At 69.9% G+C, this 115343-nt stretch carries 105 protein-coding genes, 2 pseudogenes and 1 riboswitch (2 of these 108 only partly in view); of the genes and pseudogenes, 56 read left to right on the top strand and 51 right to left on the bottom strand.

Annotation, left to right across the window (positions count from 1 at the left end; translation table 11 throughout):
* The 6 genes in view from ACFVVM_RS09320 to ACFVVM_RS09295 are tightly spaced (at most 11 nt apart) and all read left to right on the top strand, a layout consistent with a single transcriptional unit that may run on beyond the window.
* Positions 1-206: the 3' portion of an MCE family protein gene (locus tag ACFVVM_RS09320; RefSeq protein WP_387615214.1), read on the top strand. The gene continues 802 nt to the left of window position 1, outside the view; the window shows 206 of its 1008 coding nt (coding positions 803-1008); its start codon lies beyond the left edge, outside the window; its stop codon occupies positions 204-206.
* Entirely contained in the window at positions 194-1219 is a 1026-nt protein-coding gene (locus ACFVVM_RS09315) for an MlaD family protein (protein ID WP_387615211.1), read from the top strand. The genes ACFVVM_RS09320 and ACFVVM_RS09315 overlap by 13 nt, the downstream gene beginning before the upstream one ends.
* On the top strand, positions 1189-2298 hold the full coding sequence (locus tag ACFVVM_RS09310; RefSeq protein WP_387615208.1) for an MlaD family protein: 1110 nt from the start codon (positions 1189-1191) through the stop codon (positions 2296-2298). Before ACFVVM_RS09315 ends, ACFVVM_RS09310 begins: the two co-directional genes overlap by 31 nt.
* Positions 2295-3350: an MlaD family protein gene (locus tag ACFVVM_RS09305; RefSeq protein WP_387615205.1), complete on the top strand. Its 1056-nt coding sequence runs from the start codon at positions 2295-2297 to the stop codon at positions 3348-3350. Before ACFVVM_RS09310 ends, ACFVVM_RS09305 begins: the two co-directional genes overlap by 4 nt.
* Positions 3347-4306: an MlaD family protein gene (locus ACFVVM_RS09300; RefSeq protein ID WP_387615202.1), complete on the top strand. Its 960-nt coding sequence runs from the start codon at positions 3347-3349 to the stop codon at positions 4304-4306. The genes ACFVVM_RS09305 and ACFVVM_RS09300 overlap by 4 nt, the downstream gene beginning before the upstream one ends.
* Positions 4307-4317: 11 nt before the next feature.
* Positions 4318-4917 carry a hypothetical protein gene (locus ACFVVM_RS09295; RefSeq protein ID WP_387615200.1) on the top strand — a complete coding sequence of 200 codons (600 nt, stop codon included), beginning with the start codon at positions 4318-4320 and terminating at the stop codon, positions 4915-4917.
* A gap of 30 nt (positions 4918-4947) precedes the next feature.
* Here ACFVVM_RS09295 and ACFVVM_RS09290 read toward each other — a convergent pair whose 3' ends face one another.
* From ACFVVM_RS09290 to ACFVVM_RS09240, 11 genes are all read right to left on the bottom strand, one after another.
* Positions 4948-5262 (bottom strand): DMT family transporter, encoded by a 315-nt coding sequence (locus ACFVVM_RS09290; RefSeq protein WP_387615198.1) that lies wholly within the window; start codon positions 5260-5262, stop codon positions 4948-4950.
* Between the two features lie 10 nt (positions 5263-5272).
* A riboswitch (guanidine-III (ykkC-III) riboswitch) is annotated at positions 5273-5339 on the bottom strand.
* 95 nt (positions 5340-5434) lie between these two features.
* Complete coding sequence (locus ACFVVM_RS09285) at positions 5435-6499, bottom strand: hemolysin family protein (protein ID WP_387615195.1); 1065 nt, start codon at positions 6497-6499, stop codon at positions 5435-5437.
* The gene (locus ACFVVM_RS09280) at positions 6492-7847 is read right to left on the bottom strand and encodes a hemolysin family protein (RefSeq protein ID WP_387615192.1); all 1356 of its coding nucleotides are present in this window, start codon (positions 7845-7847) and stop codon (positions 6492-6494) included. Before ACFVVM_RS09280 ends, ACFVVM_RS09285 begins: the two co-directional genes overlap by 8 nt.
* Before the next feature lie 269 nt (positions 7848-8116).
* Entirely contained in the window at positions 8117-9553 is a 1437-nt protein-coding gene (locus tag ACFVVM_RS09275; protein WP_387615189.1) for a GuaB1 family IMP dehydrogenase-related protein, read from the bottom strand.
* Positions 9554-9595: 42 nt separating this feature from the next.
* Positions 9596-10468 carry a DMT family transporter gene (locus tag ACFVVM_RS09270; protein ID WP_387615186.1) on the bottom strand — a complete coding sequence of 291 codons (873 nt, stop codon included), beginning with the start codon at positions 10466-10468 and terminating at the stop codon, positions 9596-9598.
* Between the two features lie 135 nt (positions 10469-10603).
* Positions 10604-12082 carry a DEAD/DEAH box helicase gene (locus tag ACFVVM_RS09265; protein ID WP_387615183.1) on the bottom strand — a complete coding sequence of 493 codons (1479 nt, stop codon included), beginning with the start codon at positions 12080-12082 and terminating at the stop codon, positions 10604-10606.
* A 270-nt stretch (positions 12083-12352) separates the two neighbouring features.
* Positions 12353-13291 (bottom strand): M56 family metallopeptidase, encoded by a 939-nt coding sequence (locus tag ACFVVM_RS09260; RefSeq protein ID WP_387615180.1) that lies wholly within the window; start codon positions 13289-13291, stop codon positions 12353-12355.
* Positions 13292-13354: 63 nt separating this feature from the next.
* A complete protein-coding gene (locus ACFVVM_RS09255; RefSeq protein ID WP_071928705.1) occupies positions 13355-13735 on the bottom strand; it encodes a BlaI/MecI/CopY family transcriptional regulator in 381 nt (126 codons plus the stop codon).
* Positions 13736-13806: 71 nt separating this feature from the next.
* Positions 13807-14640 carry an ABC transporter ATP-binding protein gene (locus tag ACFVVM_RS09250; RefSeq protein WP_387615178.1) on the bottom strand — a complete coding sequence of 278 codons (834 nt, stop codon included), beginning with the start codon at positions 14638-14640 and terminating at the stop codon, positions 13807-13809.
* Complete coding sequence (locus ACFVVM_RS09245; RefSeq protein ID WP_387615175.1) at positions 14637-15734, bottom strand: FecCD family ABC transporter permease; 1098 nt, start codon at positions 15732-15734, stop codon at positions 14637-14639. Before ACFVVM_RS09245 ends, ACFVVM_RS09250 begins: the two co-directional genes overlap by 4 nt.
* The gene (locus ACFVVM_RS09240) at positions 15731-16777 is read right to left on the bottom strand and encodes a FecCD family ABC transporter permease (protein ID WP_387615172.1); all 1047 of its coding nucleotides are present in this window, start codon (positions 16775-16777) and stop codon (positions 15731-15733) included. The genes ACFVVM_RS09245 and ACFVVM_RS09240 overlap by 4 nt, the downstream gene beginning before the upstream one ends.
* 116 nt (positions 16778-16893) lie before the next feature.
* Here ACFVVM_RS09240 and ACFVVM_RS09235 point away from each other — a divergent pair, with 116 nt between their 5' ends.
* Entirely contained in the window at positions 16894-17601 is a 708-nt protein-coding gene (locus tag ACFVVM_RS09235) for a hypothetical protein (RefSeq protein WP_387615170.1), read from the top strand.
* A gap of 5 nt (positions 17602-17606) precedes the next feature.
* On the opposite strand, the gene ACFVVM_RS09230 is transcribed toward ACFVVM_RS09235, so the two are convergent.
* From ACFVVM_RS09230 to ACFVVM_RS09215, 4 genes are all read right to left on the bottom strand, one after another.
* The gene (locus ACFVVM_RS09230; RefSeq protein WP_387615167.1) at positions 17607-19052 is read right to left on the bottom strand and encodes a wax ester/triacylglycerol synthase domain-containing protein; all 1446 of its coding nucleotides are present in this window, start codon (positions 19050-19052) and stop codon (positions 17607-17609) included.
* Complete coding sequence (locus ACFVVM_RS09225) at positions 19049-20083, bottom strand: alpha/beta hydrolase (protein WP_387615165.1); 1035 nt, start codon at positions 20081-20083, stop codon at positions 19049-19051. The genes ACFVVM_RS09230 and ACFVVM_RS09225 overlap by 4 nt, the downstream gene beginning before the upstream one ends.
* 569 nt (positions 20084-20652) lie before the next feature.
* Positions 20653-21159 (bottom strand): pyridoxamine 5'-phosphate oxidase family protein, encoded by a 507-nt coding sequence (locus ACFVVM_RS09220; RefSeq protein ID WP_387615163.1) that lies wholly within the window; start codon positions 21157-21159, stop codon positions 20653-20655.
* Positions 21156-21602: a nitroreductase/quinone reductase family protein gene (locus tag ACFVVM_RS09215; RefSeq protein WP_387615160.1), complete on the bottom strand. Its 447-nt coding sequence runs from the start codon at positions 21600-21602 to the stop codon at positions 21156-21158. Before ACFVVM_RS09215 ends, ACFVVM_RS09220 begins: the two co-directional genes overlap by 4 nt.
* A gap of 117 nt (positions 21603-21719) precedes the next feature.
* Between ACFVVM_RS09215 and ACFVVM_RS09210 the strand changes: the two genes are divergently transcribed.
* Positions 21720-21950 carry a hypothetical protein gene (locus ACFVVM_RS09210; protein ID WP_387615158.1) on the top strand — a complete coding sequence of 77 codons (231 nt, stop codon included), beginning with the start codon at positions 21720-21722 and terminating at the stop codon, positions 21948-21950.
* A gap of 44 nt (positions 21951-21994) precedes the next feature.
* On the opposite strand, the gene ACFVVM_RS09205 is transcribed toward ACFVVM_RS09210, so the two are convergent.
* Positions 21995-25255, bottom strand: coding sequence for a BTAD domain-containing putative transcriptional regulator (locus tag ACFVVM_RS09205; protein ID WP_387615156.1), 3261 nt, complete (start codon positions 25253-25255; stop codon positions 21995-21997).
* Positions 25256-25372: 117 nt separating this feature from the next.
* Between ACFVVM_RS09205 and ACFVVM_RS09200 the strand changes: the two genes are divergently transcribed.
* Positions 25373-26944: an MFS transporter gene (locus ACFVVM_RS09200; RefSeq protein WP_387615153.1), complete on the top strand. Its 1572-nt coding sequence runs from the start codon at positions 25373-25375 to the stop codon at positions 26942-26944.
* A 118-nt stretch (positions 26945-27062) separates the two neighbouring features.
* Here the strand turns inward: ACFVVM_RS09200 and ACFVVM_RS09195 are convergent, their stop codons facing one another.
* Positions 27063-27659, bottom strand: a complete 597-nt coding sequence (locus tag ACFVVM_RS09195) for a maleylpyruvate isomerase family mycothiol-dependent enzyme (protein WP_387615150.1) — start codon at positions 27657-27659, stop codon at positions 27063-27065.
* Positions 27660-27730: 71 nt separating this feature from the next.
* Here ACFVVM_RS09195 and ACFVVM_RS09190 point away from each other — a divergent pair, with 71 nt between their 5' ends.
* Positions 27731-28636, top strand: a complete 906-nt coding sequence (locus ACFVVM_RS09190) for a MerR family transcriptional regulator (RefSeq protein WP_387615147.1) — start codon at positions 27731-27733, stop codon at positions 28634-28636.
* A 48-nt stretch (positions 28637-28684) separates the two neighbouring features.
* Here ACFVVM_RS09190 and ACFVVM_RS09185 read toward each other — a convergent pair whose 3' ends face one another.
* Together ACFVVM_RS09185 and ACFVVM_RS09180 are read right to left on the bottom strand one after the other, a co-directional pair.
* Positions 28685-29197, bottom strand: coding sequence for a L,D-transpeptidase (locus ACFVVM_RS09185; RefSeq protein ID WP_387615145.1), 513 nt, complete (start codon positions 29195-29197; stop codon positions 28685-28687).
* A gap of 162 nt (positions 29198-29359) precedes the next feature.
* Positions 29360-29503: a winged helix-turn-helix transcriptional regulator gene (locus ACFVVM_RS09180; RefSeq protein ID WP_387615142.1), complete on the bottom strand. Its 144-nt coding sequence runs from the start codon at positions 29501-29503 to the stop codon at positions 29360-29362.
* Positions 29504-29516: 13 nt separating this feature from the next.
* Between ACFVVM_RS09180 and ACFVVM_RS09175 the strand changes: the two genes are divergently transcribed.
* Both ACFVVM_RS09175 and ACFVVM_RS09170 read left to right on the top strand, forming a co-directional pair.
* Entirely contained in the window at positions 29517-29912 is a 396-nt protein-coding gene (locus ACFVVM_RS09175; protein WP_387615138.1) for a RidA family protein, read from the top strand.
* Positions 29913-30105: 193 nt separating this feature from the next.
* On the top strand, positions 30106-30534 hold the full coding sequence (locus ACFVVM_RS09170) for a PaaI family thioesterase (protein WP_084759801.1): 429 nt from the start codon (positions 30106-30108) through the stop codon (positions 30532-30534).
* Between the two features lie 16 nt (positions 30535-30550).
* On the opposite strand, the gene ACFVVM_RS09165 is transcribed toward ACFVVM_RS09170, so the two are convergent.
* Together ACFVVM_RS09165 and ACFVVM_RS09160 are read right to left on the bottom strand one after the other, a co-directional pair.
* Positions 30551-30856, bottom strand: coding sequence for a hypothetical protein (locus ACFVVM_RS09165; protein WP_387615136.1), 306 nt, complete (start codon positions 30854-30856; stop codon positions 30551-30553).
* Positions 30857-31341: 485 nt separating this feature from the next.
* A pseudogene (locus ACFVVM_RS09160) lies at positions 31342-31446 on the bottom strand (MerR family DNA-binding transcriptional regulator); the annotation flags it as partial.
* Positions 31447-31734: 288 nt separating this feature from the next.
* On the opposite strand from ACFVVM_RS09160, the gene ACFVVM_RS09155 reads away from it, so the two are divergent.
* Genes ACFVVM_RS09155 through ACFVVM_RS09145 form a run of 3 tightly spaced genes read left to right on the top strand, consistent with a single transcriptional unit; the run spans position 31735 to position 35165 of the window.
* Positions 31735-32814: an acyl-CoA dehydrogenase family protein gene (locus ACFVVM_RS09155; protein ID WP_387615134.1), complete on the top strand. Its 1080-nt coding sequence runs from the start codon at positions 31735-31737 to the stop codon at positions 32812-32814.
* Between the two features lie 27 nt (positions 32815-32841).
* A complete protein-coding gene (locus ACFVVM_RS09150) occupies positions 32842-33900 on the top strand; it encodes an LLM class flavin-dependent oxidoreductase (RefSeq protein ID WP_387615131.1) in 1059 nt (352 codons plus the stop codon).
* Complete coding sequence (locus ACFVVM_RS09145) at positions 33897-35165, top strand: MFS transporter (protein WP_387615129.1); 1269 nt, start codon at positions 33897-33899, stop codon at positions 35163-35165. The genes ACFVVM_RS09150 and ACFVVM_RS09145 overlap by 4 nt, the downstream gene beginning before the upstream one ends.
* Before the next feature lie 39 nt (positions 35166-35204).
* Here the strand turns inward: ACFVVM_RS09145 and ACFVVM_RS09140 are convergent, their stop codons facing one another.
* The 8 genes from ACFVVM_RS09140 to ACFVVM_RS09105 all read right to left on the bottom strand — a co-directional run bounded on the left by ACFVVM_RS09140 (position 35205) and on the right by ACFVVM_RS09105 (position 45519).
* Entirely contained in the window at positions 35205-36542 is a 1338-nt protein-coding gene (locus tag ACFVVM_RS09140) for an NtaA/DmoA family FMN-dependent monooxygenase (RefSeq protein WP_387615125.1), read from the bottom strand.
* An 88-nt stretch (positions 36543-36630) separates the two neighbouring features.
* On the bottom strand, positions 36631-37662 hold the full coding sequence (locus ACFVVM_RS09135; RefSeq protein ID WP_387615123.1) for an aldo/keto reductase: 1032 nt from the start codon (positions 37660-37662) through the stop codon (positions 36631-36633).
* A gap of 23 nt (positions 37663-37685) precedes the next feature.
* Entirely contained in the window at positions 37686-38852 is a 1167-nt protein-coding gene (locus ACFVVM_RS09130; protein WP_387615121.1) for an acyl-CoA dehydrogenase family protein, read from the bottom strand.
* Between the two features lie 170 nt (positions 38853-39022).
* Complete coding sequence (locus tag ACFVVM_RS09125) at positions 39023-40315, bottom strand: acyl-CoA dehydrogenase family protein (RefSeq protein ID WP_387615119.1); 1293 nt, start codon at positions 40313-40315, stop codon at positions 39023-39025.
* Entirely contained in the window at positions 40312-41967 is a 1656-nt protein-coding gene (locus tag ACFVVM_RS09120) for a dipeptide ABC transporter ATP-binding protein (RefSeq protein ID WP_387615116.1), read from the bottom strand. The genes ACFVVM_RS09125 and ACFVVM_RS09120 overlap by 4 nt, the downstream gene beginning before the upstream one ends.
* Positions 41964-42836 (bottom strand): ABC transporter permease, encoded by an 873-nt coding sequence (locus ACFVVM_RS09115; protein WP_387615113.1) that lies wholly within the window; start codon positions 42834-42836, stop codon positions 41964-41966. Before ACFVVM_RS09115 ends, ACFVVM_RS09120 begins: the two co-directional genes overlap by 4 nt.
* Positions 42833-43867 (bottom strand): ABC transporter permease, encoded by a 1035-nt coding sequence (locus ACFVVM_RS09110; protein WP_387615110.1) that lies wholly within the window; start codon positions 43865-43867, stop codon positions 42833-42835. The genes ACFVVM_RS09115 and ACFVVM_RS09110 overlap by 4 nt, the downstream gene beginning before the upstream one ends.
* Before the next feature lie 14 nt (positions 43868-43881).
* Complete coding sequence (locus ACFVVM_RS09105) at positions 43882-45519, bottom strand: ABC transporter substrate-binding protein (protein ID WP_387615108.1); 1638 nt, start codon at positions 45517-45519, stop codon at positions 43882-43884.
* A gap of 244 nt (positions 45520-45763) precedes the next feature.
* On the opposite strand from ACFVVM_RS09105, the gene ACFVVM_RS09100 reads away from it, so the two are divergent.
* The 12 genes from ACFVVM_RS09100 (at position 45764) to ACFVVM_RS09045 (ending at position 60633) form a co-directional block, all read left to right on the top strand.
* Positions 45764-47419, top strand: coding sequence for an ABC transporter substrate-binding protein (locus ACFVVM_RS09100; RefSeq protein WP_387615105.1), 1656 nt, complete (start codon positions 45764-45766; stop codon positions 47417-47419).
* Between the two features lie 2 nt (positions 47420-47421).
* Positions 47422-48375 (top strand): ABC transporter permease, encoded by a 954-nt coding sequence (locus tag ACFVVM_RS09095; RefSeq protein ID WP_387615102.1) that lies wholly within the window; start codon positions 47422-47424, stop codon positions 48373-48375.
* On the top strand, positions 48372-49229 hold the full coding sequence (locus ACFVVM_RS09090; RefSeq protein ID WP_387615099.1) for an ABC transporter permease: 858 nt from the start codon (positions 48372-48374) through the stop codon (positions 49227-49229). The genes ACFVVM_RS09095 and ACFVVM_RS09090 overlap by 4 nt, the downstream gene beginning before the upstream one ends.
* Positions 49226-50878, top strand: a complete 1653-nt coding sequence (locus ACFVVM_RS09085; protein WP_387615096.1) for a dipeptide ABC transporter ATP-binding protein — start codon at positions 49226-49228, stop codon at positions 50876-50878. The genes ACFVVM_RS09090 and ACFVVM_RS09085 overlap by 4 nt, the downstream gene beginning before the upstream one ends.
* A gap of 101 nt (positions 50879-50979) precedes the next feature.
* Complete coding sequence (locus ACFVVM_RS09080; protein WP_387615094.1) at positions 50980-51885, top strand: LysR family transcriptional regulator; 906 nt, start codon at positions 50980-50982, stop codon at positions 51883-51885.
* A gap of 175 nt (positions 51886-52060) precedes the next feature.
* Positions 52061-53251, top strand: a complete 1191-nt coding sequence (locus tag ACFVVM_RS09075) for an acyl-CoA dehydrogenase family protein (RefSeq protein ID WP_387615092.1) — start codon at positions 52061-52063, stop codon at positions 53249-53251.
* Positions 53248-54588, top strand: a complete 1341-nt coding sequence (locus ACFVVM_RS09070; RefSeq protein ID WP_387615090.1) for an LLM class flavin-dependent oxidoreductase — start codon at positions 53248-53250, stop codon at positions 54586-54588. Before ACFVVM_RS09075 ends, ACFVVM_RS09070 begins: the two co-directional genes overlap by 4 nt.
* Positions 54588-55931 (top strand): NtaA/DmoA family FMN-dependent monooxygenase, encoded by a 1344-nt coding sequence (locus tag ACFVVM_RS09065; RefSeq protein WP_387615087.1) that lies wholly within the window; start codon positions 54588-54590, stop codon positions 55929-55931. The genes ACFVVM_RS09070 and ACFVVM_RS09065 overlap by 1 nt, the downstream gene beginning before the upstream one ends.
* Before the next feature lie 10 nt (positions 55932-55941).
* Positions 55942-56985, top strand: a complete 1044-nt coding sequence (locus ACFVVM_RS09060; protein ID WP_387615084.1) for an aldo/keto reductase — start codon at positions 55942-55944, stop codon at positions 56983-56985.
* On the top strand, positions 56982-58019 hold the full coding sequence (locus ACFVVM_RS09055; protein ID WP_387615081.1) for an aldo/keto reductase: 1038 nt from the start codon (positions 56982-56984) through the stop codon (positions 58017-58019). Before ACFVVM_RS09060 ends, ACFVVM_RS09055 begins: the two co-directional genes overlap by 4 nt.
* A gap of 239 nt (positions 58020-58258) precedes the next feature.
* Positions 58259-59563, top strand: a complete 1305-nt coding sequence (locus tag ACFVVM_RS09050; RefSeq protein WP_387615079.1) for an NtaA/DmoA family FMN-dependent monooxygenase — start codon at positions 58259-58261, stop codon at positions 59561-59563.
* 86 nt (positions 59564-59649) lie between these two features.
* Entirely contained in the window at positions 59650-60633 is a 984-nt protein-coding gene (locus tag ACFVVM_RS09045; RefSeq protein ID WP_387615076.1) for an amidohydrolase family protein, read from the top strand.
* Here ACFVVM_RS09045 and ACFVVM_RS09040 read toward each other — a convergent pair.
* The 3 genes and pseudogenes from ACFVVM_RS09040 to ACFVVM_RS09030 all read right to left on the bottom strand — a co-directional run bounded on the left by ACFVVM_RS09040 (position 60572) and on the right by ACFVVM_RS09030 (position 63028).
* Positions 60572-61045, bottom strand: a complete 474-nt coding sequence (locus ACFVVM_RS09040; RefSeq protein WP_387616854.1) for a hypothetical protein — start codon at positions 61043-61045, stop codon at positions 60572-60574. The genes ACFVVM_RS09045 and ACFVVM_RS09040 overlap by 62 nt on opposite strands.
* Positions 61046-61121: 76 nt before the next feature.
* Positions 61122-61745 (bottom strand): annotated as a pseudogene (locus ACFVVM_RS09035) (MFS transporter); the annotation flags it as partial.
* An 86-nt stretch (positions 61746-61831) separates the two neighbouring features.
* Positions 61832-63028, bottom strand: a complete 1197-nt coding sequence (locus tag ACFVVM_RS09030) for a PLP-dependent aminotransferase family protein (RefSeq protein WP_387615073.1) — start codon at positions 63026-63028, stop codon at positions 61832-61834.
* A gap of 163 nt (positions 63029-63191) precedes the next feature.
* Here ACFVVM_RS09030 and ACFVVM_RS09025 point away from each other — a divergent pair, with 163 nt between their 5' ends.
* The 18 genes from ACFVVM_RS09025 to ACFVVM_RS08940 all read left to right on the top strand — a co-directional run bounded on the left by ACFVVM_RS09025 (position 63192) and on the right by ACFVVM_RS08940 (position 83528).
* Complete coding sequence (locus ACFVVM_RS09025; protein ID WP_387615069.1) at positions 63192-64067, top strand: SDR family NAD(P)-dependent oxidoreductase; 876 nt, start codon at positions 63192-63194, stop codon at positions 64065-64067.
* Between the two features lie 351 nt (positions 64068-64418).
* Entirely contained in the window at positions 64419-65657 is a 1239-nt protein-coding gene (locus ACFVVM_RS09020; protein ID WP_387615066.1) for a LuxR C-terminal-related transcriptional regulator, read from the top strand.
* A gap of 372 nt (positions 65658-66029) precedes the next feature.
* On the top strand, positions 66030-67205 hold the full coding sequence (locus tag ACFVVM_RS09015) for an acyl-CoA dehydrogenase family protein (protein WP_387615063.1): 1176 nt from the start codon (positions 66030-66032) through the stop codon (positions 67203-67205).
* Between the two features lie 28 nt (positions 67206-67233).
* Positions 67234-68988, top strand: a complete 1755-nt coding sequence (locus tag ACFVVM_RS09010) for an acetyl/propionyl/methylcrotonyl-CoA carboxylase subunit alpha (RefSeq protein ID WP_387615061.1) — start codon at positions 67234-67236, stop codon at positions 68986-68988.
* 20 nt (positions 68989-69008) lie between these two features.
* On the top strand, positions 69009-70463 hold the full coding sequence (locus tag ACFVVM_RS09005; RefSeq protein ID WP_387615058.1) for an FAD-dependent monooxygenase: 1455 nt from the start codon (positions 69009-69011) through the stop codon (positions 70461-70463).
* 23 nt (positions 70464-70486) lie between these two features.
* Positions 70487-70813 carry a TcmI family type II polyketide cyclase gene (locus ACFVVM_RS09000; protein WP_387615055.1) on the top strand — a complete coding sequence of 109 codons (327 nt, stop codon included), beginning with the start codon at positions 70487-70489 and terminating at the stop codon, positions 70811-70813.
* Entirely contained in the window at positions 70810-72087 is a 1278-nt protein-coding gene (locus ACFVVM_RS08995) for a beta-ketoacyl-[acyl-carrier-protein] synthase family protein (protein WP_387615052.1), read from the top strand. The genes ACFVVM_RS09000 and ACFVVM_RS08995 overlap by 4 nt, the downstream gene beginning before the upstream one ends.
* A complete protein-coding gene (locus ACFVVM_RS08990) occupies positions 72084-73307 on the top strand; it encodes a ketosynthase chain-length factor (protein WP_387615050.1) in 1224 nt (407 codons plus the stop codon). The genes ACFVVM_RS08995 and ACFVVM_RS08990 overlap by 4 nt, the downstream gene beginning before the upstream one ends.
* Before the next feature lie 14 nt (positions 73308-73321).
* Positions 73322-73585, top strand: a complete 264-nt coding sequence (locus tag ACFVVM_RS08985) for an acyl carrier protein (protein ID WP_387615047.1) — start codon at positions 73322-73324, stop codon at positions 73583-73585.
* A 33-nt stretch (positions 73586-73618) separates the two neighbouring features.
* The gene (fabG, locus tag ACFVVM_RS08980; RefSeq protein ID WP_387615044.1) at positions 73619-74401 is read left to right on the top strand and encodes a 3-oxoacyl-ACP reductase FabG; all 783 of its coding nucleotides are present in this window, start codon (positions 73619-73621) and stop codon (positions 74399-74401) included.
* Positions 74402-74430: 29 nt separating this feature from the next.
* Positions 74431-75375 (top strand): aromatase/cyclase, encoded by a 945-nt coding sequence (locus ACFVVM_RS08975; protein WP_387615042.1) that lies wholly within the window; start codon positions 74431-74433, stop codon positions 75373-75375.
* Positions 75356-77392, top strand: a complete 2037-nt coding sequence (locus ACFVVM_RS08970; protein ID WP_387615039.1) for an SDR family oxidoreductase — start codon at positions 75356-75358, stop codon at positions 77390-77392. The genes ACFVVM_RS08975 and ACFVVM_RS08970 overlap by 20 nt, the downstream gene beginning before the upstream one ends.
* A gap of 34 nt (positions 77393-77426) precedes the next feature.
* Complete coding sequence (locus tag ACFVVM_RS08965) at positions 77427-79001, top strand: acyl-CoA carboxylase subunit beta (protein ID WP_387615036.1); 1575 nt, start codon at positions 77427-77429, stop codon at positions 78999-79001.
* The gene (locus ACFVVM_RS08960; protein WP_387615033.1) at positions 78998-79204 is read left to right on the top strand and encodes an acyl-CoA carboxylase subunit epsilon; all 207 of its coding nucleotides are present in this window, start codon (positions 78998-79000) and stop codon (positions 79202-79204) included. Before ACFVVM_RS08965 ends, ACFVVM_RS08960 begins: the two co-directional genes overlap by 4 nt.
* A 14-nt stretch (positions 79205-79218) precedes the next feature.
* Entirely contained in the window at positions 79219-80259 is a 1041-nt protein-coding gene (locus ACFVVM_RS08955) for an LLM class flavin-dependent oxidoreductase (RefSeq protein ID WP_387615030.1), read from the top strand.
* On the top strand, positions 80252-81472 hold the full coding sequence (locus ACFVVM_RS08950; protein ID WP_387615027.1) for an MFS transporter: 1221 nt from the start codon (positions 80252-80254) through the stop codon (positions 81470-81472). The genes ACFVVM_RS08955 and ACFVVM_RS08950 overlap by 8 nt, the downstream gene beginning before the upstream one ends.
* Positions 81473-81502: 30 nt before the next feature.
* Positions 81503-82456 carry an ACP S-malonyltransferase gene (gene fabD, locus ACFVVM_RS08945; RefSeq protein WP_387615024.1) on the top strand — a complete coding sequence of 318 codons (954 nt, stop codon included), beginning with the start codon at positions 81503-81505 and terminating at the stop codon, positions 82454-82456.
* A gap of 118 nt (positions 82457-82574) precedes the next feature.
* Positions 82575-83528 (top strand): M48 family metalloprotease, encoded by a 954-nt coding sequence (locus ACFVVM_RS08940; RefSeq protein WP_387615021.1) that lies wholly within the window; start codon positions 82575-82577, stop codon positions 83526-83528.
* Positions 83529-83546: 18 nt separating this feature from the next.
* Here the strand turns inward: ACFVVM_RS08940 and ACFVVM_RS08935 are convergent, their stop codons facing one another.
* From ACFVVM_RS08935 to ACFVVM_RS08895, 9 genes are all read right to left on the bottom strand, one after another.
* Positions 83547-84488, bottom strand: a complete 942-nt coding sequence (locus ACFVVM_RS08935; RefSeq protein WP_387615018.1) for a PDR/VanB family oxidoreductase — start codon at positions 84486-84488, stop codon at positions 83547-83549.
* 14 nt (positions 84489-84502) lie between these two features.
* Positions 84503-85798 (bottom strand): Rieske 2Fe-2S domain-containing protein, encoded by a 1296-nt coding sequence (locus ACFVVM_RS08930; protein ID WP_387615015.1) that lies wholly within the window; start codon positions 85796-85798, stop codon positions 84503-84505.
* A gap of 30 nt (positions 85799-85828) precedes the next feature.
* Entirely contained in the window at positions 85829-86716 is an 888-nt protein-coding gene (locus ACFVVM_RS08925) for a TIGR03621 family F420-dependent LLM class oxidoreductase (RefSeq protein WP_387615012.1), read from the bottom strand.
* A 16-nt stretch (positions 86717-86732) separates the two neighbouring features.
* Positions 86733-87158, bottom strand: coding sequence for a hypothetical protein (locus ACFVVM_RS08920; RefSeq protein WP_387615009.1), 426 nt, complete (start codon positions 87156-87158; stop codon positions 86733-86735).
* A gap of 29 nt (positions 87159-87187) precedes the next feature.
* Positions 87188-87679, bottom strand: a complete 492-nt coding sequence (locus ACFVVM_RS08915; protein WP_387615006.1) for a nuclear transport factor 2 family protein — start codon at positions 87677-87679, stop codon at positions 87188-87190.
* Positions 87680-88078: 399 nt separating this feature from the next.
* Positions 88079-88561, bottom strand: coding sequence for a nuclear transport factor 2 family protein (locus ACFVVM_RS08910; RefSeq protein WP_387615004.1), 483 nt, complete (start codon positions 88559-88561; stop codon positions 88079-88081).
* 177 nt (positions 88562-88738) lie between these two features.
* A complete protein-coding gene (locus ACFVVM_RS08905; protein WP_387615002.1) occupies positions 88739-89422 on the bottom strand; it encodes a type 1 glutamine amidotransferase domain-containing protein in 684 nt (227 codons plus the stop codon).
* A gap of 30 nt (positions 89423-89452) precedes the next feature.
* Complete coding sequence (locus ACFVVM_RS08900) at positions 89453-90268, bottom strand: LLM class flavin-dependent oxidoreductase (protein ID WP_387614999.1); 816 nt, start codon at positions 90266-90268, stop codon at positions 89453-89455.
* The gene (locus ACFVVM_RS08895) at positions 90265-90921 is read right to left on the bottom strand and encodes a TetR/AcrR family transcriptional regulator (protein ID WP_387614996.1); all 657 of its coding nucleotides are present in this window, start codon (positions 90919-90921) and stop codon (positions 90265-90267) included. Before ACFVVM_RS08895 ends, ACFVVM_RS08900 begins: the two co-directional genes overlap by 4 nt.
* Before the next feature lie 137 nt (positions 90922-91058).
* Between ACFVVM_RS08895 and ACFVVM_RS08890 the strand changes: the two genes are divergently transcribed.
* Complete coding sequence (locus tag ACFVVM_RS08890) at positions 91059-92492, top strand: MDR family MFS transporter (RefSeq protein ID WP_387614993.1); 1434 nt, start codon at positions 91059-91061, stop codon at positions 92490-92492.
* Positions 92493-92494: 2 nt separating this feature from the next.
* The gene (locus ACFVVM_RS08885; protein ID WP_387614991.1) at positions 92495-92854 is read left to right on the top strand and encodes a helix-turn-helix domain-containing protein; all 360 of its coding nucleotides are present in this window, start codon (positions 92495-92497) and stop codon (positions 92852-92854) included.
* Positions 92855-92953: 99 nt separating this feature from the next.
* Here the strand turns inward: ACFVVM_RS08885 and ACFVVM_RS08880 are convergent, their stop codons facing one another.
* Positions 92954-93421, bottom strand: a complete 468-nt coding sequence (locus tag ACFVVM_RS08880; RefSeq protein WP_387614989.1) for an NUDIX hydrolase — start codon at positions 93419-93421, stop codon at positions 92954-92956.
* 271 nt (positions 93422-93692) lie between these two features.
* On the opposite strand from ACFVVM_RS08880, the gene ACFVVM_RS08875 reads away from it, so the two are divergent.
* On the top strand, positions 93693-95462 hold the full coding sequence (locus tag ACFVVM_RS08875; RefSeq protein WP_387614986.1) for an ABC transporter ATP-binding protein: 1770 nt from the start codon (positions 93693-93695) through the stop codon (positions 95460-95462).
* A complete protein-coding gene (locus ACFVVM_RS08870) occupies positions 95459-97423 on the top strand; it encodes an ABC transporter ATP-binding protein (protein ID WP_387614984.1) in 1965 nt (654 codons plus the stop codon). The genes ACFVVM_RS08875 and ACFVVM_RS08870 overlap by 4 nt, the downstream gene beginning before the upstream one ends.
* A gap of 53 nt (positions 97424-97476) precedes the next feature.
* On the opposite strand, the gene ACFVVM_RS08865 is transcribed toward ACFVVM_RS08870, so the two are convergent.
* From ACFVVM_RS08865 to ACFVVM_RS08845, 5 genes are read right to left on the bottom strand one after another with little or no spacing between them, the layout of a single operon-like run.
* A complete protein-coding gene (locus ACFVVM_RS08865; RefSeq protein ID WP_387614981.1) occupies positions 97477-99087 on the bottom strand; it encodes an ABC transporter substrate-binding protein in 1611 nt (536 codons plus the stop codon).
* Between the two features lie 5 nt (positions 99088-99092).
* Positions 99093-100457 (bottom strand): NtaA/DmoA family FMN-dependent monooxygenase, encoded by a 1365-nt coding sequence (locus tag ACFVVM_RS08860; RefSeq protein ID WP_387614979.1) that lies wholly within the window; start codon positions 100455-100457, stop codon positions 99093-99095.
* 20 nt (positions 100458-100477) lie between these two features.
* Positions 100478-101362, bottom strand: coding sequence for an ABC transporter permease (locus tag ACFVVM_RS08855; protein WP_387614976.1), 885 nt, complete (start codon positions 101360-101362; stop codon positions 100478-100480).
* Between the two features lie 14 nt (positions 101363-101376).
* The gene (locus ACFVVM_RS08850; RefSeq protein ID WP_387614973.1) at positions 101377-102348 is read right to left on the bottom strand and encodes an ABC transporter permease; all 972 of its coding nucleotides are present in this window, start codon (positions 102346-102348) and stop codon (positions 101377-101379) included.
* Positions 102333-103940 carry an ABC transporter substrate-binding protein gene (locus ACFVVM_RS08845; RefSeq protein ID WP_387614970.1) on the bottom strand — a complete coding sequence of 536 codons (1608 nt, stop codon included), beginning with the start codon at positions 103938-103940 and terminating at the stop codon, positions 102333-102335. The genes ACFVVM_RS08850 and ACFVVM_RS08845 overlap by 16 nt, the downstream gene beginning before the upstream one ends.
* Positions 103941-104080: 140 nt before the next feature.
* Between ACFVVM_RS08845 and ACFVVM_RS08840 the strand changes: the two genes are divergently transcribed.
* From ACFVVM_RS08840 to ACFVVM_RS08830, 3 genes are all read left to right on the top strand, one after another.
* Entirely contained in the window at positions 104081-105391 is a 1311-nt protein-coding gene (locus ACFVVM_RS08840; protein ID WP_387614967.1) for an NtaA/DmoA family FMN-dependent monooxygenase, read from the top strand.
* Between the two features lie 85 nt (positions 105392-105476).
* The gene (locus ACFVVM_RS08835) at positions 105477-106436 is read left to right on the top strand and encodes a LysR family transcriptional regulator (protein ID WP_387614964.1); all 960 of its coding nucleotides are present in this window, start codon (positions 105477-105479) and stop codon (positions 106434-106436) included.
* Between the two features lie 107 nt (positions 106437-106543).
* Positions 106544-107275, top strand: a complete 732-nt coding sequence (locus tag ACFVVM_RS08830; protein WP_387614961.1) for an AAA family ATPase — start codon at positions 106544-106546, stop codon at positions 107273-107275.
* Positions 107276-107328: 53 nt separating this feature from the next.
* Here ACFVVM_RS08830 and ACFVVM_RS08825 read toward each other — a convergent pair whose 3' ends face one another.
* From ACFVVM_RS08825 to ACFVVM_RS08810, 4 genes are all read right to left on the bottom strand, one after another.
* Entirely contained in the window at positions 107329-108009 is a 681-nt protein-coding gene (locus ACFVVM_RS08825) for a hypothetical protein (RefSeq protein WP_387614958.1), read from the bottom strand.
* Between the two features lie 2 nt (positions 108010-108011).
* The gene (locus ACFVVM_RS08820; RefSeq protein ID WP_387614955.1) at positions 108012-109076 is read right to left on the bottom strand and encodes a hypothetical protein; all 1065 of its coding nucleotides are present in this window, start codon (positions 109074-109076) and stop codon (positions 108012-108014) included.
* Positions 109073-109777, bottom strand: a complete 705-nt coding sequence (locus ACFVVM_RS08815) for an NAD(P)H-binding protein (protein WP_387614952.1) — start codon at positions 109775-109777, stop codon at positions 109073-109075. The genes ACFVVM_RS08820 and ACFVVM_RS08815 overlap by 4 nt, the downstream gene beginning before the upstream one ends.
* 116 nt (positions 109778-109893) lie before the next feature.
* Positions 109894-110715, bottom strand: a complete 822-nt coding sequence (locus tag ACFVVM_RS08810; protein ID WP_387614949.1) for a sulfurtransferase — start codon at positions 110713-110715, stop codon at positions 109894-109896.
* 237 nt (positions 110716-110952) lie between these two features.
* On the opposite strand from ACFVVM_RS08810, the gene ACFVVM_RS08805 reads away from it, so the two are divergent.
* The 4 genes from ACFVVM_RS08805 to ACFVVM_RS08790 form a co-directional block, all read left to right on the top strand.
* Positions 110953-112296, top strand: a complete 1344-nt coding sequence (locus ACFVVM_RS08805; protein ID WP_387614946.1) for an NtaA/DmoA family FMN-dependent monooxygenase — start codon at positions 110953-110955, stop codon at positions 112294-112296.
* A gap of 15 nt (positions 112297-112311) precedes the next feature.
* Complete coding sequence (locus ACFVVM_RS08800; protein WP_387614943.1) at positions 112312-114012, top strand: dipeptide ABC transporter ATP-binding protein; 1701 nt, start codon at positions 112312-112314, stop codon at positions 114010-114012.
* Positions 114009-115010: an aldo/keto reductase gene (locus tag ACFVVM_RS08795; RefSeq protein WP_387614940.1), complete on the top strand. Its 1002-nt coding sequence runs from the start codon at positions 114009-114011 to the stop codon at positions 115008-115010. Before ACFVVM_RS08800 ends, ACFVVM_RS08795 begins: the two co-directional genes overlap by 4 nt.
* A 62-nt stretch (positions 115011-115072) precedes the next feature.
* Positions 115073-115343: the 5' portion of a LysR family transcriptional regulator gene (locus ACFVVM_RS08790; RefSeq protein ID WP_387614937.1), read on the top strand. 671 nt of this gene lie beyond the right edge of the window; only the first 271 of its 942 coding nucleotides appear in the window; its start codon is at positions 115073-115075; its stop codon lies beyond the right edge, outside the window.

The raw sequence follows: 115343 nt of genomic DNA, 5'->3' as shown, positions 1-115343 counted from the left end.
CGAACCTGCTCCGGCTGGCCGTGCCGGATCCGGCCGCCGTGGCCGAGATCCTGGGCAAGCTGCCCTCGCTGCTCGCGAGCCTGCGCGCCGCACTGCCACCCACCGGCGCCGAGGTCGAGAAGACCTGTGCGAAGGGCGAAGCCGAGGTTCCGGCACCCGTCGCGATCCTGTTCGCCGGACAGCAGGTGTCGGTATGTCGAGGCTGAGCGCAGTGCTCGACGTCCTGCGCGGATTCGGTGGGAACCGGGGCGCGGAAGCGGTGCGGCGCAGCGAGTTACGGGTCGGATTGGTCGGCATCGTCGTCCTGGCCGGCGCCTTGATCGCCGTGGGCGCGCTGTACGCGGTGCCGTTCGGGAAGACCTCCTACACCGCGTTGCTGCCCGAGGCGCAGTCGGTGCGGGTCGGCGACGACGTGCGCCTGGCCGGAGTGCCCGTCGGCAAGGTGACCGAACTCGAGCTCACCGACGACGACGTCGAGATGACCTTCACCGTCGACAACGACGTCTTCGTCGGCGCCGAATCCGGCCTCGACATCCGGATGCTCACCATCGTCGGCGGGCACTATGTGGCGCTGATCCCCGCGGGCACCGGCCCGCTGGGCCGCACTCCCATCCCCGCGGACCGGGTTCGCCTGCCCTACAACCTCTCCCAGGCCTTCCAGGACGCCGTCGAACCGGTGCGGGCGATCGACGGCGACCGGTTGCGCGAGAACCTCGAGGCACTGAGCACCTCGATCACCGCGAGCCCGGACGGCATCCGCGAGACCGTGGACGGGATCGGTCAGTTCGTCACCGCGCTCGAACGGCAGCGTGCCGATGTCGCCAAGGCCATCGCGATCGCCGACGAGCAGCTGGGCGCCGTCGACCTGGCCCGTGGCGAACTGGGTCGACTCGTCGAGAAGATCTCGCTGCTCGAAACCGTGCTGGCCGACAAACAGAACGAGGTACGTGTCGCGGTGGAGCAACTCGATCGTGTGGTGAGCCGCCTCGCCGGTGTCCAACCCGCCTGGGAGGAGAGCCTGCGTCCGCTGGCACAGAAGCTGGCCGACGCCGTTCCCGAACTCATCGCGCTCGGCGACCGGCTGCAGCCCGTCATCGACGGGGTGCACGGGCTGTCCCAGCAGCTGACCCAGCTGGTTCCGGTCTCCGGCGAGGTGGTCGTCGATCAGTCGGAACAGGAAGTCGCCGTGTGCATTCCGGTCCCGGGGCGGGTGTGCTGATGCTGCGCCGCCTGGTCTCGTCCCGAGGTTTCGTCTCCCTGGTCGCCACCGCGGCGATCGCGGTGGTGACGGTCGCTGCCTATCTGCTGGTGCTGCGTCCGCCGGTGGCCACCAAGAGTTATTGCGCGATGCTGCCCGACAGCATCGGCCTCTACGTGGGCAATCACGTGACGCTGCGCGGAATGAACGTCGGCGAGATCACCGCGATCGACCCGAGGGGCGCGGCGGTGCGCGTCGACTTCACCGTCGACGAACGTCACCCCGTCCCCGACGACGCCGCCGCGGTCACCGTGTCCGACACCGTCGTCGCCGACCGTGAACTGGCGGTGCTGCCCGGTCGCGATCCCGAGCGGCGACGCGACGAGAACGGTTGCCTCACCGCGACACTCACGCCCAAGAGCGTGACCCAGACCCTGGACGCCGTCGCCGGACTGGCGAATCAGATACTCGGCCCCGAGTCCGGCGGCCGCGATGCCCTTCGCCGCGGGCTGGCCGCGCTAGACAGTGCCACGGCGGGCACCGGTCCCGGTGTCAACGCGGCGATCATCGATGCCGCCGCGCTGCTGGACAGCCCCGATGCCGCGGTCGCGCACCTGGGCGGCATCATCGACTCGCTCGGCGCGGTCTCGGGCAGTGTCGCGGCGCGGTGGGGCGACATCCGGCTCATGCTGACCCGGCTGGCCACCGTGCTCGACCAGGTGAACAACGAACTGTTCAACCGCACCGTCGAGATCATCGACGGGTTCCAGCGGGTGCTGCCGATGCTCAACGAGATCACCTCGATGTTCGGCGACCCGATCTTCCGTGTGCTCGACGCCTCGGTGCCGCTGATCCGGCTGCTGCGGGAGAACGTGGACACGCTGCGCGACATCGCCGTCAAGGTTCCCGTCCTGGCCGCGGCAGCACAGACCGTCGTCGACCCGGGACGTGGAATCGTTTACGCCGCACCCGAAGTCGCGGTGCCGCCGGAGATCGCGGCGCAGCTGTGCGCACTCGCCGGTCCGCCGGAGTGCGCACCCGGTGAGATGCCACGGATTCCGCTCTCGCGCTTGGTATTCGGATTGGTGGGAGCTCGATGAGGAACAGGATCGGTTGGCGATCGGCGGCCGCCGCCGTGGTGATCGCGTTGTCGGCGACGGGTTGTGCCTTCGACCCGTCGTCGGTTCCGGTGCCGGGCACCGGCGTCGGCGGCCCGACGTATCCGGTGCGGATCGAATTCGCGAACGCGCTCAACTTGCCCGCCAGGGCGAAGGTGATGGCCGACGGCGTTCGCGTCGGCACGGTCTCCGACGTCTCGGTGGTCGACGGTGACACGGGCGGCTACGTGGTCGTCACCACCGACATCACCGAATCCGTGGCACTGCGGACCGACACGGTCGCGCAGCTGCGGCAGAACACGGTGCTGGGAGACATCCACATCGAGTTGACATCCACGGCGACGAGCCAGGCCCCTAGCCTGAGTGCCGGGGCCGTGATCCCCAGGGCGCAAACGAAACCGGCGACCCAGATCGAGGACACCCTGGCCGGATTCTCCACCCTGGTCCAAGGCGGCGCGATCACCCGCTTCCAGGACATCGTCGACCAGTTCAACGCGGTCCTACCCGCCGATCCCGCCGAGACCCGCCGCATCGCACAGGTGATCGGTGCCGACGCCAAGGACCTCGCCGCGAACCTGCACACCGTCGACGCCTTCCTCGACAGCATGGTCACGACGGTCGACACCGTCGAGGTCAGGCGGGAACGGCTCACCGAACTGCTGACCGAACCCGGTGTGGCGCAGGCGTCCGCGGCGGTCGCCTCCATCGTCGATGTGGTCGGGGTGCTCGGCGCGCTCGGCGGTGTGGCGCACTCGTTGGCGTGGCTCGCCCCGCTCGCGGCCTCCGGTGACGCGGCGGCCAAGGCGTTCGTGCCGCTGGCGCTCACCGGGCGCCCGCTCGACCTGTCGCAGCCGTCGAACCTCAACGCGCTGGTCGCGCTGATCCGCGACCGGATCATCCCGTTCGTCGAACGCGGTCCGAAGGTGAACATCGTCGGTGCCACCGTCACCACGAGCCCGGATGGTCCGCCGAGCACCGACGATCAGGTGGCGTCGATCGTGGACGCGCTGCGGATGATCGGGGCGGTGCGATGAAGCCCGGGCCGCTGTTCTCGCTGCTCGGCATCGTGGTCATCACCCTGATCGGCGTCAGCTACCTGACCTTCGGTGTGGTGCGCTACGACCCACTACGCGAGCACGTCGCCGCCACCCTCCGGTTGCCCGATACCGCTGGGCTGCAACCCGGTTCGCCGATTCTGTTGCGTGGTGTCGAAGTCGGTTCGGTCACCGGTGTTCGGCGCGACCGCGACAGCGTCGAGGTGGCGTTCACGATCGACTCCCGCTACGAGGTCCCGCTCGACAGCACAGTGTTCATCGAAGCGCTGTCCGGTCTCGGCGAGCCCTATGTCGTGTTCGCGCCGAGCTCGGTCAGCGGCCCCTTCGTGCGCGACGGGCAGACGCTGACGGGGGAGAAGATCCGCGCACCGCTGTCCATCCCGGAGGTCGCCCGGCTCGTCACCGCCGCGATGGAACAGCTCGACCCCGAGGTCCTCGAGCGGCTGCTCGCCACCGTCGAGACCGCGCTGCGCGGCACCGAGGAACTGGTGCCGCGCATGGCACGGTCGACCGATCTCGTCGCCGCCATGCTGATGAGCCGCTCGGCGGTGCTCGGCAGCCTGCTCGCGGATCTGGAGCGGATCACCCCCGACATGGCCTGGACCGGTCCGTCCTTCGCCGCCGCCGCACCGCGTTTCACCGAATTCGGCCAGCGGGTCGAGGAGATCGCCGAAGCGGTGCAGCGGCTCGTCATCACCGGTGACGCCCCGCGGATGTACACCGAAGGCCACGGTCTCGTCCCGTTCCTCGACGAGCTGACGGAATGGGTCGATCGGGCAGGCCCCGAACTCGCGCCGCTCGCGCCCGCGCTGCAACCGCTCGCCGATGCCGCGACCGCCGCCGTGCCCCAGCTGGACCTGAGCGCCCTGATCGGGTCGGCGGCGGCCGCGAGCTCACCCGCGGGCGCGCTGCACCTACGGATCACTGTCGAATAGCGAGGAAGTACATGCGGACCCTGTCCACCGAAGACAGCACGGATGCCGAATCGGTCGAGCTGTCGAAGGCCGAAACCGGCACGCCACCAAGGCAACTGACACTTCCGTTGTCGACCGTGCTGACGGGCGCACTGGCCGTCCTCGGCGTCCTGGCCGGAGTGTGCTTCGGCGTGCTGTGGTGGAACGCCCGTGCCGAGGTGCAGACGGTCGAGCAGGCCGCCGCGGCCGACCGGCGGGCCGAACAGCTCGCCACCGACTACGCCATCGGCGCGTCCCGGGTGGACTACCAGGACGTCGACGCCTGGGTCGCCCGGCTCAAAGCGGGCACCAGCACCGAACTCGCCGCCAAATTCGACGCCACCGCACCGAAACTGAAGGACATCCTCGTCCCGATGCAGTGGACCTCCGAGGGATCGGCGTCCAGCGCCAAGGTGTCGTCGCGGTCGGCGCAGACCTACCAGGTCGACGTCTACGTCGACGTGCGGTCCACCAGCGCGCAGAACGCCGACAGCACGCGAACCACCGTGCACTACGCCGTCACCGTCGACGCGGGCGCGGACTGGAAGATCGTCGACGTGGGCGGGGCGGGCGGCGCGCTGGCACTGAAGTAGTCGCGCGCCCCCGCCCTGCCGGAGTGGCCGTCAGTGGGCGAGTTTCAGGCCGACGACGCCCGTGACGATCATCGTGAGGAACGCGATCTTGAGTATCGCGACGGGCTCTTCGCCGGTGGCCATGGCGTAGGCCACGGTGAGGACGGCCCCGATCCCGACCCAGACCGCGTAGGCGGTGCCGACGGGGAGATCGCGCATCGCGAAGGCCAGACCGGTCATGCTGGCCGCGAGCGCGGCGAAGAACACCACGGTCGGCCCGGCCTGGGTGAAGCCCTCGGACTTACCCAGCGCGGTGGCCCACACGGCCTCGAGCAACCCGGACACGATGAGCAGCATCCACGACATGACAGCCCTCCTCGGGCCGTCTTGTCGCACTCCGGGTACGGCACCCCTCGTCCGGTCGCCCGCTCTCCGGGCGCTGATTCCAGCCTGTCACCGGGGGCACCCGGCGGCAAGCGATGGTGGGTGACCTCACCACCGGGCGCCCCACATCGCGGGGCGCCCGGTGGCTGCGGATCTATTCGGCGAGGCGGTGGGTGCCGTCGCGCACCGTACCGACGAACTCCTCGACCAGGTCCTCCAGCGCGACCACACCGACCGTGTTGCCGCGACTGTCCACCACCCGCCCCAGATGACTGCTGGTGCGGCGCAACCGGGCCAGCGCCTCGTAGAGCGTGGTTCCGGTGCTCACGGTGGGCAGCGGCCGGATGTCGGTGCGCGGGATCAGGGTGTCCGGTCCGGCGGTGTCGTCGGCCACCTTGTCGAGCACGTCCTTGACGTGCAGATAGCCGACCAGCGATCCGTCGGTGGCCCGCACCGGGTACCGGGAGAACCCGGTCTCGGCGACGGCGGCCTCGATGTCACCGAGGGTGGTTCCGTTGCCGCGCAACGGCACCGACCGTGCCTGGGCCAGCGGCACCATCACGTCACCGACGATCCGCTCGGAGGTGCCGAGCGCCTGGGTGAGCCTGCGGTGCTCCTCCTCGTCGAGCAGCCCCTCGGAGCGGGACTCACCGATCATCTCGGCCAGCTCCACCGTGGAGACCGTCGCGTCGAGCTCGTCCTTGGGCTCGATCTTGAGCATCCGCAGCGTCATGTTCGCCGCCAGGTTGTACAGCGCGATGAGCGGCCGCGCGACCCGCAACCACATGAGATGGATCGGCACCAGCAGCAGCGCGCACCGCTCCGGACCGGCCAGCGCGATGTTCTTGGGGACCATCTCGCCGAGCAGGATGTGCAGGATCACCACCAGCGTCAGCGCCAGGGTGAAGCCGACCGGATGCAGCAACTGATCGGGCAGGCCGAGCAGCTCGAACGGGCGCTCGATCAGATGCGCGATCGCGGGTTCGCCGACCCGGCCGAGCAGGATCGAACAGATGGTGATGCCCAGCTGGGCCGCGGCCAGCATGATCGACAGGTTCTCACCCGCCTCGATCACCGCCTGCGCCTTCTTCTTGCCCTGGGCGACCAGCGCCTCGAGCCGGTCGCGCCGCGCCGAGATCAACGCGAACTCGGCGCCGACGAAGAACGCGTTGCCCGCGAGCAACACCACCGTCAGCACGATTCCGAACAGGTCACCCATGTGCGTGCTCCCGTGCTGCCAGGTGCGCCGCGTCGACCGGGATCAACCTGATCCGGTCGATGCGCCGCCCGTCCATCCGTTCCACCCGGGCGATCCAGCCGCCGCCGGAACCGAGTGAGTCGGGCAGGATCGCCTCGTCGCCGGTGGCCGGAATCCGGCCCAGCTGCGTGAGTACGAGCCCACCGAGGGTTTCGTATTCGCCCTCGGGCGCGTCGTAACCGGTCGCGCGCGAGACCTCGTCGATGCGCAGCAGGCCCGAGCAGTCCCAGCCGTCGGAGACCCGCCGCACTTCGCGTTCCTCCTCGTCGTGCTCGTCGCGGACGTCGCCGAGGATCTCCTCGATCAGGTCCTCCATGGTCACCATGCCCGCGGTGCCGCCGTACTCGTCGACGACCAGCGCCACCTGCATGCCGTCGGCACGCACGCGTTCCATCACCTCGTCGCCGTCCAGGCTGGCGGGCACGATCGGCACCGCCACGGCGAGATTGCTCAGCGGCATCTGCTTGCGCAGATGCGCCGGATGGGTGAACGCCTGCTTGATGTGCACGACGCCGAGCGCGTTGTCGAGATCGCCGTCGATCACCGGGAACCGGGAGTAGCCGGTGCGCGCCGAGGCGGCGATGAGGTCGGCGATGGTGTCGTCGCGATTGAGCGATTCGACCTTCACGCGCGGTGTCATCAGGTCCTCGGCGCTGCGCTCGCCGAACTCCAGCGAACGGTCCATCACCTGCGCGGTGCGCTGGTCCATGGCACCGCGCTGGGCCGAAGTACGCACCAGCGAACCGAGTTCCTGCGGGGAGCGGGCCGAACGCAGTTCCTCGGTGGGTTCGACGCCGAGGCGGCGGACCACCCAGTTCGCCGAGCCGTTGAGGAAGTGGATCAGCCACTTGAACAGCGTCGAGAACCCGACCATCGGGCCCGCGGTGAGCCGGGCGGTGCCCATCGGCTTGGCGATGGCGATGTTCTTGGGCACCAGTTCGCCGTAGATCATCGACAGCGAGGTGGCGATGATCAGGGCGAGCGCGAGCGCGATGCCGTGGGTGGCGCCCTCGCTCAGGCCGATGCCGCTCAGCAGCGGACGCAGCAGCCTGGCCAGCACGGGTTCGGCGATGAAGCCGGTGATCAGGGTGGTGATGGTGATGCCGAGCTGGGCGCCGGAGAGCTGGAACGACAGGGTGCGGTGGGCCTGTCTGACCAGCCGGGACCGGGTGTCACCGTCGCGGGCCGCGGCCTCGACGGTGCTGCGCTCCAGCGCGGTGAGGGAGAACTCGGCGGCGACGAAGAGCGCGGTACCGAGAGTGAGGGCGATGAACCCGAGGAGGCTGAGCACTGTCAGCACGATGGACATCCTCAGCACCGCCCGGGGGGTGCCGCAGGGAAACCAGAGGATCGAACGGACGCTGCGAAAAGGAGGACGAGGACGCCGGGTTTGTCACCCGGCTCCGTAGAGGAGCCCTCCTGTGTGGCGCCCTTGGACGCGGGTGACAACTGGATCCTTTCGAGTGGGGAAGAAAGCACATGCCGAGATCGGCAATCCCATAGTAATAGGTCCCCACCGATGATGCGTCAGCGGCGCGGAGCCGGTTCCGTGACCGTGGCCACGGAACCGGCTCGCGATCACCAGCCGCTGGGCAGCGGACGGCCCTCGGCGAAACCGGCCGCCGACTGCACGCCGAGCACGGCCCGCTCGTGGAACTCCGGCAGCGAGCGGGCACCCGCGTAGGTGCACGAGCTGCGCACGCCGGAGCAGATGTGGTCGATCAGGTCCTCGACACCGGGGCGCTCGGGGTCCAGGCGCATCCGGGAGCTGGAGATGCCCTCCTCGAACAGTGCCTTGCGGGCCCGGTCGAAGCCGCTGTCGGCGGCGGTGCGCGCGGCCACGGCCCGCTTGGAGGCCATGCCGAAGCTCTCCTTGTACTTGTTGCCGTCGCGGTCGACGCGCAGGTCGCCGGGGGACTCGTAGGTCCCGGCGAACCAGGAACCGATCATCACGTTCGACGCGCCGGCGGCCAGCGCCAGAGCCACGTCACGCGGGTGCCGCACGCCACCGTCGGCCCACACGTGCACGCCGAGTTCCTGTGCCGCGGCGGCACATTCGGCCACCGCGGAGAACTGCGGGCGGCCGACGCCGGTCATCATGCGGGTGGTGCACATGGCGCCGGGGCCGACACCGACCTTGATGATGGTGGCGCCCGCCGCGGCCAGGTCACGGGTGCCTTCGGCGGAGACCACGTTGCCCGCCACCAGGGGCAGGCCGAGGCCGAGATCGGCGACGGTGCGCAGGGATTCGAGCATCTTGGTCTGGTGGCCGTGCGCGGTGTCGAGGACGAGCACGTCGGCGCCCGCCTCGGCGAGGGCCTTCGCCTTGGCGGCCACGTCACCGTTGATGCCGACCGCGGCGGCCACGCGCAGCTTGCCCTGCGCGTCGACGGCGGGGGTGTAGATGCCGGTGCGGATGGCGCCGGTGCGGGTGAGCACGCCGGCCAGGGTGCCGTCGTCGTGGGTGAGGACGGCGAGCTGGGCGTGTGCCTCGGCGAGCCGGTCGAAGATGTCGCGCGGGGACGCGTCGACGGAGACCTGCACGAAATCGGTGAAGGCCACCTCGCGCAGGCGCGCGAACCGGTCGACATCGGCGCAGGCGGCCTCGGTGACCACACCGACGGGCTTGCCGCCCTCGACGACCACGACCGCGCCGTGCGCGCGCTTGTGCATCAGCGCCACCGCGTCGGACACCGAACGGTCGGGGTCGAGGGTGACGGGGGTGTCAGCGGTGAGCGAGCGGCTCTTGACGAACGCGATGGTGTCGGCGGCCGCGGGGATGGGCAGATCCTGGGGGAGCACCACGATGCCGCCGCGCCGGGCGACGGTCTCGGCCATCCGCTTGCCCGCGACGGCGGTCATGTTCGCGACCACGAGGGGGATGGTGGTGCCGGACCCGTCGACGGTGGCCAGATCCACGTCGAACCGGGACGCCACATCGGTCCGGTTCGGGACGAGAAAGAGGTCGTCGTAGGTCAGGTCATACGGCGGCTGGGGTCCCGGAAGAAATCGCACTTGATTGATGATAGCCCTGTGCGGGGCCCGGTGCGCAACACTTCAGCGCACCCGCTCGTCGGCCCCGGTCCGCGCGACGGCGCTGGTCCGGCACAGTGCCACGGTCGCCACGCACATCACCACCACGCAGACCGCCACGATGAACAGACCCGCCCCGTCGGTGCGCAAATGCTCGCCGAGCGCGGTCAGCCCGAGGAAGGCGGCGGCCAGCGGTTCGGCGATCGTCACGGCGGGCAGCGAGGCCGACAGCGGCCCTACCTGGAAGGCACGCTGCTGCAGATACAGGCCGAGCAAACCCGCCGCCACCAGCGCCCAGGTCTGCCAGCCGCTCAGTACCGCGCCGAGGCCGTCGCCGAACAGGGTCACCACCCGGTCGGTGAGCGCGGCCGCGAGCCCGAACAGCGCGCCCCCGGCGAGACCGAGTGCGAGCGCCTGCCCGGACCGATCGGTGATCAGCAGGCCGACGAGCGTCACGACGGCGATGATGCCGAGCAGAATCGCCAAGGGCACCAACCACTCTCGAAAGGGCGCGGTGTCCTCGCCCGCGGTCGGGTTGCCCACGATCAGGAACAGTGCCAGCGCGGCGCACAGGATCGCGGCGGTCGTCGCCGCGCGGGCAGTGATCCGCTGACCGTTGAGCCACGCCGAGAGCGGCAGGGCGAACACCAGCGCGCTCACCAGGATCGGCTGCACCACCAGCACCGCGCCGAAGGCCAGCGCGACGACCTGCATGGCGTACCCACCGGCGTCCCCGCCGATCCCGGCCCACCATCGCGGGCTCCGCAGCAGCGTGCCCATCAGCGCGGTGCCCTCCGGCACCGCGGCGGCGGCCCGCTGCTGTGCCACCGCCGCCACGGCGAACAACAGCGACGCGATCAGCGCGCACACGATGGCGGCGATCGGATGGTTGGTCACCGAGTCAGTGTGTCAGCCGGATCGCGCGGCGCCGGGAAACACACACCGGCCGGGTCGTGTCGAGGCAACGGGCCGGTGAAAACGCCGCGTGGCCGAACCGTAATCGGTTCGGCCACGCGGTGATTGGGTTTCTGCTCAGTTAGCCGAGCGGTTGCGCCGGGTCGCGGGAGCGGCCGGACGCGCGGCGCGACGACGCGAATTCGTCGGCGTGTCGCCGCTACGGGCGTGTCCGCCGGTGCCCGCGGGCTTGCGGGTGCGCGACTCGCCGGTCGGGCGTTCCCGGCGCGGTGCGCCGCCCCGGCTGTGACCCGCGGCGGCCTCCGACGACGCCGCACCGCCGGAGCGGGGACGCCGCGAACGGCTGCCGCCGCCGGCCGAGGTCCGGTTCGACACGGGCTGGGCGGGCGCGGCCGGTGCGGCCAGCGCGATGCCGCTGGGCTTGCGGGCACCGGTGATCTCCACCAGCTTCCGGTCGCCCGGGCGCACGTCGACGCCGTCGGTCCGCACGCCCGCCTTGCGGGTCATCGCGGCGACCTCCTTGCGCTCCTCGTCGGTGACGAGGGTGACCACGACACCGTCCTCGCCGGCGCGCGCGGTGCGGCCCGCACGGTGCAGGTAGGCCTTGTGTTCGGCGGGCGGGTCGAAGTGCACGACCAGCGAGACGCCGTCGATGTGGATGCCGCGCGCGGCGACATCGGTGGTGACCAGCACCGGCACCGATCCGTCGGCGAATGCCGCCAGCGTGCGGGTGCGGTTGTTCTGCGCCTTGCCGCCGTGCAGCGAGCCCGCGTCGACACCGGCCCCGCGCAGCTGCTTGGCCAGGCGGTCGGCGCCGTGCTTGGTGCGCACGAACATGATGGTCAGGCCATCGCGCGCGGCGATCTCGGTGGCGACGGTGCGCTTGACGTTCTTGTCGCGCACGTAGAGCAGGTGGTGCGACATGGTCGACACCGAGGCCTCGGGCGGCGCGGTGGAGTGGGTCACCGGGTCGTGCATGTAGCGCTTGACCAGCTTGTCGACGTCACCGTCGAGGGTGGCCGAGAACAGCAGGCGCTGGCCGTTCTTCGGGGTGCGGTCGAGCAGGCGGGTGACCTGGGGCAGGAAGCCCATGTCGGCCATGTGGTCGGCCTCGTCGAGGGCGACGATCGACACCTCCGACAGGTCGGCGGAGCGCTGCTTGATCAGGTCGTCGAGGCGGCCGGGGGTGGCGATGAGCAGGTCGACACCGCGTGCGAGCCGGTCGGCCTGGCGCTTGATCGGCGCACCGCCGACGACGGAGGCCACGCGCAGGCCCACCGCGAGGGCGGCCTCGTCGAGCGAGCGCTCGATCTGGGAGGCCAGTTCGCGGGTCGGCACGAGTACGAGGCCGCGCGGGCGGCCGGGCTTGGACGGGGAGCCGGCCAGTCGGGTCAGCATCGGCAGGCCGAAGGCGAGAGTCTTGCCCGAGCCGGTCGGACCGCGGCCGAGCACGTCACGCCCGGCGAGGGCGTCGCCGATGGTGGCGGCCTGGATGGGGAAGGGCTTCTCGATACCGGCGTTGCGCAGGGTCTGCACCAGTGCGACGGGCAGGCCGAGCTCGGCGAAGGTCGGGTCGGGACGCGAAGAGTTGGACACGGCAGAGTTGGACAAGGTGGCCTTTCGTTGGGCTGCGAATCGCGCTGGAAGATCACCGGCGCCGATTACCCGAAGACGCTCACGGCGTGGACGGGGTGCGGCCCAGCAGGAAGGACCGATCTCCCAGGATAGGCGTGATTGCGCTCGGGTGGGTAAACAAGCTGGTCAGATGTACGGGTCCGGCTGTCGCGGCGTGGCACGGGAACCGAGCGGCGATGCCCCCGGCGGACCGGATCGGGGCGGTGTCGGTGGGGGCGGCTGATCGCCAGGTCAACCGTTGAACAGCCGCCGCAGCTCCTGCAGCCACGGCAGGGCGACCGCGAGGGTCGGCACGACGAGAATCGCGACCGAGCCGAGGTAGGCGGCGGTGGCGACTCTCACGTCTCCGGTGGTGCCCGCGAGGCGCTGTATCCGGATCAGGGTGCTCGGTCCGCCCGCGGCGAGCGCGCCCTGCGGCGCGGTCGACTTCGCGCAGGCGACCAGCGCGCGGGCCAGCGGCTTCGGGCCGGTCACCTTCACCGCGGAGTCGTCGGCGAGCAGTTCGATGAGCAGTTTCACCGAGCCGAGCGCGGCCTGGCTGCGCACCACCCGCGGAAAGGCCTCGTGCACGGCGGTGAACGCCTCGAGCACGAGATCGTGCCGGGCGCGCAGATGCGAGCGTTCATGGCTGACGATGGCGGTGACCTCGGCCTCTTCGAGGCTGGTCAGGGTGCCTTCGCTGAGTACGACGCGCTGGCGCAGACCGGGCAGGCAGTAGGCGATGGGCTCGGTGGCGGCCAGCACGCGGATGTCGGCGGCGCGGCGCGTCGGCCCGCTCTGGTCGAGCAGGTCGACGAGCATGCGATGGCGGGAGCGGCGGCGCCGGGTGTGGATACCGACCCGCACGATCGAGAACATCAGGCGCGCGCCGACCATCAGCGTCAGCGCGAAGACCAGGACGTACACCGTCCACAGCGGCAGACCGAGCGCGTCGATCTCGCGGGTGGGTGAGGTGGTCGGCCTACCGTCGGGGCCGGGAACCAGGAGCAGGCTGGCGATGGCCAGGCCGGATCCGAAGGCGCTGAGCACGGCGGCGAGCGCGATCGCCTGCCAGAGCACGAGGGCGGCGCGGGGCACACGGTGGACCCACTTCGCCCGGCTGAGCAGTGCGGGCACCGGCCCGGCGAGAAGCAAGGCGAGTGCTGCGAAGACTGCCGCGGTTGCGTTCATCGACTCTGCTCACTGCGTTGTGGGACCGGGGGCGCTCACGTCGTTGTGAGAGCCGCCAGGAGTCTAACTGTTCTGCTCATCGGCTTCGAGTTTGGCCAGCGCCTCCCGCAGTGCGTCGGCTTCGTCCTTGCCGACCTGTTCGACGAAGTGGACCAGTGCCGCCGTCCTGCTGCCTGCCGCGTCGGCCTGCTGCAACGCGTCGAACATCAGGCTCGCGACCAGTTCGTCGCGGGTGTGGACCGGTGCGTATCGATGCGCGCGATCGTCGCGTCGTTGCACCACCAGATTCTTCTTCGCCAGCCGCTGCAGCACCGTCATCACCGTCGTGTACGCGAGCTCACGCCGCGTGGCCAGTGCTTCGTGGACCTGCCGCACCGTCTGCGGTTCGTCGGTCGACCACAACTGGTCCATGACCGCTTTTTCGAGTTCGCCGAGTCCTGCCATTCCCCGATTTTACGGACTCAACGACAAAGATGCGTACTACAGATTGTCGTAACGGGGTGTTTGCTGGTGTGTCATTCGTCATACCCGTCCGCGCCGTGCACGTGCCTGGTGCCGATCGGGACGATCATCGGCCGCCCCGAGACCGGATCGGTGAGCACCGTGGCATCGAGCCCGAACACCTCGCGCAGCAGCTGCGCGGTGACGACCTGGGCGGGCTTGCCCTGGGCGACGATCCGGCCCTCGGACATCACGATCAGCTCGTCGCTGTAGCGGATGGCGAGGTTGAGATCGTGCAGCACCATCACCACGGTGCGGCCGTAGTCGGCGTGCAGCCGGTCGACCAGATCGAGGACCTCGAGCGAGTGGGCGAGGTCGAGGTAGGTGGTCGGCTCGTCGAGCAGCAGGATGTCGGTGCCCTGGGCCAGCGCCATCGAGATCCAGGCGCGCTGGCGCTGGCCGCCGGAGAGTTCGTCGAGGGTGCGGTCGGCCAGATCGGCGATGCCGGTCTGGGTGAGCGCCGCGGCGACCTCGGTCTCGTCGTCGGCCGACCACTGGCGCAGCCAGGTCTGATGCGGATGACGTCCGCGCGCGACCAGGTCCGCCACGGTCAGCCCCTCGGGCGCGACCGGGGTCTGCGGCAGCATGCCGACCACCCGCGCCACGTCCTTGGTCTTCATCGACGAGATCGCCTTGCCGTCGAGGACGACCTGCCCGGCGCGCGGCCGCAACAGTCGGCCCAGTGCTTTGAGCAGGGTCGACTTGCCGCAGCCGTTGGGTCCGATCACCGTGGTGACCACGCCGGTGGTGATGTCGAGGCTGAGGTCGTCGACGATCACGCGCTCGCCGTAGCCGAGCGAGACGGCGTCGGCGGCGAGGCGGTGGACGGGGCTGGGTTCGGGCTTCACAGTGTGGCTTTCCGATTCATCCGGACGAGGAGGTAGAGCAGGAACGGCCCGCCGAGCGCGGCGGTGATGATGCCGGCGGGCAGGTCGACCGGCACGATCGTGCGCGAGATGATGTCGGCGGCGGTGACCAGCGCCGCGCCCATGAGCGCCGAGGCGATGAGCGGTTCGCCGGGCGTGCGCAGCGCCATCCGCGCGATCTGCGGCGCCGCCAGCGCGACGAACCCGACCGGCCCGACCGCGGCGGTCGCGACCGAGGCCGCCACCACCGCCGAACCGATGAGCAGCGCCTGCTGCGACTGGATCCGCACACCCAATACTCTGGTCGTTTCCTCACCGAGGCGCAGCGCGGCGAGCGTGCGGGCCGAGGCGAGCGAGACCACCGCGACCACGACCAGGGCGATGATCGCGGGAATCACCTTGGCGGTGTCGGCCGAGTTCAGTGAACCGGTCAGCCACACCTGGGCGCGGGTGGCGTCGGTGAGCGTGGCCTGGGTGAGCAGCCAGCTGATCCCCGACACCATCAGCGCGTTCACGCCGATACCGATCAGGACCAGCCGGAACCCGGTGACCCCGAGTTCCCCGCCGTGCCCGCGACCCCAGGCCAGGACATAGATGGCCGCCGCGGTGAACAGGCCACCGGCCAGCGCGGCCAGCGGCGTGCCCACCGTGGCGATGAGCCCCGTCGTCGCACCGCCGGTGCCCACCAGCACCGCGACAGCGCCCAGGCTCGCGCCGCTGGTGATGCCGAGAATGTCGGGCCCGGCCAGTGGGTTGTGCAGGATCGATTGCATCAGCGCGCCCGACAGGCCGAGCGCCGCGCCGACGACCACCGCGGTCAGCGCCCGTGGCAAGCGGGATTCCAGGATGATGAAGCGCTGCGAACGACTGCCGCCACCGCCGAGCACGTCGAGCACCCGCCCGATCGGGATGTGGGTGTCGCCGACGGCGATGTCGAGGCAGAACAACAGGAACACGCCGGCGGCGAGCGCGAGGACCAGTGCCAGCATCTTCGGCCGCAGCACGAAGGAGGCGGGCCCGAGCCGCAGCGCGGGGCGCACGGTGTGCAGGACGGTCGGATCGGTCTTGGTCGTCACACCGTCACCAGTTTCTTGCGGCGCACCAGCGCGATGAAGAAGGGCGCGCCGATCGCGGCGAGCATCACCCCGACCTGGAGCTCACCCGGTCGTGCGACCACCCGGCCCGCGATGTCGGCGGCCAGCAGCAGCACGCCGCCGATCAGGGCGGAGTAGGGGATCAGCCACCGGTTGTCGGGTCCGGTGATGGTGCGGGCGATGTGCGGCACGACCAGGCCGAGGAACGCGATCGGCCCGATGGCCGCGGTCGCGCCGCCGCTGAGCAGCACGATGGTGACCAGGCCGAACGCGCGGGTGCGGCCGACGTCGACGCCGAGCCCGCGGGCGACGTCGTCACCCAGGCTCAGCAGGTTCAGCCCGGGCGCGGCCGCCAGCGCCATGCCCATGCCGACCACCAGGAATGGCAGGACCTCCCAGAACACCTCGGCATCGCGTCCGCTGACCGCGCCGACCACCCAGAACCGATAGGTGTCCAGCGCCGCGTTGTCGACCAGCACGATCGCGTTCGTCATCGCCTGCAGGAAGGTGGTGACCGCCGCACCGGCGAGTACCAGGCTCAGCGGACTGGCCTTGCCGCCGCCGATCGATGAGACACCGAACACGATCGCGCCCGCGATCGCCGAGCCGGCGAAGGCGAACCAGATGTACTGCTCGGGCTGGGTGAATCCCAGCGCGAACATGCTCAGCGCCGCGAGAAAGGCCGCGCCCGCGTTCAATCCGAGCAGACCGGCATCAGCGAGCGGATTGCGGGTATACCCCTGGATGAGTGCGCCCGCGACACCCAGCGCCATGCCCGCGATCAGGGCCAGCGCGGTGCGCGGGAGCCGCAGCTCACGCACGATTTCCTCGGCGGTGGACTGCGCGGGGCATTCGAACGGTCCGCCCGGACAGCCGAGGGCGTGCGCGAGCGCGTCGTAGACCGTCCCTGGCGACAGTGCGCGCGTGCCGATCGCGACGCTGGCGACGACCAGGACCGCGAGCAGTACCAGGAGTAGGAGAAGTCCGGACAGACGACGACGTCTGACGGCGCCGGGATGGCTCACAGCGACGAAGATCTCCTGCCTGGAAAACGGACACGACTTGTTAAGTCTGGTAAGCCTAACCTATGTTCCGAGACAGCATCGTCACGGAACACCCCGCAAACGTCCGAGGAGGTTCGATGTCCGAGCCCGTCACCACCCTGTCCCGCTACGCCGTCGTGGCTTTCGACCGCGCCTGCGCACGGCTGCAAGCGCTGCAACCGGAACATCCGCGAGTCTATGCCGTGGCGGCGATGTCCGGACAGGGGAAACGCCGCTGGTGGCACGTGCCCAATGGGCTCTCCGAGGGGCGGGTCGAGCTCATGTACCGCCGCCACGCCGCGGAGATGATCAACAACGAGGTGGCCGCCGAGGTGGTCGCGACCGCGCTGATCCACTCGGTGGTCGGCCGTTCGACCGCGCTGTTCGTGATGGCCGCCCAGACCTGGGATCCCGGCTGCGACAACCTGTGGATCCACCACGACAACGACGGCGGCATCGACTGGGCAGGCCTGTCCGACACCACGATTCGCGTCGTCGAGGGTGATCCGGAAGCGGGCGAGCCCGGCACCGCCACACTGCCGTGCGAGGCGGCCATGGCGGTCTGGCTGGCCCAGCGCTGCGCCTCGGCGCTGATCCCGCTGCAGTCGGTGCTCACCCGCTGCTCGGGGTTGTCCGCGCGCCGCTTCTGGTCGCTGGTCGGCGAATCGGTGGTCGGTGCGGCCACCTATGTGCCCGATCTGGCCCGTGCCGACAGCACCGCGGGCGCCCGGCGCGGTCAGCTGCTGCTCAGCGCGTTCGAGGAACGCGGCCTTCCGGTGCGCCGCACCAGCTGCCTGCAACGCTGAATCCGTCAGGAACCGGCCCGCGCCGCGACACCCTGGGCGGCGAGCGCGGCGGCCAGCGTGCGGAACGAGCGCAGCAGCAGCTCGCCGTAGTGCTCCGGGTCCGGCATCATCGCGGCGCTGGTGGTGAACGCGAGGACGATCTCCTCGCCCTGTGACGTGATCAGATGGCGCAGGCCGTCGCCGTCCAGAATCGGCAGCGCGCCGACGGCCCGCCGGATCGGCATGCCGCAGAACACGAGTTCGTCGGTTACCGGTGGCACATTGCTGATCGTGGTGTTGCACAGCGGTACCGTGTCCGCGCCGTCGAAACGCCGTTGCGCCCGTGCCCATCCCGCGGCCCGCAGCAGCAGCGCCGGCGCGGTCTCCACCAAGCGGTCCGCGCGCAGCACCACCGGATCGGCGGTGCGCTGTTTGGCCCTGCCCGCGGACTGTTTGATCGCGGCCAAGCGGGCGAGTGGATCGGCGATGTCGGTGTGCAGATCGACGACCATCTGACTCAGCCGATTCGCCGAATCCCAGTCCGCCACACCGCGCATCGACATCGGCACCATCGCGGCGAGCGAGCTCTCGGGCGTCTCGTCGTGGTCGGCCAGGTAGGCGGCCAACGCGCCGGCGACCGTGGTCAGCAGCAGATCGTTGATCGTGACCCGTTGCGGCGCCGCGGCTTTGGCCGCGAGCACCTCCGCCATCGGGATCGGCACGAGGTGGAACGTGAGCACCGAGCGGATGTCGCGATTGAACCGGGTGGCCGGTCGCACCGCGTCGGGTTGGTGGATCGCGCCCGCCGCGACCGAGGCTGCCAGCTGCGCCTTCGCCGTTCGCGCGCGCCGCAGACCCGCGACGAATCGGACGGGCTGGGCGACGATCGCGCCGACGGTCCGCACCGCGGTCGACAGCGTTCCGGCCTCCTCGAATCGGATGATCGGCGCGGGATCGGTGCCGAACATCCGCTGCTCGAGCGCGCGGGTCGCGACACCGTCGCCGACGCTGTGATGGAACTTCAGCACCACGAGGGTGGTCGGGCCCGGCATCGACGGCACCCCGTCGACCCCGTCCATGACCTGGAGCTCCCAGGGCGGCCGGGTCGGATCGATGCGCGCCGAGGTGATCTCGGCGATCCGGGCCCGCGCGTCGTCCCAGGTCCGCACGTCCGGCACCAGGGTCACGTGCTCGCGCACCGACATCGTCGGGTCGGGTACCCAGGACGGCAGATCCAGATCCAGCGGCACGCGCCGCAGCGTCCGATGGAACAGCGCCGCGTGACCGACGCGGGCCCGTGTCCAGGCCACCACCTCGTCGGTGGACAGCGGAGCGCTGTTCGAGGCGTCGGCGAAGTACGCCGCGACGATGCTGGACAGGTGCCGGTCGGTCTCGTCGTAGACGAACACCGCATCGCGCGCATGCAATCGTTCGGATCCGACCCGGAGCTCGCCGGTCTGTGTTCTACTCATAGCCCCAGCGCCGCTGACAGCATCGGCCAGGAGGAATGTAGATCGTCCTCCCAATAACCCCAGGAATGGGTTCCGGTGGGCCGGATATTGTAGGTGATGTTCGTGCGACCGAGTTCTCGCGTACGCTGCGCCAAACTCGCCGTGCAATACATTGTCACCGCTTCGATACCGCCGCCGACGAGCATCTGATTGAACAGAATTTGATCGGCGTTCTTTCCGGAAATGTGTACGCGCGGATTGGCGAGTGTGTCGTGGAGTCCGGGAAGTCCGGAACCGCTGGAGATGTACATCGGAATATCGGGCAGTCGATGCGCCTGCAGATAGGGATCGCGTTCCCGCCAGCCGTCACCGTCGAGCGGACCCCACATGTTCTCGGCATTCCCACCGCCGAGGCGGACCACCGTGGACACGAACGCCTGACCGAGTGGATCACTGGTCATCGCGCACCCGCTGTAGGAGGCGACACTGCGGTACAGCGACGGCGCCTGGATGGCCAGATCGAGCACCGAGGTGCCCGCCATGGAGATCCCCGCCAGCGCGTTGACCCCGGTCGTGGCGAAGGCCGCGTCGATCACCGGCGGTAGTTCCTCGGTGAGGAAGGTCGTCCAGCTGTTGCGGCCGTTGTTCTCGAGGTTCTTCGCCAGGCCCTCGTCGGCCGAACGCCAGTCGGTGTAGTAGCTGAAGGCGCCCTCCATCGGAATGACGACATTGACGCCTTTGTCCGCGAAGAACCGCGCGGCATCGGTCTGACCAGGCCAGTTGGCCGAATCCTCGCCGCCGCCCGCGCCATTGAGCAGATACAGCGTCGGCGCGGGAGTCGCGGTGTCGACCGGTCGCATGACCCGCAGGGTGATCGTGCGATCCATGGCGGGGGAGTAGACGCCGATGTCGACGAACTGGCCGCCGACGGGCACCTGGCTCACCAGTCGCGCGCCGGGCGCGGCCGCGGCGGTCGCGCCGAGCAGTGGGGTCGCGGCGAGCGCGACGGCGCACACGGCCGCCACGGCGGCGCGGAGTAGATCATTTCTCATGGGTGGTGCGAGCCTGCCGACCTCTCGGGCTGCGCGGCGGGAGCGGGCCGGGCTGTGGCCCGCCCCCGCCGCGTGCGGTGGGACTACTTGCCGGGGGTGGGGCTGCCGCCACTGAGGGTGATGAGCGCCTGGATGATCGGGGTGCCGATATCGTTCAGACTCCCGGCGCCTTCGGCCAGCAATTCGTAGAGAGATCCCATTGTCGTACTCCTGAGGTGATAGGTGAATCAGGCTCGAAATCCGAGCCGGTGGTGCCGAAGCCGGTATCGGTTCAGGGGAAGAACGCTTCGACCGAACCGAGGAACACGGCGAGCAGGCCGTCGCCTTCCACGACGGAACCGAGTCCCGCGATCGCCGCCGTCAGCAGCTCGTTCAGCGAGCCCATAATGCATCTCCTTGCCTGGATGATGAAGGTTTGTCACGAGCCGATATCAGCTGTGACGCAGGTAACATAACGCCGTTGTCATGTTGTGGCAAGCCCTTATTTCACACTTCTGGATTTGTTCTTTGTTTTCAATTCCGCCTGAAACTAACGATCACCTCGTTGTTCGGGTCCGCGGCGCGGTCTGTCAAGCCCGCTGGCTGCGCCAGATCCGCGCGGGGACTCCGGTGACGAGGTCGCGGCGGCGTAGCACCTGGATGCGCCACGGTGCCAGGCGCAGCACCTGGAACTCGGGGTCATCGGGTCCGCGCCAGAACTGGCCGGGGTCGTATCCCGCGCCGGGCGGGCTGCCGTGGCGGTACAGGTCCCACACGTGGGCGCGCTCCTCGGGGTCGTCGGTCCACGCGGCCACGGTGTCGACGGCGACGGTGTTCTGCGCCGGACTCCAGTAGGAGAACGTCACGTGCGGGTTGCCCGCGATGTGTGCCTCTTTCACCGGGGTCCGGTAGGTGCCGAGCCAGCCGATCGGTGCGTCGGTGCCGGTCTCCCAGACCGGGATCAGCACCCGCGATCGTGGGCGGCCCGCGGCGTCGACGGTGGTCATGGTGGCGTAGTTGATCGAGCCGACGATGGCGTCGAAATCGGGCTTGATGTCGGCGAAGGTGTGGACCTGGGCGCGGGTACGGCTGCTCACTGCTGCTCCTCGATGCGTTCGAGCACGACGACCGGAATCGGCTGGACGGCCAGTCGCGCGTAGTGCCGGTAGACGGGTGCCTGCGCGAGCATCAGCTGCCAGAGCCGCTGGTACTCCGCGCCGTGCGCCACCCGGGCGCGCACCGGGAAGTACTCGGCCCTGACCTGCACATCGGCCTCGGGCGTGACGAGCAGATTCCGGTACCACTGCGGCAGTTCGGGCCGTCCCGGCACCGAGCCGGAGGCCACCAGGACGAGCCGGTCGCCATCGCGGCCGAAGAACAGTCCGGTCCGCCGCCGCAGTCCGGTCCGCCGCCCGACGGTGGTGATGACGAGATTGGTGGTGCCGCCCTCGAGATAGCCGTCGCGTCCACCGGAGGCGAGGTACCGGCGAACGTGTTCGGTCACCGAGGGATCGGGGCTGTCGGTCACAGTGTGATTCATGGCTCCACCGTGACCGGATGGCCTTCGGATCGACTCAGGACGGGCTCGAGGTCTCCTGGAGGCGACCGGCGGCCGCGATCATCGGGCCTGGAAACGCCGGCCGGATCGGTGCGCCCGGTGGAGTCGAGGACCTCGGCCATGGTCGGTGGGTCGGCGCTTCCGGTTCTCTCGGAGCACGTCGCCGACGGCGCCCAGGCCGGCTCGCCCACTGGGGTCGGGTACCTCGGACACCGTTGTGGGTCGGCATTGTGGCCCGAGGCGATCTCGGCAGTGAACCGGTCGGGGATCGAGGTCGGCGAGGACGCGGGCCTCGATCCGGTCGACAACGTCGCGTTCGGCTGTGGGTAGTGGCACACCCGCGCCGCGGCGCAAGGGGCGTCGGCGGCATCCGGTCAGGGTGCGTCAGTGACGGCGGGCGGCCCGATGCGCTCGGAGGGACCGAGTACGTCGGTCAGCGTCGTCGGGTCGGCGTCGCGGCCCGAGGCGAACTCGGCGGTGAACCGGTCGGGACCGAGGTCGGCGAGGACGCGGGCCTCGATCCGGTCGACGTCACCGCGTTCGGCGTCGGGCAGTGGCGCCCCGGTGCCGCGGCGCAGGGCGTCGGCGGCGCCGAGCAATCGGGCGGCGTGGGCGGTGTGCCCGGCCAGTGAGCGGGCACCGGCCAGCCCCTCCAGCGCCAGCGCGTGGGCGCGGGGGTCGCCGGTGCGGAGGGCGGCCTCGAGCCCGCGCCGCTGCCACTGCTCGGCCTCGTCCGGCGCACCGGCCAGTTCGGCGGTGAAGCCGAGCTCGGCCAGGATCAGCGCGGCGCCGAAATGCGATCCGGCCCGCAGGTGCCAGTCCAGCCATGCACCCAGGTGCTCGCGGGCGGCCGCCAGGTCGCCACGGCGTCGGGCGACCAGGCCCAGCCCCAGGACCGCGGATTCCTCGCCGACCAGATGTCCCTGGTCGACGGCGATCCGGCGGGCCCGCTCGTGCAGTTCGGTGCTGTGTTCGAGTTCGCCACGCAGCAGCGCGATCCGGCCGAGCGAGGTGAGGCGCTCACCGACCTCGGTCCACAGGCCGAGCTCCTCGGCGGTGCTCAGGGCGGCCCGGTGGTGCTCGCGGGCGGCGTCGAGGTCGCCGGTGACCTCGGCATGACTGCCGAGCAGATATCCGGCGATACCCTGCCCCCAGCGATCGCCGATGCGGGCGAACAGTTCCCGGCTGCGTTCGGCGTGCTCGCACAGGGCGGCCAGGTCGCCGCGGCCGAACGCGTCGCGGGCCAGCGAGGCCGAGGCCGCCGCGATGCCCCAGTCGTCGCCCAGCTCGGTGAAGGCCTCGCGCAGCGCGGTGGCGGTGTCCATGCCCGCGATCGGGGTGAAGCCGGTGTGCGCGTGCGCGAGGTACCAGCGGGCACGCAGTTCCGCCTGTCCGGGCCGGTCGACGAAGGCGGGCAGGGTCTCGGGAGCACTGCCACGGCCGAGCTCGAGCGCGCTGCGCCACAGCAGCGCGATCCGCCGCGCGGTCGCGTCCGCCCCGCCGGGCACCGCCAGCGCGATGCCGATCGACCGGATGCCCTCGGCCAGCCGCCCGCGCAGCACCCAGTACCAGGCCAGCGCGTTGACCAGGCGCACCGCGTCATCGGATCGTCCCGCGGCACGGGCGGTTTCGAGCGCGCGGCGCAGATCGGCGGATTCGGCGTCGAGCCGGGCCAGCCAGCGCCGCTGATCGGCGGTGCGCACCTGCTGGTCGGCCCGCTGGGCGAAGTCGAGGTAGTAGGCGAGATGACGTAGTCGGGTCCCGGACTCCTCGTCGCTGTCGCGCAGCCGGTCCAGACCGTAGGCGCCGACCGATTTCAGCAACCGGTAGCGCGGGCGGACCTCGGCGCCGGGCGCGATGATCAGCGACCGGTCGACCAGGCGAGCCAGCAGCTCCGCGACCTCGGTGCGCGCGATGTCGTCACCCGTGACGACCGCCTCGGCCGATTCCAGGGTCGCGCCGTCGGCGTGGGCCGAAAGGCGCCGCAGCACAGCGCGTTCGGCGTCGTCGAGCAGCTCCCAGCTCCAGTCGATCACCGCGCGCAGGGTGCGCTGCCGATCCGGCGCGTCCCGGTATCCGGCCGACAGCAGGGTGAACCGGTCCTCGATCCGCTCGGCGAGGGTGTGCACGCCCAGCGTCCGCACCCGCGTGGCCGCCAGCTCCAGGGCCAGCGGCACACCGTCGAGATGGGCGAGGATGGTGGCCACCGCGGCCGCGTTGTCGTCGGTGACGGTGAACCCCGGCGCGGTGGACCGCACCCGCTCGACGAAAAGCCGTGCGGCAGCGGACTTCTCCACCTCGGCCACGGTGGCCGTCGGCTCGGGCACCGCCAACGGCGCGACCGGCCACAGGTGCTCACCCGCGATGTTCAGCGGCACCTGACTGGTGACCAGCACCCGCAACTCCGCCGCCGCGCCGAGCAGCCGCGACACCAGGGCTGCCGCTGTGTCGGCGACGTGCTCACCGTTGTCCAGCACGAGCAACACCTGCTTGGCCCGCACCGCCTCGGCCAGTCGATCCAGCGGAGTTCCGTTGTCGGGCACCGGGAACGGGCTCGATCCCGCGGAATCGTCGCGCACGTCGAAGGCCGCGGCCACCACCTCCGCGAGCGCGGGCAGCGCGAGATCCGGATCGTCGTCGACGCACACTCCGGCGAGTTCGACGAACAGCACACCGTCGCGCGCCGGATGCGCCGCGGCGGTGGCCAGGGCCAGCCTGGTCTTGCCGACGCCGCCGGGACCGGTCAGCGTCACCAGCCGTTCGGCGCGGATCAGGGCAGCGATCCCGGCCAGATCGTCCTCGCGCCCGATCAGCGTCGTCGCGGGCACCGGCAGGCTCGGACGCGGCGTCACCGGCGCGGTGGGCGCGGGCCGCACCGGCGCGCCGAGCGCCGGATCCTGTTCCAGCACAGCGCGATGCAGCGCGGCCAGCTCGGGACTCGGATCCAGACCGAGCTCCTCGGCCAGATGCTCGCGCAGCCGCCGATAGGAATCGAGGGCCTCACCGTGACGGCCCGACCGATACAGCGCCAGCATGTGCGCGCCCCGCAACCGTTCGCGCAGGGGATGTTCCTCGGTGAGCGCGCCGAGCTCATCGGCGACCTGTTCGTGCTCGCCGAGCGCGATCCTGGCCTGCGCGTGTTCCTCGAGCGCGGTCAGCCGCTGTTCCTCCCAGCGCACGACGGGGATCCTGGCGAAGTCGTGATCGGCGAGGTCGGCCAGTGCCGGACCCCGCCACAGCGCCAGCGCCTCGGCCAGCAGCGCCGCCCGTGCCGCCGTGTCGTCGGTGGCGCGCGCCCGGGTGAGCAGATCGTGGAACCGCTGGGCGTCCACCGCGCCCTCGGCGACCTCGAGCAGATAGCCGGGGGAGCGCGAGACCAGCAGGTCACGGCCGCCGGGCTCGGCGTCACCGAGGACCCGGCGCAACTGCGAGGCCCGGGTCTGCAGCGAACCGGCGGGATTGGCGGGCAGCGCGGCCCCGCCCCACAGGTCCTCGACGAGCCGGTCGGCGGGCACGATCCGGCCCGGCTCGGCGAGCAGCGCGGCCAGCAGGACCCTGACCTTGAGCTCGGGCACCCGCACCGGCTGTCCCTGGTCGGTCCACACCGCCACTGGCCCCAGCACCCCGAAACGCATGTCATCACCCTAAACGCCGGGGCGCTCGAGGCGATCTGGAGCCGACCCGAAGGGTTCCCGAAGCCGCTCTCGCCACGGTGGTGCTCGTTCGAATCGTCCTCGAAGGGAAACCTCCTGATGTCCGAGTTCACCGATGTCCCCGAGCGGGCAGGCACCCGCCAATGGCTGGGGCTCGCGGTCCTGCTCCTGCCGACGGTGCTGCTGTTCCTCACCATGACCGTGCTGTTCCTCGCCACCCCCTACATCGCCGCCGACCTCTCGCCCAGCAGTGGCCAGTTGCTCTGGATCAACGACATCTACGGCTTCGTGATGGCGGGCTTCCTGGTCACCATGGGCACCCTCGGTGACCGCCTCGGCCGCCGTCGCCTGCTGCTGGCCGGCGCCGCGCTGTTCGGCGTCGCCTCGGTCATCGCGGCGTTCGCGCCGAGTCCCGAACTGCTGATCGGGGCACGGGCGCTGATGGGCCTCGGTGCGGCGGCGGTCATGCCCGCCACCCTGTCGCTGATCACCACGATGTTCCGTGACGACCGCCAGCGCGCCACCGCCATCGGACTGTGGGCGGCGTCGGTCTCGGCCGGTGTGGCGCTCGGGCCGCTGCTGGGCGGGCTGATGCTGACCTCGCTGTGGTGGGGCGCGTCCATGCTGATCGGTGTGCCGGTGATGGCGTTGGTCGTGCTCGCGGTGCCCGTGCTGATCCCCGAATACCGTGCCCCGCAGGCCGGTCGGATCGATCCGCTGAGTGTCGCGCTGTCGCTGGCGGCCCTGCTGCCGTTCGTCTACGGCATCAAGAAACTGGCCGAGACCGGTCTCGCCGTCGAACCGGCGCTCACTCTGCTCGCCGGTGTGGGCTTCGCGGTGATCTTCGTCCGCAGGCAGCTGCGCCTGAGCGACCCGATGCTCGACATGCGACTGTTCTCGAACCGGATCTTCAGTGGTTCGCTGGCGGTGTACATGCTCGCGGCCATCGCCCTGGGCGGGGTGTACCTGCTGTTCACCCAGTACCTGCAGCTGGTGGCGGCACAGTCCCCGCTGGCGGCCGGACTGTGGATCCTGCCCGCGGCCATCGCGCTGGTCATCGTCTCCACCCTCGCCCCGGCCATCGCTCGCCGCGTCCGTCCCGGCACCGTGATCGCCGCCGGGCTCGTGGTGTCGGCGCTGGGCTACCTGGTGCTCACCCAGGTCGGCAGTGAGGCGGGTCTGGCCTTGCTCATCGTCGGCTTCTACATCCTCTACCCGGGTATCGCCCCGGCCATGGCGCTGATCCCCGGCCTGGTCATCGGCGCGGCACCGCCGGAGAAGGCCGGTGCGGCCTCGGCCGTGGAGAGCACGGCCAGCGACCTCGGCGTCGCACTGGGCGTCGCCCTGCTGGGCAGCGTGGGTGCCGCGGTGTACCGCGCCGGGATGTCGGATGCCGAAGGGGCGAGCGCGGAAACCCTCTCCGGCGCACTGAGTTCGGCTGAGTCGTTGCCCGCCGAGCTGGCCGACTCCGTGATCGCCGCCGGACGCGAGGCGTTCACGAACGGCTTGAACGCCGCGGCCTGGGTCGCCACGGTGCTCTCGGCCGCGGGTGCGGTGCTGGCGGTCGCGTTCCTGCGCGGAGTTCCGGCGGGCGCGGTGGCACACCCGGATCCGGAGGCCGCTGATGCTCCGGGACCGGAGGTCGCCGACCGTCCCGCCGTCACCGCCTGACCGGCGCGCCCTTGCGCACCGACAACGATCCGCGGCACCAACCAACGGTGCTGCGGATCGTTGTCGCATCGCGGGGTTGGATCGCTTGTCACGCACATCGCTTCGCCGAGACGGTGCGCTACCCGTCCGGGGAGGTACGCCCGGTGACGAGCATGAGCAGTTCCGCCGTGGTCCCGGTGATCGGCGTCCCGCTGCCCGCGCTCCAATCGGTGTCGGTCGCGCTGAGCGCGTAGCCACTCAACCGTCTGCGCGCGTGGAACGGCGCGCCCATCGTCCAGACCCGCTCCAGCGAGAGCAGCGCCGCCGTCGTCGGCATCACCCGCTCGATGCCGAGCGGGACCGCGATGTCCTGACCGTGCACCAGCAGGTCCATCAACCGGTCGGTGGGTGTGGTCCCGATCGGGATCACCCGCGAATCGACCGTGGCACGCAGCTCCGCCAGCAGCGCCGCCGTCGGTTTGCGGTCGGCGTGCCGGACCGCGGTGTCGTGGATGAGCCGGTCCACATTCCCGCGGGCACGCACCAGATTCACCAGCAGCGCACCGACGGTGACACGGGTGGCCAGCACCAGATGCGCCACCACATCCCGAACGCGCCAGCCCTCGCACAGCGACGCGTGCTCCCAGTCCTGTTCGGGCAGCTCCCGCAGCAGATCGACCAGCGTGGCCCGCTCGTGCGCCACCGCACCCCAGATGGTCTCGGTCTCGTCGGTCATCGTCGACATCTCCTTCGTCTCGGCTTCGTCGGTACCGTAGGAGCTCCACCGAGGTGGAGGTGCCAGTGGATGTGACTCGAGACACATATTTGACGATCGGCGCGCTGGCCGACCGGACCGGCGTCGCGGTGCGCACCATCCGCTTCTACTGCGACGAGGGCCTGCTCCCCGTCAGCCGCACCGCCACCGGCCACCGCGTGTTCGACCCCGCCGCGGTCGAGCAGCTGACCCTGCTGCGCCGCCTCCGCACGTTCGGCATCGGCCTGGCCGCCATCGCCGAGGTCCTCGCGGGCACCCGGTCGATCGCGGAGGTGATCGCGGCCGAACGCGCCGCCCTCGACGCCGAACTCGACACCGTGACCCGCCGTCGCGCCCTCCTGCGTGCCGTCGAAGCGGCCGCACCGGATCAGCACGCGCGGCACCTGACCCACCTCGCCGCCGTCGTCGACCCGCGCGCCGCCTACGACACGCTCGCCACCTTCTGGCGCCGCCAGCTCACCCCGCTGCCGACCTCGGCGATCGACGGCTTCCTCGGCATGAACATCCCCGAACTGGCCCCCGACGCCGACCCCGGGCACCTGCTCGCCTACGCGGAACTCGTTGCCGCGGCCACGAATCCGGCCCTGGCCACCGCCATGTCGGACACCATCCGCCACCGTGGCACGCCGGGCGTCCGCGACGAACGCCGCCTCCTGTTCGACATCGCCGACGCCTGCGTCACCGCCGCACCCCGCGTCGCCGCGGGCCACGCACCCCGCCCCGGCCCGGAACTCGACCACTACGTCGAAGTCCACGCCACCGCCCGCGCCCGCCGCGACACCCCCGAATTCCGCCGCTGCCTCCTCCGCGACACCGCGGGCGCCGACCGCCCCGTCCGCCACTACTGGCACCTCACCGCCACCCTCACCGGCGACTCGGTCAGCTCCGGCGCCGCCCACCTGTGGCTGTTCGACGCACTGACCGAATCGGTCCGATGAAAAAGGGAGGCCGGTGACCCGGCCTCCCTGTGATCAGCTATTCCGAACTCACGGAATCACTTCCACGATGTCGCCCGGTTCCAGCCAGTCGTAGTGCGCCTTGGCGCCCTCGGGGGTCAGGCGGATGCACCCGTGGGACTCGGCCTCGACCGGGCCGATGTGGTAGGCGATGTCACCGTTGAAGAACACCGCGTACTCCATCGGCGCGTTGTGCAGGGTGCTCCAGTGGAACGGCTTCTTGAACGCCACCTTGAACACGCCGGGCGGCGTCTCGTAGCCCGCCTTGCCGTGCGACATCGGGGTCGGGCCGAAGGTGGTCTCGCCGTTGTCCATCAGCCACGCGTTGTTGGTCGACAGCTGCAGGCACGCCCGTGCCTTCTCGCTGCAGGGTGCGAGGACCGGTTCGGGCTCCGGCTCGGGAATGAGTGCCGGGACGCCCGGTACATCGGGACCGCCGGGCCACAGCGGTTCGGCCTGCACCGGTGCGGCGACGGCGGCCCCGGCCACCATCGCGCCCAGCGCCGCCTGCACGGCCCAGCGGGGAATATGACTACTGCTCACGAAATCTTGCCTCTCTCGCCGCGCCCACCCCCGGTCGACTGGCGACCCGATCGTGAGCTCTCAACATCGACACAAGCCTCGAAAAGATGGAGATGCCAGAGATCATGAAGTATTGCGATCGTGTTGAGCAAACCCAGCCGGGGCGGGTCGGCGTGCCGCGGGTCACGCGTCGAAATGCCGCCGCGATTCCTCGATGTCGCCGAGGTGGCGCTGGGTCCAGTCGCACATGCCGTCGACCGTCGCGCGCAACGCCTGCCCCGGCTCGGTGAGCCGGTACTCCACCCGCGGCGGAACCGTCGGATACACCGTCCGGTCCACATTGCTGAATCCGGCCGGACTGCCGGCGATCGATACCTACCGGCAGGTGGCCGTCGCGACCGGATCGCGATCGGTTCACGTTGCCGGTCAGGTCGCCTGGGATGCCGAGGGCAACATGGTCGGCGCGGGTGATCTCGCCGCGCAGGTCGAGCGGTGCTACCGCAATGTCGGCATCGCGCTGGCCGCGGCCGGCGCCTCTTTCGGCGACGTGGTGAAACTGACCGCGTACGTCGTCGATTGGCGGCCGGACAAGATGGCCGAGTTCCTGGACGGGGTCTCCCGGGCGGCCGTGGCACTGGGGATGACCCCGGTGGCACCGGCGACCCTGATCGGTGTCGCGGCCCTGGCATCGGCGGATCATCTCGTCGAGATCGAGGCCGTCGCGGTTCTCGATTGAGCGGGCCGCTTGACTGCTTAGGTAAGCCTGACCTATGCTCAACTCGGCGTACGGATGAGCCGGAGGTCCCGAGGGCTGCGGTCGACCCCCTCATTCATGCCGCGGCGGGCTCCGTCCCTTGGAGGGAGCCCGCCGCTCGTTTCTCGGGTCACCGGGTGCGGCGAGCGAATTCTGATGGTGTAAACCGGAACCTATGAGCGAAAACTCCCTGTCGTTGGCCGACATCACCCCGGAACTGATGACCAAGGCCAGTGAGGGCACCTTCACCGATCTGATCGGCCTGCGCTTCACCGAGGTCTCCGCCGACCGGGTCGCGGGCGAATGGGAGGTGCGCCCGCAGTTGCACCAGCCCGCCGGCATCCAGAACGGCGGCGTCTACTGCACCGTCATCGAGACGCTGGCCAGCGTCGGCGCGGGCGTGTGGTTCGGCGACCGCGGCTCGGTCGTCGGCGTCAACAACAACACCGACTTCCTGCGCGCCGTCCGCGAGGGCGTCCTCACCGGCGAGGCCACCCCGATCCACCGCGGCCGCAGCCAGCAACTCTGGATCGTGGTCATCACCGACGCCGAAGGCCGCACGGTCGCCCGCGGCCAGGTCAGATTGCAGAACCTGGCCGCCTAGGCCCCACTCTCGCCGGTCATGCGGTGAGGAGACGGAGGCCGAGATCCGCGGCATCGAGGTCGGCGAGGTCGTGGTTGCGCTCGGCCCACCGGCCCGAGGCGAGATCCGCACCGAGGCTTCGCACCGCCCGATGCTCGGCTTCCGGCCCGACCCTCGTCCAGGTCGACACCGCCCGGCGCACATGGTCTTCCAGGTAGGCCCGTGGCCGACGCCAATACGCCTCGAACAAGCCGTCGGTGCAGTCCCAGGGAATGGGCACCGGCCGCGCGACCGCGCCGATCGCGTCGCCCATTCCGGTGAGCGAGGGAAAGTCGGCGAGCATGTCGCCGAACTCGGGCAGATAGTCGCGGGTGAGCCAGAACCGGTCCTGCCATCCGGGCTCGCCCGCGTCGAAGGTGAGTACGCTGACGGCTCCACCGCGGTCACGTCGCGGTCGTAGGGCTCGTAGGACCCCGTGCCCGCCCCGATGTTCAGTACTGTCCGCGCGTCACCGAGTGCCGCCCAGATCTGCGCGGCGATCCGCGGGTCGGTGTGCCGTGTCGTGGTGTAGGCGCCGCCGATCGTGTCGTACAGCCGGGCGCCGAACATCTCGAACTGCTCCGCCGGTGTCACCGCGACTCCCTGCATTCGTGCCTCGAGTTCCCTGTCGATCGCCGCCACCATGGCATCGGTGTGATCGCGCCGTTCCAACAGCAGCCCACGCAGTCGGCGCAGGTGCGTGATCGCGTCGATGGACGGGTCGCCGACCATGGCCGCGACCTCCCGCAATCCGAAGCCGAGGCGGCGGTAGGCGAGTACCTCGCGCAGCCGCTCCAGGTCGCCGGGCGAGTAGACCCGGTATCCGGCCTCGGTTCGTGCCGATGGCCGAACGAGCTCGATCGCGTCGTAGTGATGCAGCGTGCGGACGCTCACGCCCGCCAATGCGGCCACGCGTCCCACGGTCAGGTGCTCCTCCACGGCACCGACTATGCGGCCTGACGCCACGGGAGGGTCAAGGTTGTCATCACGAAAATTCTCGCTCGACGGGAATTTATTTCCGAGCGTCCGGCATCGCCGCAGGTCGTGGCAGTTCCGGGCAGTGGAAGGCGCGGGCCGGTAACGGCATTCGGTCGCCGTCCGGGTCGATAATTTCCGGGCCGGGACGACGGTCGCCTTCGTCGGTGGTCCGCGGCTTCGGCGCGGAGGCTCGGAAGGAACGTGATGACAGCGCGCAACACCGCCGCAGACGACTCGCTGGTGGCTCGGGTCGAGCAGTACGCCGAGGAGGTGTTGCGTCCCGCGGCGCTGCGGACCGACCGGGAGGGAGTCGCGCCGGAGCGGATCGACGAACTCCGCGCACTCGGTCTGCTGAATCATCTGGCACCACCGGAATTCGGTGGTCTCGCGATCGACCGCGACACCGACCGCCGCGTGCACGAGACCATCGCCGGGGCCTGCTTCAACACCTGGCTGGTGTGGGCCCAGCACGCGCCGCTGGCGGGCCGTATCGCGGCCGCCCGCGCCCAGGGTGTCCCGGTTTCCCCACTGGCCGAACGGATTCTGCGCGGTGAACTGCTGCTCGGCGCCGGTGTCAGCGATGTGCGCCACTTCCCCGAGCGCTACATCTCCGCCCGCAAAGCCGCCGACGGCTGGCTCTTCGACGGCACCATCTCCTGGGTCAGCGGCTGGGGACTCAACGCCGCGCTGACCGTGGCCGCGGTCGAACCCGACACCGACACCGTGGTGACCGCGCTGGTTCCGGTCGGGGACGGCCTGCACAGCGACGGACCACTCGACCTCGGCGCTGTCGGAGGCAGCAGGACCGCGCGCGTGCGCCTGGACGCGGTGTTCGTGTCCGAGGCCAACGTCCTGTCCACCCAGAGCCTCGACGAAGCCCGCTACGCCGACATCGGCACCGCCAGCGACGCGCGCGCCCACCACTTCGGACTCGCCGAAACGGTACTGGCCGAGCTCGAGCGCAGCGATCGGCCCGAGACGCGCGCCGTCGCGGCCACCTGGCGCCCCCGCGTCGCCGAGATCCGCGCCACCGCCTACGCGCTCGCCGACGAGGCCCTCGCGGCGGGCGGCGGTCCGCATCGCCTCGACGAACGCCTCGCCACCAAAGTGGCCAGCGGCGAAGCACTTTCGGCCATCACCAGGGCACTGCTCATCAGCCGGTCCGGACGCGGCCTCAGCGGGGACGACACCGCGCAACTGCACGCCCGCTCCGCCCTGTTCCTGCTGGTTCAAGGCCAGACCGCCGACGTCCGCCGCGCCCAGCTCGCCCAGCTGGCCCGCTGATCTCCACCGAAACGGAAACCGCACCCCATGAGTCTCGAATTCCTCTGGTACATCCCCAATCAGGTCACGCCCGGCCACCGGGGTGAGCCCGTCACCGCCGACCACAACAGCCTCGACACCTTGACCGTGCAGGCCAAGGCGCTCGAGGACAACGGCTGGAAGGGCGCGCTGCTCGGCACCGGGTGGGGCAGGCCCGACACGCTCACCGTCGCGGCCTCGCTGGCCGCGCGCACGGAGACCTTCGAGCCGCTCATCGCGATCCGGCCGGGATACTGGCGCCCGGCCAACTTCGCCTCCGCCGCGGCCACGCTCGATCATCTCTCCGGCGGCCGGGTCCGGGTGAACATCGTCTCGGGCAAGGACGATCTCGGCGCCTACGGTGACAGCGAGGGCGATCAGGCCGACCGCTACGCCCGCACCAAGGAGTTCCTCCAGCTCGTGCGCAAGCTGTGGACCGAGGAGAACGTCACCTACCGTGGCGAGCACTTCCAGGTCACCGATTCCACGGTCGTGCCCCGGATCGTGCCGCGCGGGAACCGCCGTCATCCCACGCTCTACTTCGGTGGCGCGTCCGCGGCCGCGGAACGGGTCGCCGCGACCGAGGCCGACGTGCAACTGTTCTGGGGCGAGCCGCTCGAAGGGGTCCGGGAGCGGATCGAGCGGCTGCGTGCGCTGAGCGAGGAACTCGGCCGCGAGCACGCGCCACTCGAATTCGGGTTGCGCATCACCACTTTCGTGCGCGACACCACCGAGCAGGCCTGGGCCGATGCCGACGCCAAGGTCGCGGAGATGGCCAAGAACAGCCAGACGCCCAACCCGCGCCGCCGCGCCGCCGTCGGTCAGCAGCGCCTGCTCGACCTGGCCGAGCGCGGTGAGGTGCTCGACGACAACCTCTACACCGCGCCGGGCAAGTACGGTGGCGGTGGCGCGGGCACCACCTGGCTGGTCGGCTCCGCCGAGGACGTCGCCAAATCGCTGCGCAAGTACCGCGATCTCGGCATCACCCACTTCGTCCTGTCCGACACCCCCTACCTGCGCGAGATCGAGCGCCAGGGATCTCAGCTGCTGCCCCTGCTCGGGGAGTGAGCACAGCCAGTGCCACCCCTGTCCTGACGGCGGGAGCGGACCGCTCCCGCCGGTTCCGGCTGATCGCGGTGTTCGCGGTGACCCAGACCGTCGGCTACGGCGCGATGATCCAGGCGTTCACCGTCCTGCTGGTGCCGATGTCGCAGGCGCTGTCCGTCTCGCGCACCGAGATCGCCGCCGCCGCCACGATTTCCACCCTCGTCGGTGCGCTCGCGGCGGTGCCGGTGGGCAATCTGCTCGACCGCTACGGCGGCCGCGCCCTGATGACGGCGGGCTCGATGGTCGGCGTCGGCGCGGTCGTGCTGTGGTCGCAGGCGCAGACCCTGGCCCAGCTGTACCTGGCGTTCACCCTGATCGGGCTGGCGCTGGCCACCTCGACCTACGAGGCGGCCTTCGCCGTCCTCGTCGTGGCCACCGAACCGCAGCACCGGGATTCGGCCATCGTCGCGGTGACCACCGTCGTCGGCTTGGCGACCAGCCTCTACTACTTCTTCGCGGGCTGGCTGGAGACCCAACTGGGTTGGCGGACAACGCTGCTGGTGCTCGCCGCCGGACTGGCGGTGATCGTGGTCCCGGCGCACCTGTGGGCGGTGCCCGGCCGGGCGGCGCACACCAGCCGGGTCGCCCAGCGCACCGGTGTCGCACTCGGCGACGCGCTGCGTGATCGCCGATTCTGGCTGCTGGTCGTGTCTTTCGTGGCGCAGAGCGGGTCGACCTCGGCGTTCCTGCTGATGATGGTCACCTACTTCCGCGACGTCGGGCATTCACCGGTCACCGCGGCCGCCCTGCCGATCACAGTCGGCGTGGCCCAGATCGTCTCCCGCCTCGCCCTGGCACCCTTGGCCCGCCGCTTCGGCATGACCAGCGTGACCGGCGCGTCCTTCGCCATCCAGGGCATCGGCCTGCTGGTCCTCCCGCTCGCGGGCGCCTCACTCCCGCTGACCCTGGCCTGCGTCGTCGCCTTCGGTATGGGTTACGGCACCAGCGTGATCGCCCGCCCCTCCATCGTCGCCGACAGCTTCGGCGTCCCCCAATTCGCCGGCATCCTCGCGGTCATGACCGTCCCCATCGCGTTGTCCCGCGCGGGCGCCCCCTTGGCCGCCGCCTGGCTCGCCGACTGGCGCTTCCTGGTCGCCATGGGAATCGCCGCCCTGATCGCAGCCATCGCCCTGATCCCGCTCTCCCGCACCCCACCCGTCGACCACCCACCCGTGCGCACCCAGGACTGCCCCGCCACCGGCCACGACGGCGCCACACCCCCATAGCGGGCGGTGGGGGCTCGCCCCCACCGCCCGGGGCACGGACTAGGCGGGCAGGCTGTCGGCGGTGGCGGGAGCGGCCGGGAACGGCAGGCCGAAGCGGGCGCGCAAGGTCGGGGCGGTGTAGTCCTTCTGGAAGAGGCCGCGTTCCTGGAGGATCGGGACCACGAGGGTGGCGAAATTCTCCAGGTCGACGGCGGTTTCGGCGGGCATGACGGTGAAGCCGTCGGCGGTGCCCGCGGCGAACCAGGAGGTGAGGTCGTCGGCGACCTGTTCGGCGGAGCCGACGAGGAGGCGGTGGCCGGAGCCGCCCGCGCCCTGCTGGATGAGTTCGCGTGGGGTGCGCGGGCTTTCGGCGATGAGGGCCCGGGTGGAGATGCTGAAGCCGGTGGAGAAGGCGCCGGTGGGCACGGTGTCCGGCAGGTCGGCGGCGCTGATCGGATCGTCGGGGCCGAACGAGCCGGCGGGCAGGCCGAGGTTGCCCAGCAGGGCGGTGGTGAGGCGGGCGATCGGGAGCTGGTCGTAGAGTTCCTGCTCGCGGCGCCGGGCCTCTTCCTCGGTCGCCGCGACCAGGACGACCACGCCGAGGGAGATCTTCACGTCGTCGGGATGACGACCGGCGGCCGCGGCGCGCTGACGGATGTCATTGCGGAACGCGACAGCCTTGGCCTGCGTCTGCGCCACGGTGAACACCACATCGGCGAAATCGCCCGCGAGCTTGAGTCCGCCCTCGGAACCTCCCGCCTGCACGACCACCGGCCGCCCCTGCGGTCCCGGCGCCACCGGCAGCGGTCCGGCGACGGAGAAGAACTCGCCTTCGTGATCGATGCGATGGATCTTGTCGGGGTCGGCGTAGCGGCCCGTCGCCTTGTCGGCGATCAGCCAGTCGGCCTCCCAGCTGTCCCACAGCCGGGTGACCACGTCGAGGAACTCCCACGCCCGCCGGTAGCGGGTTTCCTTGTCGGGATGATCGGTGAGTCCGAAATTCGCTGCGGCGGCGGGAGTTCCGGTGGTGACGATATTGACCGCCGCGCGCCCCTTCGTCACGTGATCGAGCGCCTGGAAGCGGCGCGCGAGGTTGTAGGGCGAGTTGTAGGTGGTCGAAGAGGTGATCACCACGCCCAGATTCTCGGTCACCGCGGCCAGATGGCCGAGCAGCACCAGCGGGTCGATACCGGTGCCGGGCGCCTCCTCGATCTCGCCGCGCAGCGCGGGTCCGTCGCCGAGGAAGACCGCGTCGATCTTGGCGGCCTCGGCGATCTCGGCCAGGCGCCGGAAGTAGTCGATGTCGAGGTAGGCGAGGGGATCGGCGTGGTCGAGTCGCCAGGCATTGCGGAAGTGTCCCGGCGTCATCAGGGACAGGTTCAAATGGAATCCGGACATGGTGGTCGCCTTCTGGTGCGGTGAGACGGACGACGCCGATGACGTGGGCGGGTTCGGCCACGTCATCGGCGTCGTGTTCGGGGGAGAGTCAGAGCTTCAGGCCGGTCCCGTGGACGCCGTGCTCCTCGATGAGCGCGAGTTCCTCGGCGGTGAAATCGGGGAAGTTCAGCGCGGCGGTGTTGTGGTCGAGCTGGGCCACCGAGCTCGCGCCGATCAGCGCCGAGGTCACCTCGGGGCGGCGCAGCACCCACTGCAGCGCCAGCTGGGCCAGCGACTGACCGCGGGCCGCGGCGATCTTGTTGAGCTCGGCGGTGCGCTGCCGGTAGGTCTCGTCGATCACGTCGGGGGACAGGAACGTGGAGTTCTGCGCGCGGGCGCCCTCGGGGATGGTCTCGAGGTACTTGTCGGTGAGCAGACCCTGGGCCAGCGGCGAGTACACGATCACACCGAACCCGTCCTGGGTGGCGGTGTCGAGCAGGCCGTTCTGTTCCGGGCGGCGATCGTAGATCGAGTAGCGGGCCTGGTGGATCAGCAGCGGCACCCCGGCCTGGCGCAGCAGTTCGGCGGCCTCGTGGGTGCGGTCGGGCTGGTAGTTGGAGATGCCGACGTAGAGCGCCTTGCCCTGCTCCACCGCGCTGACCAGCGCGCCGACCGACTCCTCGAGCGGAGTGCTCAGGTCGGGGCTGTGGTGGTAGAAGATGTCGACGTAGTCGGTGCCCAGATCACGCAGGCTGTGCTCGAGGGAGTTCAGGATCGACTTGCGCGAGCCACCGCGCAGGTACGGGCTGGGGCCGATCGCGTTGCCCGCCTTGGTCGAGAGCACGATCTCGTCGCGGTAGGGCGCGAGATCCTTGGCCAGCACCCGGCCGAAGTTCTTCTGCGCGGCGCGGTGCGGGGGACCGTAACGGTCGGCGTTGTCGAAGTGGGTGATGCCCAGATCGAAGGCGTGCAGGATGATCTCGCGCTGGGTGGCGAAGGCGTAGTCGGTGCCGAACTTCTGCCACAGACCGAAGGAGAAGGCGGGCAGGTCCAGACCGGAGGTCCCGGTGCGCCGGTAGGGGACCTTCTCGTAGCGGTCTTCCGCGGCGGTGTAGGTGCGGTCGAAGGGGCCGTAGCTCATCAGGTGTTCTTTCTCTCGGTGGTTCAGAAGAGGCCGGTGGTCGGGGGCTGCTCGCCCGTCAAGTGAAACGCGCCCGCGACGGCTTGCTTCCACTGGCGGGGATTGTGATTGGCGGCGGTGCGGGCATTGCGCCAGTGCCGGTCGAAGCCGAGGGCGCGGTCGGTGATCGAACCGCCACCCACGTCGAAGACGAGTTCGGCCGCGGCCAGCGCGGATTCGATCGCGATCACCCCCGCCTGGGCGATCTCGACCGCGGCGGCCGCACCCGCGTTCCTGGCGTTCTCGCCGGTGCGCCCACGCACGCCTTCGAGGGTTTCGGCGGCGAGCAGCACCACAGCCCGTGCGGCCTGGGCGCGGGCGGCGATCTCGCCGACGGTCTGGCGGACGTAGGGATCCTCGGCGCTGGTGCTCGCGCTGCTGTGCTTGATCGGGCGCGCCTTCTCGCGCACATAGGCGACGGCGTCGTCGAGGGCGCGCGCGGCGATCCCCGCCTGGACGGCAGCCAGGTACAGCTGGGCGTAGGAGCCCTGCCAGGGGTTGGCCGGTTCGTTCCCGTCGGTCGGGGTGACCTCGTCGTCGGTGATCCGCACGCCGGTGAACCGCGTGGTGCCACTGGCGGTGAGGCGTTGTCCTACGGCGTCGAAGTCGTCGAGGCGTTCCACTCCCGGGCGATCCACCGGCACGGTGAACCGCAGCACGGTCCCGTCCTCGGTGCGCGCCTGCGTGGAGAACCAGTTCGCGTAGAGCCCGCCGGTCGAGTAGTACTTCTCGCCGTCGATCACCCATTCCGCACCGTCGCGCCGGGCCGTCGCGTTGACCTGCCCGCTCGCGCCGCCGCTGCGTTCATTGCTGGTGCCCGCGAACAGATCCCGGTTCCGCAACCGCGCGAGAGTCACCTCCCGATGCGGCAGATCCGGCCTGCCCGCCACCTGGTTCGCGATCAGGAAACTGCTCCGCAATGCCTGCGCCACACTGGAATCGGCCCGCGCGATCTCGATCACCAGATCGGTGACCTCTCGCAACGAACCACCCGCTCCGCCCTCGGCGACGGCGATCCCGGTCAGCGCGATCCCGGCCTCGGCCAGTGCCCGCACCTCCGCGAAGGCGAAGTCGCGATCGATCTCGCGCTGCCGCGCGGTCTCGGCCAGCCGCCGGAGGATCGGCGCCACGTCGGCCCGGATACCGTCCACCGTCAGCGGCTGTCGTGAACCACGACGCACCTCACCAAGGCCGGCGTCAGGTGCGCTGTCCCGCTCCGGGCGGGCCGACGGGTGCGCTCCCGGACTGGAGTCCGATCGAGCGCCGTTCACGGACTCGGGGTCGAGTGCGGTGACCGAGGGTGCCGACCGCTCGACGGCGGTCATCGCGTGCCGCTCGTCGCCACGGCTGCACCAGCGGGTTCGGGCGTGGCGGCAGCGTCCGCGTCGACCGAAGGGCGCAGCCTGTAGTACCCGGGCACGGGTGTGGTGCCGTTGAGTACGTAGTCGCCGACGATGCGGGGCTTGTAGATGACCGGATTGTGCGAGGCGAGGGTGCGGGCGTTGCGCCAGTGCCGGTCCAGGTGCACGCTGTTGCGCACAGTGGAGGACCCGCCCGCATCGAAAGCTCTTGTGGCGGCGTCGAGTACGGCCTCGATGACCGCGATCTGCGCCGCGGAGGTGTCGAGGTAGGCGCGGCTGTATGCCCCCTCGGACCCGGCGGCGTGCGCGGCCTCCAGTTGCTCGGCGGCGTGGCGCAGCAGCGTTTCCGCGGTGAGGCGACGGGCCGACAGGGTGCCGATGACCGACAGGATGTCGGGGTCCTCGGTGGCGTGCTGGGTGAGCGCGTGCAAGCTGGTGCGGGTGCGTCCGCGCACGATGGCCACCGTCTCGGCGACGATGCTGCGCGCGATGCCGGTGAGATTGGCCAGGTGCACGATCTGGACGAAGGAGTCCAGGCCGCGCAGTGACTCCTTGAACCGGCCGATGTCGCCGTTCTCCTCGACCGGCACATCCACGAAATAGGTTGTGCCGCTGCCGGTTTGCCGCTGCCCGATTCCGTCCCAGTCGTCGGCGTGGGTGACGCCGGGGTGCCGGGCGGGGATCACCACGAAGCCGCGGTTGCCCTCGTCGTCGACCACGGCGGCGCGAATGTAGTCGGCGAAACGCGCACCGGTGGAGTAGAACTTCGTGCCGGAGACCACCCGGACGCCGTCGGCGCCGATCCGGGCGCGCGTGGTGGTCACGCCCCACGCGGTGGTTTCGGTTCCGGCCGCTTCGGCGACCAGCGCCGAGGGCTCGGACTGCGCGTTGCCGAACACCACGCCCGCGCCGATGCGCCGCAGCCAGTGCTCGCGCACCGCGAGATCGGTTTCGGCGCGCAGGATCTCGGTGGTGGTGAAGTGCCCACGCCAGATCTGCGGGATGTTGGAATCGGCCTGCCCCGCCTCGGCGAGCAGATCGAACAGCGTCGGCAGGTCCACGTCGAACCCGCCGAACTCCACGGGAACCCGCAGGCGGCCGAAACCGGCGTCGGCCAACTGCTGGATCAGCGCGTCGGGGTGCTCGAAGGCCAGGTCGCGCGCACCGGCGCCCGGCACGAACTCGGCCAGGACGGCCCGGATCCGGGGCAGCGCCTCGGCCAGGGTGGCGGGCTGGGTGGTGGCAGTGGTCATGACAGTCCTCCGATGAGGTCGCGTCCGGCGATCGCGTCGAGCAGACGCACGGTGTAATCGTCGGTGGGGGAAGAGAAGACCTGGTCGACGGTGCCCTGCTCGACGATGCGGCCCTGCCGCATCACCGCCACGCGATCGGAGATCGCCCGCACCACGGCCAGGTCGTGAGAGATGAAGACATAGGTCAGCCCGCGATCACGCTGCAGGCCCCGCAACAGGTCGAGGATCTGCGCGGCGACCGACACGTCCAGCGCCGAGATGGGCTCGTCGAGGACGATCACCTTCGGCTCGAGCACCAGCGCGCGGGCGATGGCGACCCGCTGCCGCTGCCCGCCCGACAGTTCCCGCGGATGCCGGTCGACGAAATCGGCGGGCAGCGCCGCCGCTTCCAGCGCCGCCACCACCCGGTCCCGGTTCGGTCTGCGCCGGCGCGGGAGCCGGCGCCGTGGTTCGAACGAACGCAGCGGCTCGTCGACCACGTCGTACACGTCGAAGCGCGGATCGAACGAGGAGTACGGGTTCTGGTAGACGATCTGCACGTCCCGGCGCAGCGGCCGGAACTCCCGGCGACCCAGCCGGGTGATGTCGGTACCGAGCAGTTCGACCCGCCCCGAATCCGCCTCGGTGAGCCCGGTCAGCACGCGCGCGGTGGTGGACTTGCCACTACCGGATTCACCGACGAGGGAAAAGGTCTCACCCCGGCGCACCCGGAACGAGATGCCGTCCACCGCGGGCACGCCACCGTAGTCCTTGCGCAGCTCGTCGACCTCGACGACCGTTTCCGTCGCGGACGTCACCGGCGTGCGCTCGCGCACCCACGGCCGGCGGGCGGGCACGCTGTCGAGCAGTCGCCGGGTGTAGGGGTGTTGCGGGTCGGCGACCAGCTGCGCGGTCGGCCCGAACTCGACCAGCCTGCCCTGATGCAGCACCCCGATCAGATCGGAGCGGTCCGCCGCCACACCCAGGTCGTGGGTCACCAGCACCACGCTGGTCCCGGTGCGCCGGCGCACCTCGTCGAGCAGATCGAGGACCTGCTTCTGCACCGTCGCGTCCAGCGCCGAGGTCGGCTCGTCGGCGATGATCAGATCCGGTTCGGCGGCGACCGCCGCGGCGATGAGCACCCGCTGGCGCATGCCGCCCGACAGCTCGTGCGGATACTGCTGGTAGCGCCGCTCGACCTCGGTGAAACCGACCAGGTCGAACAGTTCGTACACCCGCGCGCGGCGGGCCTGCGCGTCGAGTTCGGTGTGCAGGCGCAGCACGTCCTCGACCTGGTGGCCGACCCGGCGCACCGGATCCAGCGAGACGGTCGGGTCCTGCGGGATCAGGCTGATCGCCCGGCCGCGGATCGACCGCCAGCCCTTCGCGCTCAGTTCGGTGAGAACCTGATCGCGGAAGGTGATGGTGCCGCCGGTCACCGCGCCGTTGCCGGGCAGCAGCCCGAGCACGGCATGGGCGGTGGTGGTCTTGCCCGACCCGGATTCGCCGACCAGCGCGAGCACCTTGCCCGCGGGCACGTCGAAGGAGACGTCGTGCACGACGGAGGTGACGCGATGACCCGCGCGGTAGCCCACGCGCAGATTCGTCACCGAGAGCACCGGCGGCGCGTCGGCTTCGACTGCCGGGACCGAGATTTCGTGGACGACGCTCATGGGGAGGTCCTCCTGGAGAGATGACGGGACAGATGATTGGTCGCCAGCACCATCGCGACGATGGTGAGCCCCGGCCACAGCGTCAGCCAGCCGCGGGTGGCGATGTAGTTGCGCCCGTCGGCGACCAGCCTGCCCCACTCCGGATCCGGCGGCTGCGCGCCGAGCCCGAGGAAGCTCAGCGAGGCGATCCAGATGATCGCGATGCCGAACTGCACCGTGATCAGCGAGACCGTCGGGCCGATCGAATTGGGGATCACGTGCCGCCACAGGATGGCGCCGGTCGAGGCCCCACTGGTGGTGGCCGCCTCGACATAGGTGCTGGTGCGCGCCTTGACCACCTCCGAGCGGATGAGCCGGGCGAAGGTCGCCGACGAGGTGAGCCCCACCGCGATGCCGGCCTGCCAGATCCCGAACCCGAGCAGCACCACGATGGTGATGGCCAGCAGGAAGCCCGGAATCGACAGCACCACATCGATGAGCCGCATGACCGCACTGTCGGGGAACCCGGCGAACCACCCGGCCACCGCGCCAAGCAGCGACCCGACGACCACCCCGACACCGACCGCGATCGCCGACCCCAGCAGCGAGGCCCGCGCGCCGTAGACGATGCGCGCGTAGAGATCCCGGCCGAGCTGGTCGGTGCCGAACCAGTGTTCGGCCGAGGGCGGTTGCAGCTTCTGCGCCGGATTCACCTGCAGCGGATCGAAACCGGTGAACAGCTGCGGCACGATCGCCCACAGCAGCACGGTCCCGACGACCAGCAGTGCCGGCCCTACACTCCAGTATCTGGCCGCCCACCGCGCCGCGGCCCGGCCCTTCGACGGGGTCTCTTGGGCGACAACGGTTTCTGTCTTCACCAGCGTGGTCATGGCATCGCCACTTCGGCAGGCAGTCGCCGCGACGCGACGACCGGAACGGGAACGGGAACGACGGACTTCTTGCCCCGCACGACGGTGACCCGCCGGGTCCGCCCGTCGACGAGCACGCGCGGGTCGATGAACGGATAGGCCAGGTCCACCGCGAGATTCACCAGCACATAGGCCACCGTCGACAGCAGCACCACGCCCTGCACGACCGGCAGATCCTGGGTGCCGACCGCGCCGACGGTCACCTGGCCGATGCCCTGGCGGGCATACACCGACTCGGTCACCACGGCGCCGGCGATCAGCTCACCGACGGCCAGCCCGAGCAGTGTCAGCACCGGCAACGACGAATTGCGCAGCACGTCCTTGCGGAAGATGTAGCCCTCCCCGGCACCCCGCGCCTGCACGACGTGCACGAAGGGACGCTGCCGGGTGGTGCGCACCGAGGTGGCGAACACCTGGGCCAGCGGCGCGGCCACGATCAACCCCAGCGTCGCCGCGGGCGCGAGCAGCGCCAGCAGCGTGCCGTTGTCGACCGAGGGAATCAGATGCCACCGGAACGACAGGTACTGCAGCGCGAGCACACCGACCACGAAGGTCGGCACCGAGGCGAACAGCGCGGGGGCGGAATCGAAGATCCCGCGCAGCCACGCCCACGGCGCGTAGTTGGCCGCCAGGGCGATGACCCCGGCGAACACCAGCCCGAAGACCAGCGCGAGACCGGTCAGCGCCAGCGTCGAGGGCAGTGCCTCGGTGATCATCTGCGCCACCGGTTTCCCGGTCGACAGCGAGAAGCCGAGATCGCCGCCCAGCACGCTCCACAGCGCGTGCAGGTACTGCTCCCAGACCGGCCGGTCGAGCCCGTAGAACTCGAGCATCAACCGGCCCGCCTCGGGGGAGATCTGCGCCTCCGGATCCTGGATGCGGTTGGTCACCGCATCACCCGGCAGCGCGCTGAGCAACAGGAACGACAGGGTGTAGGCGGCCCAGAGCACCAGGACTGCCTGCACCAGCCGCCGCAGGACGTAACCGCGCATCGGTCAGACCTCCGTTACCCGGTGACCCAGGTGTCGTAGAGCCAGGTGCGCGCGGTCGACTCGGTGCTGAATCCGTGCACGGTCGGTGCCAGCCCGAAGACCTGGGTCTCGTCGTAGAGCGGGATCGCGTAGCCCTCACCGAAGACGTGGTCCTCGATGGCCTGGATGGCCTTGGTGCGTGCGGCGGGGTCGAACTCGTAGGCCTGCGCGCGTACCAGTTCGTCGAGCTTGGCGTCGGCGGTGGGCGCGTAGAACTCGTTCTGCGCGGTGCTGTCGAACGCGGTGCGCAGCACATCGGCCTCGGCACGCGAGGTCTGTCCCTGCACCAGCGACCACTTGTCGGGCCGCGTGTTGCGGATCGACTCGTACTCGGTCTGGGAGACGTTGCGGATCACCAGCTCCACGCCTGCCTTCTTCCACTGCGACTGCAGCAACTCCAGCACCGGCTGCGACACCTGGTAGAACGGCGCCACCCAGACCTCGAACTGCAGGCGGGTGCCGTCCTTGGCCCGGATGCCGTCGCCACCCTTGCGCCAGCCCGCGCCCTCGAGCAGGGAATTCGCCTTGTCGAGGTCGTAGGTCAGGTACTTGCTCGCGTCACCGCGCTGCGGGGTGCCGTCGACCAGGATCGAGGTCGGGACCGGATAGCTGGGGGAGAGGACCGTCTGGTTGATCTCCTGCCGATCGGTGGCGGCCTGCAATGCCAGCCGGACGTCCTTCTCGACGATCGGCGTGGCCGAATCCAGTTGTGCGGAGAGCTTGTTCGTCTGTCCCTGTACCGGGAAGGCCACGATCTGGCCGCCGGTGGCGGTCACCGTCTCCTCGTCGTAGGGGCTGATGTTGCGCGCGATGTGCGCCTCACCCGACTGCAGCGCGCCGACCCTGGTCCCGGCCTCGGGCACGGTCTTGAAGATCACCCGCTCGAGGTAGGCCTTGCCCTGGTGACCGGAACCCGCAGGCGCCCAGTTGTAGTCCTCGCGGCGCTTGAGCGTGATTCCGGTGTTGCCGTTGACCGACTCCACCACGAACGGACCCGACCCGATCCAGTTCTTGGCCTGGCCCTGCCCGTTGAGATCCTGCTTCAGGAACGGCGCGGCCAGGATGGAGCCGGCCCGGTAGAACGAAGCCACCTGCAGGAAACCGGCATTGGGCTTGGTGAAGGCGACTTCGACGGTCCGCGGATCGATCACCGTCGAGCCCTGGTAGTCGGAGAAGAAGCGATCCGGCGGAATGCCGAGTTCCTTGTCGCCGAGGGCGTGCTGGTCGTAGTTGGCCTTCACGATCGCGGCGTCGACCGGATCACCGTTGCTGAAGGTCACGCCTTCACGCAGCGTGAAGGTGTACTTCAGCTTGTCGGGGCTGATCTCCCACGACTCGGCCAGCCACGGCTTGATCTCGCCGGTCTTCGGGTCCTGCCAGGTCAGCCGCTCGGCCAGGTTGTTGGCGACCTGACTGTTGGACCAGATCGAGTTGGTCGGCAGCCAGGCCGTGTACTCGATGGGGTCGTAGAAGGTCAGCGTGCCGCCGAAGACGGGGTCACCCGCGGGTTCGCCGGCCGAGGTCGACGGCCCACCACAGGCGGCGAGCCCCGACGCCAGGGCGATGGCCACGGTTCCGGCGGCCAGGATTCTGCGGAATCGGATATTCCTCATGCGGTGGTGGATCTTTCGTCGAAGCGGAACGTCATTGCCTACCCCGGAGATTAAGGCCGACACCGCCACATTCCGCGAATTCGAATCGCCAAGAATGCCTACACCGAGTTTGAAGTTTCCCTTCACGGTCCTGGTCGGGTGCCGATTCACAAAAACTGTACAAATCTCGAAGTACAGCTTGGTTGTTCGCGGACTTGCCGTTGTGCACACTTCGGTGAACTTCCCTCCCCAGGAGTACTGCGAAATGTCATCCAAACGATTTTCGAAGGCGGCCTCGTTCGTCGCCGCCGCCCTCGTCGCCACCGTGCTCGCCGGCTGCGCCGCCTCTGGAAACCAGGTCGCGGGCAGCGACGATGCTGGTCCGCCGGTCACGGGCGGCACGCTGCGGTTCGCCGTGCTCGACGCACCGGCCAATCTCGATCCGCATTCGGGCAGCTCGTACCCCGAATCGCTGATCACCAGCAATATCACCGACAAACTCACTCATCAGAACCCGGAAACCGGCGCCATCGAACCGTGGCTGGCCACCTCATGGGATATCGACACCGAGCTCACCGAATTCACTTTCCACCTGCGCGACGATGTCACCTTCACCGACGGCACGAAATTCACCGCCGATTCGGTGAAGGAGAACTTCGACCTGCTCGGTTTCGGTGACAAGGCCCTCGGCATCGTGCCGGTGACCGCGTACTGGGTCGGCTATGTCGGCACCGAGGTCCTCGATCCGACGACGGTGAAGGTCACCTTCGATCGGCCGAATGCCGGTTTCCTGCAGGCGCTGTCGCTGTACTTCTCGGGCATCGTCGGCCATTCCACGCTGCAACTGCCCAAGGAACAGCGCGGGTTGGCGCAGAACCTGGTGACGACCGGTCCGTTCGTCGTGGCCGAGCACGTCTACCAGCAGAAGACCGTGCTGAAGAAGCGTCCCGGGTACAACTGGGCGCCCGCCAGCCGCAAGCACACCGGCGAGGCCTATCTCGACGCCGTGGAGATCTCGGTGATCCCCGAGGCCGCGGTGCGCACCGGCGCCCTGCGCGCGGGGCAGGTCGACGCGATCCTCGACGTCAACAACACCGACGAGGCGCCGCTGAAAGCCGAGGGCTACCGGATCATTCCGCAGCTGATCCCCGGTCGAGACATCTCCTTCGACTTCAAGACCGACCTGTTCCCGACCGATGACCGCGCCGTGCGCGAGGCCGTGAAACTGGGCTGGAACCGCGACGCGCTCGCCAAGACGGTGCTCACCCCCAGCTACCAGGTGTCGAGCTCGGCGGTCTCGTCCCGGGTACCCGGCCACGTCGACCTCTCCGCGAGCCTGCGCCAGGACCAGGCCGAGGCCGAACAGATCCTCGAGGCCGCGGGCTGGCGCAAGGGTGCCGACGGCATCCGTGTCGACGACCAAGGGCGCAGGCTCGAACTGGCCCTGCTCGGCATCAACAACCTGGTCAACAACAAGCCCGCCTACGAGCTGATCCAGCAGGATCTGCGCAAGATCGGCATCGACCTGAAGCTCAACGTGCTGCCGATCCCGGACTACACCGCCGCCGCGACCCAGCAGAAACGCTGGAACATCCAGGTGGCCAACCAGAGTCGCGCCGACATCGCCGTGCTCGAACAGGTCTACTCGCCGCAGTACACCAACTCCGCGAAGCTCTCGCCGGAGCACCCGCTCTATCAGGAGGCCATCGACAAGCTCAGCGCGGTGAGCAAGACCCTCGACCCCGCCGAGCGCGCCGCGGCGGCCGAGGCGGCCCAGCGATTCCTGCTCGACGAACAGGTCCTCACCGTGCCGGTCTACAACCCGGCCCAGGTGACCGCGGCCGGACCGCGCGTGCACGGCATCGGCTACGAGGCGCAGTCGCGCAATGTCTTCTACGACACCTGGATCGAGCCGAGGTAGCGATGTCGCGCTATGTGCTCGCCAAACTGGGGCAGGCGGTGTTCGTGGTGTGGGGCGCCTACACCATCACCTTCGTCCTGCTCTACGTGCTGCCCTACGACGCGGTCGACGTCCTGTTCGACCCGTCGCAGGGCGACCTCATCAGCGAGGAGGACAAGCAGAACTCGCGCATCTACTACGGTCTCGACGGAAACCTGCTGGGCCAGTACACCTCCCGGCTGCTGGCCGCGGTGCGCGGTGACTTCGGCGTGTCGACGCGGACCGGCGAGGAGGTCTGGCCGCTGATCCTGTCGGTGCTGCCGCAGACCGCGCTGCTGGCGGGCACGGCCCTGGTCATCGCGGTGGCCCTGGCCTTCGCCGTGGCCACCTCGGCGGGCTACACCCGCACCCGCTGGCTCGCCGACCTGGTCGCGACGCTGCCCGCCGCGGGGGTGTCGGTCCCGGTGTTCCTCGTGGGACTGGCACTGCTGCAGGTGTTCTCGTTCCAGCTGGGCTGGTTCCCGCCGATCGGCAACGAGGGGTTCGCCGCGCTGGTGCTGCCCGCGGTGACCCTGGCCATCCCGGTCTCGGCGCCGATCGCGCAGCTGCTGATCAAGAACTTCGACGCCGAACTGCACGCGGGCTATGTCACCGTCTCGGTGGCCAAGGGCGCGACCCGGCTGTGGGTGCTGGCGCGTGAGGTGCTCAAGAACGCCGCGCTGCCCGCGCTGACCATCGCCGGGGTGACCTTCGGCAATCTGCTCGCGGGCGCGGTGATCGTCGAAACCGTCTTCTCCCGTGCGGGATTGGGCAGGCTCACCGAGACCGCGGTGCGGACCCAGGACGTGCCGCTGGTGCAGGCGGTGGTGGTGTTCGCCGCGCTGGTCTTCGTCACGGTGAACTTCCTGGTCGATCTCGTCTATCCGCTGGTGGATCCGCGACTGCGGACCCGCGTGCAGGCAAGGACTCCGGTATGACCGTCCTCGACAGCAACCCCCGCGTCGTGGCCACCGGTCGCGCCCACCGCCTACGGCACGCGCTGACCGACAAGCCGGGACTCACCCTGGCCTGGCTGGTGATCGCCACCGTCGTCGCCTGGGCGCTGGTGCCGTCCTGGTTCACGAAATACTCTCCGCTGGAGGGAGATTCGGATGCCAGCTTCAGTGCGCCGAGTCTCGAGCACCTGTTCGGCACCGACCGCCTCGGCCGTGACCTGCTGGCCCGCACCATCTACGGCACCTCGACCACGCTGACCGCCACGCTGCTCGCGGTGGCGCTCGGCTTCGTGATCGGCTCCGCGATCGGGCTGCTCAGCGGCTTCCTCGGCGGGCGCGCCGACGCGGTGATCATGCGCTTCGTCGACGTCCTGCTGGCGATTCCCGGTCTGCTGCTGGCGATGGCCGTGGTCACCGCGCTGGGCTACGGCACGGTCAACATCGCGATCGCCGTGGGTATCTCGGCGGTCGCGGCCTTCGCCCGGGTGATGCGTTCGGAAGTGCTCAAAGTCGCGGGCACCGACTACGTGGAGGCCGCCTACGGCTCGGGCGCGGGATTCGGCCGGGTCGTCGTCCGGCACGTGCTGCCGAACTCCCTGGCCGCCGTGCTCTCGCTGGCCGCCCTGGAATGCGGCTCGGCGATCCTGGCCGTGGCGGCCCTCGGCTTCCTCGGCTACGGGGCGCCACCACCGGAACCCGAATGGGGCCTCGCGGTGGCCGAGGGCAGGGACTTCCTGGCCACCTACCCCTGGATCTCGCTGCTGCCCGGCGTGGTCATCGCCGTGGTCGTCCTGTCCACCAACCGAATCGGCCGAGCACTGGGAGGCACCCGATGAGCGACACCGACACCCTGCTCCGGATCGAGAAGCTGTCCGTGCGCTACCGCACGCGCGGCCAGGAACCCGGACACGCCGCCGTCGACGGGGTCTCCCTGGCCGTGCGGCGCGGCGAGTTCGTCTCGATCGTCGGCGAATCCGGGTCGGGCAAGAGCACCACCATCCACGCCGCCCTGCATCTGCTACCCACCTCGGCACAGGTCGAGGCGGGCGTACTCGAATTGAACGGTCACGACACCGCCGCCTGGAACGACCGCAGGCTGGCCCGGCTGCGCGGCCCGTTCGTCGGGTTCGTGCCCCAGGACCCCGGCACCTCGCTGAACCCGGTCAAGCGCGTCGGCATCCAGGTGCTCGAGGCGCTGCGGCTGCACCGGCGGGTGGAATCCGGTCCAGGTCGCGCGCTGGCCGAGGCGAAACTCGCCGCGGCGGGGCTGCGCGATCCCGAACGCGTGTACGGGCAGTATCCGCACGAACTGTCCGGCGGCATGAAGCAGCGCGTACTCATCGCCATCGCGCTGGCCAACGACCCGGAGCTGCTGGTGGCCGACGAGCCGACCTCCGCGCTCGACGTCACCGTGCAGAAGGTGATCCTCGACCACCTGGCCGACCTGCGCGCCACCCTCGGCCTCGGCGTCCTGCTGGTCACCCACGACCTGGGCGTGGCCGCCGAACGCTCGGATCGGCTGGTGGTGATGCAGCACGGCCGCATCGTCGAGGAGGGCACCGCCGAGCAGATCCTCACCGATCCGCGGCACGAGTACACCCGTCGCCTGGTCGCCGCGGCGCCGACCCGGCACAGCACCAGGCTGGTCGGCACGCGTCAGCGGGCCGGGCAGGCCGTCGAGCCCACGGACCTGCTGCGGGTGCGCAACCTGAGCAAGACCTTCGCGCGCGGCGCGGTGCGGGCGGTGGACGAGGTGACGCTCGCCGTGCGCGCGGGCACCACGCACGCGCTGGTCGGTGAGTCCGGTGCGGGCAAGTCCACCGTGGCCCGGATCGCGGCGGGCTTCGCCACCGCCGATTCCGGCGAGGTGTGGTTCGACGGCACCCGTATCGACGGACGCTCCCGCGCGAAACTGCGCCCGATCCGCCGGGAGATCCAGTTCGTCTACCAGAACCCGTACTCCTCGCTGGACCCGAAGTTCACCGTGGAGCAGATCATCGGCGAGCCGCTGGCGGCGCTCGGTCTGCTGCCGCGCGGCAACCGTCGGCGGGACCGGGTGCGTGAGCTGCTGGATGAGGTCGCGCTGTCCAGGGAACACCTGCGGCGCAAGCCCGCCGAACTCTCCGGCGGGCAGCGCCAGCGGGTCGCCATCGCGCGGGCACTCGCGGCCGGGCCCCGGCTGCTCGTGCTCGACGAGGCGGTCTCGGCGCTGGACGTGTCGGTGCAGGCCCAGATCCTGCGCCTGCTGGTCGACCTGCAGCACGAGCAGGGCCTGACATATCTGTTCATCACCCACGATCTGGGCGTGGTGCGCCTCGTGGCCGACGAGGTGACGGTGATGCGCGGCGGCGCCGTGGTCGAAACCGGGTCGGTCGCCGAGGTTTTCGCCGCGCCGTCCCAGGACTACACCCGGCGGCTGCTCGACGCCGTACCGGTGGGCGCGCCCGGTCCCGACCCGGTCGGCGCCATCGCGCGCTCGGCGTAGCGAAACTGCACAGAATCGCTCTGATCGTAAGGATTTCCTGGAATGTCGCTTGTCGCGATGATGAGAAAACCCGGGACGCCAGCCGGTCGAAGCGAGGAATCATGTACGACATTCGACGCCTTGTCCTGTTGCGCGACCTCGCCGAGCGAACCACGATGACGGCGGTCTCGGAACTGCACGGAATCACCACCTCGGCGGTGTCGCAACAGTTGCGCATTCTGGAAGAGGAAGTGGGCACCGTGCTCACCCGCCGCGAGGGCAGAGTATTGCGCCTGACCCCCGCGGGCCGGGTGCTGGTGGATTACACCTCGCGGATCATCACCGCGCTCGAGGAAGCCGAGAGCGCGGTGGCCGCCACCGCGGAGGCGATCACCGGGGTGCTCACCCTGGCCACCTTCCGCACCGCGCAGACCCGGCTCGCGCTGCCCGCCGCCGCCAAACTCATGAGCGAGAATCCGGGCCTGCGGGTGCGGGTGGTCGACCTGATGCCGGTGGACTCGGTGCCCGCGGTGCGCCAGCAGGAGGTCGACATCGCGATCACCTACTCGTACTCGTTCCGCGCCCGTGACCTGCCGCTCGGGCTGTCCTCGGAGTTCCTCTTCGGTGACCCGCTGGTCCTGCTCGCCCCGGCCGGCCTGCGCGAACGTGCCCGCCAGCACGGTCTGGCCGCGGTCCGCGACGCCGACTGGGTCACCGCCCGCGACGGCGCGCCCTCGATCGTGTCGGTGATGTACGCCTGCCGCGAGGCGGGTTTCGCGCCGCGCATCGAGCACCGCAGCGGCAGCTTCGCCGGGATGGCCGAGATCGTCGACCACGGGCTCGGTGTCGCGGTGGTGCCGGAGATGTCGGTGCCGCCGGAGTACCAGCACCTGATCGCGTGCACCATCGCCGACGGGACCCGTCAGATCGGGGTCACCTACCGGCAGGCCTCGCTGGAGCGTCCCGCGATCGCGGCGGCCATTCGCACGCTGCGCACCATCGCGACACCGGAGAAATTGGCGTCGTAGAAATGCGTTCGATGATCGAGAAAATCTGAACGAATCTCGTAGATCACCTGTCTTGTTCGGCGGTGCCGCCCGTTCCGATACTGGAGCCGGGATATCGAAAGACGATTCTTTTCTGGTGCCCGGATCGCCGTTACCGGCGAATTCCGGTGCGCCGCAATCAAGAAAGTGACACCCGATGACTACCACCGTGGCACCCGAGCAGACCGCGCACGGCCTGGACGAGGACGCGTTCACCGACGCGCTGGCCCAGATCGCCGACCGCGCCGCCGAACACGACCGGGCGGGCCGCTTCCCCTTCGCCGCGTTCGAGGCATTGCGTGCCATCGGCGCGCCCGCGCTGACGGTGCCGGTGGCGTACGGCGGTCTCGGCGGCGGCCTGGCGCAGGCGGTCGAGGTGATCGAGCGGGTCGGTGCGGCCGACCCGTCGGTGGGGCTGATCCTGCAGTGGAACTACACCAACCACCTGAGCCTGGTGCGCGCGGACAGCCCGTGGCCCGCCGAACTCAAGGAACTGGTGTTGCGCTCGGCCGCGACCGACGGTGCGCTGATCAACGGCCTGGCTGTCGAACGCGAACTCGGCAGCCTCTCGCGCGGCGGCATCCCGGCCACCACCGCCACCCGGCTGCCGTCGGGGGACTGGCGCATCGACGGCGAGAAGGCCTATGCCACCGGCATTTCCGGGCTGAGCTGGTTCACCGTCACCGCCGCGACCGCCGAACCGAACCCGCGGATCGCGACCTTCCTGCTCGACCGGTCGGCCACCGACTGGCACATCGAATCCACCTGGAACCACCTCGGCCTGCGCGCCTCCGACACCCAGTCGGTGGTCTTCGACGGCACCGTCGTCGCGCCCGAGCGCCTGGTCGAACTGCGTGACCCCGCGGCCGGACCGAAGGGGCGCCGGCCGGGCAGGCAGGCGCTACCGCTGCTGCTGGCCGCCAACTACACCGGTGTCGCGATCGCGGCCAGGGACTGGCTGGTGCGCTACCTGCACACCAGAGTGCCCACCGCACTGGGGGATTCGCTGGCCACCGTGCCGCGCTTCCACGACCGGGTCGGTGAGATCGAGGCCTGGATCCAGACCAGCCGCGCGCTCGTGCGCCAGGGCGTGGCGGTCCTGGCCGAGGACGAACACAGCAAACTGCCCGGCCTGGCCAAACACGTGGCCACCGGCACCGCCATCCGGGTCACCGAATCCGCGCTCGATCTCACCGGCAATCCGGGCCTGGACCGCCGCCATCCGCTCGAACGGCATCACCGCGACGCCATGGTGGGCCGCATCCACACCCCGCAGAGCGATCTCGTGCTCGCCGACCTCGGTCGCACGGCGCTGGCCGCGGGTCGCGCCAAGGAGCAGCAGCCGTGAGCCGACGACAGGTCCACCTCAACGTCAACATCCTCAACGCGGGCGTGTTCGGCGGCTCGTGGCGCTTCCCCGGCACCGACCCGGCCGCGAGTTTCACCCTCGACCACTACGTGCGCATCGCCCAGCGCGCCGAGGCCGCGACGTTCGACGCGATCTTCCTCGCCGACGGTCCCGCGATCCGCGAGGACATCAGGTACCGGCCGTTCAACAGCCTGGAGCCGACCGTCGTCCTGGCCGCCGTCGCCGCGGCCACCGAACGCGTCGGCCTGATCGCCACCCTGTCGTCGAGCTACAACGACCCCTACGACGTGGCCCGCCGCTTCGCCTCGCTGGATCTGCTCAGCGGCGGGCGCACCGGCTGGAACGTGGTGACCACCGCGGGCGCCGACGCCGCCGCCAACTTCGGCTTCGACGCCGAACCGGCCCATGCCGCCCGCTACGAACGCGCCGCCGAATTCGTCGAGGTGGTGCGCAAGCTCTGGAACAGCTGGGAGCCCGACGCGCTGATCGGCGACAAGGCCACCCACCGCTTCGCCGACTACACCCGCATCCACGCCGCCGACCACCACGGGACCCACTTCGACGTGGCGGGCCCGCTGAACGTGCCGCGCTCACCACAGGGCGAACCGGTGGTCGTGCAGGCCGGTGCCTCGAAGGACGGCCGGGCATTGGCCGCCCGGGTCGGCGAGGTGATCTTCACCGCCGCCCAGACCGCGGACGAGGCGGGGGAGTACTACCGCGACGTGAAGGCCCGCGCGGTCGGCTACGGCCGCAGGCCCGAGGACATCCTGATCCTGCCCGGCCTGTCCACCGTCATCGGCGCGACCGAAGCCGAGGCGGCGCAGCGCCGGGAACTGCTCGCCGAACTGGTGCCGCCGGAGTACGCACTCGACCGGCTGGCCGGCCAACTCGGCGTCGGCCGCGAGGATCTCACCCTCGACGGCCCGCTCCCGTGGCATCTGCTCGCCGACCCCGACGAAGCGGGCGGCTCGCAGACCTTCTACAAGATCGCGCTCGGCCTGGCCCGCCGGGAGAACCTCACCGTGCGCCAGCTGCTGCGCAGGCTGGGTGGCGGCGCCGGGCACCGGATCGTCACCGGCACACCGGAACAGGTGGCCGATGCCATTGTGGACTGGGTCGACAAGGGCATCGCCGACGGTTTCAACCTCATGCCCGATGTGCTGCCCGGCGGGTTCGACGACTTCGTCGACGGCGTCGTGCCGATCCTGCGCGAGCGCGGCGTGTTCCGCACCGAATACGCGGCGACCACGCTGCGCGGCCACCTCGGATTGCCCGTCCCGGTCTTCGGGGACACCATCGCGGAAGGGGCGGCCTGATGGCACGCAGACTGCATTTCCTGGTCAATGTCGGGAGCACGGGCTATCACCCGGCGGCCTGGCTGGAACCTTCGCTGCCCGCCGACGCCTTCATCCAGCTCGCGCACTATCAGCGGGTGGCGGCCGAGGCCGAACGCGGCGCACTCGACGGCCTGCTGTTTCCCGACATCCCGGTGCAGCAGCCCGGCATCGCCCGCGGGCCCGCCGCCACCATCGACCCCACCCTGCTCGCCTCCGCGCTGGCGGTCACGACCGAGCGGCTCGGCCTGATCCCCACCGCCACCAGCACGCTGAACCTGCCCTACAACCTGGCCCGGCGCATTCTCTCGCTCGACCATGTCAGCGGCGGTAGGGCGGGCTGGAACATCGTCACCACCTTCGAACCCAACGCGGCCCGCAACTTCGGCATCACCGAGCTGCCCGACCGCGACGAGCGCTACCGGCGGGCCGCGGAGTACGTCTCGCTCACCGAGAAGCTCTGGGACAGCTGGGAATCCGACGCGCTCATCGGCGACCAGGAAGCCGGGCGATTCGCCGACCCCGAGCGGGTGCACGCGGTGGACCATCAGGGCGAGTTCTACTCGGTCGCGGGTCCGCTCAATGTCCTGCGCTCGCCGCAGGGTCGCCCGGTGCTCGTGCAGGCGGGGGCGTCACCGCAGGGTCGCGCCTTCGCCGCCGCCCACGCCGAGGCGATCTACACGACCCAGCTGAGCCTGTCGGCCTCACGCGCCTTCTCGACCGAGATCCGCACGGCCGCAGCGGCATCCGGACGCGACGGCGATATCCTCCGGATCCTGCCCGGACTGGTCCCGGTGATCGGCGCGACCGAGACCGAGGCACACGCGCGCTTCGACGAACTGCAGAATCGCCTGCACCCCGACAGCGCGCCGGTGCGTCAACTCGCCCGCTGGCTCGGCTACTCCGACATCGACCTCGACCTCGACGCCCCACTGCCGCACCATCTCACGACCCTGCCGCCGAACCGGATCGGCCCGCAGGGCTTCTTCACCTCGATCACCGGCTACGCCCTCGAGACCGGCCACACCGTGCGGCGACTGCTCACCGAATTCCTCGGCGGTCACCGCGTGGTGATCGGCACGCCGCAGACCGTGGCCGATCACATCGAGCTGTGGTTCCGCAACGGCGGGATCGACGGGTTCACCGTCATCCCGGCCGTGCTGCCCGGCTACCTCACCGACTTCGTCGACGGGGTGGTGCCGATCCTGCGCAAGCGCGGCCTGTTCCGGCACGACTACGAACACACCACCCTGCGCGGTCACCTCGGGCTGCCCGAGCCCGCGAATTCCTTTGCCCGCGAACCCCTCTCCACCATCGGAAAGTGACAACCACTCCATGACACTGCGACACCTCGGCCGCACCGGCGTGCTGGTCAGCCCACTCACCCTGGGCGCCATGAACTTCGGCGCCTGGGCCAATCCCGACCACGACGACGCGGCCACCATCATCCACCGTGCTCTCGACGCGGGCATCAATGTCGTCGACACCGCCGACGTGTACTCCCAGGGCGAGAACGAACAGATCGTCGGCAAGGCACTGAAGGGCCGCCGCGACGAGGTGGTGCTGGCCAGCAAGTTCCACGGCCAGATCGGCACCGACCCCAACACCCGCGGCAACTCCCGGCGCTGGATCATCCGCGCCGTGGAGGACTCGCTGCGCCGCCTCGACACCGACCACCTCGACCTCTACCAGGTGCACCGCCCCGATCCCGGCGTGCCGATCGAGGAGACCCTGCGCGCGCTCGACGACCTGGTGCGCGCGGGCAAGATCCGCTACTACGGCACCACCACCTTCGAACCGCACCAGCTCGTCGAGGCACAGTGGGTGGCCCAGGACCGCAATCTGCAGCGCCCGGTCACCGAGCAGCCGCCGTACTCCATCCTGGCTCGCGGCGCCGAACGCGCCACCCTGCCCATCGCCCAGCGCCACGGCCTCGGTGTGCTCACCTGGAGTCCCCTCGCGGGCGGCTGGCTGTCCGGCCGCTACCGGGCGGGGGAGACGGCACCCGAGTCGACCAGGCTCACCCGGCAACCGCACCGGCACGACCCGGAACTGGCCGCCAATCAGCGCAAGCGCGCCGCCGCCGAGGAACTGGCCAAGCTCGCCGACGAGGCGGGGCTGTCGCTGGTGCACCTGTCGCTGGCGTTCGTGCTGCAGCATCCCGCGGTGAGCACCGTCATCATCGGCCCGCGCACCCTGGCCCACCTCGAGACCCAGCTCGGCGCCGTCGACGTGCGGCTGAGCACCGAGATCCTCGACCGGATCGACGAGATCGTCGCGCCCGGCACCACCATCAGCCCCGCCGACGAGGGCTACCTGCCCCCGTCGCTCACCGATGCGGCCACCCGCCGCCGCACCACGATCGGAGCCACCCGATGAGCCTGTCCGACCTGCGCGTGCTCGGCCGCACCGGCGTCCGGGTCAGCCCGTACGTCCTCGGCACCATGAACTTCGGTTCCCGCGGCGGCACCACCCACGAGGAGTCGATCGGCCTGATCCACCGCGCGCTCGACGCCGGGATCAACACGGTCGACACCGCCGACACCTATTCGCGCGGTGAATCCGAGATCATCGTCGGCAAGGCCCTGAAAGGCCGCCGCGACCAGGTGATCCTGGCCTCGAAGTTCCACAACGCCGTCGACGACGACCCCACCCATCGCGGCAACTCCCGGCGCTGGATCGCCCGCGCCGTGGAGGATTCGCTGCGCCGCCTCGACACCGACCACCTCGACCTGTATCAGGTGCACCGCCCCGAATCGGTGACCGCGCTCGAGGAAACCGTCGCCGCGCTCGACGATCTGGTGCGCGCGGGCAAGATCCGCTACTACGGCACCTCGGTGTACTCGCCCGGCGAGCTCGTCGAGGCGCAGTGGATCGCCGACCGCACCAAGGCCAATCGCCCGGCCACCGAACAGGTTCCGTACTCGCCGCTGATCCGTGGCATCGAACGCGAGACCCTGCCCATCGCCCGCAAGTACGGGCTCGGCGTGATCACCTACGGCCCGCTGGCCGCGGGCTGGCTCTCGGGCAAGTACCGGCTCGGCGCGGACCAGCCGCATTCCCATCGCGCCGAACTGATCCCGGGCCGCTTCGACATCGACGCGCCCGCCAATGCCGACAAGCTCGCCGCGGCCGACGCGCTCGCCGTCCTCGCCGAGGAATCCGGGCTCACCCTGATCCAGTTGGCGATCGGCTTCGTCCTGGCCCACCGCGATGTCACCGCCGCCATCATCGGCCCGCGCACCGGCGAGCACCTCGACACCTACCTCGCGGCGGCCGATGTCGTCCTGACCGACGAGATCCTCGACCGCATCGACGAGATCGTCCCGCCCGGCACGATCTTCTCCGACCGTGACACCGGCAAGATCCCGGACGCGCTCGCCGACGCGGCCCTGCGCAGGAGCGCCGCGTAAGGCGCTCGTCATTTCTGCTCGGCCGGACGATAAACGTTGCCCGATCTGCCTGTCCGGCCGAGTATTGATGATCATCGGACACGGGCAGAGGAGGTAGTCGACATGTGTTGTCGCCTCTTCTGCCCGTCGATCGTCATCAGCGGCTGAGGCCACGGGCCCCTCACCGCTTCCCCCGCACCTCCTCGGACGACATCGGCGCACCGTGCCAGCCGGGCCCACTTTCGCTCCAGGAGGCCACCGTGCCAGTACCCCCGCCCCGCCGCCTGCGCCTCGGCCTGCTCACGGGAGCGCCCGGCAACTCCGTGCCCGGTCGGCTGACACCAGGCGATGTGCGCCGCCCGGGCGCGGTCCTCGACCACTACGTGGCACTGGCCAGGACCGCCGAGGCCGCCAAATTCGACCTGCTCTTCGCCGCCGACGGCCTTGGCTCCGACACCGAACTCGGCTCGCGCCCCGAACCGCTCACGCTGTTCTCGGCGCTGGCCGCGGTCACCGAGAACATCGGGCTCGTGCCGACGGTGTCCACCACGTTCACCGAGCCGTTCAACCTCGCCCGCCAGCTCCAATCGCTCGATCACCTCTCGCGCGGCCGGGTCGGCTGGAACGCGGTGACCTCCACGGTGGGTGAGGCCAACTTCGGTGACGCACCGCTGCCCGCGCACGAGGACCGCTACCGGCAGGGGCTCGAGCACGTCTCGGTGGTCACCCAGCTGTGGGATTCGTGGCGCGACGGCGAACAGGGCGGGCCGATCGACCATCGCGGCGAGTTCTATTCCGTCGCGGGCCCGCTGCCGCTGCCGCGGTCAGACCAGGGCAGGCCGGTGCTGTTCCAGGCCGGATCGTCCGCGGACGGCACCTCGTTCGCGGCGCGTTTCGCCGAAGGTGTCTACACCGCGCAGCAGACCCTGCCCGGCGCCCAGCAGTTCTATCGCGAGCTGAAGGCGAAAACCGCGGCGGCGGGCCGGGATCCGAGTGGCGTGCTGGTCCTGCCCGGGGTGAGCACCACCATCGGCAGTACCGAGAGCGAGGCCCGCAGGCTCGACGACGAACTGTTCGAGGCGAGCTACACCGATGCCACCCTCACCGCGCTCGAGCGTCTGCTCGCCGGGATCGACCTGTCCGCCTACGACTTCGACGATCACATCCCCGAGAACCGGCTGCCACCGGTCCGCTCGATTCAGGGCAGGCAGAGCCGCTACGGCGTCTTCCGCGACCTCGCGGTGGAGGACGGCTGGACCGTCGGCGAACTGCTGCGACTCCACCAGCGCTCGGCCGGACACGGCCGCATCGTCGGTTCGCCCGAACAGGTGGCCGACCGGCTCGCCGACTGGTTCCAGCAGGGCGGCGCCGACGGCTTCATCGTCATGCCGGGCCAGGGGACCGGCGGCGTGGAGGCGTTCACCCAGCACGTGGTGCCGATCCTGCAGCGGCGCGGGCTGTTCCGCACCGACTACGAGTCCTCGACCCTGCGCGGCAACCTCGGCCTCACCCCGGAATCGCAATGGGCGCAGGTGGATCCGCCGGTGGCGGCGGAAGCGGTCTGAGCGGTGGCCGCGCACACACGCTGATCCCAGACCATCGAGCCATACCGGCCACTGCCGCGCGGTGGCACGGAACGAGGAGTACCCCCATGACCGAGAACCGACTGCCGATCGTCGACTTCCACAATCACTTCCGCCCGCCCTGGTGGCGGGAGATCGCGCCGACGCCGCTCCGCGACACCGGACCGTTCGCTGTGCTCGACGACATCGACGCCCTGGTGTCGTTCACCCGTGCGGGGGAGGTGGACCAGCGGATACTCGGCGCGCCGATCGATCTGCTGTTCGGCCCCCTGGTCGATGTCGACAGCGAACAGGTCACCCGGATCAACGAGTACCTCGCCGGCGTCGTCGCCGAACACGCACCCCTGCTCGGCGGTTTGGCCACCGTCGACGCCTTCGCCGGCACCGCGGGCGCCGAACAGACCCGCGAGGCCGTCGAACGGTTCGGCTTGTCCGGCATCGTGGTCGATTCCTATCGCCGCGGTGAGTACCTCGGCGCCGAGGCCACCAGGCCGACCTTGGAAGCCGCTGCGGCGCTGCGGGTTCCGGTCTTCGTCCATCCTGTCTTCGCGCCGGGCTCCGATGTGCTGATCGCGGCCGCCGGTCAACCCGGCAACTCCTACGGCCGTGGCTTCACCAACGGCATCGCCCTGCTGAGCCTCCTGCATGCCGGAATACCCACGGCCCTGCCGGATCTCGACCTGGTGTTCACCTCCCTCGGCACCGGCGCACTGCTCTTCGCGGGCGACTACTTCGCCGAGAATCGCCGCGCGGTCGCGGCCGGGCTCGCCGCGCGCCATCGCCTGCACATCGACACCCTGCGCCTCGACCCCGCCACTCTGCGCTACCAGCTCGACGTCCTCGGCCCCGATCGCGTCCTCGTCGGCACCGACTGGCCGATCCGCACCGACGGCACCCGCACCGACATCGAAGCCTTCTTCGACGCCGCCGGAATCGACACCGCGACCAGGGCCGAGATCGCCGCGGGCACGGCCCGGCGGCTGTTCGGCGCTAGAGGGTCCGCCCGATTCGGCGCAACGGTGAGAGAACAAGTGCCAGTGCCGCGAACATGAATGCGCCCGCCGTGATCGCGACGCCCGCCCGCAACCCGAAGACCGCCGCGACCGCACCGCCGAACAGGGCGCCCAGCGGACTGGTGCCCTGGGCGACGAACCGGATGGAGGCGGCCACCCGGCCCAGCATCTCCGGGGGCGTCGACACCTGCCGGATGGTGAGCATGGTGACGTTGTTGGCCGACCCGAGCGCGGTGAAGACGAAATAGATGGTGGCCAGCGCCGCCACCGACAGCCAGCCGTTGCCGTGCACCAGCGCCACGAACTGCATGGCGGTGTTGGCCACCAGTGACGAGCCGACGAGCGCGCGCCCGTAGCCGATCCTGGGTGGCATCACCACGGCCAGCAGCGACCCGGCCAGCAATCCGGGCCCGATCGCGGCCATGACCAGCCCGATCTGACCCGCCGACAACTCGAGTGTGCGCGAAGAACACCAGCGACACCGTGGTGAAGCCGAAGAACGCGAAATTGAAGATTCCGGCGACCATCGCGTTCGCCCGGAGCGCGGGATGACCGAACACCAACCGCAGACCGGCCATGATGTCGGCGAGCGTGCCACGCGCGCCGACGATCACGCTCTCGCGCACCGTCTCCCGGAACCGGATCCGCCAGAACATCAGCGCCGAGAACGCATACGTGCTCACCGCGGCCAGCACGGCCCCCGGCGCCGACCACAGCTGCACCAGCCCACCGGCGACCGCGGGTGCCCCGGTCAGCGCCGCCGACCGGCTCGTCTCCAGCAGCCCGTTGCCCGTCCTGAGTTCCTCGCGCGTGACCAGAGCGGGCAGATAGGCCTGGTAGGCCACCTGGAAGAAGACGGTGAACACCCCGCCCGCGAACGCGACCGCGTACAGCGCCGCCGTGCTGAGCGCACCGGTCCACCACAGGATCGGCACCACGGCCAGCACGATCGCCCGCGCCAGATCCACCGTCAGCAACACACTGCGCCTGCGCACCCGGTCGATGAGCGCGCCCGCGTACAACGCCACCAGCAGGTACGGCAGCTGGCTCAGGAAGTTCAGTGTGGCCACCTGGCTCGCCGAGGCGTCCAGTGCCAGCACCGCCACCAGCGGCAGGGTGAACGTGCTGACCTGGCTCGCGAATTCCGACACGGCCTGACCGAACCAGAGCCGCAGGAAATCCCGGTTGCGCCACAGTGATTCGCGCGTGGTGGTCGTCGCCTCCGACACCGCCCGCCCTACTGATCGATCGCGGCGGCGATGCGGTCCACGGCGGTGCGCAGATCCTCGGGGGTGTTGTTGCTGAAGCCGAGTCGGATACGGTCGGTGTAGCGCACGGCGCCGTCGGGGTCGAAGTAGCGGCCCAGGGAGAAGTCGGTGCCCAGTGCTCTGGCGCGACGCTGGACCTCGGCGAGGTCGAGCCCTGGGTCGGTCAGGGTGGCCCACAGGAAGATGCCGCCGTCGGGCTCGGTGAACTCGATGCCGGCCCCGAGCCTTAGCCGCAGCTGGTCGGTGAGCGCGCTCGCTCGTTCGCGGTAGAGCTCGCGCGCCCGGTCCAGGGTCGCGTCGTAGGCGCCGGGGGTGTGCAGCAGGCGCGCGACCGCCGTCTGGGTGAGCAGCGAGGTGTGCTGGTCCACATTGGCGCGCAGGCGGGTCAGTGCCGGCAGCAGGGCGGGCGGTGCGATGATCCAGCCCAGCCGCAGGCCGGGGCCGAGGGTCTTGGAGAAGGTGTTGACGTGCACCACGGCCGGGCTATCCGGATTCAGATCGGGCGTTGTCGCACCCGAGAACCGCAGTGCGCGATACGGATTGTCGGAGACCACGAGGAAGCCGAACTCCTCGGCCAGTGCCACCGCCCGCGCTCGATCCGCCGCGGAAAGGGTGGTCCCGGTGGGGTTCTGGAAGTCCGGGATCAGATACAGCAGTTTGATCCGCAGGCCGTCGCGCAGCCGCGCGGCGAGACCGTCGAGATCGAGGCCCGCGGCCGCGGACGACACCGGAACCACCTGTGCGCCATGGTGCCCGAGCACCCGCAGCGCCACCGGGAAGGTCGGGCTCTCCACCGCGACGACGTCACCAGGGTCGAGCAGCGCGCTGAACAGCAGGCTCAGCCCGTGCAGCGCGCCGTTGGTGATCAACACCCGGTCGGCGTCGACGGACTCACGCTGGGCGATCCAGGACCGCAGCGGCGCGATGCCGGTGGGCGAGGAGTACTGCAGCGCGCCGGTGGCGACGGCCGGATCGGCCAGTGTCTCGGCGAAGGCGGACCGCAAGCCCTCGACCGGCAGAGCCTCGTTCGCGGGCACACCGCCGAGCAGACGGATCGCGTTCGCGCCGAGCTCCCCCGCGGCGGGCCCGAAACCGCCCGCGCTCGATTCACGGGCGCCCAACCGGGACAGGGCGGGACGGAACCCGGTGCTCAGCGTGCCGGTCATGGACTCTCCTCGCGTACGTGCCTACGTGCGGAAATCTAGGCGGGAGCGAGGTGCGGGGGAACGGTTGGAATCACCACGATGCGGGCGGAACAACTGAACCCGTGGATTCAATTCACTGAACGCACCGGATGACATCGCTGGAACCCGGCGGTAGCATCGCTGCATGAATCATGTTGTTGTCGCGGGCGGGACCGACGGCCTCGGCCGTGCGGCGGCGCTCGATCGTCTGCGCAAGGGTGACACCGTCGCCGTCATCGGCCGGAACCCGGTGAAGGGCAGGGAATTCCTCGACGCGGCGGCCGCACTCGGCGCCGGTGATCGCGCGCAGTTCGTGGCCGCGGATCTGAGCTCGATCAGCGCCACCCGCGCGGCGATCGAGGTGATCCGGGCCCGCTTTCCCCGGCTGGACGCGCTGGTGCTGTGTGCGCGCCACTACCGATCCGAACGGCTGGTGACCGCCGAGGGATTCGAGTACACCCTCGCGCTGTTCTACCTGAGCCGGTTCGTGCTCGGCCAGGAGCTGCTCGACCTGCTCGCCGCCGCGCCGGACCCCGTGATCCTGAACGTGAGTGGACCGGGCGCGGGCGCGAGCGGGATCCAGTGGGACGACCTGGGTTACGAGCACGACTACCACGGCATGCGCGCACTCTCCCAGGGCGGCAAACTCAACGATCTGCTCGCCATCGAGTTCGCCCGCCGGTACGCCCCGACCGGGATCCGCTACGTCCTGCTGCACCCGGGCGTCGTCGACACCGCCCTGTCCGGTGACTACGACCCCGAGATGGCCGCGCAGGTCGAGGCCATGCGGGCCACCGCGCAAACGGTCGAGCAGGCGGTCGGGCCGATCCTGCGGGTCCTCGACAACCCGCCCGCCGCGCCGCTTACCGCCATCGTGCAGGGCAGGCCGATCGACGTCCACGGCCCTGCCTTCGACGCGGCCGCGGCCGCACGGCTTTTCCGCAAGACGACCAGACTGCTCACCGCACTCGAAGGAGGTTCGTCGCGGCCCGTGATCAAGCAAATGCACGAACGTTTGTAATTGCAGAAGGAGTTCGGGCAGCGCGCGTATATGCCCATCGATAATGTGCTGTAGCAGTGTGCAATTCGGCTCCGTGATCTGCAAGAGATAGGATCACGAGAAGTGTATGTCCCATGTCACCTGTGAATGCTGGTGTGCCACTGGTAGTTTGACGAACGGGGTGGGATACGTTTCACGGCTGTCGACGATGTGGTCGTAAGAGCCCGGCTCGTGCTGCACCAGGGAGACCTCATGATCGATCGTCCTGTGCCCAGTTCTCATTCCGTCGGAGTCACCCGGGTGTCGGGGTGTGCCGATCGGCATCGATGCGATCGATCGGGGCGATCCTGGTGTGAACGCAGAGACGCGCGGTTGACCGACCGGGTCGACTATCTGTCCGGTGTCGGAAAAACCGAAGCGCGTGTGCGTTTCGGTGATGCCGACACCCTGTGCGGCGGCGTGCAGAGCATGCTGTTCGTGCACTGCGGAGTATTGGATCGCGAGACCATCGTCCGGCGCTCGGAAATGGTGCTCGACGCCGAATCCGGTGACCCCGACGCGGGCTGTCTGTGGCTGGCGCTGCTGGCCCTGATCTACGCGGACCGGAGCCCGGAGGCCGCCGCCTACTGCACCCGGCTGCTCTCGGCCGAGCGCGGTGAGATCTCCGCCCGGGTGTTCGAGGTGCTCACCCTGATCAGGGCCAGGGTCGACGCGCAGAGCGGGCGCCCCGCGGCGGCGGTCCAGGCGCTGGGGCCGCTGCTGCGTCGCGGGGTGTCGCCCGCCCTGCGCGGAATGGCCATCGCCTGGCTGGTCGAGGCGCTCGTCCAGCTCGGTGACGCCCGCGCCGCGCGCTGTTTGTTCGAGGACCGGATGAGCTCGGTCGAGTCGCTGCCCGACCACGCGCACGTCCTGGCCGCCCGCGGCGCGCTGCACCGCGCCGAAGGGGAGCTCGAGCGCAGCCTGGCCGACTACCTGGCCAGCGGAAAGGTCCTGACCTCGCTCCATGTCGCCAATCCGGCGATCGTGCCGTGGCGGTCGCGGGCGGCGCTGGTGGCCGTGCTGCTCGACCGCTGCGATCTGGCGGCGGCCCTGGCCGACGACGAACTGGCCGCCGCGCGGCGCTGGGGTGCGCCCGGCGCGGTGGGCCGGGCACTGCACGCCGTCGGCATGGCCCGTCGCGACGGTCGCTCGGTCGCGGTGCTCGAGCGGGCCGTCGAGCTGCTCGAGCTGGCCGACGCGCGTTACGAGCTGATGGGCACGCTGTGTGATCTGGGGCAGCTGCACGCGCTCGAGGGCGATGTCGAGAGCTCGCGAGGCGCTGTCGCGGCGGCCACCGAACTCGCCGCCGCGGCAGGCAGCAGGCCGGTGCTGCAGCGCGCCGATTCGGTGCTCGGCGCGCTCGACAATCAGCACCGCGAGACCCGCCTGACGAGGCAGGAGCGCAAGATCGCCGGCCTGGCACTGCGCGGACGCAGCAACAAGGACATCGCCGAGGAACTGTTCCTCACGGTGCGCACCGTCGAGTTCCATCTGTCGAATGTCTATCGCAAGCTGGGAATTTCGGGCAGGCGGCAACTGTCCGGGGTGTTGAATGCGCGGGATTGCGCGTGAAGTGACACCCCGGTAGTTCCGCCACCAACGGCAGTCGTGTTTCGGCACGGCTGCCGTTGCCGCGTCCTGGGCGCGCGCAGAGCCATAGAATTCGTTATGTTCCCGTCGATTTGGCGCGCCGGTTTTGTGGTGGGCGCTATCCTTTTGTGCGAGTTGCGCCGAAATTGCGTGCCGCGAAAGCCTGGTGCCGAACCTGTGGCTTCCCCGGGGAGAACCTACGGGCCGACCGTAGAGTCGCGCCGCACCCCTTGAATCGCCGGTGAAAGCTGTGCGAGATTTCTCTCGATCGGTGCGCAGTGTTGTCGCCGGGAAATTCTCGAACTTCTTCGATACCCCTTCGGTATTCGCGATATTCGGCGAGAGGAATCGACCATGTCCGTCAACCCGTCCCGTGAGGAACTCGTCGAGCGTGCCGCCAAACTGGCGCCGCTGTTGCGTTCGCGGGCGCAGTGGATCGACGAGAACCGTCGCCTGCCCGACGATGTCATCGCCGCGATCGAGGAGTCCGGCCTGCTGAAGATGCAGGTGCCCGCGCAGTACGGCGGATACGAGTCCGGCACAAGGGATTTCGTCGATGTGCTCGCCGAGGTCGCCCGTGGCAACACCTCGGTCGCCTTCTGCCTGTCGATCTACGCCTCGCTCACCTGGATGTCGGCACTGTGGCCCGATGCCGCGCTCGATGAGGTCTTCGCGACCCCGAACGTGCGGATCTCGGGCACCACCGCGCCCACCGGGACCGCGACGAAGGTCGACGGTGGCTGGCGCCTCGACGGCAAGTGGAAGTTCAACAGCGGTGTGCTGCACGCGCAGTGGAAGATCACCGTGGCCATTCCCACCGACGCCGGTGACCAGCCGGTGCCGATCTTCGCCCTGGTGCCGATCGCCGACCTCGAGATCGTCGACGACTGGCACACCTTCGGTCTGGAGGGTTCGGGCAGTGTCTCGACGGTGGCCGAGAACGTCTTCGTGCCCGATCATCGCGTGATCACCGGCGAGGACTTCTATCAGAACCGGCCGAAATCGGTGGTGAACGCCGAGAAGCCGCAGTACCGGGCGCCGGTGCTGGTGCCGGTCACCGCGATCCAGACCGGGCAGCTGGTCGGCGCGGGGCGCGCCGCGCTCGCCGCGTTCGTCGAGCGGCTGCCCGGCCGCCCGATCACCTACACCGACTACCCCAGTCAGCGCGATGCCCCGATCACCCATCTGCAGGTCGGTGAAGCGGCTCTGCTGATCGAGGACGCCGAGGCCCGCGCCCGCACCTTCGCCGACGTGATCGACGCGAAGGCCGTGGCGAACGAGCCGTGGACCGAGCAGGAGCGGGTGTGGTCGCGCGTGCAGATCGGCTGGGTGGCCCGGCAGGTCAAGCAGGCGGTGGACATCCTGGCCCAGGCCAGCGGCGGCTCCTCCATCCAGCGGGAGGTGCCGATCGCGCGGCTGCAGCGCGATGTCCACGCCACCTCGCTGCACGCCATGATCACGCCCGGCGTGAACATCGAGCTGTACGGCCGCTCGCTGGTCGGCCTGCCGCCCAACACCGTCTACCTGTGACCGGGACGAGACGAGGGAGAGGCCGGCCGTGCACAAGGTACTGATAGCCAATCGGGGCGAGATCGCGGTCCGCATCGCGCGCGCCTGCCGCGACGAGGGAGTCACCAGCGTGGCCGTCTACGCCGAACCCGACCGCGACGCACTCCACGTGCGGCTGGCCGACGAGGCGTACGCCCTCGGCGGGGACACCCCGGCCACCAGCTACCTGGACGCGGAGAAGCTGCTGCGCGCCGCCGTCGAATCGGGCGCGGACGCGGTGCATCCCGGCTACGGATTCCTGTCCGAGAACGCGGAATACGCGCAGGCGGTCCTCGACGCCGGACTGATCTGGATCGGCCCGCCCCCCGCCGCGATCCGGGCGCTCGGCGACAAGGTCTCGGCTCGCCGCATCGCCGAGGCCGTCGGCGCACCGCTCGTCGCGGGGACCTCGGATCCGGTCGACGGCGCGGCCGAGGCCGTGGCCTTCGCCGATCGCCACGGCCTGCCCATCGCGATCAAAGCGGCCCACGGCGGCGGCGGTCGCGGCCTGCGGGTGGTCCGCGAGCGCGCCGAGATCCCGGAGCTGTTCGACGCGGCGGTCCGCGAGGCCGTCACGGCCTTCGGCCGCGGCGAGTGCTTCGTGGAGCGCTATCTAGACCAGCCGCGGCACATCGAAACACAATGCCTCGCCGACCGTTTCGGACATGTCGTGGTCGTCTCGACCAGGGACTGCTCACTGCAGCGGCGGCATCAGAAGCTGGTGGAGGAGGCCCCCGCGCCCTTCCTGACCGACGCGCACCGCGAGGAGCTGTACCGGGCGTCCAAGGCGATCCTCGCGAAAGCGGGCTACATCGGCGCGGGGACCTGCGAATTCCTGATCGGCCGCGACGGCACCCTGTCGTTTCTCGAGGTGAACACCCGCCTGCAGGTCGAACACCCGGTGACCGAGGAGGTGACCGGCATCGACCTGGTCCGGGAGATGTTCCGGATCGCCCGCGGTGAACCGCTGGGCTACGACGATCCACCCGCCCGCGGCCACGCGCTCGAATTCCGGCTCAATGCCGAGGATCCCGGTCGCGGCTTCCTGCCCACACCGGGCACGGTGACGGCCTGGCGGGCGCCCTCGGGGCCCGGTGTCCGGGTCGATGCCGGTGTCGAGCCGGGCAGTGTGATCGGCCCGGCCTGGGATTCACTGCTGGCCAAGCTGATCGTCACCGGCGCGAACCGTGACCAGGCGCTGGCGCGGGCCCGCCGCGCGCTCGCGGAGTTCACGGTGGAAGGCGTCCCGACCACCCTGCCATTCCACCGCGCGGTGACCGAGGACCCGGCCTTCACCGCCGAGCCCTTCGCGGTGCACACCCGCTGGATCGAGACCGAATTCGACAACCGGATCCCACCGCAGGACACCGCGGGGGAGACCGCGGCGCCCGCACCCGAACGGGAGACGGTCGTGGTCGAGATCAGCGGCAGGCGCCTGGAAGTGTCACTGCCCGCGACCGGCAGGACCTCCGCGCCCGCACCGCGGCGAATCGGCCGCGGCGCGCGGGGCGGCGGAGCCGGCCGGGCCACCGTCGACGCGCTGGTCGCCCCGATGCAGGGAACGATCGTGAAAATCGCTGTCGCCGAAGGACAACGGGTCGAATCCGGCGATCTGGTCGCCGTGATCGAGGCCATGAAGATGGAGCAACCGCTCCTCGCGCACCGCGCCGGTGTCGTGCGCGAACTGACCGCCACCGTCGGCACGACGGTGAGTTCGGGCACCACGCTGTGCCGTCTCGACGACTCCGGAACGCACGCGGCGTGAACGGGATTCAGGAGGAAACCATGAACACCGCTGTCATCGTGGCGGGTGCGGGACCGACCGGTCTCACCCTCGCCGGAGAACTGCGCCTGGCCGGGGTGGACGTCATCGTCGTCGACCGCCTGCCCGCCCGCACCGGCGAATCCCGCGGCATCGGGCTGACCCTGCGCACCACCGAGGTACTCGACCAGCGCGGTCTGCTCGGCCGCTTCGGCGAGCTCGAGACCGGCTCGGCGGGCCACTTCGGCGGCATCCCCCTCGACCTGTCGGTACTCGGCGCACCGTTGGAAGCCGCCCGCACCGTGCCCCAGTCGACGACCGAGGCCGTGCTGGAGGACTGGGCGCGCGAACTGGGCGCCGACATCCGCCGCGGACACCAGGTCACCGGGGTCGACAGCGACGACACGGGCGTCACCGTGCATTTCGCGAGCCGGGAACCGCTGCGGGCGGCCTACCTGGTCGGCGCCGACGGCGGCCGCAGCACGGTGCGCAAAGCGGCGGGCTTCGACTTCCCCGGCACCCCGGCCACCACCGAACTGCTGCTGGCGGACCTGCGCGGTGTGGACATCGCGCCCCGCCCGCCGGGCCAGCAGGCCTCTGGGGGCATGGCGATGAGCGCGAGGCTGCCCGACGGTACCTATCGCATCATCGTCAGCGAGCGCGGTGCACCGCCCCAGAGCCGCAGTGGGCCACCGGCTTTCGCCGAGGTCGCCGACGTGTGGAAGCGGCTGACCGATGTCGACATCTCGCACGCGGAACCGATCTGGACGAGTGCCTTCGGTGACGCGGCCCGCCTGGTCACCGAATACCGGCGGGGCCGGGTGCTGCTGGCGGGCGACGCCGCCCACGTGCACCTGCCCGCGGGCGGCCAGGGCATGAACACCGGCATCCAGGACGCGGTGAACCTCGGCTGGAAACTCGCCGCCGTGATCCGCGGGACGGCCCCGGCCGCCCTGCTCGACAGCTATCACACCGAACGCCACGAGGTCGGACAGCGGCTGCTGGCCAACACCAAGGCGCAGAGCCTGTTCATCCTCGGGGGCGAGGAGGTCGGCCCGCTGCGCGAGGTCCTGCGCGAACTCGTCGCCTACCCGGAAGTCGAGCGGCACCTCGCCGCCCGCGTCACCGGCCTCGACATCCGCTACGACGTGGGCGGCGGCACCCATCCGCTGCTCGGCGCCCGCCTGCCCCGCCGCCCGCTGCTGCGCGGTGGGCGCCCGACCGATACGGCCGCACTGCTGCGGTCCGGTCGCGGTGTCCTGCTCGACCTCACCGACAACGCGGTCCTGCGCGGCCGGGCCCAGCCGTGGATCGACCGGATCGATGTGGTCACCGCGACCGCTGTCGAACCCTTCGACACCGCGGCACGCACCACCGCCGCGCTGGTCCGCCCCGACGGGCATGTCGCCTGGGTCGCCCCCGGCACCGACGACGACCTGCCGACCGCCCTGGACCGCTGGTTCGGGCCCGCCCGATGAACACCCGAGAGAAGGGGAAGCCCATGTTCAGCACACTGATCGTGGCCCGCATGGACCTCGCGTCCGCGGGCGATGTCGCCGGATTGTTCCGGGACTTCGACACCACCGACCTGCCGCACCGGATGGGCACGCGCCGCCGCCAGCTCTTCCACTACCGCGGCCTGTACTTCCACCTGCAGGACTTCGACACCGACGACGGTGGCGAGCGAATCGAGGACGCCAAGACCGACGACCGCTTCGTGCGGATCAGTCAGGATCTGAAGCCGTTCATCGAGGCCTACGACCCGAAGACCTGGCGTTCCCCGGCCGATGCCATGGCGCACCGCTTCTACGACTGGAACGCGCGATGAGCGCCCCGCAGCGCCGGGTGGTGATCACCGGCGTCGGTGTCAGCGCGCCCGGCGGGGTCGGCACCAAGAGCTTCTGGGATCTGATCTCCAACGGGCGCACCGCGACCGGCCGGATCTCGCTGTTCGATCCGGCGCCGTTCCGCTCCCAGGTGGCCGCCGAGATCGACTTCGATCCCGAACTGCACGGCCTGACCCCGCAGGAGATCCGGCGGATGGACCGGGCCGCGCAGCTGGCGGTGGTCAGCGCTCGCGAGGCCGTGGCCGACAGCGGGCTCGAGTTCGACGACATCGATCCGTACCGGACCGGCGTCACCATCGGCAGCGCGGTCGGCGCGACGATGGGCCTGGACGAGGAGTACCGCACGGTCAGCGACGGCGGCCGGCTGGAACTGGTCGACCACACCTACGCGGTGCCGCATCTCTACAACTACTTCGTCCCGAGTTCCTTCGCGACCGAGGTGGCGTGGGCGGTGGGCGCGCAGGGTCCGTCGACGGTCGTGTCCACGGGCTGCACCTCCGGGCTGGACGCGGTGGGCTACGCCGCGGAAGTCCTGCGCGAGGGCGGGGCCGATGTGATGATCGCGGGCGCCACCGACGCGCCGATCAGCCCCATCACGGTGGCCTGCTTCGACGCCATCAAGGCCACGACCCCGCGCAACGACGACCCCGCACACGCCTCACGTCCCTTCGACGCCAGCCGCAACGGATTCGTCCTCGGCGAGGGCGCGGCGGTGTTCGTGCTCGAGGAACTCGAGAGCGCCCGTAAGCGTGGCGCGACGATCTACGCCGAGATCGCCGGGCACGCGACACGGTCCAATGCCTTCCACATGACGGGTCTGCGTCCGGACGGCAAGGAGATGGCCGAGGCCATCCGCACCGCCCTCGACCAGGCTCGCATCGACGGCACCGAGATCGACTACATCAACGCGCACGGCTCGGGCACCAAGCAGAACGACCGGCACGAGACCGCCGCCTTCAAGCGCAGTCTCGGCGAGCACGCCTACCGGACACCGGTGAGCTCGATCAAGTCGATGGTCGGGCACTCGCTCGGCGCGATCGGTTCGATCGAGATCGCCGCCTCGGTGCTGGCGCTGGTCAACGATGTGGTGCCGCCGACGGCGAACCTGCACAACCCCGATCCCGACTGCGATCTGGACTACGTGCCCCTCACCGCCCGTGACCATCGGGTCGACGTGGTGCTCTCCGTCGGTAGCGGTTTCGGCGGCTTCCAGAGCGCGGTCGTGCTCGCCGATCCGTTCCGGAGCGGACAGTGACGGCCGCGGTGGTGACCGGCCTCGGCGTCGCCGCGCCGACGGGCCTCGGTCTGGAGAAGTACTGGAGCACGACGCTGGCCGGGCAGAGCGGGATCCGCCGGGTCACCCGGTTCGACCCGCGGTCCTATCCGGCCCAATTGGCCGGGGAGATCACCGGATTCGTCGCCGAGGACCACCTGCCGGGCCGCCTGCTGCCGCAGACCGACCGGATGACCCGCCTGGCCCTGGTCAGCGCGGACTGGGCCTTCGCCGACGCGGGCGTGCGGCCCGACGAACTGCCCGACTACGCGGCCGGGGTGATCACCGCCAGCAGTTCCGGCGGTTTCGAGTTCGGCCAGAACGAACTGCGCGCGCTGTGGAGCAAGGGCGGCGAGTACGTGAGCGCCTACCAGTCCTTCGCCTGGTTCTACGCGGTCAACAGCGGCCAGATCTCCATCCGCAACGGGCTGCGCGGACCGAGCAGCGTGGTGGTCAGCGATCAGGCGGGCGGGCTGGACGCGGTCGCCCAGGCGCGCAGGCAGATTCGGCGCGGCACGGCCCTGGTGGTGACCGGAGCGATCGACGCCTCGATCTGCCCGTGGGGCTGGGTGGCGCAACTGGCCGGTGGCGGGCTCAGCACCGTCACCGATCCGGCCCAGGCGTACCTGCCGTTCGACACCGGGGCCAGCGGCTATGTCCCCGGTGAGGGCGGTGCGTTGCTGGTCCTCGAGGACGCCGAGCACGCCCGACAGCGTGACGCGCCCAAGATCTACGGCGAGATCGCCGGGCACGCCGCCACCGTCGACCCGCATCCCGAGCGCGGTGGCGAACCCGGCCTGCGCCGCGCCATCGAACTCGCACTGGCCGACGCCGACGTCACCGGCGCCGAGATCGATGTCGTCTTCGCCGACGCCGCGGGCATCGCCGAACTCGACCGCATCGAGTCGGCGGCGCTGGTGGCGGTGTTCGGTGCGCGTGGCGTCCCGGTGACGGCACCGAAAACCATGACGGGACGGCTGTATTCGGGGGCCGCGCCCCTGGATCTGGCCGCCGCGTTCCTCGCCATCCGCGATGGCGTGATCCCGCCGACCATCGGCACCGAACCGGCCGCCGACTACGAACTCGACCTGGTCACCACGGCCAGGCCGGCACCGGTGCGGACCGCGCTCGTGCTCGCCCGCGGCGTGGGCGGATTCAACTCCGCCATGGTCGTGCGCGGCCCCGAAGACATTCGCCCCTGAGGAAAGGAAAGCCCGTGTCGACACCGTTCACCCTCGACGATCTGCGCCGCATCCTGCGTGAAGGCAGCGGCGACAGCCCCGGCCTCGACGGCGATTTCGCCGACATCGAGTTCGAAGACCTCGGTTACGAGTCGCTGGCGCTGCTCGAGACCACCGGCCGGATCAAACGCGAATTCGGCGTGACCCTCGACGACGACGCGGTCGTCGCCGTGACCACGCCGCGCGCCCTGGTGGATCTGGTCAACGAACAGCTGCTCGAAGCGCCCCAGCCCAGCTGAGCGCGAATCCGATTGCCCGACAGGAGAACAGACATGAGCAATGACGACAGGGTGGCCCTGGTCACCGGCGCGACCAGTGGCATCGGCCTGGCCTCCGCGCGACAGCTGGCGGGGCAGGGGCACCGGGTGTTCCTCTGTGCCCGCAACAAGGAAGCCGTGGCCGACACCGTCGCCCAGCTGCGCGGCGAGGGGCACGAGGTGGACGGTACGACCGCCGACATCCGGTCGACCGAGGACATCTCGGCCTTCGTCCGCGCCGCGGTCGACCGGTACGGCCCGGTCGATGTGCTGGTCAACAACGCGGGGCGCTCCGGTGGCGGCGTCACCGCCGACCTCACCGAGGAACTGTGGTCGGACGTGATCGCCACCAACCTCAACAGCGTGTTCCTGGTGACCCGGGAGGTGCTCACCACCGGCGGCATGCGCGACAAGGAACGCGGCCGCATCATCAACATCGCCTCGACGGCGGGTAAGCAGGGCGTGGTGCTCGGCGCGCCGTACTCCGCGTCCAAGCACGGCGTCGTCGGCTTCACCAAGGCACTGGGCAACGAACTCGCGCCCACCGGGATCACCGTCAACGCGGTCTGCCCCGGCTACGTGGAAACCCCGATGGCGCAACGGGTTCGCGCCGGCTACGCCGCGGCCTACGACACCTCCGAAGACGCCATTCTCACCAAGTTCCAGGCCAAGATCCCGCTCGGCCGCTACTCGACCCCCGAGGAGGTGGCGGGCCTGGTCGGCTACCTGGCCTCCGATCTCGCCGCCTCCATCACCGCGCAGGCACTCAATGTCTGCGGCGGACTCGGCAACTTCTGAATCCGGCCGACGAGCACCAGGAGAGACTCATGACAACCCAGACCACGCGCGAGGTCGAGCACACCATTTCCGTGGCGGCCCCGCCCAGCGAGGTGTATCGCCTGCTGGCCGAGGTGGAGAACTGGCCGCGGCTGTTCCCGCCGTCGGTGTACGTGACCCGGCTCGAACACGAGGGCAACGAGGAGCGCATCCAGATCTGGGCCACCGCCAACGGCGAGGCGAAGAACTGGATCTCGCGCCGCGTCCTCGACCCCGAGGCGCTGCGCATCACCTTCTGGCAGGAGGTGTCCGCACCGCCGGTGGCGCACATGAGCGGCACCTGGATCATCGAACCGAGCGCCGCGGGCACCGAACTGCGGCTCTTGCACTCCTACCGCGCCATCGACGACGATCCCGACGGGCTGGCCTGGATCGAGAAGGCCGTCGACGACAACAGCAAGGCCGAACTGCCGGGCCTGAAGGCGGCCGTGGAGTCGGCGGTGCGCACGGCCGACCTGACGCTGTCGTTCACCGACACGATCGAGATCGCCGGTGCGGCAGGCGATGTCTACGACTTCGTCAACGAGGCGAACCTGTGGACCGAACGGCTCCCGCACGTGGCCACGGTGCGCCTGACCGAGGACACCCCCGGCGTGCAGGTCCTGCGCATGGACACGCGCACCAAGGACGGCTCGACCCACACCACCGAATCGGTCCGGGTCTGCTTCCCGCGGCACAAGATCGCCTACAAGCAGACCACCCTGCCCGCGCTGATGTCGCTGCACACCGGCTACTGGGAGTTCGAGCAGAATCCCGACGGCACGACGACCGCGTCCTCCCAGCACACGGTGATCATCAAGGCGGAGCGCATCACCGAGATCCTCGGCCCCGACGCCGGTGTCCCGGAGGCGCGAACCTTCCTGCGCGAGGCCCTCGGCGGCAACAGCCGGGCCACGCTGACCCACGCCAAGAACTATGCCGAAGCCAAACGATGACTGCGATGTCCTGATCGTCGGCGCCGGACCGGTCGGGCTGCTCCTCGCCGGCGACCTGGCCACCGCCGGACTCCGCGTGACGGTGCTGGAACAGCTTCGCGCCCCCACCACCGAATCGCGGGCCTCCACCCTGCACGCCCGCACCATGGACGTGCTCGCCGAACGAGGCATCCTCGACCGGCTCGGCGACCTCCCCGACGGTGGGCCGGGCCACTTCGGCGGTCTGCGCCTCGACCTCACCGCCGCCGACCCGGGCCACCGGTTCGCGGGCCAGTGGAAATGCCCGCAGATCCGGCTCGAGGCGGTGCTGCAGGATCGGGCGCTCGAGGCGGGCGCGATCGTTCGACGCGGACATCGGGTCACCGCCCTGGCCGACAACGGTCAGGGCGTCCGGGTCGAGACGATCACCGAAGACGGTGTGCGGCAAGAGCATCGGACCGCCTACCTCGTCGGCTGCGACGGTGAGCGCAGTACGGTCCGCGACCTGGCCGGATTCGAGTTGGCGGGCACGGCCGCCACCCGCGAGATGCTGCGAGCCGATGTGGCCGGGATCGACATCCCGGCCCGCCGGTTCGAACGGCTCGAGCACGGGCTGGCGGTGTCCTCACGCTGGCCCGACGGCAGCACGCGAGTGATGGTGCACGTCTACGGCGCCGAACCCCGTGGCCCGTCGCCCGAACTCGGCGGTGCGGGCGGAGTCTCCAGCGGTGCGGGCCGCGGACCGGCGTTCGGAGAGATCACCGCGGCTTGGGGACGGGTGACGGGGGAGTCGATAGGCCATGGAACACCGCTGTGGCGCAATGCCTTCGATGACACCAGCCAGCAGGTCACCCGGTACCGGCGCGGGCGGGTCGTGCTGGCGGGTGACGCCGCGCATCGGCAGATGCCGGTGGGTGGCCAAGCCCTCAACCTGGGGCTACAGGATGCCGCCGACCTGTCGGGTCGGCTGATCGCCCAGCTCATCGGCATTGGCGAAGCCGACCTCGACAACTACCACCGCACCCGCCACCCCGTCGGCGCCCGCACCCTGACGAACATCCGCGCCCAGACCCTGCTGCTGCTCGGCGGTCCCGAGGTGGAACCGGCCCGGCAGTTGTTCACCGAACTGCTCGACCTCGGCGATGTCCGCGCCCACCTGGCCCGCATGATCAGCGGCCTGCCCGACCCCGGCGACCCAGCCGGGCAGCCGTACCTCGCGGCGGCACAACCACATCCATCGGCCCACCGACCACACCCATCGAAGGAGACCCTCATGAGCCTGACCACCAAGACCGCCCTGGTCACCGGATCCAGCCGCGGCATCGGCCGCGCCACCGCCCGTCAGCTCGCCGCCAAGGGCACCCTCGTCGCGGTGCACTACGCCGACAACGAGGAAGCGGCCCGCGAAACAGTCGAGTCCATCGAAAACGACGGTGGCCGAGCCTTTCCCGTCCGCGCCGAGCTCGGTGCCGCGGGTGGTGTACACGAACTGTTCCTCGGGCTCGAACAGGGCCTCAAGGAACGCACCGGCCAGACCACCCTCGACATCCTGATCAACAACGCGGGCGTCACCACCCCGGCCGGCGTCGCCCCGGAAGACGTGACACCCGAGGACTTCGACCGCCTCTTCGCCGTGAACGTCAAGGCGCCGTTCTTCATCGTCCAGCGTGCCCTCGACCTGCTGCCCGAGGGCGGCCGCATCATCAACATCTCCTCCGGCCTCACCCGCTTCGCCAGCCCGGATCAGGTCGCCTACTCGATGACCAAGGGCGCGGTGGAACAGATCACCCTGCACTTCGCCCGCCACCTCGCCCCGCGCGGCATCACCGTCAACAGTGTGGCGCCCGGCATCACCAACAACGGCAGCGCCGTGTTCGACATCCCCGAGGCCGTCGAGCAGATGGCCCAGTTCTCGGCCTTCAAGCGGGTCGGCGAGGCGGTCGACGTGGCCGATGTCGTCACCTTCCTCGCCACCGACGAGGCCCGCTGGATCACCGGCGCGTTCATCGACGCGACCGGCGGGACCCTGCTCGGCTGACCCACGGCCCCGGCCGACGACCTCAGGAGATCCGATGACGACAGTGCACGAACCCACCGCCGGGTACACCGAACGGCTCGACGAACTCGACGCGATCAAACGCGCCGCGCGCCTCGGCCCCGACCCGGCGGCCACCGAACGCCAGCACGCCAAGGGCAAACTCACCGCCCGCGAACGCATCGACCTGCTCCTCGACCCCGGTTCCTTCGTCGAGGTGGAACCGCTGCGCCGCCACCGCGCCACCGGCTTCGGCCTGGAGGCCCGGCGGCCCTACACCGACGGCGTGATCACCGGCTGGGGCACCGTCGACGCCCGCACGGTCTTCGTCTACGCCAGCGACTTCCGCATCTTCGGCGGCGCGCTCGGCGAGGCCCATGCCCAGAAGATCCACAAGATCATGGACATGGCCATCGGCGCGGGCGCACCGCTGGTCTCGCTCAACGACGGTGCGGGCGCCCGCATCCAGGAGGGCGTGTCCGCGCTGGCCGGTTACGGCGGGATCTTCCGCCGCAACACCAGGGCCTCGGGCGTGATCCCGCAGATCAGCGTGATGCTGGGACCGTGCGCGGGTGGCGCGGCCTACTCGCCGGCGCTCACCGATTTCGTGTTCGTCGTACGCGACATCGCCCAGATGTTCATCACCGGACCCGATGTCGTGCGCACCGTGACCGGCGAAGAGGTCACCCATGACGAACTCGGCGGCGCCGACGTGCACGCCTCGGTCTCCGGTGTCGCGCACTTCGTCTACGACGACGAGGAATCGTGCCTGTCCGAGGTGCGAGTGCTGCTGTCCATGCTGCCCGCCAACAACCGCGAACTGCCACCGGTCGCGTTCACCACCGATCCCGCCGACCGGCAGAACGAGGCACTCACCGGCCTCGTTCCCCTGGATGGCAACCGGCCCTACGACATTCGCGATGTGCTCGCCGAAATCGTCGACGACGGCGACTATTTCGAGGTTCAAGCGACCTGGGCCGCGAACCTGGTGTGCGCGCTGGCCCGCCTCGACGGCCAGGTGGTCGGCGTGGTGGCCAGCCAGCCGATGAGCTTGGCCGGGGTTCTCGACATCGACGCCAGCGAGAAGGGCGCCCGCTTCGTCCAGTTCTGCGACGCGTTCAACATCGCCCTGCTCACCCTGGTCGACGTGCCCGGCTTCCTGCCCGGTGTCGATCAGGAACACGCGGGCATCATCCGGCGCGGCGCCAAACTGCTCTACGCCTACTGCAACGCCACCGTGCCCCGCATCTCGCTGGTACTGCGCAAGTCCTACGGTGGCGCCTACATCGTGATGGACTCGCTGTCCATCGGCACCGACCTCGCCCTGGCCTGGCCGACCAACGAGATCGCGGTCATGGGTGCCGAAGCCGCCGCCGACGTGGTGTTCCGCCGCGAGATCGCCGCCGCCGAGGATCCCGCCGCCACCAGGGACCGCAAGATCGCCGAATATCGCGACGAGCTCGTGCATCCCTACTACGCCGCCGAACGCGGTCTCGTCGACGACGTGATCGACCCCCGCGACACCCGCGGCGTTCTCATCCGCGCCTTCGCCATGCTCGCGGGCAAGGACACCGATCTGCCGCGCCGCAAGCACGGGAACCCACCGCAATGAGCGCCGAACACCCGGCCCCCTTCCTGCGCGTCGAGAAAGGCCACGCCGACCCGGACGAACTCGGCGCGCTCACCGTCCTGTTGCTCGCCCGGCACCAAGCCGCCGAACCATCGACCCCCGCCAGGCCCGCCGCCCGCTGGCGCCGCCTGGAACGCCGACCCGCCTTCACCGACCCCCGCGCGTGGACCAGCACCACCCGCTGACGAACGGAGCCCCCATGGACGTCGGACTGCTCTTCGACCTGCGCAACCCGGCCCAGTGGCACCGGCCGTGGGCCGACCACTACGCCCGCACCCTCGAATTCTGTGAGGAGGCCGACCGGCGCGGCGCGGGCGGGGTCTGGTTCACCGAGCACCACCTCTTCGACGACGGCTACCTGCCGCAACCGCTCACCTTCGCCGCCGCCGCGGCGGCGCGGACCAAGCGGGTGCGCATCGGCACCGCGGTGGTCCTGCCCGCGCTGCGCAAGCCCGCCCAGCTCGCCGAGGAGGCGGCCCTGGTCGACCTGATCAGCGGCGGCCGCCTCGAACTCGGCCTCGGCGCGGGCTACCGCCTGCCCGAATATCAGCTCTTCGACACCGATTTCGGCCGCCGCTTCGCCCGCACCGGTGACACCATCGCCGAAGTCCAGCGGCTGTGGGCCACCGGCGGTATCACCCCCGGCCCGATCCAGGATCCGGTGCCGGTGTGGGGCGGGTTCTACGGTCCGCGCGGTGCCCGGCTGGCGGGCCGGCTCGGCATCGGCTTCCTGCACATCTCGCGCACGCTGTTCCCGATCTATCGCGAGGGCCTGATCGAAGGCGGCCACGACCCCGAGACCGCACGCGTCTCCGATCTGCTGCCGATCCTGCTCGCCGACGATCCCGAGGCCGCCTGGGAACGGGTCGGCCCGCACCTGGCCCACCAGATGAACTCCTACCGGCAACTCTCCGTCGAAGGCACCGACGCGCCCGTGCCACCCGCCCTCGAACTCGACCAGCTGCGCCAGCGCCCCGAGGACGGCTCGTTCGGCCTGCTCGAAATCCTCACTCCCGAACAGGCCGCCGTCCGCATCCACGAACGCGTGGCCGGACTGCCGGTGCGGCACTTGATCTTCTGGGCCAGCATCGCCGGCATGCCCGACGATCTGGTGACCCGCCACATCGAGCTGGTCAGCGAGCAGCTGCCGCCCTTGCTGGACAAGCGGTTCCAGTCCGTCGGTGCCGGTGGGCATCGATCCGGCGGCGATGCCATCGCGGCGCGCAACGGTCATGGCTGACACGCGATCGGCGCCGGCCTGGGGTCGACGGCGGTGGATTCTGCTGCTCGTCCTGTCGGGCAACATGATCCTCGACGCCATCGAAGGATCCATCCTGGTGCCCGCGCTGGGCGTGCTCACCACCGAGCTGCACCGGTCGGTGTGGGAAACCCAATGGTTGCTCGGCGGTTTCGCGGCGGGCTTCGCCGCATTGCTGCTGGCCGGGCCCGCGCTGGCCGCCCGGTTCGGGCGCAGGCGCGTCTACCTCGTCGCCATGGCCCTGTTCGCGCTCGCGTCGGTGATCGGCGGTCTCACCGACGATCTGGCGATCCTGGTCGCCACCCGCGTCGTGAAGGGCGCCGCCGCCGCGCTCACCGCACCCGCCGGGCTCGCGGTGATCGCCGCGGAGTTTCCGGCCGGTGCCCAGCAGCGCCGCGCGATCTCGGTGTACGCCATGTTCGGCGCCGCCGGATTCACCACCGGCCTGCTGCTCTCGGGGTGGCTCGCCGCGCTGAACTGGCACCTGCTGTTCGTGTTCCCCGCGCCGATCGCCTTCGCGCTGCTCGTCGCCGCGTGGCGGGTGATCCCCGATCCGCCGGTGGCCGCACCGCCACGCCTGTCGAAACCGTTGCTGCGCAATGGTTCTCTGGTGCGGTCCGCACTCGGGGCGGGGGCACTCAACGGTGGCTATCTCGCGCTGCTGGTGGTGATCGCGGTGCAACTGCACGAGGTGCTCGGGTGGGCGCCGTGGCAGATCGCCGTCGGTCTGCTGCCCGCGAGTCTGCCGCTGGCACTGTCGGTTCCGTTCGCGGGACGGTTCGTGGAGCGATACGGTACCGCGCGGCTGATCCTCGCCGGTGCGGTGGCGACCCTTGCCGGGCACCTGCTGCTGTTCGCCCGCCCCGAGATCCGCGCCTACGGGACCGATGTGTTGCCGGTGTTGCTCCTGATCGAAGCCGGTTTCGTGCTGTCGTTCGCGGCGCTGAACATGCAGTCGACCGCGACCGTGCCCGCCGAACTGCGCGGCATCGCGGTGCCGCTGTATCAAACCGGCGTCCAGTTCGGGGCGGCGCTCGTCCTGCCGGTCACCGTTGGGGTGGCAGTCGTTTTCGACGCCTACCGTCCCGCGGCCGCGGTGATCGCGCTGGCCGGGCTGCTCGCGGTGGCCGCGGCGAGCATCGAACTCCGCGCCTCGACCCGACCGGCATCCGCTCCCGTGAAATCCCTGCCATGACAACAACAGTCACCCCAGGAGGTCACCATCATGACCGTTGACGCCATCGCCCGCGCACAGCCGGGCACGCCGACCACCACCCGGACCGTGGCACTGTTCCCCGGCCAGGGCTCCCAACGCCCGGGCATGGCCGCCTGGATCACCGAACATCCGGCCGCCGAAGCGGTGTTCCGGCGCGCCGACGACATCCTCGGCCTCCCACTGACCAGGCTGTGTGTCGACGGCACCGCCGAGGAACTCCGGGCCACCGATGTCACCCAGCCCGCCATCGTGGCCACCAGCCTCGCCCTGCACGCCGTCCGCGCCGAACAGGGCCTGCTCCCGGCTGCCGTCGCAGGCCACAGCCTGGGCGAATTCACCGCCCTCGCCGTCGCCGGAGTATTCGACGAGGAAGCGGTCCTGCGTCTGGTCCGCCGCCGCGGCGAGCTCATGGCCGAGGTGTCGGGCCGCTACGACGGCGCGATGAGCGCGATCATCGGCCTCCCCGCCGAGCAGGTCGACACCCTCTGCGCCCAGGTCGACTCCGGCGTGGTCGGCGTGGCCAACTACAACCAGCCCACCCAGACCGTCGTCTCCGGCGACACCACCGCTGTCGCCGCCCTCGAAGACCTCGCCCGCACCGCAGGAGCCGCAAAGGTCGTGCGGCTCAAAGTATCCGGCGCCTTCCACTCCCCGCTGATGGCCGACATCGCCGACGAGTTCGGCGCCGAACTCGACCGCTACGCCCTGCGCCCACCGCGGATCCCGATCCTCAGCGCAGTCACCGCCGACTACGTCACCGAACCCGCCGACATCCGCACCCTCCTGCGCGGCCAGCTCCTCGCCCCGGTTCGCTGGGTCGACACCATCCGCCGGGCCGTGTCCGACGGCTACGAAGACCTCCTGGAACTCGGCCCGGGCCAGGTCCTCACCGGCTTCTCGCGCCGCATCGCCCCCGACACCCCCTCGACGGCCGTCTCAGCGCCCGCACCGGCCCGCGGGTGACCTGCCGCCGGCCGGCATCGGGTCGGTCGGGAGATGCGCCGCCGCCGACTTCCGGTCGACCGCAGTCGAATCCGTCTACCCTGGGTATCGGGAGGCGAGAAGACGCGCGGGGGGAAACATGCCGGGTGACGAGCCGTTGCTGGCGGCGCGGCAGCGGATTGCCTGGCACGCGGTGTTGATCGTCGCGTCGGCACCGTCGATCGTATTGAGCGGATCGTTGCTGGTCGGCCCGGTGTCGCGGTGGTGGTCGCCGTGGGCGGGGGTGGTCGTCGCGGTGATCTGGGTCGGATCCGGTCCGATCGTCCTGTATCGGTCCAGGCGCGCCGAACGGCGTTATGCGAGCAGCTCCGCCGCCGTCGGGGCCGCCACCATGCCCGTGGCGACCGCGCGGGTGCGCACCGCCTGGAAATACGTCGCTCTCGGTGCGGGCGTGCCGCGGTCGACGTGCACGATCCGGGTGGTCGAGGGTAAAACCTTCTCCGCGTCCCATTTCTCCGACCGGCACATCGAGATCAGCCGGCACACCGTGAACGTGCTCACCGCACGGCAGCTCGAAGCGATCGTCGCCCATGAATTCGGTCATCACCTCCAGCGTTCCGCCGTGCTCCGGGAACTCCTCACCTGGTACCGGCGGCTGTTCGACACGATGGGGATCATGGCGTACCGGCCGTCGGTAAGGCTGGTCCGCGCGCTGAATGCCACGTCCCGGCCCGGGGAGGAGGCCCTACTGTTCGTCGGCGGCATCGTCGCCTGGCTCGGTGCGGGCTCCGCGATCCTGGTCGGCCTGTGGCTGCTGCTCGGCCCGTGGGCGGTGCTGCTCGCGCTCGCCGGCATCCCGTGGCAGGGCGTTCTGGTGCAGCGCCGGGCGTGGTGGTGTGAATTCCACGCCGACCGAGTGGCGGTCGACCTCGGCTACGCGCGATACCTGCGGGAGGCGTTGACGATCGCCGAGACGGAGTGCGTGGGCACCGGCGATTTCGTGCCCGCCTGGCTGCAGTCCCACCCGGGCAACGAACGCCGTTTCGCCGCCATGGACAGCGCGCAGCGACGATGGACGGCTCCGGGGTCCTGATCCGACCGGAACCCGTCCTCAAAGATCCAGTTCGAGGGTGGGGGAGTGGGCTCGGGATGAGCAGGTGGTGAACATGCCGTCGGCGCGTTCGCTGTCGGTGAGAACGTCGTCGCGGTGGTCGGGGTCGCCCGCGAGCACCCGTACGACGCATTCGCCGCAGATGCCCTGCTGGCAGGAGTAGGGGGCGTCGACGCCGTTGTCCAGGAGGACGTCGAGGATGCTGCTGTCCGCCGGGACGGCGTATTCGGCGCCGGTGGAGGCGAGGCGGACGGTGAATTCGCCGGTGGCCGTGGGGGAGTCCGCGAGGCCGGTGCCGAACCGTTCGGTGTGCAGGGCGGTGCGCGGCCAGCCCAGCGCCTCGGCCTTGCCCAGCACGTAGTCCATGAATCCGTCGGGTCCGCAGACATAGATCGCGGTGTCGGGTCGCGGATCGCCCAGATCGCGGGCGATGTCGAGTTGCCGCCCGGGCGCCTCGTCGTCGAAATGCAGCGTGACGCGGGGGTTCGCGACCAGTTCGTCGAGAAACGCGGCGCGGGAACGGGTTCGGGCGCTGTAGTGCAGGACGTGATCGGCACCCGCCCGCTCCAGCTCACCGAGCATGGCGAACAGGGGCGTGATCCCGATACCACCCGCGACCAGGATGTGACTGCGGGCTTCGGCGAGCGGAAAGTCATTGCGCGGATCACTGATTCGCACGTGGTCGCCCACCGCGAGTGCGTGCATCGCCCGCGATCCACCTCGCGAATTCGGCACGGCCAGCACCGCCAGCCGATACCGCCCCGGTTCAGGGGGCCCGCACAGCGAGTACTGGCGAACCGGCCCTGAACCGACTTGCACGTCGATATGGGCACCGGCGGTATGGGCCGGGAACTCGCTCCCGGTCGCGGGCCCGAGTTCGAGCACCGCGATGTCCGGGGTGGCGAGCACGCGGGCGAGCACCACCGCGTCTGTCCAGGTCACGGTCGTGGTCCCGGTCAGACGGCGGCCGTTGGCACCGCCGCCGCGGGCGCGGTCTCATCCGCCGTCTCGGTGAGGGTGAACAACCCGGCCTGGGTGTGCCGCGGCGGCTCCTCGACCAGGCTCACACCTTGCGGATCACGACCGGCCTCGACATCGTCGATCATGGTCCGCAGCAGGCGACGCAGCAGCACCACACCGCGATCCGTGGTCGCCAGGGTCTCCTCGGAGTGCAGGGCGACCGGGCCCTGCGAGGTCATCACCTCACCGTCACCCGGAAAACGTTGCCGCTCTTCCTCACTGAGTTCCCACGCGTTCTTCCCGTTCTGGGTGATCCCGAACAGGAACCGCTGCACCCGGGCGGGGTCGCTCGCCCGGATGGAGAAGAACGCGCGATGACGGGTGTCGTCGATCGGCACCGCCCAGATCACCATGTCGGCCTTGGTGTCCGGGGCCAGCTCCACCCAGTCCGGCAGCACGGTGGCGTTGGGCAGGTGCAGTTCGGCGCCCCACACCCGCTCGGGCCGCACACCGTCGACCTCCTTGTCGCGGAAGCGCACACCGTACTTGGCGCCGAAGTCGGTGCGGTCGTAGCTGACCCGGCCCGGCAGGGTGTACGGATCGAAGAAGTCCGCGGGGAAGCCGGTCGTCCCGGCACCGAGGAACTGGAAGCCGCTGTGCTGGGAGTGCAGCCAGTTGATGTGCACGGGATCGATCGTGTTCTCGTAGATCAGCAGCCAGGAGAAGTCCTGTTCCGCACCGGTCACCGACAGCCCCGGGAACGGCCACTCCGCGAAGTACCGCTCACCCTCGTCGAGGTCTTCCAGGACGTCGTAGCGCGGCAACACCGGCTTGCGATCGGGCGGACCCAGGTAGACGAACACCAGTCCGTAGCGCTCCTCGACCGGATACCACGGCTGTCGCGCGGCATCGCGCCGCCTGCCACGATCGGGTTCGCACGCCTGCTCGAGGCAGCGGCCCTGCACGTCGAACTTCCAGCCGTGATACCCGCAGCGCAGGCCGTCGTCTTCGATCCGGCCGAAGAACAGGCTCGCACCCCGGTGCGCGCACCGCTCGAACACCACCCCCGCCCGGCCCTGCCCGTCCCGGAAGACCACCAGATCCTCGCCCAGGATGCGGGTGCGGTGCGGCAGGTCGGCGGTGAGCGTCGCCGAGGTGGCGATGGGATGCCAGTACCGCCGCAGCGCCTCACCCATCGGTGTGCCGGGGCCGACCTCGGTCAGGCGCGCGTCGTAGGTCGGCGCCGCGCGGCCGTACCCGGTGCCGGTGTCCACAGTCGATTGTTCGGTCATGTCGATCCCCTCTGCATGGGAAGGCGATGGCTATCGGAGCGCGTCGATGATCGGGGCGAAGGCCTCCATCTCGGGTTCGAGCACCGTGTAGTAGGTCAGGCCGAGCGTCTTGCGCCGCTCGCGCAGGATGTCGGCGCTCTCCTCCGGTGTGCCGAACAGCAGCGACGGCAGCTCGGCGAGCTCGGCGGGATCGAGGTCGAGGCGGTTCTGCCAGACATCGGTGACGCCGTCGGTCGCGCCCTTGGGCAGCACCCGGTGGATCGGAATGTTGAACTCCACCTGGTCGATCCGCTCGCCCAACAGACCGCGCACGTACTCGATACGGTCGGTGACCTCGGCGAGGCCGCCCAGTTTCAGCCCGTCGCCGTCACGGACCTCGGTGGTCCCGGTGAAGGCGATGATATCGGCCTCGGCGGCCGCCAGCTTCAGCACCCTGGCGCCGCGCCCGGCAATGAGGATCGGCGGTCCCGCGGGCTGCTCGAACCGGGCGTACTGCTCGAGTTCGGCTGTCGGCTTGCGGAACTCGGCCACGGTGCGCTCGAGCTGGGTCACCCGCTCGCCCGCGCTGGGAAACGGGAGCCCGGCCGCGTCGAACTGCGACCGGTCGTAGCCGGCACCGAGCCCGAGTTCGACCCGGCCGCCGGAATACCGGTCGACCGTGGCGATGTCGCGTGCGAGCACGGTGGGGTTGTAGAAGGCGGTGTTGAACACCAGCGTGCCGATCCGGATGCGCTCGGTGGCCTCGGCGGCCAGCAGCAGCGTGGGGATCGGGGCCGGCATGCCGAGGTGATCCGACACCGAGATGACGTCGTAGCCGAGTTCCTCGGCCGCGCGCACCTTGGCCACCCACTCGGCGCGGGTCGACGGGGTGAAGACGCAGAGGCCGAAGCGGAACGGCCGGTCGTGCAGGGAAGTCATGACGCTCCTCGCGGATTCACTCGTCGGCGATGTTGTCGGCGATCTTGGCCAGCACGGCGTTGGCGGCGAGGAACTCCTCCTCGGTGATTCCGCGCAGCGACTCGGCCGCGTGCGCGTTCACCAGTTCCTCGGCGCGCTCGTGCGCTGCCAGGCCCAGTGCGGTCAGGCGCACCTGCTCGCCGTCGACCTCGACCCAGCCCCGCCCGGCGAAGTCGTCGACGATCGGCCGGTAGGTCTGCTCTCCGTCGGAGATCAGGAACGGCGCGAACGCCTCGTCGATATCGGCGACGGTGTCCAGCCCGATCTGCAGGGCGTGCAGGACCTGCCAGTGCCTGCGGGTGAGCTCCTGCTCGCGCAGCAGCGCCCCGGTGGCGGCGTCGAACTGCTGGTGCAGATGCAGCAGCCAGTAGCCGATGCGCTTGGTGGTGTTCTTCTGGAGCATGCCGAGCCTCTCTGTTCGTCGAACCGCCGCTACTGCTGCCAGCCCCGCGCGTACGGGATGACCCAGTACAGGTCCAGCTCGATCCGCGCGAACAGCCACCGGCCGTCCTCCCGGACGTAGTTGTCGGTGAATTTGCCCGCGACGAAGGAACTCTCGGTGTCGAAGACGACCTTCTCCTCGAAGAACGACACCCCCGTCGCCCGCTCGCCGAGGATCTCCACGTCGTGCCCGTGCAGGAACTGCTTGACCAGTACCTGCCCCGCCGTGCTGTTGTCCTCGATGAGCTGCGGCAACCCGGCGAAGTACGCGCTGATGGCCGCGCGGCCCTGTGCCTGACCGAGGTGGCGGTAGTCGAGGAAGGCGTCCTCGCTGAACAGCTCACCGACCTGATCCCAGCGCCCGTCGTTGATGTAGCGAGGCAGATTGTGGCGCAGCACATTGAGTTCGCGCACGGCCTCGAGCGTCTCGACACGTTCGGTGAGCAGCTTGACCTGTTCGACCAATTCCAGGACTTCCGACATCGCCGCGACACCTTTCGTTGCACGATCCGGAGCAGACAGTGCCCGCGGCACACAGGCCGAGCGGGTGGCTCCAGGAAACCTCGGCGGCATCGTTCGTGCGCCGGGCTGAAACCACCTTCGCACGCGTTCCATGGGGTCACAAGGACGAGCGGGAAAACCTACGGGCGGTCCTCAGGTTTCGGGTTCGGTACCCGCAGGATTACGTCGCGAAGGAATTCGCGCTCGAAATGTTCGCGGAACATGGGTGACAGTTTCCGAAATTGTCACCGCAGTCGGCGGAACACAATGTCACCGATGTCTCCGAACAAACGAAACAATTCTTCGTCAGCGACCTCGCGCACAACGCGGCGGGCCGGACTCGGAAGGAGTCCGGCCCGCGTGCGGAGTGCGGTCTTCGATTCAGGCCGGGCCGTGGCCCGCCGCGACCCGGCCGGCGACATGGCGCACATCGCGGTGCGAGATCAACCACTCACCCTCGTACTGCTCGAACTCGTCCTGCACCAGACCGATCACGACCCAGTCCGCCGGCCTGCCCACATCGGTCGCCGCCGTGCTCGAAAACCAGTGCCACACTGTGGCATAGGCTGTGAGCAGCGGTTTCCCGTCGGTCCACTCGATGGTGGCCTGCCCGATCACGTGCGCCACCAGCGAACGCTGCGACTTCGGCACCCGGCTCATGTGATCGGTGAACGAGTCGCGCCCGTGGAACAGCACCGGCGGCCCCGGCATGATCCGGTACTCGATCAGCGCGTCGGGGGTGAAGCACTCGTTGAAACGTTCACTCTCCTGTGTGTCCGCGATTCGGAAGAATTTGTAGAACGTTCGGAAGATCGCGCGCTCGGCCTCGATCGTGGCGAGCAGAGTATCGGTTGATCCGGTCACGTCGGTCCTTTCTCCGCCGGGCGATGACCTATCGCGCAGCGCGTCGTACAGCGACACCTTGTGAAGCTAGCACGCGCCCGCGGAACACCCATTGCCGTACCGGAATAACGGCACGACCGGCAATTTATTGCGCGATGATCGGAATTGTTGACCGGCCAATTCGGACCCGATGGCCAGTCACAGTCGCGCCGCGATCTCCTTGGCCGTCTTCTTGGCCGATCCCGGATTCTGTCCGGTCACCAGATTGCCGTCCACCACCGCGTAGGGGACGAACGGCAGCGTGGTCTTCTCGTAGCGCGCGCCCCGCTTCTTCGCCTCAGCTTCGGCGTTGTAGGGCACGAGCTTGTCGACCCGGGCGAGAACCTCTTCCTGCCAGGCGAATCCGGTGAGCTTGCGCCCCTCGACGAGGTAGGTGCCGTCGGAGAGTTTCGTGTTGAGCAGGCCGCAGTAGCCATGGCACACCGAGGCGACGATCCCGCCGCGCTCGAAGATCTCCCTGCTGATGCGTTGCAGACCTTCGCTGTCGGGGAAGTCGTACATGACCGCGTGCCCGCCGGTGAAGTAGATGGCGTCGTAGTCGGCCGAGTCGATGTCCGCGGGTGCGGCGGTGTTCGCCAGCAACGCCATCCGGGCCGGATCGCCGTGCCAGGCCTTGGCGGACTTGTCGTAGGTGGGGAACTTCAGCGAGCGCGGTTCCAGCGGCGTGGGTCCACCGGCCGGGCTGACGAGGGTCTGCTCGAATCCGTGCTCGGCGAACACATCCCACGCGTGGGTGAGTTCGGACAGCCACAGGCCCGTGGGATGGGACGGGTCGTCGTAGTGACCGACATTGGTGACGACGATCAAGATGCGCTTGGTCATGCGTGATCTTCCTCCAGTGTGCGTCGCCTGTCAGGACCGGTCGAGCTCGCGTACCACCGGAGCCAGCTCGCGGGCGGCATCGTCGTCGAGGACGATATAGGAGATGCCGAACTCCGCACGCAGCGCGCGCAACTGATCGGCGACACGATCGGGTTCACCGATGAGCAGATTCGGCGCGCCCGCGGGGATCGGCGGACCGATCGTGCTCGTCGGGGTGCTGAAGCGCAGTGCGCGTTCGATCCGTGAGTTCCGTTCGCCCGCTGCCCTGTCGAGCCAGCCGACCTGCCGGGCGAGGTGTTCCCGGGAGAACGTGCTGAACGCGATGGTGTCGGCCTCGGCCGCGGCGAGCTCGGTCGCCCGGCGCCCGCCCGCGGCCAGCAGCAGCGGCACCTTGCGCGGCGGCGGTGGGAGCAGCACGGCCGACCCGACGCGGTCACCACGGAACAGGGCATTGATGATGCCGACGGATTCCGCGAGCCGCTCGAACCGGATCGCCGGCGACTCGACCGCGATGCCGAGATCCGCATAGCCGCTGCCGGTATTGCCCGCACCGAGCCCGAGCCGAAAACGACCACCCGACAACAGATCCAGCGTCGCCGCCTCCCTGGCGAGCACCACGGGATTGCGGAAGTCGTTGGCCAGCACCCAGGTGCCGACCTCGAGCGTGGTGGTCGCTGCGGCCGCGAGCGCCAGTGCCGTCAGCGGCGCGGGGACCGGGGCGCGCAGGTCCGGCACCAGCAGTGCCGAGAATCCGGTGTCCTCGGCCCATCGGGCGGTCTCGGTCCACGCCTTCGCGTCGGAAGCGGAAACGGTGACCAGTCCGAAGCGAAACGGGTGGGGGCTCAAGGCGTCTCCGGGGGCTCGTAGGCGCGCAGGAAAGTATCGACGGCCGCCGTGGCGACGGCGCGCATCTCGGCGGTGGTGACCTTGCGGGTGCCCAGCCGGGTGCGGCCCTCCATCGGGCCGGTGATCAAGACCAGGAACTGCTCCGCGGCGGTCGCCGGATCGCACGGGCGCAGGCGGCCCGACAGCGACAGGCGCGCCAACCGGTCGGCCAGTGCCTCGCCGAGTTGGTCCGAGGTGCGGCTCACCACGACATCGATCAGATCCGGGAACTGGGCGACCGTTCCGTAGGTCAGCCACCGCAGCGAGCGGGACTGTTCGGTACAGCACGATCGGATCAACCGATACGCCACATCGTCGAGCGCGGCCCGCAGATCATCGCCCGGTGTGCGCAGCCGCTCCACCACGGCGAGGTTCTCGGCGAGCACCGCGTCGCTGGCGGCCGTGATCGCGTGCCGGAACAGGGTTTCCTTGTCGTTGAGGTGGTTGTAGATGGTCGGCTTGGCGACCCCGGCCTCCTCGGCGACCTCCTGCACCCCCGCCTGCGCGTAGCCGCGGCGCGCAAACACGACGAAGGCCGCGTCGAGGATGGCCTGGCGCTTGTCGATGCGCCCGCGCGAGGTGGTCGGTCCGGTCGGCGTCGTCACTGGAGTCACTCCCGCAGTCTAGCGGAAGCGTGCCGCGATATTGCCTGGTCGGTTCAGTTCGGTGAACTCGGGTTGATATGTCCTCAGGTGAACATTAGAGTGAACCGGCGAGTTCAAATCAGGCAGTTCCAGTTTCGGGAGACTTGATGACACAACCCCTGGACAACCGGCTCGATCCGGCCCTGCGGCGGATGATCGGCGTGGTCCTGCTCGGCGGGATCATGGGCATCCTCGACGGATCCATGGCCGCGGTCGCGGTGGACACGCTCTCGGCCAGATTCGACACCTCGATCGCCACGGTCGGCTGGGTGTCGACCGGCTACCTGCTGGCACTGACGCTGACCATTCCGGTCGGCGCGTGGGCGGTCGACCGGTTCGGCGGGCGCACCCTGTGGCTGTCGGGCCTGGTGGTCTTCCTGCTCGGCTCGATCGGTTCCGGTCTGGCCTGGTCCATCGACAGCCTGATCGTGTTCCGGGTGATCCAGGGCATCGGCGCCGGCATCCTCGACCCGCTGATGCTCACCCTGCTGGCGCGCGCGGCCGGGCCGAACCGGATGGGCCGGGTGATGGGCGTGATGGGCATCGTCGGCTCGACCGGCCCGATCCTCGGCCCGATCGTCGGCGGGCTCATCCTGAGCAGCTTCGACTGGCGCTGGATGTTCCTGATCAATGTGCCGATCGCGATCGTGGCGTTCGTGCTGGCCCGGCGGACGCTGCCCGCCGATCCGGAGCAGGGGTCCGGGGTGCGTCTCGACATCATCGGTGTCGCGTTGATCGGTCCCGGTGTCGCCATCGGTGTGCTCGCCCTGGCCGAGGTCGGGCATCGCGGAACCTTCGCGACAGTGCACGTGCTGCTCCCGCTGGCCGCCGCCGTCGGGTTGCTGGCCGCGTACACCGCGCACGCGCTGCGGCGCCGCGCGACACCGCCGCTGATCAATGTGCGGTTGTTCGCCCGGAAGAACTTCACCGCGAGCGTGGTCGCCGCGGCCCTGCTCGGGCTGGTCAGCTTCGCCAGCATCTTCGCGATTCCGCTGTACTACCAGCAGGTTCGGGGATTCGACGCGTTCGAGGCCGGGCTCCTGCTCGCGCCCTTCGGTCTCGGCTCGGCGTTCGCGATGCCGTTGGCGGGCAGGCTGTCCGATCAGCTCGGCTCCCGCAGGCTGGCGCTGATCGGCGCGAGTATCGCGCTGTTCGCCTCGCTGGTGTTCACCCAGTTCGACGCGAACACCCACCTGGGGTGGACGGCGCTGGCCGCGATCGTCCTCGGCATCGGTACCGGGTCGGCGGGCGCGCCGGTGATCGGCTCGGTCTACCGGACCCTGCCCTCGGAGCTGGTGCCCCAGGGCAGCTCGGTGCTGTACATGCTCAACCAGCTCGGTGCCGCGCTCGGCATCGCGATGGTCGCGCTGATCATGGCGACCACGACCGGCGCGCAGCTGGGCTTCCAGCAGGCGTATCTGTGGATCGCGGGCAGTGCGGTGGTGATGATCGTGGCCGCCTCGTTCATCCCCGGCAAACCCGCCGCCCCCGCGGACCCGGACGCTCCCGCCCCGGTCACCGATCGCGCCGACGCGGTCTGACCATGACCGTGCACCCCGAACAGTGGCTCGAGATCCTGCAGGCGCCGGCCCGCCATCGCCTGACCGTCACCGAGGTCTGCCGCCGCTACCAGGTCTCCCGCAAGACCTACTACAGCTACCTCGCCCGCTACCAGGCCCACGGAGAGGAGGGCCTGGCACCGCGCTCGCGGCGACCACACCACGTCCCCGGTCGCTCACCCGCGGAGGTCGAGGCAGCGGTGGTGCGGATCCGGCGCGCCCGCCCCCAGTGGGGCGCCCGCCGGATCCGCACCGAACTGCTGCGCGACACCACCACCCACGTCCCCGCGATCTCCACCGTCCACGCCATCCTCCGCCGCCACGACCTGATCGGCGGGGCGTGACCGCACCGATCCGATTCGATCCCCACCTCGGTTGGGTGGAGCGGCGGGTCCTCGCCGCCGCTTCCATCGCGGTGGTCGAGAAACGATCCCGGCCACCGTTCAGTGCTGGATCGAACCGGTGACGGGCACGGAAGCCGTATGTCCGGTTGCCGGAAGGGTTTTCGCGAGGGTCAGGCCGATGTCGACCAGGCCTGATCGGCGGAGGTGGGTGACGTCGGGGAGCGGGGTCCAGATCGGCTCGGTGGTGGCGCCGTTGGGCTCGGGACGTAGCTGACCGCCGGTGATGCGGACCTGATAGAAGATGCCGATGTTCTGGTGCTCGGACCCGGCGTACGCCTCGGTTGCGGGGATCACCCGGGAGTCCACGCCGAGCAGGCGCTCGACGGTGCCCTGGTAGCCGGTTTCCTCGTCGAGTTCGCGGGTCACCGTGTCGAATGGGTCCTCGGCGTGTTCGACCCCGCCGCCGGGCAGTGTCCAGAGCGGCTCGCCGACGGGTGGGACGTGGCGGACGAGCAGAACCTGTTCGGCGTCGAGACACACCGCATAAGCCGCCAACCGAAAACTCATCCCCATCACCTCGTGCACACCCTAGCTCGACCCTGCTTCGCGTCGCATCGAGACGGTCGCTGGTTCAGGAGGCGCGTTTTCGCTACAGGGATCCCGTAGCCGCACGGTCTGGGTCGGGTGGTGTGGGTGGCACACGATGAAAGTCGGTGGCTCCGGTGGTGGGGCGCTGTCGTGTGCGGAAGGTGGTGCCGATGTCTGGTCGGCGATGGCAGGTCGGTGGTGAGGTTGCCGGCGACGGATGTTGTCCGGCCGGGCGGCGCGGTACGGCGGGATGAGGGCGCCCAAGGCGAATATCGACCCGGATCGTGGCAAGAGCTGGTTGCGGCGTGCGTATCCGCTGGTGAAGGCGCATCGGGTGTTGTTGTTGAGTTCGCTCGGGTTGTCGTTCGCCGGGTTGGTGGTGCAGGTTCAGATTCCGAACGTGGTGCGGCACGGGATCGATACCGGCATCGGGGAGGGTGCGGGGCTGAGCACGTATCTGGGGTGGATTCTCGTGCTGGCGCTCGGGCAGGCGGTCGCGGCCTACGGTGCGCGCAGGCTCCTACTGCGGACCGCCTATGAGCTCGAATATGACCTGCGCACAACGATTTACGCGCACCTGACCCGGATGCCGTTCGGCTTCTACGACCGGGTGCAGTCCGGGGAACTGATGTCGCGGTGCAGTTCCGACATCCGCGCGGTGCAGATGTACCTGACCTTCGGCCCGTCGATCCTGGTGCAGTGCACGATCGCGCTGGTCGCCTTCGTGCTGATGCTGACCATCAATGTGCCGCTGGCCATCGTGGCGATGCTGACCATGCCGGTGATCGCGATCCTCGGTGTGTCGATGCGCAAGGCAATCTTCCCGGTCTCGTGGCTGGTGCAATCACGGCTCGCGCAGGTCGCCACGGTGGTGGCCGAGAACGTAGACGGCGTGCGCGTGGTGAAGGGATTCGCCGCCGAACAGCAGGAACTCACCAAGCTGGCCGGTGCCGCCGACGCGGTCGCGTGGGCCTACCGGACCGATGCGCAGATCCGCGGACGCTGGCAACCACTGCTGGAGAACTTGCCCCGCTTCGGGCTGACGCTGGTGCTGCTGGCCGGTGGCTGGATGGTCATCGAAGGCCATGCGACGGTCGGAACGATCGTCGCCTTCAACTCCTATGTGCTGATGCTGCAGCCGCCGTTCCGGATGCTCGGCATGATCATCATGATGGGCCAGCGCGCCGCCGTCTCCGCGCCCCGGCTCTACGAAATCCTCGACACCGCCTCGGATGTCGCCGACGCACCGGACGCGATCGACCTGCGCATCGGTGGCGCAGTGGAGTTGCGCGACGTGTTCTTCACCTACCCCAACGGCACCCCGGCACTGCGCGGGCTCTCGCTGTCGATCGCGCCCGGGGAGACCGTGGCCCTGGTCGGCGCGACCGGCTCCGGCAAGTCGACGGTCGCCCGGCTGCTCGCCCGCTTCTACGATCCCGAACACGGCGCGGTGGAGATCGACGGCCACGACCTCCGCACGGTGCACCTGGCCGCACTGCGCGAGCAGATCGGCATCGTGCCCGACGAACCGTTCCTGTTCTCGGTCTCCCTGCACGACAACATCGCCTACGGCCGCCCCGGCGCCACCCGCGCCGAGGTGGTCGCGGCCGCGATCGCCGCCGATGCCGACGGCTTCGTCCGTGAACTGCCCGAGGGCTACGACACGATCGTGGGCGAACGCGGCTACAGCCTCTCCGGTGGACAGCGCCAGCGCATCGCCATCGCCCGTGCGCTATTGATCAATCCGCCGGTGCTCGTGCTCGACGACGCCACCAGCGCGGTCGACGTCGCGGTCGAGCACCGCATCCACGAGGCCCTGCGCACCCTGCTGGCCGACCGCACCACGATCCTGATCGCGCACCGCCTGTCCACCATCGGGCTCGCGTCCCGGGTGGTGCTGATCGACGAGGGCCGGGTGGTGGCCTCCGGCACGCACGCGGAACTGCTCGACGACCCGCGCTACATCCAGGTGCTCGCCGACGGCGAGCCCTCCGACGAGGAAGCGGTGGCCAACCGATGAGCATGTTCGGCGGCGGTTTCGGCGGTCCCGGTGCGGGCAACGGCGACCGTGGCGGCGGTTTCGGTGGCGGACTCGGCGCGGGCCGCGGCGGCGGGATGGCCGCACCCGATTCGGGTCTGCCGTTCGCCGGGGTCCCCGCGGACCTGCTCGCCGGTGTCACCGCCCTGGAGAAGACCGAACCGCGACGACTACCACCTCCCGACGAATTCCTCGCGCGCGCACCGCAGGCGCCGCGACTCACCCTGACCCGCATCGTCACCGGTCAACCGAAACTGTTCGCCGCCGCGGTGGCCGCGGTCGTGGCCGAGACGGTGTTCCTGCAGGCAGGTCCACTGCTCGTGCAGATCGGCATAGATCACGGCATCGTCGCCCGCGATCTGACCGTACTCACCGTCGCCGCGCTGGCTTTCGGATTGTCGGTGCTGGCCACCGCGTTGGCCGCCTCGGCCCGCATCCGCGCCGGTGGACGGCTCGCGGCCGAGGCCATGCGCCGCCTGCGCGTGCGGATCTTCGGACAGCTGCAGCGCCAGTCGATGGACTACTTCACCACCGAGAAGTCCGGCGTCATCATGACCAGGATGACCTCCGACATCGAGGCGGTGCAGCAGCTGCTGCAGGAAGGCCTGAGCCAGTTCGCGATTCAGGTCCTGACGATGATCTCGGTGACGGTGGTGCTGTTCGCCTACAACGTCGAACTCGCCCTGTTCACGGTGCTGCTGGTCCTGCCCCCGCTGGCCGCGGCCTCGCTGTGGTTCCGCCACGCGGCCGATCGCGGCTACCGATGGCAGCGCGACAGTCTCGGCGCCATGTACGCCGACCTGTCCGAAAGCCTTTCCGGTGCACGGGTTGTCACCGCGCACAACCGGCAGGAGCGCAATACGGTCGCCCATCGCGGGGTGGTCGGTGAGTACCGCGACGCCAACGACCACACCGGCCACATCAACGCGCTCTACGGCGCGGGCACCTCCCTGGTCGGCATGGCCGGGCTCGGCGCGCTGCTGTTCGTCGGCGGGCGGATGGTCCTGGCGGGCACACTCACCATCGGCGAACTCACCGCCTTCGTGCTCTATCTGAACGCGTTCTTCCAGCCCATGCAGCAGTTGGTGCAGCTCTACACCAACTATCAGCAGGGCCGCGCGGCCGTGCAGAAGCTGGCCGAGCTGATGGACACCCCACCGACGGTGCCCGAGGCGGCCGATGCCGTGGATCTGCCGCCGATCGCGGGCGAGATCGTCTTCGACGACGTCCGTTTCGGCTACCACCCGGACCGCCCCGTGCTCGACGGCGTGCGCCTGCGGATCGCGCCGGGGGAGACGATCGCACTGGTCGGCCCGACCGGGGCGGGCAAGTCCACCCTCGCCCGGCTGGTCACCCGGCTGCACGACCCCGACTCCGGCCGGGTCCTCGTCGACGGCCACGACCTGCGCGAAGTCACCTTCGCCTCCCTGCGTCGACAGGTGGGCGTGGTACCCCAGGAGCCGTACCTGTTCGCGGGCACCGTCCGCGACAACATCGCCTTCGCGGTCCCCGACGCCCCCGACGCGCAGGTGTGGGCGGCCGTCGACGCTGTGGGCCTGCGCGCACTGGTCGAGGGCCTCGGCGGCCTGGACGCGCTCCTGCACGAGCGCGGCGAATCGGTGTCGGCGGGGGAGCGCCAACTGCTCGCGCTGGCCAGAGTGTTCCTGGTCCAGCCCCGCGCGGTGGTACTCGACGAGGCCACATCCAGCCTGGACGCGCACGCCGAACTCCAAGTCGAGGAAGCCCTGGACCGAATCCTCGACGGCCGCACCGCGATCCTCATCGCCCACCGCCTCACCACCGCCCTGCGCGCCGACCGCGTCGTCGTGATCGACGCCGGCGGCATCGCCGAGATCGGTTCACCCACCGACCTACTCGCCCGCAACGGCCACTTCGCCAACATGTACTCGACCTGGTCCCGCGGCCACCGACTGGCACCCTGATACGAAACGAGCCGCGCGACAAGACATGTCGCGCGGCTCGTTGCTTCGCAGGGTCAGTCCGTCTTCCATGCCTCGTGGAAGTTGGCCGCGGTGTAACCGGTGAAGGTGATGCTCACCTTCGGGGACACCGAGGTGGTCTGGGTCGCGTCGAACAGCGGGATGGCGTAGGTCTGGTCGAGCACGATGTGGCGGTGCAGTTGTTCGACGACTTCGCGCACCTGCTCCGGGCTGCCGGCCGCGAAATCGGCCGGGTAGCGCTCGAGCAGGTATGGGTCGTCGTAGAGGCTGCTGGTGTTGCCGGGGCCGAACAAGGTGCGCAGGCCCGCTTCCAGGGAAGACCGCTGGATCTTGCCGCCGACATCGCTGGAGGCATCCGCGGTGGTGAAGAAGGTGTCGTCACCGGTGCGGTTGATCAGCCGGACACCGAGCAGCTGCTTCCACTGCTGGGTGAGATAGGCCGCGGCGGGTACCACCCCGGATCCCTGCGTCGACCCGGCGATGGAGAATTCCAGTTTCTGGCCGTCCTTCTCCCTGATGCCGTCGGCGCCGGGACGCCAGCCCGCCTCGTCGAGCAGCCGCTTGGCCTCGTCGGGGTCGTAGGCCAGCTCCTTGTCGTAGGAGACGTAGGCCGGATCACCCTTGGGCAGTAGCGAATACGCGGCCGGGTAGCTGGGGGAGAGCGCGTCGCGCACGAGCGCGTCCCGGTCGAAGCCTATGCTCAGGGCGCGCCGGACCCGAGGATCGCCCAACGCCGGATTGCCCGGCCGCAGCGACAGATAGTCCGGGGCGGTCAGCACCGCGACATTCGCGTGGATGACGAATCCGGCCTGCTGCAGCCGCTCCTCGTCGATCGGCTGCACACCCTTGGCGACGTCGACCTGGCCGGATTCCAGTGCCTGCGCCCGCAATCCGAGTTCGCCGACGACCTTGATGACGACCTTGTCGAGATAGGCCGCACCCTTGTTGCTGTCATTGGCCGCGGGCCAGGCGTAGTCGTCGCGCCGCCGCAGCACCACCTCCTCACCGGGCTTCTCGCTGTCGAAGACGAACGGGCCCGAGGCGACGATCCGGCGCGGATCGGCCTGTTCCTTGCGGCTCAGCGCCAGGTAGGCATCGCCGACGATGCCGCGGGTCTTCTGGGTGAGGAAGCGCGGCACGTGCCGGTTGGGCGCGTTCAACCGCACGGTCACCACATCGCCTGCGCCGACCGCGGACTCGTAGGTGCCCGCCCACGGTGCCTCCGGGGCGAACCCGAGTTCGGCGTCGCCCTTGCCCCAGCGATCGAAGTTGCGGGCGACGACCTCGGCGGTCAGCGGGGTGCCGTCGCTGAACGTGACACCCTGGCGGATGGTGAAGGTGTACTCGGTGGCATCGGCGTTGACCGTCCACTCGGTCGCCAGGTGCGGCACCAGTTCATAGGTGTCCGCATCGAGCGTGAGCAGCGTGTCGGCCAGCGAATTCCACACCGCCACATTGGTGTAGCGCGTCGCACCGCTGATCGGCCAGGCGATCGGCGACACGTCACCGTAGACGAGCGTGCCGCCGCGCACCGGGTCACCGGTGGGACCGGTACCGTCACCCGGGGCGGGCACGGTCGAGCAGGCCGCCAGCACGGTGGCGGCAACGGCGACGACGGTGCTCGCGAGGAGCCGTCCTGATCTCATCTGTCTCACTGTCCGATCTCGACGGGAACCGCTGTGGCCCCGAGGGTTTCGCGTGGATCGGGCAGCCCGAACCGTTCGCGGATGGTGGCCTGCTCGTAGCGCGTCGGGTACGCCCCTTCGGCCTGCAGGATGGGCACGACCTGGTCGACGAACCGCCGCAGGTCGCCGTTGAGCACGGGCAGGTGGATGTTGAAGCCGGACACCGCGCCCGCGCCCCACCAGTCGAGGATGTGGTCGGCCACCTGCCGTGGCGTCCCGACGAACACCCGGTGTCCGCCGCCGGGCCCGCTGCGCCGCACGAGCTGACGCAAGGTGATCTCGGCGCCGTCGACCAGTTCGTAGATCGCCTTGCTGTGCCCGATCGGCCAGGCCTGGTCCTCCTGCGGTGCGAACCACTCCGCGCGCAGTGGCTTGTCGGGGTCGTGACCGGCCGGAATCCGGTGGCGCACCGAGCGTTTACCGAGGAACGCGGCCACGAGCTCGTCCTCGTCACGCACGCCCTCGAGCTCTTCGTGGCGCCGTAGCGCCTCGGCCTCGGTGTCGCCGAGGATCACGGTGAGCCCGGGGAACAGCCGGATGCGGTCGCGCGCCCTGCCGTGCCGCTCGGCGGCATCGTCGAGGTCGCGCAGGTAGCCGAACGCCGATTCCTTGGTGTGCAGATTGGCGTAGACGATCTCGGCGTGCTTGCCCGCGAAGTCGATCCCCGCCGGTGACGCCCCCGCCTGCGAGATCACCGGATGCCCCTGCGGGCCGATCGGCACGTTCAGCGGGCCGGTGACGTCGAAGAACTCGCCGTGATGGTGGATCGGCCGCGCCGTGGTCTCGTCCCAGAGCGGACCGTCGGGGACCTCGCCCTCGGGCGCGTCCCAGCTCAACCACAGCTTCTTGACCACCTCGACGAACTCGTCGGCCCGCCGGTACCGAACCTCCCTGGGCGGCAACGGTTCCGCGCCGTAGTTGGCCGCGATGTCGGGATTGAAGTTCGACACCGCGTTCCAGATCACCCGGCCACCGGAGATCGCGTCCAGCGAACCGATCCGCCGCGCCAGGTTGTAGGGCGAGTTGTAGGTCGAGGACGCGGTGAGTACGAACCCGATGTCGGGCACCGCGGCGGCGATGGCCGAGAACAGCACCGTCGGGTCGAACAGGTGGGTCGGTGCCCGGGAGGGGTCGCGGGAGAGGGCGGGGTGGTCGGAGACGAAGATCGCGTCGAGCACGCCCGAGCGGGCGATCTCGGCGGACTCGCGGTAGTAGTCGAACTCGTTCCACCGATTCCACTTGGTGCCGGGCCACTTCCACGACTGCGCTGCCGTGCCGGTGCCCTGGATGGCGGCGGCCAGTGTCAGCCGGCGGCCATGACTTGGGGTCATGTCGATTACCTCAGTTCTTGCTAGATGGAGCGCCAGGTCTGTAGTCGGCGGCTGAGCCGGGCCAGTGACACGACGGTGAGGACGAGGACCACACCGGGCAGCGTGGTGATCCACCACGCCGAGGCCAGGTAGTTGCGGCCCTCGGCGACCAGCACGCCCCACTCGGGGGTCGGCGCGGGTTCGCCGTAGCCGAGGAAGCCCAGGCCGGAGATGGCCACGATCGAATGCGAGATCTCGATCGCGACCAGCGCCAGCACCGGACCCGCGGAGTTGGGCAGGATCTCGCGGAAGATGATGTGCGGGGTGGTGAACCCGCTCAGCGCGGCGGCTTCGACGAAGTCGAACTTGCGCACCCGCAACACTTCCGCGCGCAACAGCCGGGCGAAGGTGGCCACCGAGGTGATGCCGATCGCGATCGCGATGATCACCACGCCGGGCCCGATCGCGGCGACGATGGTCAGCGCGATCAGGAAGCCGGGCAGGGCCAGCAGGACGTCGACCACGCGCATGATGACCGCCTCGACCCAGCCGCCCAGCGCGCCCGCGAGCAGACCGAGCGTGGTGCCGACCACGAAGCCGATGACGATGGCGATGGTCGCGCCCTGCAGGGTCAGCACGGTGCCGTGCACGGTGCGCGCCCACATGTCGCGGCCGAGCTGATCGGTGCCGAACAGGTGCTCGAGGCTCGGTGGGCGCAGTTTGATGCTCGGGTCACCGGTGAGCGGGTCCGCGGTGGCGAACCAGCCGGGGAACAGCGCCCAGGATGCGGCGGTGAGCAGGATCAGCACCGCCAGCGCGTCGAAGATCGAGATCCGGCGCAGGCGGGTCAGCGGACTCGCGCGGACGGGTGCCGCCACCGGATCCACCGGTGGCTCAGGGAGTTTCGTCAAGGACAGTTCGGACATGAGGGACTCCTGGCTCACACGGTGCGCTCGCCCGCACGCTCGGTGCTGAGCGCGATGCGGGGGTCGAGCAGCGGATAGAGCAGATCGACGACGAGGTTGATGACGACATAGACCGCCGCGAACAGCACGACGAAGCCCTGGACCAGCGCCAGGTCCTGGTGCGTCACCGCTTTCGCGAGCACCTGCCCGACGCCCTGACGGGAGAACACCGTCTCGGTGACGACGGTGCCCGCGATGAGCCCGCCGAGCAGCAGCCCGAGGATGGTGATCGCGCTGCCCGCGGTGTATTTGAGCAAGTGCCGGAAGTAGATTCGTGATTCCGAGGCGCCCTTGGCCCGCAGCACCGTCACGAACGGCTGACGCTGGGCGTTGTCGACCGCCTTGACCATCACCTGGGCCAGCGGCGCCGACAGATACAACCCGAGGATCGTCGCGGGCACCAGCAGCGAGAGCACACTGCCATCCGGGAAGATCGACATCACCCGCAGCCGGAACGAGAGGAACTGCAGCACCACCAGACCCAGCCAGAACGACGGGATGCCCGCGATGAACGGCGGGATGTTGGAGACGATCTCGCGCAACTTCGTGTGCTGGGTCAGCGCCGTGGTGGTCACGATGGCCAGCGCGATCAGGAACGCCAGCACGATCGCGGCCGCGGTCAGTTCCAGCGTGGGCCCGATCGCCCGGCCGAGTTCGGCGGTGACCTCGCGGCCGCTGACGAACGAATAGCCGACATTGCCCTGGAACACCCCGCCGAGCTGGCTGAAGAACTGTTCCACGATCGGCTTGTCATAGCCGTAGTAGGCCTTCATCACCTGGATGCTCTCCTCCGGCAACGGGCTCTCGCCCGAGGACAGGAAGTTGGTGATGGGATCACCCGGCAGCAGCTGGATGCCGACGAAGGTGGCGGTGTAGGCACCGAGCAGCACGGCCGCGGCCTGGCCGACCCTGGCAGCGAGATAGCGGTACATCACCGCTCCAGCCACGCGGTTTGGAACCGCGGCGCGGTGTAACCGCTGAACTCGAGGTGCAGTCGCGGGCTGTGCGCCACGACCTGGGTGGGGTCGTAGAGCGGGATCGAGAGCACCTGGTCGATCAGCACGAACCGCAGTTGCTTGCGCACCAACTCCTTGATCTGCTCGGGATCGGTGGCCGCCAGATCCTGGTTGATCAGCTCGATGAGTTCCGGGAAGTCCTGCAGGTTGTTGGCGTTGCCCGGTCCGAACGCGGTGAGCTGGCCGGTGTCGAGGGAGGTGCGGGTGCTGCGCAGACCGACATCGGGATCGCTCGCGGTGCTGTTGGCGAAGGTGTCGTCGCCGGAGCGGTCGATGATCTTGACGCCCAGGGTCTGCTTCCACTGCTGGGTCAGGTAGGCGCCCGCGTCGACCACGCCACCGCCCTGGGAACCCCCGGCGAGGGTGATCTCGAGCTTCTTGCCGTCCTTCTCGCGGAAGCCGTCGGCGCCGACCCGCCAGCCCGCCTCGTCGAGCAGGCGCTTGGCCTCCTCGGGGTTGTAGGCGAGTTCGCTGTCGAAGGAGACGTAGCTGGGGTCCTTCTTCGGCTGCAGGGTGTAGACGGGGGCGTAGCTGTCCGACAGCGCGTCCCGGGAGAGCGCCGCGCGGTCGATGCCCAACGTGAGCGCTTTGCGGACGCGGACGTCGGCGAGCACGGGATTGCCGGTGCGGATCGCGTAGCTGTCCGGGGAGGCCAGCACGGCGATATTGGGCCGGATGACGAAACCCTGCTGGGCCAACCGGGATTCGTCGGTCGGCAGCACACGCGTGGCCGCCTGGATCTGATCGGATTCCAGTGCCTGCGCGCGCAGCCCGAGTTCGGGGATGACCTTGATGACGACCTTGTCGAGGTAGGCCTCGTCCTTGTTCTCGACATTCGCGGGTGGCCACGCGTAGCCGTCGCGCCGCGTCAGCACGACCTCCTGGCCGGGGGTCTCGCTCTCGAACACGAACGGGCCGGAGGCGACGATGTTCTTCGGATCGGACTGTTCCTTGAGGCTGAGCTTCAGGTACGCCTCGCTGGTGACCCCGCGCTGGGGCTGGGCGAGGAACCGCAGCACATGACGGTTCGGCTTGGACAGCTTCACCGTCACCACGTCACCGGTGGCCGAGGCCGACTCGTAGGCGCCCGCGAACGCGGGATCGGGGGTGAAGCCGAGTTCCTTGTCGCCCTTGCCCCAGCGGTCGAAGTTCTCGACCACCACCTGCGGGGTCAGCGCGGAGCCGTCGCTGAAGGTGACGCCCTCGCGAATGGTGAAGGTGAACTCGGTATTGGTGGGATCGGCGGTCCACGCGGTCGCCAGATGCGCGACCAGTTCCCCGGTCTCGGGGTCGAAGGCGACCAGCGAATCGGCCAGGTTGGTCCACAGTGCGGCCTGGGTGTACTGCGAGGCCCGGCCGATGGGCCAGATGGGCGGCACGATGTCGCCGTAGGTCAGGGTGCCGCCGCGCACGGGATCGCCCCCGGCGGAGGATCCGGCGTGATTGCCCGCCGAGCACGCACTGAGCAGGCTGGCGGCGGTGAGGAGGGCGACGCTGCTCGCGAGGAGCCGTCCTGCTCTCATGATGTATCTCTCTTCTCGAGGCGGACTGAGGGACGCCAGCCTGCCAGCGAGAAATCAGCGGTTACAGCGTGTTTGTCTACGGGATACCTAAAGCTGCGCTGAACGCCGAAAGTGCCGTCGCGACCGGCTTAATGGATCGGGTGAGCGATCGATTTGTGCACCTCAACGTCAATTCCAATGGTCTGGGCAGGCACCAGGCCGGCTGGCAGCTCAGCGAACGGCCGCGCGAATTCCTCGACCTGTCCGCCTGGGAGGAGCTGGCCAGGATCGCCGAACGTGGCCTGCTCGACGCGGTGTTCCTGGCCGACACCCTGGCCAGTTCGGATTTCGCCAAGCCGTGGAACGCCTTCGACCCGTTCTTCCCGCTGGTCGCGGCCGCCAGGGTGACGAGCCGGGTCGGCCTGGTGGCCACGGTGTCGTCGACTTTTCGCGAGCCCTACGACATCGCCCGGCTGGCGTCTTCGCTCGACTTCGCCTCCGACGGTCGGGCCGCGGTCAACATCGTCACCACCATGTCGGCGGGCGCAGCGGCCCAGTACGGCCGAGACGCCTTGCCCGAGCGCGACATTCGCTATGGGCGGGCGGCAGAGACGTTCACCGTCATCAAGCAGTTGTGGGATTCGTGGGCGCCGGACGCGCTGGTCGCCGATTCCGGCACCAACACCTTCGTCGACGAGAGCAAGGTCCGCACCGTCGACTTCCACGGCGAGCACATCCGGCTGAAGGCGCGCTTCCAGTTCCCCCGCTCGCCCCAGGGCCGACCGGTGGTGTTGCAGGCGGGCGGTTCACCGCAGGGCATCGAGCTGGCCGCCGAGCACGCCGACGCGGTGTTCAGCGCCGCCCACACCCTGGAAACGGGACAGGAGTTCTATCGCACGCTCAAGGCACGCGCCGCCGCCCACGGTCGTCGTCCCGACGAAATCCTCGTCCTGCCAGGGCTGTTCATCGTTCTCGGCAGCACGGAGGCCGAGGCGAAACAGCGCCGGGCGTGGCTGGACGGGCTGACCACCGTCGAGGACCGCCTGTCCGGTCTGCGGGCACTGGCCACCCGCCTCGACGTCCCCGCCGACAGCCTGGACCTGGACAAGACCCTGCCCTGGGACCTGATCGAGCGCCCGGACTGGAAACCGCGCAGTATCGGCTTCGCCAATGCCACCCTCACCGTGGCCAAGCGGGAGAACCTGACCGTGCGCGAACTGCTCGCCCGCGACATCGTCGGCCACCGCACCATCGTCGGCACCCCCGAACAGGTCGCCGACTCGATCGAGGAATGGTTCACCCAGGGTGCCGCCGACGGGTTCAACTTCAATTTCGACGTGTTCCCGCAGGGGCTCGAGCAGATCGTCGACCACCTCGTGCCCGAGTTGCAGCGGCGCGGCATCTACCGCACCGAGTACACCGGAACCACCCTGCGCGAAAACCTGGGCCTGCCCGTGCCCGCCGGTGCATAGTGGCCTGAGCAACCTCTCCTGCCTCCGCTGACGTTTCGCCAGGGGTTGGTCAGGCACGCCCAGGGGTGGGCGATCAAGGAGTGACATGGCTCGACAGGCAGATACCGGGATTCCCGATCTCCGGCGCATGATGTTTTTGTGTGATCTCGCCGAACTCGGTACCGTCGTCGCGGTCGCCGAACGGCGCAACATCACCAGTTCCGCGGTGTCCCAGCAGCTTCGCGTGCTCGAGGACGAGATCGGCGTGATCCTGTTCCGGCGCGACGGGCGCACCTTCGGCCTCACCCGCAGCGGCGAGGTCCTCGTCGAACACGTCCGCCACGTGCTGGCGGCGGTCGACGAGGCGGTGAGCGCGGTCGCCGCCACCGGGAAGACGGTCGCCGGGCGGGTCACCGTCTCCGGCTTCACCATCTCCATCCCCGGCCTGATCGCCCCCATGGTGCAGCGACTCAGCCGCGACGTGCCCGACCTGCGCACCCGGGTACTGCAGATCGACAGCGTCGCCGCCGTGCGCGCGCTGCGCCGCGGCGAGCTCGATCTCGCCGTCACCTGCTGGTACGACTTCCGTGGCGGGGAGTCACTGACCGGGCTGATCAGCGAGGAGATCATGGTCGACCCGATCGTCCTGCTCGCCCCCGAACGGCTGCACCGACGCGTCAGGATGTCGGGCCTGACCGCCCTCGCCGATGAACCGTGGATCACCGCGCCCCCCGGCGGCCCCCTGGCCACCGCCGCCGCCCGCGCGGCCGACGCCGCCGGCTTCACGATGAAGGTGGCCCACCGCATGGAGGGCGCGCAGAACGTCGCCCAGTTCGCCGCCAGCGAGGTCGCCTCCGCGATGGTCCCGCTGCTGGCGGTACCGCCCGGCGCCGAACACCTCATCGTCGACGGCCTGGAACTCGGCGGCCGCTCGATCTGCGCCACCTATCGCGAAGGCCGCCACCGCGATCCGAACATCCTGGCCTTGCTGCAGGTCCTGCGCTGCGTGGTCGCGGAACGCTCCACGGCCCCCGTCCGGACGACCGAACTCGGCGCAGCGTCCTGATCACCGCGGGCCCCGCCGCGATCTCGGGAGCCTGCGGCCGCGGGTGACGATGGTGTCCACGCATACGATCCTCGCGAGACATCCCGAGCTCGACGAGGAGTTTGTTCGTGTTCATCGACCGCGCCCACCTGGACGCCGACGACCTGCCCGGCGGCCAGTGGCCGTCCACCGTCCCGGCCGTCGCGGCGCTGCATGGCCGGGGCCTCGAGTTCACCCGGCCGGTGACGATCCTGGTCGGGGAGAACGGTTCCGGTAAGTCCACCCTGGTCGAGGCCATCGCCGAACAGTTCGGGCTCGATGCCGAGGGCGGACGCCTGTCGGTGCCCGGCGGCAATCGAGACATCCCGAAGTCCGAACTGGGACAGGTCCTGCGCCTGCGGCACACCGCGGCGGGCGAGCGGATGCGGCGGGCGCCACGGTTGCAGCGCAAAGGCTTCTTCCTGCGCGCCGAAACCGCTGTCCTCACCCAGCAGCGGTTCTCGCAGGCGCTCGGCTACTGGCCGGAGGACACCGAGGTGATCAGCCACGGCGAGGGATTCAAGGCGATGATCTCGGCCATGATGGACGGACCCGGTCTGTTCGTCCTCGACGAACCCGAATCGGCCCTGTCGTTCACCTCGTGTCTGGAACTGGTCGGCCGGATCTACGCCCTGGCCGAGTCGGGTGCCCAGGTCGTGTGCGCCACCCATTCGCCGATTCTGGCGGGGACACCCGGGGCGCAGATCATCGAACTCGGCGAGGACGGATTCCGCTACGTCGAGTGGGAGGAACTGCGCCTCGTCGACCATTGGCGCCGGTTCCTGGACGACCCGTACACCTACACGCAGCACTTCCTCTGACAACCCTGCCGAGGGTCGGCGCGGGGACAGCGGCCGACACTCGCCGGCGGCGACTACGTCGTCTCGGCCGATTCCGGCCGGTCGGGCAGGGCGGTCGGGTCCGTGTCCAGGGGGATGAGGTCGTTGACGTGGAATACCGCTCGGCTCAACCGGACTCGCCAGCGGCTGCCGTCGGGACCGACCGCCTCCCAGTCGATCCGGTCACGGTGGGTCGGGACCACCACCAGCGCGGCGGCGACCGGTTCCCAGAGGACCAGATGGTTGTAGAGACTGGGCAGTTCGCCGGTCTCGAAGACCGCGTCCACCCGCCCGATCGGCGCATCGTCGGCGGGTACGACGGCATCGAACCAGGTCCAGGACTCGACGGCCGGTACCCAGGTGATCAGCTCACCGCGATGGATGTTGCCGAGCAGAGCATTGCGGGCCCGCGTCGGCGGCAGTCCGGTGAGCACCGGGGCGAGGACGGTGTGTCCGCGCAGGCTCGCGGCCAGCGCGGGATCCACCTCACCCAGCGCGGCGAGCAGGTCCACCGCCGCCGCGCGCGACCGGGCTGCGGTCGCGGCGATGCGGTGGGTGCTCAGGAAGTCGTGCGCCTCACGCAGTTTCGACGCCCGGTCACCACCGGCCAGGGCCGCGGTGGTCCCCACCGGCAGGGCCGGATCGTCGAGGATCTCCCGCAGCGCTTCGACCGTGTCGCTGTCGAGAACCGGCTGATCGACGAGATGATCGGGCACCGTCAACTCCTGAGGAACGGGTAGGCGCGCAAGGCGCGCGACGGAACGCCGAAGGTGGCGCGATGGGTGACGTCGAAGAACGCGTTGATGCCGTTGCGGCGCCGCGCCCCGACCGAGCGGTGATAGTCCGGGCCGTCGGCGCCGTTCATGATGGCCCGGGTGTTGTTGAAGTCGCGTAGTTCTCGCTGCAGCGCCACGAAATGGGTGCCGGGCCTGCCACCGTCGAGGGTGGCGAAATCGCGCCGGTTGATCACCGGCACGTTGTTCACCCTGGCGCGGGCCGCGGCCTGGGCGTGCCCGACGATGCCGTACTCGCCGACGGTCTGCTCGTACTTCTCGTAGTCGCTGGGCGCGTCGTCGCTGAGCGCCTCGGCCTGGGCGGCGGTGACGGTCGGCGCGAACATCAACGCCGCCTGCTGATCCCGGTTCTGCGCGTGCCACCGGTCGACATCGAGTTCGATCCGGCTGACGTGCTGGGTGGTGCCCCCGGTGAGAGGTCCCTCGGTGATCGTGATCGACTCCTCGGTGGCCTGGCTGCCCTTGTGCACCGAGTGAAAGCCCAGCAGCAGCGGCGAATTCGCCGGGACGTCGAGCTGGGGCAGCGCCTCGGCGGCCAATCCCTCCCCGACGAAGCCGCTGCGCACCTCGAGCACCTTCAGGAACTCGCCCTGACCGTGCGCACCGGCGCCGAACAGCGTCGCGTGGATGTCGTCGAGGACATCCTGATGGTCGCTGGCCGTGTGGAAGATCGCGTGCGGGGTGTCGAGGACCGGGTCCTCCCAACGCGACATGCGCGCGGGCACGTTGATGAGTCCGGTGTGCTCGGTGTACCGGTCCCAGTACGTGTGCCCCCAGCCGACGGTGGCCAGGAACCCGTCACGACCGTAGGGATAGCGCTCCTCGAGCGCCGACAGCGCGGCTTCGAGGTGCGCGGCCGCGGCGGGACCGGGACTGCCGACGATGTCGACCAGGATCAGCTGCTGGCGGCGCGGGGGGACGGGACGCCCATTGGCGTCCCGTCCGAAACTCGCTTCCCACTCGTGCTGACCGGCGGGCCTGCCCGTCATGCCGTCTGCAGGGCGAACTCGGCCTCGTAATCGAGAGCGAGCGAGCCGAATCGGTCCGCCAGGTCGGTGGTCCCGGTGCCCGGGATGCTGAGATTGAACAGCGCCGCCGTGCGGCCGGTGGCCACCCGCGGGTTCTCCACGGCGGTGAGCACCGCCGAGGCGATGCTGTCGCGGCTGACGAGCCCGTCGGCGTAGGGATCCTGGCTCAGCCGGGTCTGGTAGGACTCGTCGTGGATCGTCGACAGCCAGGTCGGGCGCAGGATCGTGTACGGATTGCGGCCACCGCGCAGGTGCGCCTCGAGCGAGCGCAGCGCCCACGTGTTGGGCTTGGCGTTCTGGTGCGCGGCACCGTGCCCGACGAGGAAGTGCGAGATCAGCACGATGTGCAGATCGGGCTTGTCGGCGCTGATCCGGTCGAGGATGCGATGGCCGAGGATGCGCCCGGCCTCCTCGCCGTCGGTGGGCTGCCACATGCCGCTCGGCCCGGCCACCGAGGGCGCGAGCACGAGCGCGTCGGCGGCGGCCAGCAGCGTGTCGGCCTCCTCCAGGGTGACGAAATCACCGGGGGACAGGTAGCTGTGGCCCCGCGACACGGCCAGGCTCTCGGCCTGGTCGTGGGTGTTCCAGGTGCCGTTGACGAAGTGGTACGCGGGGTTGTCCGCCTCGGAATAGACCGGGGCGAACTCGACGATCTGGGCCATGATGGCTCCTTGCTGGTGGGAACTGACCGGGACGAACCGGTCTTTCGAGCTTGCGGGCCGCGACGGGTGCGAACAACGCTGTGCGGCTTTACGAATCCGGTAGCCGAACTTCCTGGTCAGCCCCGGTCGGCGCCCACGGCGATCGGTCGTGCCGGGTCGCTGCGATACTGCGACAGCGAGCCCGCGTAGTAGCCGGCTGGCACACCGATCTTGGCCAGCGCCAGCACGCTCAGGGCCGCCGCATTGCCGACACCGCAGTACAGGCCCACCGCGGTATCGCCTTCGACACCGAGTTCCCGGTACTGGGCACGCAGCTCCTCGTCGTCCTTGAGCAGGCCGTTCTCGGTCAGGTTGGCCGCACCGGGCAGGTGCCCAGCGCCGGGGATGTGACCTTCCGCGTACGGCTCCGCACCGCGGGTGTCGAGCAGTACGCCCGAGCGGGCCAGCTCGGCGGCACCGTCGGCATCCAGCGCGGGCAGCGAACCGGTGGTGACCACGAACTCGCTCGCACCCTCGGCGGCGACCTCGTCGGTCAGCGCGCCCCCAGCGGCGGTCCACGCCTCGGCGCCACCGTCGAGGTAGCGCACATCGGGCACCCCGGCCCAGCGCAGCGTCCACCACGCGCGGGCGGCCACGGCCGGCGCCTCGGGGCTGTAGACGACCACGATCGAGTCCGTGGTGATGCCCCACCGGCGCACCGCGGCCTGGATCTGCTCGGCTGCGGGCAGCGGGAACGTACCGGAGGTCTCGGTCTCGGGACCGGCGAAATCGGCGATCGTCACGGCATGCGCACCCGGAATGCGCTGGCCCGCTTCGGTTTCGGCGAGGGTCTCGCGGCGCACCTCGAGCACGACGACCTCGCGTCCGTTGGCGATCTTCTTCTGCAGTTTCTCGGCGGTGATCGCGACGCGATCCACCCGGACCGGGGTACTCGTCATGGTGGTTCCTTCCACTTCGTGGTCTCCCGCCGGAGTCTGGTAGCGGCGAGATCGCGAAACCACGAGGTTCACCTACACCTTTCGCGTAGCCGAACCCGGTGTTTTCCGCTCGCGCGCGCCGATAGCGTTCCGGCTGTGATCATGTCTGTCCTGGAACTTCGCTGTTGACGCTGCCCGCGTCCGCCCTCGCCGCGCCTGCCCGCCGCGCTGCCCGAAGCTCCACCCGAAAGCGACACGATGACCTCCCGACAGCTGCACCTCAACGTCAATGCCAACGCCCTCGGCCGCTCGGCCGGTGGCTGGCGACTGCGTGACGACCCGCTGGGCTTCCTCGACCTGAGCGTCTGGGAAGACCTGGGCCGCACCGCCGAGCGCGGCCTGCTCGACGCGGTCTTCCTGGCCGAGACCCACGGCTTCTCCACCGCCGAGTTCGCCCGCCCGTGGAACGCCTTCGACCCGTTCGTCACCCTGACCGCGATCGCCCGCGCCACCGAACACATCGGTCTGGTCGCGACCGTGTCCTCGACCTACCGGCACCCGTATCACATCGCCCGCCTCGGCTCCTCGCTCGATCACGCCTCCGGCGGCCGGGCCGCGATCAATGTGGTGACCACCATGTCCCCGCGCGCGGGAGCCCAGTTCGGCCTGGCTGCCCACCCCGACTACGACACCCGCTACGCGCGCGCCGACGAGGCCATCCAGGTGATCACCGCACTGTGGGACTCCTGGGAACCCGACGCCCTGGTCGCCGACCGCACCACCGGCCTGCTGACCGACCCGGACCGCGTGCGCGAGGTCGACTTCCGCGGCGAGCACCTGTCGGTGCGCACCCACTTCCAGCTGCCGCGCTCACCGCAGGGCCGGCCGGTGCTGCTGCAGGCGGGCGCCTCGACCCAGGGCATCGAGCTCGCGGCGAAATACGCCGACGCCGTGTTCTGCGCCGCGCAGAGCATCGACCAGGGCGCGCGGTTCTACCGCACCGTCAAGGACCGGGCCGCGGCCCACGGCCGCGACGGCGCCGAGATCCACATCCTGCCCGGACTGTTCCCGATCATCGGCAGCACCGAGGCCGAGGCGAGGGAACGGCACGCACTGCTCACCGACCTCGACCCGAACCACGATCAGATCGGCGCCCTGGCGAACACCCTCGGCCTGCCGCCCGAGAGCCTCGTCCTCGACCGGCCACTGCCATGGGACCTGGTCGACGCGCCGGGCCGCACCCCACGCAGCCACGGCTTCGCCAACGCGATCCTCGAGACCGCCCGCGCCGAAAACCTCACCGTCCGTGCGCTGCTCGCGCGCGACCTCGGCGCAGGCCACCGCGTCGTGGTCGGTACACCGGAGCAGATCGCCGACGACATCGAGCGCTACTTCACCGCCCGCGCCGCCGACGGCTTCAACCTCAACATCGACTATTTCCCCGACGGCCTGGAGCGGATCGTCGACCAGGTGATCCCGATCCTGCAGCGGCGCGGCCTGTTTCGCACCGAGTACGCCGCGACGACCCTGCGCGGCAATCTCGGTCTGCCCATCGTGGCCCCGGCCGCGCACCGTTCCACGGCCGTCGCGGCCAAGGCCTGAGCCCGAGGAGACGTCATGAGCATCGCCACCACCGCCCCCGCGGCGGCCACGACCCCGGCCACCACCGACGAGATCCTGCTCGATGTGCGCGGGTTGCGCGTCGCTGCGGGCGAGCAGCAGATCCTGCGCGGCATCGACCTGTCGGTGCGGCGCGGCGAGTTCCTCGCCATCGTCGGCGAATCCGGTTCCGGCAAGACCACCTTGGTCAACACCGTGCTCGGCCTGCTCCCGCCGGGCTTCACCATCGACGCCGACCGGCTCGACCTGGCCGGACTCGACCTGCGTGCCCTGACGGCCAAGCAGCTCAACAGCATTCGCGGCAAGCGCATCGGCTACGTCCCGCAGGATCCCGGCACCTCGCTCGTCCCGGTCAAGACCGTCGGCGCGCAGGTCGGCGAGATCTTCCGGCTGCACCGCCGCGACCTCTCGCGCGCCGAGGTGACACGGCGCTCGGTGGAGCTGCTGGAGCGCGTCGGGATCGACAACCCGGAGCAGCGGTTGCGCCAGTACCCGCATCAGCTCTCCGGCGGCCAGCGCCAGCGCGTGCTCATCGCCATCGCCTTCGCGCTCGACCCCGAGGTCCTCATCGCCGACGAGCCGACCTCGGCGCTCGATGCCACCGTGCAGCAACAGGTCATGGAGGTCTTCGCCCAGCTGGCGCTGGAATCGAACACCACGGTCCTGTTCATCACCCATGACATCGCGCTGGCGACCGACTACGCGACCCGGCTCGTCGTCCTCAAGGACGGTGCGGTGCTCGAAGACGGTTCCCTGGAATCGGTGGTGGTGCGCTCGCCGCAGGAATACACCCGGTTCCTGCTGCGCGGGATCGAGGCGCCACCGGCCCGGCCACGCGCCCCGGAGCGCGCGCACACCCGCACCGTCATCGAGGTCAGCGGTCTCGACAAGGTCTTCGCGCTGCGCGGTCGGCGCACCGGCACGATCCACGCGGTCAAGGATGTGAGCTTCCAGGTCGCCGAGGGCACGACCTTCGCCCTGGTGGGGGAGTCGGGCTCGGGCAAGTCGACCACCGCCCGGCTGATCCTGGGACTGGAACGACCGACCGGCGGCTCGGTTCGATTGTCGGGCACCGAGATCGACGTCTCCTCGGCCCGATCGCGGCGGGCGCTGTGGCGCAACATCCAACTCGTGCACCAGAATCCGTACGCCTCGCTGAACCCGCGCGACTCGGTCGCCGAGCTCGTCTCCGCGCCGCTGCGCGCCCATCGTCTCGGCAACCGCCGCGAGCGGGCGGCGCGCGTCACCGAACTGCTCGACTTCGTCGCCCTGCCCGCCGCCCTGGCAGGCCGCAAGCCCGCCGAACTCTCCGGTGGGCAGCGGCAACGCGTCGCGGTGGCGCGGGCGCTGGCCCTGCAGCCGAAGATCCTGGTGCTCGACGAGCCGACCTCGGCCCTCGACGTGGTCACCCAGGCGCAGGTCATCGACCTGCTGCGACGACTGCAGCGCGAACTCGACCTCACGTATCTGTTCATCTCCCACGACCTGGTGCTGGTGCGCGACTTCGCCGACCACACCGCCGTGCTCAGCCGCGGCGAACTCGTCGAGCAGGGCAGCGTCGACGACGTGCTGCGCGCACCGCGCTCGCCGCAGGCCCGCGCCCTCGTCGACGCCGAACCGGGCAGGCGCGGCCGCGGGTTGCTCGAACAAGGCCGCGCGAACGACGCGGCCACCACCGAAAAAGGAGCAGTGGCATGACCGAAAAGCGGCAGCTCGGCACCGTGGGCCCGCAGGTCTCACCCGTCGGCCTCGGATTCATGAGTTTCCGGCTCTCGGCCGACGAGGCCGAGGAACAGCAGTCCAAGGCGGTGGTCGACGCGGCCATCGACGCGGGCATCACCTTCTTCGACACCGCCGACGTCTACGGTCCGAAGTTCAGTGAGAAGCTGCTCGGCCGCGCGATCAAGGGCCGCCGCGACGACCTGGTGATCGCCACCAAGTTCGCCAACGCGCTCGACCGCGACACCAACCCCGACGCCCGTCGCGTCGACGGCAGGCCCGAATACGTCCGCACCGCTGTCGAGGGGTCGCTGCGCAGGCTCGGCGTCGACCACATCGACCTGTACTACCAGCATCGCGTCGACCCGCAGGTGCCGATCGAGGACACCGTCGGCGCGCTGGCCGACCTGGTCGAGGCGGGTAAGATCCGCTTCTACGGCCTGTCCGAGCCCGGTCCGCAGACCATCCGCCGCGCACACGCGGTGCATCCGGTGACCGCCATCCAGAGCGAATGGTCGCTGTTCAGCCGCGATATCGAGCAGCACACCGTGCCGGTCGCCCGCGAACTCGGCATCGCGCTGGTGCCGTACTCGCCGCTGGGCCGGGGCTGGCTCACCGGTGCGGTGCGTTCCCGCGACGACCTGAGCGGCCGTCGCCTCGACCACCCGCGCTTCGCCGAGGAGGTGTTCGCGACCAACCGGCAGCTGGCCGAGGAAGTGATCGCGGTGGCCGCGGAGGTCGGCGTGGCACCGGGACAGGTCGCGCTGGCGTGGGTGCTCGCGCGCGGCACCGACGTGGTGCCGATTCCCGGCACCCGGCACCCGGAGTTCGTGCGGGAGAACGCCGGTGCGGTCGGCGTCGAGCTGAGCCAGGAACAGACCGCGCGGCTGGAGAAACTGGCCGACCAGGTCGCGGGCAGCCGCTCGGCGCGGCCGGAGAACCTCGGCACCGAGGCACCGCCCGCCACACCGGCCTGAGCAGTCCGGGTGGGCGTCCGCCGTCGGCGCCCACCCGGCTGGTCGAAGGGAGACCAGCACCGATGGACCTACGGCGGATGATGCTGCTGGTCGACCTCGCCGAACTCGGATCGATCGCCGCGGTGGCCGAACGCCGCAATCTGACGAGTTCGGCTGTCTCACGCCAGCTTCGGCTGCTGGGCGAGGAGCTGGGCGCCGAGCTCTACCGCAGTGACGGGCGCACGCTCGGCCTGACCCACAGCGGCGAGGTGCTCGTGGAGCACGCCCGCTCGGTGACCCGCACCGTCGACACGATGCTGAGCGCGGTGGCCGCCTCCCGGGACACCCTCGACG

Source organism: Nocardia sp. NPDC058176 (assembly GCF_042883805.1).
Taxonomy (GTDB): domain Bacteria; phylum Actinomycetota; class Actinomycetes; order Mycobacteriales; family Mycobacteriaceae; genus Nocardia.
Note: the sequence above shows the minus strand (reverse complement) of the source record. Positions and strands in the feature narration are given on the sequence as shown.

Coding starts and splice junctions, on each gene's coding strand:
- ACFVVM_RS09315 (WP_387615211.1), top strand. CDS start 194: ATGTCGAGGCTGAGCGCAGTGCTCGACGTCCTGCGCGGATTCGGTGGG.
- ACFVVM_RS09305 (WP_387615205.1), top strand. CDS start 2,295: ATGAGGAACAGGATCGGTTGGCGATCGGCGGCCGCCGCCGTGGTGATC.
- ACFVVM_RS09300 (WP_387615202.1), top strand. CDS start 3,347: ATGAAGCCCGGGCCGCTGTTCTCGCTGCTCGGCATCGTGGTCATCACC.
- ACFVVM_RS09295 (WP_387615200.1), top strand. CDS start 4,318: ATGCGGACCCTGTCCACCGAAGACAGCACGGATGCCGAATCGGTCGAG.
- ACFVVM_RS09290 (WP_387615198.1), bottom strand. CDS start 5,262: ATGTCGTGGATGCTGCTCATCGTGTCCGGGTTGCTCGAGGCCGTGTGG.
- ACFVVM_RS09285 (WP_387615195.1), bottom strand. CDS start 6,499: ATGGGTGACCTGTTCGGAATCGTGCTGACGGTGGTGTTGCTCGCGGGC.
- ACFVVM_RS09280 (WP_387615192.1), bottom strand. CDS start 7,847: ATGTCCATCGTGCTGACAGTGCTCAGCCTCCTCGGGTTCATCGCCCTC.
- ACFVVM_RS09260 (WP_387615180.1), bottom strand. CDS start 13,291: ATGAACGCAACCGCGGCAGTCTTCGCAGCACTCGCCTTGCTTCTCGCC.
- ACFVVM_RS09255 (WP_071928705.1), bottom strand. CDS start 13,735: ATGGCAGGACTCGGCGAACTCGAAAAAGCGGTCATGGACCAGTTGTGG.
- ACFVVM_RS09235 (WP_387615170.1), top strand. CDS start 16,894: ATGTCCGAGCCCGTCACCACCCTGTCCCGCTACGCCGTCGTGGCTTTC.
- ACFVVM_RS09230 (WP_387615167.1), bottom strand. CDS start 19,052: ATGAGTAGAACACAGACCGGCGAGCTCCGGGTCGGATCCGAACGATTG.
- ACFVVM_RS09225 (WP_387615165.1), bottom strand. CDS start 20,083: ATGAGAAATGATCTACTCCGCGCCGCCGTGGCGGCCGTGTGCGCCGTC.
- ACFVVM_RS09215 (WP_387615160.1), bottom strand. CDS start 21,602: ATGAATCACACTGTGACCGACAGCCCCGATCCCTCGGTGACCGAACAC.
- ACFVVM_RS09205 (WP_387615156.1), bottom strand. CDS start 25,255: ATGCGTTTCGGGGTGCTGGGGCCAGTGGCGGTGTGGACCGACCAGGGA.
- ACFVVM_RS09200 (WP_387615153.1), top strand. CDS start 25,373: ATGTCCGAGTTCACCGATGTCCCCGAGCGGGCAGGCACCCGCCAATGG.
- ACFVVM_RS09195 (WP_387615150.1), bottom strand. CDS start 27,659: ATGACCGACGAGACCGAGACCATCTGGGGTGCGGTGGCGCACGAGCGG.
- ACFVVM_RS09170 (WP_084759801.1), top strand. CDS start 30,106: ATGAGCGAAAACTCCCTGTCGTTGGCCGACATCACCCCGGAACTGATG.
- ACFVVM_RS09165 (WP_387615136.1), bottom strand. CDS start 30,856: ATGCTCGCCGACTTTCCCTCGCTCACCGGAATGGGCGACGCGATCGGC.
- ACFVVM_RS09155 (WP_387615134.1), top strand. CDS start 31,735: ATGACAGCGCGCAACACCGCCGCAGACGACTCGCTGGTGGCTCGGGTC.
- ACFVVM_RS09150 (WP_387615131.1), top strand. CDS start 32,842: ATGAGTCTCGAATTCCTCTGGTACATCCCCAATCAGGTCACGCCCGGC.
- ACFVVM_RS09140 (WP_387615125.1), bottom strand. CDS start 36,542: ATGTCCGGATTCCATTTGAACCTGTCCCTGATGACGCCGGGACACTTC.
- ACFVVM_RS09135 (WP_387615123.1), bottom strand. CDS start 37,662: ATGAGCTACGGCCCCTTCGACCGCACCTACACCGCCGCGGAAGACCGC.
- ACFVVM_RS09125 (WP_387615119.1), bottom strand. CDS start 40,315: ATGACCACTGCCACCACCCAGCCCGCCACCCTGGCCGAGGCGCTGCCC.
- ACFVVM_RS09120 (WP_387615116.1), bottom strand. CDS start 41,967: ATGAGCGTCGTCCACGAAATCTCGGTCCCGGCAGTCGAAGCCGACGCG.
- ACFVVM_RS09115 (WP_387615113.1), bottom strand. CDS start 42,836: ATGACCACGCTGGTGAAGACAGAAACCGTTGTCGCCCAAGAGACCCCG.
- ACFVVM_RS09110 (WP_387615110.1), bottom strand. CDS start 43,867: ATGCGCGGTTACGTCCTGCGGCGGCTGGTGCAGGCAGTCCTGGTGCTC.
- ACFVVM_RS09105 (WP_387615108.1), bottom strand. CDS start 45,519: ATGAGGAATATCCGATTCCGCAGAATCCTGGCCGCCGGAACCGTGGCC.
- ACFVVM_RS09100 (WP_387615105.1), top strand. CDS start 45,764: ATGTCATCCAAACGATTTTCGAAGGCGGCCTCGTTCGTCGCCGCCGCC.
- ACFVVM_RS09095 (WP_387615102.1), top strand. CDS start 47,422: ATGTCGCGCTATGTGCTCGCCAAACTGGGGCAGGCGGTGTTCGTGGTG.
- ACFVVM_RS09090 (WP_387615099.1), top strand. CDS start 48,372: ATGACCGTCCTCGACAGCAACCCCCGCGTCGTGGCCACCGGTCGCGCC.
- ACFVVM_RS09085 (WP_387615096.1), top strand. CDS start 49,226: ATGAGCGACACCGACACCCTGCTCCGGATCGAGAAGCTGTCCGTGCGC.
- ACFVVM_RS09080 (WP_387615094.1), top strand. CDS start 50,980: ATGTACGACATTCGACGCCTTGTCCTGTTGCGCGACCTCGCCGAGCGA.
- ACFVVM_RS09075 (WP_387615092.1), top strand. CDS start 52,061: ATGACTACCACCGTGGCACCCGAGCAGACCGCGCACGGCCTGGACGAG.
- ACFVVM_RS09065 (WP_387615087.1), top strand. CDS start 54,588: ATGGCACGCAGACTGCATTTCCTGGTCAATGTCGGGAGCACGGGCTAT.
- ACFVVM_RS09060 (WP_387615084.1), top strand. CDS start 55,942: ATGACACTGCGACACCTCGGCCGCACCGGCGTGCTGGTCAGCCCACTC.
- ACFVVM_RS09055 (WP_387615081.1), top strand. CDS start 56,982: ATGAGCCTGTCCGACCTGCGCGTGCTCGGCCGCACCGGCGTCCGGGTC.
- ACFVVM_RS09045 (WP_387615076.1), top strand. CDS start 59,650: ATGACCGAGAACCGACTGCCGATCGTCGACTTCCACAATCACTTCCGC.
- ACFVVM_RS09030 (WP_387615073.1), bottom strand. CDS start 63,028: ATGACCGGCACGCTGAGCACCGGGTTCCGTCCCGCCCTGTCCCGGTTG.
- ACFVVM_RS09025 (WP_387615069.1), top strand. CDS start 63,192: ATGAATCATGTTGTTGTCGCGGGCGGGACCGACGGCCTCGGCCGTGCG.
- ACFVVM_RS09015 (WP_387615063.1), top strand. CDS start 66,030: ATGTCCGTCAACCCGTCCCGTGAGGAACTCGTCGAGCGTGCCGCCAAA.
- ACFVVM_RS09005 (WP_387615058.1), top strand. CDS start 69,009: ATGAACACCGCTGTCATCGTGGCGGGTGCGGGACCGACCGGTCTCACC.
- ACFVVM_RS09000 (WP_387615055.1), top strand. CDS start 70,487: ATGTTCAGCACACTGATCGTGGCCCGCATGGACCTCGCGTCCGCGGGC.
- ACFVVM_RS08995 (WP_387615052.1), top strand. CDS start 70,810: ATGAGCGCCCCGCAGCGCCGGGTGGTGATCACCGGCGTCGGTGTCAGC.
- fabG (WP_387615044.1), top strand. CDS start 73,619: ATGAGCAATGACGACAGGGTGGCCCTGGTCACCGGCGCGACCAGTGGC.
- ACFVVM_RS08975 (WP_387615042.1), top strand. CDS start 74,431: ATGACAACCCAGACCACGCGCGAGGTCGAGCACACCATTTCCGTGGCG.
- ACFVVM_RS08970 (WP_387615039.1), top strand. CDS start 75,356: ATGCCGAAGCCAAACGATGACTGCGATGTCCTGATCGTCGGCGCCGGA.
- ACFVVM_RS08965 (WP_387615036.1), top strand. CDS start 77,427: ATGACGACAGTGCACGAACCCACCGCCGGGTACACCGAACGGCTCGAC.
- ACFVVM_RS08960 (WP_387615033.1), top strand. CDS start 78,998: ATGAGCGCCGAACACCCGGCCCCCTTCCTGCGCGTCGAGAAAGGCCAC.
- ACFVVM_RS08955 (WP_387615030.1), top strand. CDS start 79,219: ATGGACGTCGGACTGCTCTTCGACCTGCGCAACCCGGCCCAGTGGCAC.
- ACFVVM_RS08950 (WP_387615027.1), top strand. CDS start 80,252: ATGGCTGACACGCGATCGGCGCCGGCCTGGGGTCGACGGCGGTGGATT.
- fabD (WP_387615024.1), top strand. CDS start 81,503: ATGACCGTTGACGCCATCGCCCGCGCACAGCCGGGCACGCCGACCACC.
- ACFVVM_RS08940 (WP_387615021.1), top strand. CDS start 82,575: ATGCCGGGTGACGAGCCGTTGCTGGCGGCGCGGCAGCGGATTGCCTGG.
- ACFVVM_RS08930 (WP_387615015.1), bottom strand. CDS start 85,798: ATGACCGAACAATCGACTGTGGACACCGGCACCGGGTACGGCCGCGCG.
- ACFVVM_RS08925 (WP_387615012.1), bottom strand. CDS start 86,716: ATGACTTCCCTGCACGACCGGCCGTTCCGCTTCGGCCTCTGCGTCTTC.
- ACFVVM_RS08920 (WP_387615009.1), bottom strand. CDS start 87,158: ATGCTCCAGAAGAACACCACCAAGCGCATCGGCTACTGGCTGCTGCAT.
- ACFVVM_RS08915 (WP_387615006.1), bottom strand. CDS start 87,679: ATGTCGGAAGTCCTGGAATTGGTCGAACAGGTCAAGCTGCTCACCGAA.
- ACFVVM_RS08905 (WP_387615002.1), bottom strand. CDS start 89,422: ATGACCAAGCGCATCTTGATCGTCGTCACCAATGTCGGTCACTACGAC.
- ACFVVM_RS08890 (WP_387614993.1), top strand. CDS start 91,059: ATGACACAACCCCTGGACAACCGGCTCGATCCGGCCCTGCGGCGGATG.
- ACFVVM_RS08885 (WP_387614991.1), top strand. CDS start 92,495: ATGACCGTGCACCCCGAACAGTGGCTCGAGATCCTGCAGGCGCCGGCC.
- ACFVVM_RS08880 (WP_387614989.1), bottom strand. CDS start 93,421: ATGAGTTTTCGGTTGGCGGCTTATGCGGTGTGTCTCGACGCCGAACAG.
- ACFVVM_RS08875 (WP_387614986.1), top strand. CDS start 93,693: ATGAGGGCGCCCAAGGCGAATATCGACCCGGATCGTGGCAAGAGCTGG.
- ACFVVM_RS08870 (WP_387614984.1), top strand. CDS start 95,459: ATGAGCATGTTCGGCGGCGGTTTCGGCGGTCCCGGTGCGGGCAACGGC.
- ACFVVM_RS08865 (WP_387614981.1), bottom strand. CDS start 99,087: ATGAGATCAGGACGGCTCCTCGCGAGCACCGTCGTCGCCGTTGCCGCC.
- ACFVVM_RS08860 (WP_387614979.1), bottom strand. CDS start 100,457: ATGACCCCAAGTCATGGCCGCCGGCTGACACTGGCCGCCGCCATCCAG.
- ACFVVM_RS08855 (WP_387614976.1), bottom strand. CDS start 101,362: ATGTCCGAACTGTCCTTGACGAAACTCCCTGAGCCACCGGTGGATCCG.
- ACFVVM_RS08845 (WP_387614970.1), bottom strand. CDS start 103,940: ATGAGAGCAGGACGGCTCCTCGCGAGCAGCGTCGCCCTCCTCACCGCC.
- ACFVVM_RS08835 (WP_387614964.1), top strand. CDS start 105,477: ATGGCTCGACAGGCAGATACCGGGATTCCCGATCTCCGGCGCATGATG.
- ACFVVM_RS08820 (WP_387614955.1), bottom strand. CDS start 109,076: ATGACGGGCAGGCCCGCCGGTCAGCACGAGTGGGAAGCGAGTTTCGGA.
- ACFVVM_RS08815 (WP_387614952.1), bottom strand. CDS start 109,777: ATGGCCCAGATCGTCGAGTTCGCCCCGGTCTATTCCGAGGCGGACAAC.
- ACFVVM_RS08810 (WP_387614949.1), bottom strand. CDS start 110,715: ATGACGAGTACCCCGGTCCGGGTGGATCGCGTCGCGATCACCGCCGAG.
- ACFVVM_RS08805 (WP_387614946.1), top strand. CDS start 110,953: ATGACCTCCCGACAGCTGCACCTCAACGTCAATGCCAACGCCCTCGGC.
- ACFVVM_RS08800 (WP_387614943.1), top strand. CDS start 112,312: ATGAGCATCGCCACCACCGCCCCCGCGGCGGCCACGACCCCGGCCACC.
- ACFVVM_RS08795 (WP_387614940.1), top strand. CDS start 114,009: ATGACCGAAAAGCGGCAGCTCGGCACCGTGGGCCCGCAGGTCTCACCC.